This is a genomic window from Glycomyces halotolerans, from assembly GCF_054779575.1.
Genome location: NZ_BAAGXZ010000016.1, coordinates 1 through 109,212 on the forward strand (window position 1 = coordinate 1; position 109,212 = coordinate 109,212).

Annotated in this window: 85 protein-coding genes and 3 pseudogenes; 34 read left to right on the plus strand and 54 right to left on the minus strand. The window is 69.6% G+C overall.

Annotated features, from left to right (window positions below):
• Positions 1–100: 100 nt before the first annotated feature.
• The 5 genes from ACYVL2_RS13800 to ACYVL2_RS13820 all read right to left on the minus strand — a co-directional run bounded on the left by ACYVL2_RS13800 (position 101) and on the right by ACYVL2_RS13820 (position 5,837).
• The gene (locus tag ACYVL2_RS13800; protein ID WP_460544249.1) at positions 101–1,102 is read right to left on the minus strand and encodes a LacI family DNA-binding transcriptional regulator; all 1,002 of its coding nucleotides are present in this window, start codon (positions 1,100–1,102) and stop codon (positions 101–103) included.
• 98 nt (positions 1,103–1,200) lie between these two features.
• Complete coding sequence (locus tag ACYVL2_RS13805; RefSeq protein ID WP_460544251.1) at positions 1,201–2,304, minus strand: glycoside hydrolase family 53 protein; 1,104 nt, start codon at positions 2,302–2,304, stop codon at positions 1,201–1,203.
• Positions 2,301–3,146, minus strand: coding sequence for a sugar ABC transporter permease (locus tag ACYVL2_RS13810; RefSeq protein WP_460544253.1), 846 nt, complete (start codon positions 3,144–3,146; stop codon positions 2,301–2,303). Before ACYVL2_RS13810 ends, ACYVL2_RS13805 begins: the two co-directional genes overlap by 4 nt.
• Positions 3,147–3,149: 3 nt before the next feature.
• A complete protein-coding gene (locus ACYVL2_RS13815) occupies positions 3,150–4,520 on the minus strand; it encodes a carbohydrate ABC transporter permease (protein WP_460544255.1) in 1,371 nt (456 codons plus the stop codon).
• A 12-nt stretch (positions 4,521–4,532) separates the two neighbouring features.
• On the minus strand, positions 4,533–5,837 hold the full coding sequence (locus tag ACYVL2_RS13820) for a type 2 periplasmic-binding domain-containing protein (RefSeq protein WP_460544257.1): 1,305 nt from the start codon (positions 5,835–5,837) through the stop codon (positions 4,533–4,535).
• A 261-nt stretch (positions 5,838–6,098) separates the two neighbouring features.
• Between ACYVL2_RS13820 and ACYVL2_RS13825 the strand changes: the two genes are divergently transcribed.
• Both ACYVL2_RS13825 and ACYVL2_RS13830 read left to right on the plus strand, forming a co-directional pair.
• Complete coding sequence (locus tag ACYVL2_RS13825) at positions 6,099–8,063, plus strand: beta-galactosidase (RefSeq protein ID WP_460544259.1); 1,965 nt, start codon at positions 6,099–6,101, stop codon at positions 8,061–8,063.
• 8 nt (positions 8,064–8,071) lie between these two features.
• Positions 8,072–9,205 (plus strand): glycoside hydrolase family 53 protein, encoded by a 1,134-nt coding sequence (locus ACYVL2_RS13830; RefSeq protein WP_460544261.1) that lies wholly within the window; start codon positions 8,072–8,074, stop codon positions 9,203–9,205.
• Between the two features lie 82 nt (positions 9,206–9,287).
• Here ACYVL2_RS13830 and leuE read toward each other — a convergent pair whose 3' ends face one another.
• From leuE to ACYVL2_RS13895, 13 genes are all read right to left on the minus strand, one after another.
• Positions 9,288–9,953, minus strand: coding sequence for a LysE family translocator (gene leuE / locus ACYVL2_RS13835; protein WP_460544263.1), 666 nt, complete (start codon positions 9,951–9,953; stop codon positions 9,288–9,290).
• 392 nt (positions 9,954–10,345) lie between these two features.
• Positions 10,346–19,984 (minus strand): Tc toxin subunit A-related protein, encoded by a 9,639-nt coding sequence (locus ACYVL2_RS13840; protein WP_460544265.1) that lies wholly within the window; start codon positions 19,982–19,984, stop codon positions 10,346–10,348.
• Between the two features lie 26 nt (positions 19,985–20,010).
• A complete protein-coding gene (locus ACYVL2_RS13845; RefSeq protein WP_460544267.1) occupies positions 20,011–27,642 on the minus strand; it encodes a SpvB/TcaC N-terminal domain-containing protein in 7,632 nt (2,543 codons plus the stop codon).
• Positions 27,643–27,896: 254 nt separating this feature from the next.
• Entirely contained in the window at positions 27,897–28,958 is a 1,062-nt protein-coding gene (locus ACYVL2_RS13850; RefSeq protein WP_460544269.1) for an AI-2E family transporter, read from the minus strand.
• 80 nt (positions 28,959–29,038) lie between these two features.
• The gene (locus tag ACYVL2_RS13855) at positions 29,039–30,046 is read right to left on the minus strand and encodes a radical SAM protein (protein WP_460544271.1); all 1,008 of its coding nucleotides are present in this window, start codon (positions 30,044–30,046) and stop codon (positions 29,039–29,041) included.
• Entirely contained in the window at positions 30,040–30,855 is an 816-nt protein-coding gene (locus ACYVL2_RS13860) for a phosphate/phosphite/phosphonate ABC transporter substrate-binding protein (RefSeq protein WP_460544273.1), read from the minus strand. The genes ACYVL2_RS13855 and ACYVL2_RS13860 overlap by 7 nt, the downstream gene beginning before the upstream one ends.
• 7 nt (positions 30,856–30,862) lie before the next feature.
• Positions 30,863–31,996: an acyl-CoA dehydrogenase family protein gene (fadE16, locus tag ACYVL2_RS13865; RefSeq protein ID WP_460544275.1), complete on the minus strand. Its 1,134-nt coding sequence runs from the start codon at positions 31,994–31,996 to the stop codon at positions 30,863–30,865.
• Positions 31,997–32,377, minus strand: coding sequence for an Rv1678 family membrane protein (locus ACYVL2_RS13870; RefSeq protein WP_460544277.1), 381 nt, complete (start codon positions 32,375–32,377; stop codon positions 31,997–31,999).
• Positions 32,374–32,910, minus strand: coding sequence for a TQO small subunit DoxD (locus tag ACYVL2_RS13875; protein ID WP_460544279.1), 537 nt, complete (start codon positions 32,908–32,910; stop codon positions 32,374–32,376). The genes ACYVL2_RS13870 and ACYVL2_RS13875 overlap by 4 nt, the downstream gene beginning before the upstream one ends.
• 59 nt (positions 32,911–32,969) lie before the next feature.
• Positions 32,970–34,001, minus strand: a complete 1,032-nt coding sequence (locus ACYVL2_RS13880) for a Rossmann-fold NAD(P)-binding domain-containing protein (protein ID WP_460544281.1) — start codon at positions 33,999–34,001, stop codon at positions 32,970–32,972.
• Between the two features lie 21 nt (positions 34,002–34,022).
• Positions 34,023–35,309, minus strand: coding sequence for a hypothetical protein (locus ACYVL2_RS13885; RefSeq protein WP_460544282.1), 1,287 nt, complete (start codon positions 35,307–35,309; stop codon positions 34,023–34,025).
• Positions 35,306–36,529 (minus strand): sensor histidine kinase, encoded by a 1,224-nt coding sequence (locus tag ACYVL2_RS13890; RefSeq protein ID WP_460544284.1) that lies wholly within the window; start codon positions 36,527–36,529, stop codon positions 35,306–35,308. Before ACYVL2_RS13890 ends, ACYVL2_RS13885 begins: the two co-directional genes overlap by 4 nt.
• Positions 36,529–37,215 carry a response regulator gene (locus tag ACYVL2_RS13895; RefSeq protein WP_460544286.1) on the minus strand — a complete coding sequence of 229 codons (687 nt, stop codon included), beginning with the start codon at positions 37,213–37,215 and terminating at the stop codon, positions 36,529–36,531. Before ACYVL2_RS13895 ends, ACYVL2_RS13890 begins: the two co-directional genes overlap by 1 nt.
• Before the next feature lie 187 nt (positions 37,216–37,402).
• On the opposite strand from ACYVL2_RS13895, the pseudogene ACYVL2_RS13900 reads away from it, so the two are divergent.
• The 4 genes and pseudogenes from ACYVL2_RS13900 to ACYVL2_RS13915 form a co-directional block, all read left to right on the plus strand.
• Positions 37,403–37,777 (plus strand): annotated as a pseudogene (locus ACYVL2_RS13900) (DUF2064 domain-containing protein); the annotation flags it as partial.
• A gap of 189 nt (positions 37,778–37,966) precedes the next feature.
• Positions 37,967–38,632, plus strand: coding sequence for a glycosyltransferase family 2 protein (locus tag ACYVL2_RS13905; protein ID WP_460544407.1), 666 nt, complete (start codon positions 37,967–37,969; stop codon positions 38,630–38,632).
• A 25-nt stretch (positions 38,633–38,657) separates the two neighbouring features.
• Positions 38,658–39,434 (plus strand): MTAP family purine nucleoside phosphorylase, encoded by a 777-nt coding sequence (locus ACYVL2_RS13910; protein WP_460544409.1) that lies wholly within the window; start codon positions 38,658–38,660, stop codon positions 39,432–39,434.
• Between the two features lie 312 nt (positions 39,435–39,746).
• Entirely contained in the window at positions 39,747–40,253 is a 507-nt protein-coding gene (locus ACYVL2_RS13915) for a helix-turn-helix transcriptional regulator (RefSeq protein WP_460544288.1), read from the plus strand.
• 149 nt (positions 40,254–40,402) lie between these two features.
• On the opposite strand, the gene ACYVL2_RS13920 is transcribed toward ACYVL2_RS13915, so the two are convergent.
• A complete protein-coding gene (locus ACYVL2_RS13920; protein WP_460544290.1) occupies positions 40,403–41,377 on the minus strand; it encodes a DUF2867 domain-containing protein in 975 nt (324 codons plus the stop codon).
• Between the two features lie 56 nt (positions 41,378–41,433).
• Between ACYVL2_RS13920 and ACYVL2_RS13925 the strand changes: the two genes are divergently transcribed.
• Complete coding sequence (locus ACYVL2_RS13925) at positions 41,434–42,027, plus strand: TetR/AcrR family transcriptional regulator (RefSeq protein ID WP_460544292.1); 594 nt, start codon at positions 41,434–41,436, stop codon at positions 42,025–42,027.
• Between the two features lie 146 nt (positions 42,028–42,173).
• Here ACYVL2_RS13925 and ACYVL2_RS13930 read toward each other — a convergent pair whose 3' ends face one another.
• Positions 42,174–42,938 (minus strand): transposase, encoded by a 765-nt coding sequence (locus ACYVL2_RS13930; protein WP_460544294.1) that lies wholly within the window; start codon positions 42,936–42,938, stop codon positions 42,174–42,176.
• A gap of 445 nt (positions 42,939–43,383) precedes the next feature.
• On the opposite strand from ACYVL2_RS13930, the gene ACYVL2_RS13935 reads away from it, so the two are divergent.
• Both ACYVL2_RS13935 and ACYVL2_RS13940 read left to right on the plus strand, forming a co-directional pair.
• Positions 43,384–44,430: an IS701 family transposase gene (locus tag ACYVL2_RS13935; protein ID WP_460544411.1), complete on the plus strand. Its 1,047-nt coding sequence runs from the start codon at positions 43,384–43,386 to the stop codon at positions 44,428–44,430.
• A gap of 355 nt (positions 44,431–44,785) precedes the next feature.
• Positions 44,786–45,802 (plus strand): Rossmann-fold NAD(P)-binding domain-containing protein, encoded by a 1,017-nt coding sequence (locus ACYVL2_RS13940; RefSeq protein ID WP_460544296.1) that lies wholly within the window; start codon positions 44,786–44,788, stop codon positions 45,800–45,802.
• Here the strand turns inward: ACYVL2_RS13940 and ACYVL2_RS13945 are convergent.
• A complete protein-coding gene (locus ACYVL2_RS13945; RefSeq protein ID WP_460544297.1) occupies positions 45,799–47,193 on the minus strand; it encodes a helix-turn-helix domain-containing protein in 1,395 nt (464 codons plus the stop codon). The genes ACYVL2_RS13940 and ACYVL2_RS13945 overlap by 4 nt on opposite strands.
• 183 nt (positions 47,194–47,376) lie before the next feature.
• Between ACYVL2_RS13945 and ACYVL2_RS13950 the strand changes: the two genes are divergently transcribed.
• From ACYVL2_RS13950 to ACYVL2_RS13960, 3 genes are read left to right on the plus strand one after another with little or no spacing between them, the layout of a single operon-like run.
• Complete coding sequence (locus tag ACYVL2_RS13950; protein WP_460544299.1) at positions 47,377–48,492, plus strand: radical SAM protein; 1,116 nt, start codon at positions 47,377–47,379, stop codon at positions 48,490–48,492.
• A complete protein-coding gene (gene tmk / locus ACYVL2_RS13955; RefSeq protein WP_460544301.1) occupies positions 48,489–49,097 on the plus strand; it encodes a dTMP kinase in 609 nt (202 codons plus the stop codon). The genes ACYVL2_RS13950 and tmk overlap by 4 nt, the downstream gene beginning before the upstream one ends.
• Entirely contained in the window at positions 49,094–49,885 is a 792-nt protein-coding gene (locus ACYVL2_RS13960) for an endonuclease/exonuclease/phosphatase family protein (RefSeq protein ID WP_460544303.1), read from the plus strand. Before tmk ends, ACYVL2_RS13960 begins: the two co-directional genes overlap by 4 nt.
• Here ACYVL2_RS13960 and cyaB read toward each other — a convergent pair.
• Positions 49,882–50,430: a class IV adenylate cyclase gene (gene cyaB, locus ACYVL2_RS13965; RefSeq protein WP_460544305.1), complete on the minus strand. Its 549-nt coding sequence runs from the start codon at positions 50,428–50,430 to the stop codon at positions 49,882–49,884. The two genes, ACYVL2_RS13960 and cyaB, sit on opposite strands and share 4 nt — an antisense overlap.
• 371 nt (positions 50,431–50,801) lie before the next feature.
• Positions 50,802–51,017: a hypothetical protein gene (locus ACYVL2_RS13970; protein WP_460544307.1), complete on the minus strand. Its 216-nt coding sequence runs from the start codon at positions 51,015–51,017 to the stop codon at positions 50,802–50,804.
• A gap of 71 nt (positions 51,018–51,088) precedes the next feature.
• On the opposite strand from ACYVL2_RS13970, the gene ACYVL2_RS13975 reads away from it, so the two are divergent.
• From ACYVL2_RS13975 to ACYVL2_RS13995, 5 genes and pseudogenes are all read left to right on the plus strand, one after another.
• Positions 51,089–51,328 carry a hypothetical protein gene (locus ACYVL2_RS13975; protein ID WP_460544308.1) on the plus strand — a complete coding sequence of 80 codons (240 nt, stop codon included), beginning with the start codon at positions 51,089–51,091 and terminating at the stop codon, positions 51,326–51,328.
• A 388-nt stretch (positions 51,329–51,716) separates the two neighbouring features.
• Complete coding sequence (locus tag ACYVL2_RS13980; RefSeq protein WP_460544310.1) at positions 51,717–52,058, plus strand: hypothetical protein; 342 nt, start codon at positions 51,717–51,719, stop codon at positions 52,056–52,058.
• A 298-nt stretch (positions 52,059–52,356) separates the two neighbouring features.
• Positions 52,357–52,688 (plus strand): annotated as a pseudogene (locus tag ACYVL2_RS13985) (integrase core domain-containing protein); the annotation flags it as partial.
• Positions 52,689–53,504: 816 nt separating this feature from the next.
• Positions 53,505–54,272, plus strand: a complete 768-nt coding sequence (locus tag ACYVL2_RS13990) for a hypothetical protein (RefSeq protein ID WP_460544312.1) — start codon at positions 53,505–53,507, stop codon at positions 54,270–54,272.
• A gap of 10 nt (positions 54,273–54,282) precedes the next feature.
• Positions 54,283–54,750, plus strand: a complete 468-nt coding sequence (locus ACYVL2_RS13995; RefSeq protein WP_460544314.1) for a hypothetical protein — start codon at positions 54,283–54,285, stop codon at positions 54,748–54,750.
• 516 nt (positions 54,751–55,266) lie between these two features.
• Here ACYVL2_RS13995 and ACYVL2_RS14000 read toward each other — a convergent pair.
• From ACYVL2_RS14000 to ACYVL2_RS14030, 7 genes are read right to left on the minus strand one after another with little or no spacing between them, the layout of a single operon-like run.
• Complete coding sequence (locus tag ACYVL2_RS14000; protein WP_460544316.1) at positions 55,267–56,268, minus strand: sugar phosphate isomerase/epimerase family protein; 1,002 nt, start codon at positions 56,266–56,268, stop codon at positions 55,267–55,269.
• Positions 56,261–57,103 (minus strand): sugar phosphate isomerase/epimerase family protein, encoded by an 843-nt coding sequence (locus ACYVL2_RS14005; protein ID WP_460544318.1) that lies wholly within the window; start codon positions 57,101–57,103, stop codon positions 56,261–56,263. Before ACYVL2_RS14005 ends, ACYVL2_RS14000 begins: the two co-directional genes overlap by 8 nt.
• A complete protein-coding gene (locus ACYVL2_RS14010) occupies positions 57,103–58,302 on the minus strand; it encodes a type 1 periplasmic-binding domain-containing protein (RefSeq protein WP_460544320.1) in 1,200 nt (399 codons plus the stop codon). The genes ACYVL2_RS14005 and ACYVL2_RS14010 overlap by 1 nt, the downstream gene beginning before the upstream one ends.
• Before the next feature lie 17 nt (positions 58,303–58,319).
• Entirely contained in the window at positions 58,320–59,309 is a 990-nt protein-coding gene (locus ACYVL2_RS14015) for an ABC transporter permease (protein WP_460544322.1), read from the minus strand.
• Positions 59,309–60,301, minus strand: coding sequence for an ABC transporter permease (locus tag ACYVL2_RS14020; protein ID WP_460544324.1), 993 nt, complete (start codon positions 60,299–60,301; stop codon positions 59,309–59,311). Before ACYVL2_RS14020 ends, ACYVL2_RS14015 begins: the two co-directional genes overlap by 1 nt.
• Positions 60,298–61,785, minus strand: coding sequence for a sugar ABC transporter ATP-binding protein (locus ACYVL2_RS14025; protein ID WP_460544326.1), 1,488 nt, complete (start codon positions 61,783–61,785; stop codon positions 60,298–60,300). Before ACYVL2_RS14025 ends, ACYVL2_RS14020 begins: the two co-directional genes overlap by 4 nt.
• Entirely contained in the window at positions 61,782–62,879 is a 1,098-nt protein-coding gene (locus ACYVL2_RS14030) for a Gfo/Idh/MocA family protein (RefSeq protein ID WP_460544328.1), read from the minus strand. Before ACYVL2_RS14030 ends, ACYVL2_RS14025 begins: the two co-directional genes overlap by 4 nt.
• A gap of 107 nt (positions 62,880–62,986) precedes the next feature.
• Here ACYVL2_RS14030 and ACYVL2_RS14035 point away from each other — a divergent pair, with 107 nt between their 5' ends.
• Together ACYVL2_RS14035 and ACYVL2_RS14040 are read left to right on the plus strand one after the other, a co-directional pair.
• Positions 62,987–64,183, plus strand: coding sequence for an ROK family transcriptional regulator (locus tag ACYVL2_RS14035; RefSeq protein WP_460544330.1), 1,197 nt, complete (start codon positions 62,987–62,989; stop codon positions 64,181–64,183).
• 75 nt (positions 64,184–64,258) lie between these two features.
• Complete coding sequence (locus ACYVL2_RS14040; RefSeq protein WP_460544332.1) at positions 64,259–64,813, plus strand: DinB family protein; 555 nt, start codon at positions 64,259–64,261, stop codon at positions 64,811–64,813.
• A 29-nt stretch (positions 64,814–64,842) separates the two neighbouring features.
• Here the strand turns inward: ACYVL2_RS14040 and ACYVL2_RS14045 are convergent, their stop codons facing one another.
• Positions 64,843–65,271: a DoxX family protein gene (locus tag ACYVL2_RS14045; RefSeq protein ID WP_460544334.1), complete on the minus strand. Its 429-nt coding sequence runs from the start codon at positions 65,269–65,271 to the stop codon at positions 64,843–64,845.
• A 192-nt stretch (positions 65,272–65,463) separates the two neighbouring features.
• On the opposite strand from ACYVL2_RS14045, the gene ACYVL2_RS14050 reads away from it, so the two are divergent.
• Complete coding sequence (locus tag ACYVL2_RS14050) at positions 65,464–65,847, plus strand: hypothetical protein (RefSeq protein WP_460544336.1); 384 nt, start codon at positions 65,464–65,466, stop codon at positions 65,845–65,847.
• 84 nt (positions 65,848–65,931) lie between these two features.
• On the opposite strand, the gene ACYVL2_RS14055 is transcribed toward ACYVL2_RS14050, so the two are convergent.
• The 6 genes from ACYVL2_RS14055 to ACYVL2_RS14080 all read right to left on the minus strand — a co-directional run bounded on the left by ACYVL2_RS14055 (position 65,932) and on the right by ACYVL2_RS14080 (position 72,451).
• The gene (locus tag ACYVL2_RS14055; protein ID WP_460544338.1) at positions 65,932–66,555 is read right to left on the minus strand and encodes a GNAT family N-acetyltransferase; all 624 of its coding nucleotides are present in this window, start codon (positions 66,553–66,555) and stop codon (positions 65,932–65,934) included.
• Entirely contained in the window at positions 66,552–67,997 is a 1,446-nt protein-coding gene (locus ACYVL2_RS14060; protein WP_460544413.1) for an APC family permease, read from the minus strand. Before ACYVL2_RS14060 ends, ACYVL2_RS14055 begins: the two co-directional genes overlap by 4 nt.
• A 112-nt stretch (positions 67,998–68,109) precedes the next feature.
• Positions 68,110–68,790: a GOLPH3/VPS74 family protein gene (locus tag ACYVL2_RS14065; protein ID WP_460544340.1), complete on the minus strand. Its 681-nt coding sequence runs from the start codon at positions 68,788–68,790 to the stop codon at positions 68,110–68,112.
• A gap of 396 nt (positions 68,791–69,186) precedes the next feature.
• Entirely contained in the window at positions 69,187–69,891 is a 705-nt protein-coding gene (locus tag ACYVL2_RS14070) for an acetate uptake transporter family protein (protein WP_460544342.1), read from the minus strand.
• 44 nt (positions 69,892–69,935) lie between these two features.
• A complete protein-coding gene (locus ACYVL2_RS14075) occupies positions 69,936–70,622 on the minus strand; it encodes a hypothetical protein (RefSeq protein ID WP_460544344.1) in 687 nt (228 codons plus the stop codon).
• Positions 70,623–70,738: 116 nt separating this feature from the next.
• Positions 70,739–72,451: a CBM35 domain-containing protein gene (locus tag ACYVL2_RS14080; RefSeq protein WP_460544346.1), complete on the minus strand. Its 1,713-nt coding sequence runs from the start codon at positions 72,449–72,451 to the stop codon at positions 70,739–70,741.
• Between the two features lie 207 nt (positions 72,452–72,658).
• Between ACYVL2_RS14080 and ACYVL2_RS14085 the strand changes: the two genes are divergently transcribed.
• The 6 genes from ACYVL2_RS14085 to ACYVL2_RS14110 all read left to right on the plus strand — a co-directional run bounded on the left by ACYVL2_RS14085 (position 72,659) and on the right by ACYVL2_RS14110 (position 80,188).
• A complete protein-coding gene (locus ACYVL2_RS14085) occupies positions 72,659–73,684 on the plus strand; it encodes a LacI family DNA-binding transcriptional regulator (RefSeq protein WP_460544348.1) in 1,026 nt (341 codons plus the stop codon).
• A gap of 61 nt (positions 73,685–73,745) precedes the next feature.
• Entirely contained in the window at positions 73,746–74,996 is a 1,251-nt protein-coding gene (locus tag ACYVL2_RS14090) for a sugar ABC transporter substrate-binding protein (protein WP_460544350.1), read from the plus strand.
• Between the two features lie 7 nt (positions 74,997–75,003).
• Complete coding sequence (locus ACYVL2_RS14095; protein WP_460544352.1) at positions 75,004–75,993, plus strand: carbohydrate ABC transporter permease; 990 nt, start codon at positions 75,004–75,006, stop codon at positions 75,991–75,993.
• Entirely contained in the window at positions 75,990–76,805 is an 816-nt protein-coding gene (locus ACYVL2_RS14100; protein ID WP_460544353.1) for a carbohydrate ABC transporter permease, read from the plus strand. The genes ACYVL2_RS14095 and ACYVL2_RS14100 overlap by 4 nt, the downstream gene beginning before the upstream one ends.
• A 4-nt stretch (positions 76,806–76,809) precedes the next feature.
• The gene (locus ACYVL2_RS14105; protein ID WP_460544355.1) at positions 76,810–78,732 is read left to right on the plus strand and encodes a glycoside hydrolase family 127 protein; all 1,923 of its coding nucleotides are present in this window, start codon (positions 76,810–76,812) and stop codon (positions 78,730–78,732) included.
• Positions 78,733–78,925: 193 nt separating this feature from the next.
• Positions 78,926–80,188 (plus strand): MFS transporter, encoded by a 1,263-nt coding sequence (locus ACYVL2_RS14110; RefSeq protein ID WP_460544357.1) that lies wholly within the window; start codon positions 78,926–78,928, stop codon positions 80,186–80,188.
• An 84-nt stretch (positions 80,189–80,272) separates the two neighbouring features.
• Here ACYVL2_RS14110 and ACYVL2_RS14115 read toward each other — a convergent pair whose 3' ends face one another.
• Positions 80,273–80,947: an LPXTG cell wall anchor domain-containing protein gene (locus ACYVL2_RS14115; RefSeq protein ID WP_460544359.1), complete on the minus strand. Its 675-nt coding sequence runs from the start codon at positions 80,945–80,947 to the stop codon at positions 80,273–80,275.
• Between the two features lie 161 nt (positions 80,948–81,108).
• On the minus strand, positions 81,109–81,900 hold the full coding sequence (locus tag ACYVL2_RS14120) for an inositol monophosphatase family protein (protein ID WP_460544361.1): 792 nt from the start codon (positions 81,898–81,900) through the stop codon (positions 81,109–81,111).
• A gap of 179 nt (positions 81,901–82,079) precedes the next feature.
• Between ACYVL2_RS14120 and ACYVL2_RS14125 the strand changes: the two genes are divergently transcribed.
• A complete protein-coding gene (locus tag ACYVL2_RS14125; protein ID WP_460544363.1) occupies positions 82,080–83,027 on the plus strand; it encodes an NAD(P)-dependent oxidoreductase in 948 nt (315 codons plus the stop codon).
• On the opposite strand, the gene ACYVL2_RS14130 is transcribed toward ACYVL2_RS14125, so the two are convergent.
• Positions 82,987–83,808, minus strand: coding sequence for a helix-turn-helix transcriptional regulator (locus ACYVL2_RS14130; RefSeq protein ID WP_460544365.1), 822 nt, complete (start codon positions 83,806–83,808; stop codon positions 82,987–82,989). The two genes, ACYVL2_RS14125 and ACYVL2_RS14130, sit on opposite strands and share 41 nt — an antisense overlap.
• A gap of 177 nt (positions 83,809–83,985) precedes the next feature.
• Positions 83,986–84,648 (minus strand): DUF4360 domain-containing protein, encoded by a 663-nt coding sequence (locus tag ACYVL2_RS14135; protein WP_460544367.1) that lies wholly within the window; start codon positions 84,646–84,648, stop codon positions 83,986–83,988.
• A 425-nt stretch (positions 84,649–85,073) separates the two neighbouring features.
• On the opposite strand from ACYVL2_RS14135, the gene ACYVL2_RS14140 reads away from it, so the two are divergent.
• The gene (locus tag ACYVL2_RS14140) at positions 85,074–85,625 is read left to right on the plus strand and encodes a hemerythrin domain-containing protein (protein WP_460544368.1); all 552 of its coding nucleotides are present in this window, start codon (positions 85,074–85,076) and stop codon (positions 85,623–85,625) included.
• Between the two features lie 147 nt (positions 85,626–85,772).
• Here ACYVL2_RS14140 and ACYVL2_RS14145 read toward each other — a convergent pair whose 3' ends face one another.
• Positions 85,773–87,272 carry an RICIN domain-containing protein gene (locus ACYVL2_RS14145; protein WP_460544370.1) on the minus strand — a complete coding sequence of 500 codons (1,500 nt, stop codon included), beginning with the start codon at positions 87,270–87,272 and terminating at the stop codon, positions 85,773–85,775.
• Positions 87,273–87,467: 195 nt separating this feature from the next.
• Positions 87,468–88,832: a glycoside hydrolase family 43 protein gene (locus ACYVL2_RS14150; RefSeq protein WP_460544372.1), complete on the minus strand. Its 1,365-nt coding sequence runs from the start codon at positions 88,830–88,832 to the stop codon at positions 87,468–87,470.
• A gap of 229 nt (positions 88,833–89,061) precedes the next feature.
• Between ACYVL2_RS14150 and ACYVL2_RS14155 the strand changes: the two genes are divergently transcribed.
• The gene (locus ACYVL2_RS14155; protein WP_460544374.1) at positions 89,062–90,162 is read left to right on the plus strand and encodes a glycoside hydrolase family 19 protein; all 1,101 of its coding nucleotides are present in this window, start codon (positions 89,062–89,064) and stop codon (positions 90,160–90,162) included.
• Between the two features lie 648 nt (positions 90,163–90,810).
• Here the strand turns inward: ACYVL2_RS14155 and ACYVL2_RS14160 are convergent.
• Positions 90,811–91,605 (minus strand): SigB/SigF/SigG family RNA polymerase sigma factor, encoded by a 795-nt coding sequence (locus ACYVL2_RS14160; protein ID WP_460544376.1) that lies wholly within the window; start codon positions 91,603–91,605, stop codon positions 90,811–90,813.
• Between the two features lie 955 nt (positions 91,606–92,560).
• Between ACYVL2_RS14160 and ACYVL2_RS14165 the strand changes: the two genes are divergently transcribed.
• Both ACYVL2_RS14165 and ACYVL2_RS14170 read left to right on the plus strand, forming a co-directional pair.
• Positions 92,561–92,968, plus strand: coding sequence for an STAS domain-containing protein (locus ACYVL2_RS14165; RefSeq protein WP_460544378.1), 408 nt, complete (start codon positions 92,561–92,563; stop codon positions 92,966–92,968).
• Complete coding sequence (locus tag ACYVL2_RS14170) at positions 92,965–93,927, plus strand: anti-sigma factor RsbA family regulatory protein (RefSeq protein ID WP_460544380.1); 963 nt, start codon at positions 92,965–92,967, stop codon at positions 93,925–93,927. Before ACYVL2_RS14165 ends, ACYVL2_RS14170 begins: the two co-directional genes overlap by 4 nt.
• Before the next feature lie 145 nt (positions 93,928–94,072).
• Here ACYVL2_RS14170 and ACYVL2_RS14175 read toward each other — a convergent pair whose 3' ends face one another.
• The 3 genes from ACYVL2_RS14175 to ACYVL2_RS14185 form a co-directional block, all read right to left on the minus strand.
• Complete coding sequence (locus ACYVL2_RS14175) at positions 94,073–94,276, minus strand: cold-shock protein (protein WP_460544382.1); 204 nt, start codon at positions 94,274–94,276, stop codon at positions 94,073–94,075.
• 287 nt (positions 94,277–94,563) lie between these two features.
• Positions 94,564–95,763: a DUF418 domain-containing protein gene (locus ACYVL2_RS14180; protein ID WP_460544384.1), complete on the minus strand. Its 1,200-nt coding sequence runs from the start codon at positions 95,761–95,763 to the stop codon at positions 94,564–94,566.
• A gap of 46 nt (positions 95,764–95,809) precedes the next feature.
• The gene (locus tag ACYVL2_RS14185) at positions 95,810–96,520 is read right to left on the minus strand and encodes an NAD(P)-dependent oxidoreductase (RefSeq protein WP_460544386.1); all 711 of its coding nucleotides are present in this window, start codon (positions 96,518–96,520) and stop codon (positions 95,810–95,812) included.
• Positions 96,521–96,618: 98 nt separating this feature from the next.
• Between ACYVL2_RS14185 and ACYVL2_RS14190 the strand changes: the two genes are divergently transcribed.
• Positions 96,619–97,317, plus strand: coding sequence for a TetR/AcrR family transcriptional regulator (locus ACYVL2_RS14190; RefSeq protein ID WP_460544388.1), 699 nt, complete (start codon positions 96,619–96,621; stop codon positions 97,315–97,317).
• A gap of 50 nt (positions 97,318–97,367) precedes the next feature.
• Here the strand turns inward: ACYVL2_RS14190 and ACYVL2_RS14195 are convergent, their stop codons facing one another.
• Positions 97,368–98,315 (minus strand): AraC family transcriptional regulator, encoded by a 948-nt coding sequence (locus ACYVL2_RS14195; RefSeq protein WP_460544390.1) that lies wholly within the window; start codon positions 98,313–98,315, stop codon positions 97,368–97,370.
• Positions 98,316–98,423: 108 nt separating this feature from the next.
• Between ACYVL2_RS14195 and ACYVL2_RS14200 the strand changes: the two genes are divergently transcribed.
• Positions 98,424–99,476: an aldo-keto reductase family protein gene (locus ACYVL2_RS14200; protein ID WP_460544392.1), complete on the plus strand. Its 1,053-nt coding sequence runs from the start codon at positions 98,424–98,426 to the stop codon at positions 99,474–99,476.
• Between the two features lie 26 nt (positions 99,477–99,502).
• On the opposite strand, the gene ACYVL2_RS14205 is transcribed toward ACYVL2_RS14200, so the two are convergent.
• The 6 genes from ACYVL2_RS14205 to ACYVL2_RS14230 form a co-directional block, all read right to left on the minus strand.
• Positions 99,503–100,012, minus strand: a complete 510-nt coding sequence (locus tag ACYVL2_RS14205) for a DinB family protein (protein WP_460544394.1) — start codon at positions 100,010–100,012, stop codon at positions 99,503–99,505.
• A 118-nt stretch (positions 100,013–100,130) separates the two neighbouring features.
• Entirely contained in the window at positions 100,131–101,336 is a 1,206-nt protein-coding gene (locus ACYVL2_RS14210; RefSeq protein WP_460544396.1) for a glycosyltransferase, read from the minus strand.
• Between the two features lie 152 nt (positions 101,337–101,488).
• Positions 101,489–102,508 carry an SDR family oxidoreductase gene (locus ACYVL2_RS14215; protein WP_460544398.1) on the minus strand — a complete coding sequence of 340 codons (1,020 nt, stop codon included), beginning with the start codon at positions 102,506–102,508 and terminating at the stop codon, positions 101,489–101,491.
• Entirely contained in the window at positions 102,505–105,588 is a 3,084-nt protein-coding gene (locus tag ACYVL2_RS14220) for an FAD-binding and (Fe-S)-binding domain-containing protein (RefSeq protein WP_460544400.1), read from the minus strand. Before ACYVL2_RS14220 ends, ACYVL2_RS14215 begins: the two co-directional genes overlap by 4 nt.
• Before the next feature lie 37 nt (positions 105,589–105,625).
• Positions 105,626–106,735 carry an enolase-like domain-containing protein gene (locus tag ACYVL2_RS14225; RefSeq protein ID WP_460544402.1) on the minus strand — a complete coding sequence of 370 codons (1,110 nt, stop codon included), beginning with the start codon at positions 106,733–106,735 and terminating at the stop codon, positions 105,626–105,628.
• Between the two features lie 72 nt (positions 106,736–106,807).
• A complete protein-coding gene (locus ACYVL2_RS14230) occupies positions 106,808–108,598 on the minus strand; it encodes a pyruvate oxidase (protein ID WP_460544404.1) in 1,791 nt (596 codons plus the stop codon).
• Between the two features lie 426 nt (positions 108,599–109,024).
• Between ACYVL2_RS14230 and ACYVL2_RS14235 the strand changes: the two are divergent.
• Positions 109,025–109,212 (plus strand): annotated as a pseudogene (locus ACYVL2_RS14235) (pectate lyase); the annotation flags it as partial.

The window sequence follows — 109,212 nt, forward strand, 5'->3', positions numbered from 1 at the left end:
TTGCAGCACAACCGTTCTATCAAGAAGCCCCTTCTTCGTTCCCAGCGGCTAAGACCCTACTCGACACCCAAGCCCCAGCCCTAACCGAACGACATTGGGACTAGACGGAGTCGCGGACCACCAGTTCGGTCGGGAGGACGACGGGTTCTACCTCGCGTTCGTCGAGCAGTGCCGTCAGGAGGCGGACGGTCTCCTCGGCGACCTTGTCGAGCGGCTGCCTCACGGTGGTGAGCATGGGTCGGGTCGCCGTGGCGATCGCGGAGTCGTCGAACCCGGCCACGGCGACGTCCTCGGGAACGCGCCTGCCGGCCGCGTGGAGGGCCTGCAGCGCGCCGGCGGCCATGAGGTCGGAGGCGACGAAGACCGCGTCGAGGTCCGGGACGTCCTCCAGCAGCCGCCGCATGGCGGCCTCTCCTCCGGCCTGCGTGTAGTCGCCGTGGACGACGGTCTGCTTGGTGGCCTTGCGTCCGAGCACGCCGGTGAAGCCTTCGAGGCGCAGGGAGCCGCCGGGCGTGTCGAGCGGACCGGTGATCATGCCGATCTTGCGACGGCCCTGCGCGACGAGGTATTCGGTCATGTCGCGGGCCCCGCCGCGGTCGTCGGCGGCGGCGTAGGGGATGACGCTCTCGCTGCCGAGCACCGCGCCGCAGGCCACGGCCGGGACGCCGCTGCGTTCGACGGCCTCCAGCAGGCGGTCGCCGGCGTGGGTGGAGACCAGGAGCGTGCCGTCGGCGTGGCCGCCGCGCAGATAGCGGGCCACCCGGTCGCGGCCGCCGTCGTCGCCGGCGATCATGAGCACCAGCGACATGTCCCGTTCGGCGAGCTGGTTGGTCGCCACTCGCATGAGCACGCTGAAGTTCGGGTCCTCGAACAGCCGTTCCTGCGGCTCGGAGAGGACCATGACGACCGATCCGGTGCGGCTGGTCTTCAGGCTGCGGGCGGCCCGGTTGACCACGTACCCGGTCTCGGCGACGGCCCGCTTCACGGCCATCTCGGCGGCGAGCGATACGTTCCCCTGGCCGTTGAGGACGCGCGACACCGTGCCCCTGGAAACCCCCGAGGCCGCTGCGACGTCGTGGATCGTCGGTCGTTTCCGTGTCACTGTTCCTCAGCACTCCCTTGCGTCGTCAATGATTATCCCCCGGCACCCGCGGCACCCGCGGGAGTCCCAAGGGGAAGGACTCTCCTCCAGGGCCGGTCTCACGCGCCGCCGAGCGCCCGCAGCGACGGCAGGGCGTTGCCGTCGAAGTCGAACAGCGCCTGGTTGGCCCACGGGTTGCCGCCTTCGGCGAGGTCGTCGCCGTATTCCATGCCGGCGCGCGAGGCCCAGGTGGTGCCCTCGACCGGGAGCCATCCGGGTTCCCAGTAGACGGCTCCGAGCCCGCGCGCGGAGGCCACCGCTCGGTAGAGGTCACGCAGGAACGCCGATTGCCCCTCTACTGTGGCCGGATAGCCGCCGGTCTCGGCGAGCTCGGGACCGAAGACCGAGTGATGGCCGGCCGGCGCCTCGCCGGTCCAGGCGTACGAGGTCTCGACCACCAGCGTGTCCCTGCCGTAGCGGGCGCCGACGTCGCGCATGTTGGCGGCCAGGTCCTCGAGGGCGCCGTGCCAGAACGGGTAGTACGACAGGCCGATCACGTCGAAGTCGACGCCGCGGGCGGTGATCTCGTCGAACCAGCCGCGGTAGAGTTCGCCCGCACCGCCGAAGTCCAGGTGGAGGATGGTTCGCACCGACTCCGGGACGGCGGCGAGCCCGGCGCTCAGCAGTCCGGCGAGGCGGTCCCAGGCGGGCTCGTCATCGGGCCCGAAGGTCCGGGTCCGGTCGTCGAACCTCGGGGTCCGACCGATCGGCCACAGCATGCCGTTGGTGATCTCGTTGCCGACCTGGACCAGGTCGGGCGTGAGGTCCTCGCGGTCGAGCCGGTCGGCCACCGCGGCGGTGTAGTCGCCGACCTGGACGCGCAGCGCTTCGTAGTCCAGGCCTCGCCAGGCCTTGGGGACCGCCTGCTTCTTGGGGTCGGTCCAGAAGTCGGAGTAGTGCAGGTCCAGCAGGAGGCCGAGGCCGGCGGCCTTGGCGCGGCGGGCCAGCGCGACGGTCGTCTCCAGGTCGTTGGTGCCGCCCAGGTACGGCTCGCCGCGCTCGTCGCGGGGGTCGACCCACAGGCGCAGGCGGACGGTGTCGACGCCGGACTCGGCGAGCAGCTCGAACAGGTCGCGTTCGCGGCCGTCGGCGCGGTAGGTCCCGCCGAGGGCTTCGACTTCGGCGGTCATCGAGACGTCGGCTCCGCGGATCATCGCGCTCATCCTTTCTCCGCACCGGCGGAGGCGCCGGTGACGAGGTATTTCTGCAGGACGATGTAGAGGATGGTAATCGGGACGGCCAGCACGACCGCTCCGGCGGCGAAGGTGGTGAAGTCGTTCTGGTACTGGTCGGTGATCATCTGGAACAGGCCGAGGGCCACGGTCTGCTTGTCGGGGCTCTGCAGGAGCAGCCGCGGCAGGATGAAGTCCATCCAGGGCATCGTGAACTGGGTGATGGCCACGAACGTCAGCATCGGGACCATGAGCGGGAGCACGATCTTGCGGAAGATCGTGATCCGGCCGGCGCCGTCGATCGCGGCGGCCTCGTCGAGACTGGTCGGCAGGTTGTCGGTGTAGCCCTTCATGAGCCAGATGTTGTAGGGCAGTGCCGCCGAGATGCTCACCAGGGCGAGGCCGGTGAGGGAGTCCAGCAGGCCGAAGTTGAGGAAGAGCATGTAGACGGCGATGGCGGTCAGGAAGGTCGGGAACATCTGCAGGATCAGGATCGACAGCAGTCCGGCTTTGCGTCCGCGGAAGCGGACGCGTGAGAACACGTAGCCGCAGAGGGCCGACAGGATCACCGAGCCGGCCATGTTCAGCGTCGCGACGTACAGGGAGTTGAGGTACCAGCGCCCGTAGTCGGTGCGGGTGAACAGGTGGACGTAGTTGTCGAGGCCGGCGTTCTCGGGGATCGGGGTGGCGTTGGCCAGGCCGCCGCCGGGGCCGAGGGACGAGCCGACGACCCACAGCAGCGGGAAGATGACGATGGCGGCCACGACGGCCAGTTCGAGGTGGATGAACGCCGAGGCGATGCGGTCGCGCGGGCTGCGTTGTTTCGCTCTCATGGTCTACAGCTCCCGGATCGCCTTGGAACGGTTGAGGTTCCACACCGAGATGGTCCCCACGATGAAGAAGATGACCAGGCTCATCACGGCTCCGATGTTGTAGAGCCGGTTCTCGAGGGTGAGTTTGAACAGCCAGGTGATGAGCAGGTCGGTGCTGCCGGCGAACCGGTAGTCGGCGTTGTCCGGGCCGCCTTCGGTGAGGAAGTAGACCACTCCGAAGTTGTTGAAGTTGGTGACGAACGCCAGGATCAGGAGCGGCGCGACGGTCCGGTGGACCACCGGCAGGGTGATGTGTCGCAGCTGTGCGATGGGGCCGGCGCCGTCCATGCGGGCGGCCTCGTAGTAGCTGTCGGGGATGTTGGTGAGCACGCCGCCGACCAGGGCCATGAAGAACGGGAAGCCGAGCCACAGGTTGACCAGGAGCGCCACGGCGCGGGCCAGGTTGGGCTGGGAGGGGTCGGTGAACCAGTAGACCCGCTCGTCGGTCAGGCCGATGTCGACCAGGAATTGGCTGATGGGGCCGAACTGGCCGTTGAACATCGACCGGAAGACCAGTGCGGAGACGATGGCGGGGACGGCCCAGGGCAGCAGGAAGACCGAGCGCCACATGCGCGGGAACCTGACCTTCTTGTTGGCCAGCAGCACCGCCTGCAGGAAGCCGAGCATGTAGGTGGTGGCGGTCGCGACGATGGCCCATACGAAGGTCCAGCCGAGGACGCCGGCGAAGGTGCCGGCCCAGGAGGGCACGGCGAACAGCGAGGTGAAGTTCTCGAAGCCGACCCAGCTGACGAGGTTCTTCGGCGGCAGGTTGTCTCGGTTGTAGTTGGTGAAGGCGACCAGGATGCCGAACAGGACCGGCAGCACCGACATGAAGACGATGAGGACCAGTCCCGGTGAGAGGGCGATGTAGGCGAAGGCGCCGTCCCAGAGCTTGCGGAAGTACTCCCGGGAGCTCTCGGGGTCGGCCGCGGTGTTCAGGGCGGCGCGGTATCGGGCGGCGTCGCGGACGCTCCAGATCCAGACGATGGCCAGCAGCGCGAGGGTGAGCAGCGCGATGAGGCCGTTGGCCATGAGGACGATGGAGTTGTCGCCTTCGGTGAGGCCGGTGAGGGTCATCTCGCGCGGCTGCGTGCCGAGCGTGACCAGTCCCCAGAGGCCTTTGACGAAGAAGCCGCCGTTGGAGCGCGGGGTGTAGTCCATGCCGGCGTAGTAATTGCCGGTGGCCAGCTCCCAGCCGATGGCGGAGGCGAAGAAGGCGAAGAAGAAGGCCGCCTTCCCGAGCTGGCGGTTGAGCATTTGGCCGGCTCCCCACACCAGCGCCGAGGCGAGGCCCGGCACGGGCGCGGGGAGCGTCGAGTTCCGAGCGGTACTCACGGTCGGTGGTTCCTAGAGTCCGTGGAGCTCGTTGTAGCTGCCCGCGGCCTTGGTCTGGGCGTCGGCGGTGTCCGACAGGCCGTCCCAGACGTCGACGACCAGTGCGTTGCCGGTCTCCCAGAAGTACTGGGGCACCTGGGGGATCAGCTCGGCCTGGGCGGACTGCTCGACGATGCCGGCGACGTGCGGGTCGTCGGCGAGGCCTTCGATGCCCGAGAGCAGTTCCCGGTTCAGCGCCGGGATCTGGCCGGTCGAGGCGTAGACGGCGGCGGCGCCGGCGTCGGAGGCCAGGAAGTTCGCGAAGACCCGCGCGGCGGCCGGGTACTCGGTGTAACCGGAGACGGCGGCGACGTGCATGCCGGCGAAGGATCCGGCGGGCTCGCCGCCGTTCGCGGTCGGCAGGGTGGTGACACCGTACTCGAAGCCGTTCGCCTCGGCGCCGGCGTCGAAGGTGGAGAAGCTCCAGGGGCCGGTGATGACGTAGGGCGTCTCGCCTTCGGCGAAGGCCTCTTCGACGGTCTCCCAGGTGGTGTCGGCGCTGGGCACGTCGAAGATCTCGCGCAGGCCGGCGTAGTAGTCGAGGGCCTCGGTCAGGGCCGGGTCGTCGAAGCCGGGGTCGTCCACGTCGCCGTCGGGGTAGACCTGCCAGCCGGCGGCCGACAGGATCGGGTAGGCGCGGTAGATCTCGGCGGTGAACATGCGGATCGTCCACCGGTTGGCGGCCGGGTCGTTGTACTCGCCGGCGAGTTCGACGATCTCCTCCCAGCTGCGGGCCGGTTCGGGCGATCCGGTCAGCTCTTGGAGGAGCGTCCGGTTGTACATGAGGGCGACCGACTCGGTGGTGACCGGGACGGCGAACATCTGGCCTTCGGAGGAGACCACGCCGGTGAAGGTGTCGCTCATGCGCTCTTCGAGGACGCCCTGGTACTCGCCGAGCGGGGCGGCGGTGCCGTCGTCGATGGCGCGGGCGATCTGGTCGTAGAAGGTCATGTAGACGTCGGCGCCGTTTCCGGCCTCGCCGGCCAGCGCCATCTTGTCGACGGCGTCGTTCTTGGCCGCCAGTTCGTACTCGACCTCGACGTCGGGGTATTCCTCGTTGAAGGCGGCGATGACGGCCTCGGCCAGGTAGTCCTCTTCGAACCAGACTTTGAGGGGGACCTCGCCGGAGGCGATCTCCTCCTCCATGACGTACTGCCGGGCCTCGGCGTCCCATTCGAGGTCGCCGGAGGCCTCTTCCTCTTCGGCGGGGCCGCCGCAGGCGGCCAGGGTGAGCGCTGCCGCCGCGGCGGCTGCGATAGCGCCTTTGCTTCGCATCATCGTGTCCTCGTCTCGATAAGGGTGTGTCCAGCGCCGTGAAGGGCACCATCGGACTGTGAACGTTTACACGAATCTAGCGGCACCCGATCCGCAAGGCAACCACCGTTTGGCCGATATGTGCGATTATTCAGGAAGAAGTATTCATGAAACGATCACAATTCAGAAACGGAAGCCGCATGGAACGGGGGTTGCCAGCAGACTGGGAGTCGAGTACTGTGCACGTTCACAAGCTTTGATGCGAGGAACCCCACAGGAGACACGTTGAAGACGATTCGCTACGGAGGCGATTACAACCCCGAACAGTGGCCCGAGGAGGTCTGGCACGAGGACGTGCGCCTCATGCGCGAGGCCGGAGTCAACCTCGTCAGCCTCGGCATCTTCAACTGGGGCATCGTCGAACCCGCGCGCGGCGAATACGACTTCACCGGCCTCGACCGCATCATGGAGCTGCTCCACGACGCCGGCATCGGCGTCGACATGGGCACCCCCACCGCCTCCCCTCCGGCGTGGCTGCGCCGGGCCCACCCGGAGATCCGCCTGGTCGACCGCGACGGCCGCACGCTGGCCGGAGGCACTCGGCACGGCGTGTGCCCCTCCTCCCCCGCCTACCGGGAGGCCTGCGAACACATCGTCGAAGCGCTCGCCGCCCGATACGGCGAGCACCCCTCGGTGGAGCTGTGGCACCTGCACAACGAGTACGGCTGGGCCAACGTCGAGTGCTACTGCCCGGCCTCGACCGAGGCCTTCCAGCGCTGGCTCGCCGCGAAGTACTCCGACATCGACCACCTCAACGGCGCCTGGGGGACGGCCTTCTGGGGCATCGTCTACCGGTCGTTCGACCAGATCGAGGCGCCCGGCGCCGCTCCGCCCGGCGTCAACCCGGCCCTCCAGCTCGACTGGAAGCGGTTCTCGTGCGAGGAGCACCTCGCCGGCTACCGCGCCCAGCGCGACATCGTCGCCCGGTACTCCTCGGCCCCGGCGACCACGAACTTCATGATCCCCAACTGCGAGGACATGGACTACCGGCGGTGGGCCGAAGAGGTCGACGTGGTCTCCAACAACCACTACCTCGTCGCCGAACGTCCCGAGAACCACATCGAACTGTCCATGAGCGCCGACCTCACACGCGGCGTCGCCGGCGGCCCGTGGATGGTCATGGAGCACTCCACCTCGGCGGTCAACTGGCAGCCGCGGAACCTCGCCAAGACGCCCGGCCAGATGCGTCGCAACTCCCTGGCCCACCTGGCGCGCGGCGCCGACGCGCTCATGTTCTTCCAGTGGCGGGCCTCCAGGGCCGGCGCCGAGAAGTTCCACTCGGCGATGCTCCCCCACGGCGGCACCGACACCGAGGTCTGGCGCGACGTCGTCGCCCTCGGCCGGGACCTGAAGCGGCTGGACGGCCTCGTCGGCGCCGACATCGAGGCCGAAGTCGCGATCCTCTGGGACTGGGAGTCGTGGTGGGCGCTCGAACTCGAATGGCGGCCGTCGATCGACCTGCGCTACCGCGAACGCGTCGAGGCCTACTACGAGAGCCTGTGGAAGCGGCACGTCACCGTCGACTTCGCCCACCCCGAATCGGACCTGAGCCGATACCGCCTCGTCGTCGCGCCCTCCTCGTACCTGCTCACCGCCGACGCCGCGAAGCGGCTGCGCGGCTACGTCGAAGCCGGCGGCAGCCTCCTGGTCTCCTACTTCTCGGGGATCGTCGACGAGCACGACACCGTCCACCCCGGAGCCAACCCCGGGGCGCTGCGCGAGGTCCTGGGGCTGTGGACCGAGGAGTTCCACCCGCTCCCCGAAGGCGGCGCGCTCACGCTCGACTCCGGGGCGAGAGGCCGCATCTGGTCCGAGCGGGTGCGCACCGCCGGCGCCGAGACCGTCGCGGCCTTCGCCGACGGACCGGACTCGGGGCATCCGGCCATCACCCGCCACCGCCTCGGCACGGGCACCGCCTGGTACGCCGCGACCGCCCTCGACCACGAGAGCGGACTGGGCGACCTGCTGGGCGAGGTCCTCGACCACGCGGGCGTGCGCCACCCGAGCGACCTGCCCGAGCAACTCGAGATCGTCCAGCGCGGCGACCACCGCTTCCTGATCAACCACGCCGATCAGGACGTCGCCGTCCCGGGCCTCCGGGGCGTCGACGCGCTCGACGGCACCGTCTACGACGGCGGCGTCCCCGTCGCCGCGGGAGGTGTCGTCATCGTACGCATCACAAAGGAGTGAGAACCCCTATGAAACGAAGAACCGCCATCACCGCCGCCGGCGCGCTCGGCGTCGCCGCGCTCGGCGCGACCCCGGCGCTGGCCGAGGTCGACCGCAGGAGAAGACCGCGCAAGACCAAGACGTTCGTGCGCGGCGCCGACATCTCGAGCCTCGCCAAGGCCGAGGACCTCGGTGCCGTCTACCGCCGCGCCGACGGCTCCGAGGGCGACGCGATCGACATCCTCGCCGACAGCGGAGTCAACTGCATCCGCCTCAAGGTGTGGGTCGATCCCGGCGACGGCTACAACACCGAGCACCAGGTCGTCGAGATCGGCGAGCGCGCCAAGCGGGCCGGTATGGACCTGCTGGTGGACTTCCACTACTCCGACACCTGGGCGGACCCGGGCAAGCAGTACAAGCCCGCCGCGTGGGCCGACCTCGACTTCGCAGGCCTCAAGTCGGCCGTGTACGACCACACCGCCGAGGTGCTCGGCGCGCTCGAGGAGGTCGGCGCCGCGCCGACGCTCGTGCAGGTCGGCAACGAGATCAACGGCGGCATGATCTGGCCGGACGGCCGCTGGGACCGGTGGCCGCAGTTGGCCGAGCTGCTGACGGCCGGATCGGACGCGGTGCGGGACACCGTGCCGCGGGCCGAGGTCGTGCTGCACCTCGCCGAGGGCGGCGACAACGGCGCCTTCCGCTGGTGGTTCGACAACGCCGAGAGCCACGGCGTGCCGTACGACGCGATCGGCCTGTCGTTCTACCCGTACTGGCACGGGACGTTCGAGGAGCTCGAGTCGAACATGCACGACCTGGCCGGGCGCTACGGCAAGCCGATGTACGTGATGGAGACGGCCTACCCGTTCACGACCGAGGACAAGGACGGCTGGCCGAACATCATCGCCGACGCCGAGCCGGTGGCCGGATATCCGGCGGGCCCGGAGAGCCAGTCGGCGGTGCTGACCGCGGTCGCCGACGTGGTCAAGGGCGTCCCGGACGGCCTGGGCCGCGGCGTGTTCTGGTGGGAGGCGACCTGGACCGGCGTCGAGGGCCACGGCTGGGACCCGGACGACCCGTCGAGCGGCAACGGCTGGGAGAACCAGGCGCTGTTCGACTACGACGACCGGGCCCTGCCGGCGCTGGACACGCTCGGCAACCTCTGAAGATCCTATATAATATAGGATATATCCTATATGATTCAGGCGGCACGGAGCCGCGGGGCGCCGAGCGCTTCGCGGCTCGCTCTCATCCGGTGGTGGCGAGTTTGGCGGCGGAGCCGATCATGACCGAGCCGACCAGGCCGTTGCCGGCCGCCGACAGCGCACGGCGTTCGCGGAACATGCGCGCGAACCGGTCTCCGGTGACGATGAGGGTCGAGAGGTAGACCATCGAGCAGGTCTGCAGGATCACGAACAGCACACCGTAGCTGAGGACCGGCCACTGGTAGGTCGGGTCGACGAACTGCACGAAGAACGCCACGAAGAACAGGATCGCCTTGGGGTTGAGCAGGCTCGCCACCAGCGCCCGCACATAGGGGCGCTCGGTCCGCACCGCGGTCTTGACCACGGCGGCGGCCGAACCGGGCTCGGGGCCTTCGCCGCGCCGGACGGCGCGCCAGGTCTTCCAGCCGGAGAGCAGCAGGCCCGAGGCGAGGTAGGCGAGATAGGCGACCCCGGCCCAGCGGACCGTGTTGTACAGGAACGGCGAAGCGGCGAACACCGAGGCCAGTCCGGCCGCCGAGGCGACCATCAGCACCGAGTCGCCGCAGAACACGCCCGCGGCGGCCGCGAACCCCGCTCGCCGTCCGCGCCGCGAGGCCACCGACAGGACGTAGAGCGAATTCGGTCCGGGCAGCAGGATGATGAAGACGGTGGCGACGACGTACGTCCACAGGTCGACGGTGCCGAACATCGGGGTCCTTTGCGCGGGGCTCGCGAGAGCGGCGGGAAACGGGTGCCCGGCCAGCCTACGGCCGGCGGCCCCGATCGCCAAGCCCGTTTCCGGCGGCGAGCGCCGGACTCGTTCTCGCTTCCGGCCCTCCGGTGGGGTTCGGGCGCTCCATGCCGGTGCGGAGAGGGACTCCCAGGTTCACCGGAGGGGCGCCGGCGCCGTACCGCGGGCAATGAAAAAGGCCCCGATGAGACGAACCGAAACACCGAGTGCCTTAATGAAATGCCGATGACCTTCTTACGCTACTGCTTATTCCTTAACACGGACCATTGTCCACGCTATACACTAACCTTAAGTATCACCGAACGGCCTTGAGTTTAGTGTATAGCGTGGACAATGTCAAGCCCCCGCGTTCAGGCGATTTCGAAGCGCACCATCAGATAGGCGCGACGAACGTCGTCGGCGTTCAGCGACGTGTAGTCGGCCGCGCTGTCGCGGCGCATGCGCACCCGCCACTCCCCCAGCATCGGCGGCCGCGGCGCCGTCGGCGCGATGGCCGCGTGCGGCGCCTGATCGAGCCCGGGGTCGCGGGCGCCGGGAACCTCGGCGGACGGCGCGGTCTCGCCCGGCAACTGCCACCGGGTCGTGAAACCCTCCTCGTGCGGGGTGTCGACCACCAGGTCGGCCCCGGTCACACTGAGGGCACCCGAGCCCATGCGGGCGCGCGCCCAGAACGGCAGGTGCGCGGCGTCGAGATCGAACACGAGCTCCTGGTCCTCGCCGTCGGCCGGATGCAGCATCCGGTGCCAGGCCGTGCCGAACTGCTCCTCGAGCACGAACAGGACCGCGCCCGCGTTCGGCAGCACCGTGTCGAGGTTGGCGCGGGCGAGGTCGGCCAGCTCGGGTGAACCGACCTGAGCGGTGTAGTCCAGGTGCAGCACGACGTCGGTGACCGAGGCGAGGTCGAACTGGTTGTTCTCCGGCGGCAGCTCGATGCTCCAGCGGCTCGCGACCCCGGCTCCCTCGAACGGGAGGAAGCGGTCGCCTTCGAGGCGTAGCTCGAACATGCCGCGGTCGTTGACGCCGTGGCTGGTCACGATCGTGCTGGTCGGAACCGGGCTGGTCCAGAACCGCGTGTCGCCCCCGGAGGCGAGCGGGTCGCCGTAGCCGCCGGTGACCGAGTCGGTGAGACGGACGCCGTTCGCGGTCATCGACACCGTGCAGTTCACCGATGTGTACGGTCCGGCCACGCACGGGATCGAGATCGCCGCCGACTTGAGGCGGCGCCGGTAGTGCCCGGGGTGGTCGAGGTCGAACAGCCACTCGGGCAGTTCGATCTCCACACCGCCGGTGAGTTTGAGCTTGAGCAGCGCGAGCGGGTCGATCTGGGCGAGGGAGACGTGCTTGGTGATCTCCAGGCCGCGGCCGTGCCGGACCAGGTAGTCCGATTCCATGCGGCGCAGGTCGTTGGTGAGCCGTTCGGGCGCGAGCAGTCCCTTCCTCAGACTGTCCCAGTAGCCGAATTGGACGTACATCGCGTCGGGGTCGGCCAGCTCGAAACGGAAGATCGCCTCGGCCTGCCGGGCGGCGTCGAAGGCGATCTTGTACGCCTGGAAGTAGATGACCGATACCTGCTTGACCATCCAGTCGTACAGCTCGGCGTCGGTGTACTTGGACTTGAGGAACTCCTCCACGGCGGCGGCGTCCTCGACCTGGTTCCGCTGGCGGTCCCGTTCGGCCTCGGCGATGGCCTCGCGCGTCAGTGCCGTCGTGATCTCGGCTTCGAGGCGCTCGAGCTCCTTCTCGGCGAGGGTCTTCTGGAACTGGTTGGTGCGGAAGTCGCGGGTGTACCGGCCCTGCATCTCGGCCATCGTCGCGATCGAGTTGGCGATCCCCGAGAGGGTGGAGATCCCCGACGCGGAGTTCGACAGGAGCCCGGAGAGGTTGGAGCCGCCGAACGACAGGGAGAACGACGGGCTGCCGCCGAAACCGGCGAAGCCGACGCTCATGGTGGGGAGCATCGAGGCGACGCCCGCTTTGAACTGGAGCATGGACGCGATGAGGCTGCCGACCAGGCCGGCCCCGCGGGCGACCACGCCGATCTCTTCGGAGACCAGCATTCTGGGGAACGAATCGTAGTGGCTGATGCGTTCGCCGAGCGCGGACCGTCCGGACTCGAGCGCCGCCCGGGCTTCACCGGCTTCCTGGATCTGCTGCTCGCGGATGTCGAGGATGGTCTCGTTGAGCGAAGTCTCTTGAGCGGCGCGGAGCCTGGCCAGTGCTTCGGCGTCGCGGCGCTCCAGCACCGACAGCAGCTTCTCGCCCAGTGCGCGCAGCTCGGCGCAGAGGTCGGCGGCGCGTGCGACGAGGTAGCGGAAGCGGTACTGGGCGGACGGGGCGGCGACGACGGACATGATGCTGTTGAGGTCGGCGCCTTGAGCGGCGGCCTTCACCAGCAGCCCGGGGTCGATCGGCGGCTCGAACAGCGGCAGCCGCCGGGTCACGCCTTCGATGTTCATGCAGTTGCGGAGCTTGAACAGCCGGTCGGCGAGCGTGTCCCAGTAGCCGAGCAGCCGGTCGTTGACGGGGATGCCGAAATAGGGCACCGGGAACTGGGGCAGCGGCTCCTCGGGGACGTCCGGTGCGGCGAGGTCGGGCGCCGGTCCGAGGTTCTCGAGGACGGCGGGAACGCTGGCGTTGCCGAATGGGTCGAGGCCGGCCTCGTCCGCCAGCTCCGCGTAAGTGCGGCTCTCGCGTTCGGGGGCGGGGACCTTCTCGGGCCGCCGGCCGAGCAGCTCGGCGGCGAGCGTGTAGAGCAGCAGCGCCCGGTTGGTCGACTCCATCGAGTCGCGTCGGAACTCCATGTCGGCCCACGCGATGAGGTTGTCGAGGTAGCGCATCACCACCGCCTTCTGGTAGGCGATCGGACGGTGGCGGGCGATGACGTGGGGCGAGAACGGATGGTGCTTCCAGGCGCGCAGTTCGTCCAGGTGGTCGCCGATGTCGGCGAGGATCGACTCGATGCGCTGGGCGCGGTAGCCATCGCCGCTGTGCTCGAAGAACGGCCGGGTGACCCAGTACCGCTGTGGCGCGTCGGCGCCGTCGGTGCTGGTCGGGTCGAAAACCCGGTGGAACCAGCTCATGGCCTCCTCGTGGCGCTGCTCGGTCCCGAGCTTGGAGGCGATGAGCATCGGCAGGTGGAAGAAGACCTCCCAGTTGTAGATCGAGTAGGCGCCCGACCGGGTGAAGTCGACGCCGCCGCGCGCGGTGGGGTCGACGATGTTGAGCGGCGCCGGATCGTAGGAGAAATCGGTGTCGCCGTCGGGCGCGATGCTCTGAGTGGAACGGGCCAGGAGCCGGTCGAGGCCCGATGAGTCGAGCGTCTCCAGGAAACGGGCCGCGTAGGGGTGCGTGAACGGGTACCAGCGGTGCGTCTCGAAGGAGAACGGGACCGCGCCGATCCCCGAGAGGAACAGCATGCTCGCGCGACTGGCTCGCCGCACGAAGTACCTGCGGTCGGGATCCTGGTAGATGAGGGGGCTGAACGGCTCCTCGCGGTCGTTGTACTGATCGCCGTTCGGCGCGAGGACCAGCTCGAACGGGTCGGGCGCGTCATTGAGCAGCGGCCGGGTGTCCCCGGGGCCGACCGCCACCGCGGCTCGGTCGGGGTTGGCCGGGTCGACGTTGTTGGCGAGTCGACCGGAGGCGAAGTGCATGCCGACCGGTTGGCGCAGCGGCGAGGCGTCGAGCCGCCCGGTCAGCCGCTTGATCTTGCGCCCTTCCTCCGCGAAGTCACGGTGGACGAAGTCGTAGGAGTTGTCGTAGGACATCACTCCGGTGGACTTGTCGCGGTAGCGGGCGTGACTGCCTTTGAGCCGCAGTTCGACAACGTCGGCGCCGTTGAACACGAACGACGAGGAGTGCCAGGTCGCGTTGGTGTTCGAGAAGGTGTCTGCGGCGAACCTGCGGTAGTTCTCGGTGAACTCGTTGTAGAACTTGCCGTCGTTGAACTCCGGGGTGCTGGCGACGTAGAGGTCCATCCACAGCCGCCCGCGGAATTCGCGGGGCTTGAGCGTGTAGGCCGAGGCCGGGCGGTGCCAGGGGTGGATGAGCTTGTCGGGCCCGGTCCGTCCCGACGTCCAGCCGTCGGGGGTGCGTTCGGACCAGTGCAGCGCGATCTCCAGGGTCACCTGGGGTGCGGCCGGCTCGGTGGCCCCGTCGGTGGCCTTCGCGGCGGGCTGACGCCGCGGCTGCTCGGCCCGTTCGGTGATCTCGAGCCAGAACAGGTAGAGGCGGCCGCGGTAGACGACCGGCACCACTTGGGGCGAGGCGACGTCGAGTTCGACGGTCTCCCAGCCGGTCCATTCGGCGTAGTTGAGGTCGAAGGTCCGGTAGTAGAGGCCGGCTCCTGCCGAGGGATTGCGGGCGACGACGTGGAGGCGGTTGACCGCGGGCAGGCCGCCCGAGGCGCCTCCGGAGACCTCGTGGCAGACGCCGAGGGTCTCCAGGTTCGAGGCGTCGTTGAGCTTCTGGAGGTACGCGCGGTAGGCGGTCTCGCAGTTCGCGCCGGTGATGTCGGCGGAGGCGAGGTCGTCTTCGAACTCACGGAAGAACTGGGTCTTGTTCTCGCGCAGTTCGGGTTCTATCCAGTTCTCCGGGTACAGGAAGACCTTGCGGGCCGCCTCCCAGATCCGGTAGGAGTGCATCATCGTCTTCCACTGGCTCCACGAGTCCAGCGAGGCGGTGTCCTCCATTTCGGACTTGGAGATCCGCACCAGCGGCGACTCGAGGTTGAGCAGGCATCGCTGGGCGAACATCTGCACCGAGCCGGTCGCCTGCTTGATGCGGGAGGTCAGCCGGCAGGCGGCCATCTGGGTGTCGACCAGGAAGTACCGCTGGAGGTCGTTCTCGTCGGTCCAATGTGCCGGATTGGCGTGGTCCTCGCCGCCGTGCGCGATCGTCGGCGACGTGGTGCGCATCGAGTGCTCGACGAGGTAGGCGACCAGCGCGTCGCGCCTCGCTTCGCGCAGCCGGTCGGTCAGGTCGGGCATGAGGTCGAGCCACACGGCCGGGTCGTACTTGGATTTGACGGTCTGGCGGACGAGCTCGGCGGTCTTGCGCTGGGCGCCGTCGGTGTCGTCGTCGCGGTCGGCCCAACGGCGCGCCTCGTCGGCGCCCACGCCGAGTCGCCGCAGCGCGCCCATGACCGTCTCGGTGCGGCGCAGCCATGCGGCGGACCCGTAAGGGGCGGCGTCGTCGCCGTCGAGGACGGCGAGGTCGCCGACGTCCCAGCCGGTGAGCGCGGCGACCAGGTCGCGGATCTCGGGCACCGGCGCGGCGTCCGCGGCGGCGTCGAAGACCTCGGGCCACCCGGACTCGTCGGGGCGCGGGTAGCGCGAGTACAGCGCCGTCCACGAGGCCAGCGCGCGCCAGGCTCCGAGGCCGGCGTCGGCTTCGCCCGGGGCGGCGGGGAGGTCGCCGAGGTGCAGCAGGCCGTGCGTCGGCGCGCGGTCGAGCAGCCAGGTCAGTTCCGTCGCGTCGACGGGAGTGCGGCGGAGCACGGCGGCGGCTTTGTGGAGTCGCCGCCAGGCGGTGAAGAGCGGTCCGAAGTTCGCTTCGGTGAGGGCGCTGGCGTAGTCTCCGGCGGCGTCTTGGGCGGTGAGGTCGTCGTCGAGGAAGACGGTCCAGAGTGCTCCGTCGGGGCGGAGTCCGTCGAGCAGGGCGACGGTGTGGGCGTCCTCGAGTTCGAAGGCCGCGGCCAGGGCCGCGGCGAGTTGTCCGCGGCGTTCGCCCTCGGGCGCGGTGCGCAGGCTCTCGCGCAGTGCCTCCAGGTGTCCGGCGACGGTCTCGGTCCGCGGTTCGAGTGGCGAGTCGGGGCGGTGCCGGAGCAGCCAGTCGAGTTCGGCGATGTCGAGTCCGGACGCGCCGATGTCGTGGTGGAGGTCGGTCAGTGCGACTGTGGCGGCGGGGGACTCGAACGGGTCGGCGGTGTCGGCGAGATCGATGAGGGTCAGCAGGTCCCGGATCGAGGTGCCGAGGGAGCGCGCCAGGAGGACGTGGCGCAGGGGTGCGGTGAGGTTCTCGACGGTGATGGGGCCGTCGGCGTGTTCGAGCAGGAGCGCGAGTTCGTCTTCGGTGACCTGCCAGGCGGCGGCGAGTGTGGGCCGGTGGTCGGCCATCGGTTCGGTGCCGGGCAGCGGCGGTTCGAAGGCGGGGTCGGGCGGGTCGACGAGGTTGGGGTCGGTGAATCGGGCGGCGTATGCCGAGCGGGCCGCTCCGGGTGCGGTGGCGGTGCTGAGCGGGGCGTAGAGGGCGATGGCCTGGTCGAAGTCGAGTCGGAGTGTCGCGGTGAGGCGGTCGAAGTCGGCGAGGGCCTTGACGGTGCGTCCGTCGAGGGCGCCGGCGCCGAGGCTCGGTGCGAGGAGGAGCCGGTCGAGCTGCCATGGCTGCCAGGGCGTGTGAGGCCGAAGTCGCAGGAAGCGGTGGATGCGGTCCCAGGCGGCGGGGGTGAGTCCGGTGACCGACTGCTCGTCGAGTCTGCAGGTGCCTTCGGGGCGGTCGAGGGCGAGTTCGGGGGCGGCGTCGCGGATCCAGTCGAGTTCGAGCAGTTGGAGCAGCTCGGTGTATTCGATGCGGCTGTGTCGCAGGAAGGCGAGGACGCCGACGCCGGCCGCGGTGGTGTCCAGGCCCCAGATCGCGTCGAGGGCGGCCGGGTCAGTCTCGGCGGCGGCGATGAACTGCATGTCCTTGGTGGACAGGCCGAAGTGCTCTCCGGCGGCGGAGGCGGCCGCGGTCTCGTCGAGCGGGTCTTGGAACATGCGCATGAGTTCGCCGCGGGGGACGCCGAGGTGGTCGAGGAGGAGGCGGGCCTCGGCCTGCCAGGCGTTGTAGGCCCCGCTGACGGGGAACGCTGATTCCTTGACGACGTCGTAGGCCGGGGCGTGGAGGTGTTCGGGCACGGCGCGCAGTTCGGCGGCGCCGCGGGTGGTCTGCGGGGCGGCCGGGGCCGGGGAGGCGGTGGGCACGGCGCGTTCGAGGATCTCGCAGACGAGGTCGATGTAGGGCAGCGGGGTCTCGGTGTTGGCGCAGTCGAGTTTGATGTCGTCGAGGTCGCCGCGGCGGGCGAGCAGCACGTCGAGGACGGTGTCGTCGCCGTCGGGGCGGGCGCTGCGGCTGGAGAGGAAGCGCAGTAGGTCGGTGAAGTAGGCGGCGGGGCCGTAGACCGATTCGCAGTGGCGGCATTCGCAGTAGTCGAGGGCGCCGAACAGCAGTTCCAGGTCGGGCACGTCGCCGATGGCGGCCTTGACACGCTCGAGGGTGAGCGTCTGGGTCTCGAAGACGTCGAACTGGTCGGGGACGAGGTCGGCCCGGAGTTGGACGAGTTTGGACAGGACGCTCGCGTACGACAGTTGGGCGCGGTTGTAGACGGTGGCGATCTCGCCGTCGTCGAGTCCGTGCGGGGCGAGCCGCCGTGCCAGTTCGGTCCGGTCGAGCGACGCGATCGGAGCCGAGTAGTGCAGGCCTGCTTTGAGCAACGCGATCGCGGTCTTCGGGTTGGGACTCAGGCGGAGCACGCGCTGCTGGACGCGCAGTTCCACCAGCAGGTCGCGTTCGATCTCGAGTTCGCGGTCGGCGAGGTAGGCGTCGATGCCGGTGTGTTTGAGTTCGAGGTCGGGGTGGTCGTCGAGGAATCGGGCGGCTCGGTCGACGTGCGCCAGGCCGGCGCCGTCGGCGCGGGCGAGTTCGGCGGTGAGAGCGGCGGTCGGGAACCGCTGGGCGGCGGACTCGGCGAGGGTGGCGGCGTGGGCGGCGACGGATTCGTCGTCTCCCGAGGTGCCGTCGGGAACGGCGACGCCGGCGTCGCCGATGAGTTCGGCCCATTGGTCGGCCGAGAGCTTGGCGAGGTCTCTGGGGGCGCCGAGCTCCGATGCCGGGTCGTCGAGCCGCTGTTTGACGGCGGCGAGGGTGGGCCGGTGGCCGGAGGTGAGGCCGGCGAGGTCGGCGGTGACGACCAGGTCGCGCCAGTCGTCGAGCAGGCCGATCCCTTCGGCCTCTTCGCGGAGTCGTTCCCAGTACTCGGGGGTCGGCGCGCCGTGGTCGATGAGCGCGGAGGCGATCGCCTCGTAGTGCTCTGGAGCGATGTTCGAGGCGTCGAGGACCGTTTGGAGCGGTGCCGGGCCGATCAGTCCGGGAGTGGTGAGCGCGGCGGCGACGGCGTGCGTGCCGAGGGCGTCGAGCGCCGTGTCGCGGGCGCGGATCTCGCCGATGGGCAGGACGCCCGCGTCGGCGGCGGCGTCGAAGGCGCGGGCGCGCTGGTCGGCGTCGAGGAGGCCGATGCCTTTGCGGACCTGTTCGGTGAGCTCGTCGATGCGGGTCCATTCGGCGGTCGCGGCGAGCAGCCCGTCGGGCAGTCCAGGAGGCAGGGACTGGACCAGGTAGGCGTAGTAGAGCGCCGGGGTGAGCGCGGCCTGGTCGTCGGCGGCCGCGGCGCGTTCGGCGAGGATCAGGCGCATCACCTGCTCCTGGGTCGCTCCGGCGGCCAGCGCGGTCACCGTGACTTCTTGGCGGTCGCCGCTCTCGACCAGGTCGGTCAGGGCGGTGCCGGCGAGGGCGGTGTCGACGGCTTCGCGGAGGCGCTCGTAGGCGGACGGGCCGCGGTACGGGAGGTCGCCGAGGGTCAGGTTGGCCCATTGGATCGGTTTGGGGTCGAACAGGGTCTGGGTGCCGAGGGCGGTGCCGTCGGCTCCGGTGAAGGTGAGCATGAGGTGGAGTGGTCTCGCGGCGCCGGTCCGGGGGTCGCGCGGCGGGTCGTAGGGCAGGTCGTAGAAGCCTTTGCCGCCGGTGACGCGTTCGGCGATGAGGTCGCCTTCCTTGCCGGTGGCGGTGCGGTGGGAGAGGCGGACTTTCACTCCGGTGAGGGGTTTCCAGTGGTCGTCGCGGACTGCGCCGCGGACGCGTCGGCGCGGTCGGGGGCGTTCGCGTTCGGGCACGAGCGCCAGGAGGTCGGCGTTGAGGGCTTTGCGGGTGGGGCCGTCGACGTGTCCGGTGGGCGTCAGGCGCTTGGCGGCCTGGTAGGCGAGGACGGCTTTGCGGGTGCCTTTGCCGAAGGCGGCGGCGTCGTGCTCGGGTTTGGGGACGGTGTGGCCGAGGCGGGCGAGGGCCTCTTGGGCGGCGGTGACCGGCTTGCCGGTCATGTTGAGCTTGGCGTGCTTGCGCAGGGGGGCGATGGCGGTGGAGCGGACTTTGAGGGTTTTGACCGGGGCGGGTAGCGAGGCGGCGACCGCTTCGATCTTGTCCATGGTGGCCAGGTCGAACGTGCCGGTGGTGGGCAGGCGGTACTTCGTCTGGAAGGCGCGCAGGGCCGCGACGGTGGTGGGTCCGGGCCGGCGTGCGTCGAGTTCGGTTCGGGAGAGGCTGGCGTCGATCTTGCCGACGCGGAGGGCGCGGAGGAGTTTGCGCTGGGCCTTGCCGAATTGGTTGCGGGTGCCGAGGCGCTGGTTGAGTTCGGTGGCGCGGAGGCGTTCGACGAGCGCTTCGTCGACCCACCAGCTGAGGCCGGGAGCGCCGGTGGCGGCGCGGAACTGCTGGAGGGCGGTGGCGGTGGTGGGGCCGATGCGGCGTTTGGAGCGTTCGGAATGGTCGATGGGGTGGCCGAGGGAGGCGAGGAGCTGCTGGAGTTTGGCGGTGCGGTGGGGCGTCTCGGAGAAGTAGCGGTGCTCGAGTTCGCGTTTGATGTGGTTCGCGGTCTCGGGGGTGACGCGGCCGGTCTCGGTGAGGCCTCCGGCGGCTTGGAGTCGCCGGAGGGCGGCGCGGGTGGCGGTGCCGAGTTCTTTGCGGGCGACCTCGCCAGGGTCGAGGTCGAGCCCGAGCCGCGCGAGCGATTCGTGGAGCGCGGCGACTTTGGACGGGGAGGGTTCGGCTCCGGCGGTGCCGCCGACGCGGATCATCATGGTCTGGTTGGGGTCGACGCGCCCGGGCTGGGCGAGGTCGGCCTCCACCGGTAGGCCCAGCCGGCGGATCTCCTTCGGCGGCAGGTGCGGTTGCTTGCTCATCTTTCGTTCCTCTCTGAGGGGTGGACCTACCACCAGTCGAATGCTCGTCCCAGTCCGAAGACTCCGGCTGCGATGCCCGTTGCGATGCCGATGCCGATGAGGACGGGCGAACCGACGATCGCTCCGACGACGAGGGCCACGCCTCCTACGGCGGCCGCAGCGTTGAAGCCGAACGACGTCCAGTCGCCGCGTTGGTAGTCCTGGTACGCCAGGTAGCCCGACACCAGTGCCTGGCCGACGCCTCCGGCGACGCCGGCCGCGGTTCCGGCGCCGCCGGCGAACGCCGCGAGGCGGGCGGGGTTGGCGCGGGATCCGGCCAGCGCGAGGCGCGCGCCGCCTTGGGCGAGGGTCGCTCCGGCTTCGACGGTGGTGGCGCCGTAGGAGCCGTACCGCACCGCGTCGTTCTCGATGCCGGATGCGCCCCAGTAGCTCATGGCGAAGCCGCCGGTCATGAGTCCGCGTCCTCCCCAGCGCAGTCCGGTGCGGGTCCGGGCGCTGTTGCGCCAGTGGCCGGCTTCGCCGGATCGCGCCACGCCTCCGGCGGCGACGTCTTCGACCGCGCCGGCGGCGCGTGCGCGCCGGTCGGTGTGCATGGCTCGCGAGCCCTGGGAGGAGTTGAGGCTGCCGGGCTGGTACCGGTGGTCTTGCGGGCGCACGAATTCGCCGGGTTGCCGTCTGATGTGCTGGAGCTCTACGGTGTGGTCGACGTGGGTGGTCCGGGAGCGCCGGTTGCCGTGGGCGTCGTCGAAGGCGTCGGCGAGGCCGGCGTTGGCGCGGCGGATGTCGCTGGTGCGGCGGGAGCCGCGTCCGGTGTGGCCGGGGTTCTCGGATCGGAGCCCGACTCCGCGGTCGGTTTGGATGCGGTCCCGGTAGGCGGCGATCTTTCCGTCGTCGAAATTGTCGGGGACTTCGAGCGTCGGCCCGGTGGGGCCGCGGCGGCTCGCCTCCCGTCCGGCTTGGGTCAGGCCGGCGCCTGAACCTCCGGCATCGGGGGACTCGGCCGGTTCGTCGCCGCCTTCATCGGCCCCTTCGTCGGCGCCGGGGTCGTCCGATCCTCCGGCGGCTTCCTCGCCTTCCCCGCCGCCGTCGGCCGGAGTCACCGTGACCTCGCCGCTCTGGCTGATTCTCAGCTCTGGGAAGTACCAGGCGCCGTTGGGCATTCGTATCGGCGGAACGCTCAGTCCCGGGTAGTCCTTGCGCGCCTCGGCGAGGGCGGCCTCCGGCGTGGTGTCGGGGTCGAGCAGGACCGCCGAGTCGGCGCGCTGCTGCGGCACGGGGGCGGTCCGCTCGGGAATCTGTGTCGAACGGTCCTGTGTGCCACCTGGGTCGGCGCGGCCGATCGGGTCGTTCGAGCAGTAGGCGTACAGGTTCGGTCCGGCCTTCAGGCCGATCGGGTCGGCGCTGATCCATCTTCCGAGCCAGGAGGCGTAATAGCGGGCACCGTAGTAGTACAGCCCGGTCTCGTCGTCTCTTTCCTTGCCGTGGAACCGGTATCGCTTCAGGCTCAGGTCCGGTCCGGGCCGTTCGGCCCGGTAGGCGGTGGAGCCGTAGGGGTGGTATTCCTCGTAGGAGATCACCGCGCCGTCTTCGTCGGTCTCGAGCGAGGCCGATCCCAGGTGGTTGCCGTACTGGTAGCGGACCACCGGCTCATCGAGCGGGGCGTCGCTGATGCCGCCCGGATCGAAGGTCTTGGTGTCGACCTGCGCGAACCGGCCGCCCTCGTCGGCGAGGTGGACCGTGCGGCGCTCCAGGCGCAGCGTCCCGTTCATCCACTCCCGGTAGAGCTCGACCATCCCGAGGTAGCGGCGTTCGGTGCGCAGGCCGCCGTTGCGTTCGACGACCTTCCTGACGCGTCCGGCGCCCGAATAGCAGTAGTAGGCGGTCCCTCCCCCGCCGAGGTCGACTTCGCGGAGACGGTCGGCGAGGTCCCATCGCAGCTCGGCCAGGTGCGGCGTCGAGGTCATGTTGCCGTGCGCGTCGTAGGCGTACCGGTGGCCGTACGGCCCGCTCGGGTCGTCGGAGGGGACGCTCGTCTCGGTCAGGCGGTTGCGGAGGTCGGCCGGGTCGGTGTCGTGCGCGTAGCGGTAGCGACGGTTCCAGCCGCCGCCGGCGGCGATGTGCCGCAGGCTCGTCAGGTTCCCGAGGTCGTCGTATGCGAACTCCTGCGCGTAGGGCCGCACCGCCGCCGCGTCGTTCGGGTGCGGCAGCGGTGCCCCGACCGCGTCGGCCGAACCGGTCTGCTCCCCCGCCGGCACGCCGGCGTGCTCGCGGCCTTCGGCGCGCACCAGTTGGCCGAGGGCGTCATAGCGGAAGCGCTGGCGCGGCGCGGCCACGGTCCCGTTGAAGAAGTGGGTCTGCTGGGCGTCGTCGCCGATCTCCGCGATCTTCCCGGCCGCGTCGTATGCGTATCGCAGGTGCTGGAGCGGGCGGCCCGGATCACCGTCGGCCACCGTGAGCAGCTCGGTCAGCCGCAGGCTCAGCGGATCGAAGGCGCAGGTGCTCGTGGTGCCGTTGCCGTAGTGGGCCGTGGTGCGGCGGCCCATCGCGTCGTATTCCTGACCGGTCGTGAACGGCCGCAGCGGGCCCTGCCCGCCGATCCTCGCCCGCAGCTCGGCGAGCCGGTTCGCCTCGTCGTACACCGGCTCGATCTCGGTGCCGTCGGGCAGGGTGGCGGTCACCGTCCGTCCCAGAGCGTCGAAGACGGCGGACGTCTCGACGTGCTCGCCGACCGGTTCGAGCTGCGGCTGGGCCAGCGCGAGCACGGCGTCGGGGTCGTCGACGCCGAGCAGATGCGACCAGTCCGGGTCGGCGGTGTGGTCGGCGGCGAACCGGGCGCGGGCGCTGAGCGCGTTGCCCTTGGCGTCGTAACGCTCGACGATGCCGACGCCGGAGCCGTCGAAGACCAGGTGTGGCTTGCCGATGAGGTTCCGTTCGGCGGCCTCGGGGTGGTCGTCGCCGTAGACGATGCGGCTGAGGACCCGTTCGGGCGCGCCGCCGTCGGTGCCGAACGAGGCGATGGGGCGGTGGAGGTCGTCGTAGGCGGCGCGGAAGCTGCGGCCGTGTTCGTCCCAGGTGCGGACCGTTCGTCCGACCACGTCGACCAGGGTCCAGCGGCTGCCCCGTTCGGCCGAGTCGCCGAACAGCGCGTCTCCGGCCATGTTGGCGACCCCGGAGGCGATCTGGCGGTCGCGGGTGTCGAACGCTCGGGTGAAGCCGCCGGTGACGTCCGTTTCGGCGCGGCCGAACCGGAGGTCGCCTCCTCCGTTGTCGGCGACGGTGAGCGCGGTGCGGCCGAGGGAGTCCAGGTGCGTTACGCCCGGGGTGTCGGCGTGCCGGGCCGCGAGCCAGGCGGCGCGCTCGTCGGGGTCGCTCGGTTCGGGTCCGGCGGGGTCGGGGCTGCCTCGTTCTGCGTACCAGGCGCTGTCGAGCACGGTGTCGTCCGGGCCATACGAGACGACTTGCCACGGGCCGTGGTCGGTTCGCGCGAACGTGCCGTCCGGGTAGTCGATCCGGTCGGCCCGCCCCAGCGGGTCGTAGCGGGGGATCGCGGTGACGCCGATCTCGACGAGGTCGGCCTCCGACTCGTATACGTGCGTGGTCGAGAAGTACGGCTCGTACTGCTTGACCGGCAGGCCCTTGTTGTTGAAGACGATGCGGCCGTTGCCGGTCCAGCGGGGATCGGCGTGGACTTCGACGACGGTCCCGGTGGTCTCGTCGAACCGCCGGGCCGGGCCGGGGGCGGCGCGGCTCTTGGACATGACCGCCGCCCCGGAGCCGTCGAAGTAGGTGTGGGACTCCTGCCAGGCGGGGTTGTCCGGTCCGTGGCGCTCGCGGTGGCTGACGTGTGTCCAGACGGGACTGGCGTGGTCGGTCCAGGCGAACAGGTCGTAGTCGACGGTGGCGGTCGGGTCGGCGAGGGTGTCCATGCCCGGTTGGCCTGGTTTGCCGACCAGGGCGCTGGCCACGGGGGCGCCGAGGGCGTCGTAGGCGGTCTCGGTGCGGTTCCCGGCGGCGTCGACGGCGGCCCAGGGCGCCAGGACCCGGTAGTCGTGTTCGAAGTGGACTTGCTGGCCGATGTGGTTGGTGACGGCCACGACGGCGAGGTCGTGGGCGTCGCGTTCGACGGTGGTGGTGGCTCCGACCGGGTCGGCCGCGCCGATCGGCAGGTAGAAGTGGTCGGCGGCGTCGGCGGCGTACAGTTCGGTGCCCGACGGGGCCCACCAGCCGCCGTCGAAGTGCTCGTAGCCGGCGTCGATCAGCTCGGCAGCGGTGACCGATCCGTCGTAGTGGGCGGCGATGAGGCCGTCGGTGAAGACCATCCGCTTGGAGCGGAACGCCAGACCCAGCAGTCCGTGCTCGCCGAGCGGCAGCGGTCCGACCAGGTCGTCGGAGCGGAAGAGGGCCTGGGACCGGCCGATGAGGCGCAGCACCGGTCCGGCGGGCGCTGGGAGGGTCCCGTCGGGCGCCACCGCTTCGTACGGCACCCGGTCGGCGGCGGCGGTGGCCGCCTCGATCTGGGCGGACGAGAGGTAGCCGGTCGGGAGTCCGGCGAGTTCGAACGAGCGGGTCTCGAACGGCTGCCGCAGGCGCCGCGCGTCGTCGTGTTCGATGTCGGCGGTGTAGTCGGTCTCGGTGTAGGAGGCGTGTGCGCGGGCCTGGGCGGCGCGCACGGTCGGAGGCAGGGCGGAGTCGTCGGTCGCCCGCGGGTACGTCACCGATGCCGACCGGAGCGGCAGTCCCATGTCGTCCACTTCGAGCACGAACGAGTGGGAGACCCGCGGATCGGCGGGCCGGCGGTCGTAGCCGTAGCTGATCGCCTCGGTGGGCAGCAGCTGGAAGACCGCGTGCCGCCGGTCGCCTCGGGGCTGGATCAGCTTCACGCCGTATGCGCTCTCGGCGACGGTGTAGGGCACTGTGGATTCTTCGGCGTCGTCGAGCCCGTAGATCTCGCTGCGCAGCATCACGCCTTTGAGGGCCCGGCAGGCTTCCCGGTGCTCGTCGTCGGTCAGTCCGGCCGGGAGCTCGGGCTCCGGCAGGGCGTGCTCGGGCAGGGCGCTGTTGGCGAAGTACTGCGACCGCCTGGCGTGGAGCATTCGCTCCTCGGTTCCGGCGGCGGCCCCGGTGTGGAACCAGGTGCGGGTGAGCACCGGCGGTTGGTGCAGGTCGGCGTCGGCGGTGTTGGCGGCTTCGGGAAGCAGCTCATAGGCTTCGGTGTCGACCGTCTCGACGAGTCCGAAGCCGCGGAACTCGCGCTCGACCGGGTCGAAGTAGCCGTCGTGGTAGCCGGTGCGGCTGGTGAACGCCGTCTCGCGGACGTGGTCGATCCGCACCACGCGGTGGGCGCAGGAGACCGGGAACGGCAGTGCGGTCGGCCAGGGCCGCCCGGCCTGCTCGTCGGCCAGCATGAAATGGGTCGAGGGCCGGTATTCGATGCGGACCTCGCCGCCGGTGCCGTTCTCGTAGCCCGAGAGCAGGTGCGGGCGGCCGGCGCTCATGAGGTCGATGTAGCGCATGGCCGCGCCGCTGCCGCCGGGCAGGCTCGTGGACCACACCAGGCAGGCCGTGCCGGTCCCCCGCAGGTCCAGCGCCGACACGTAGCGGCGGTTGTCGGAGCCGGGCACTCCGGGAAGCACCCGGGCCTCGCCCCAGGCGTCGCCGCCTCGGTTGGCGTAGAGGCGGACGCCGTCGGCGGCGAGGTAGATCAGGTCGTTGCGGCCGTTGCCGTCGATGTCGGCGAGCAGGACGCGGCGCGGGTCGAAGGTCTCGGCCTGGTCGAACCGGGGCGCGCCGTCCATGGTGACCGTCGCTCCGAAGCGCCCGTAGCCGAGGGCCGGCCGGTAGGCGACGGTGCCGTTGCCGATGCGGACCAGGTCGGGCAGGCCGTCGCCGGTCATGTCGGCCAGTCGGACGGATTCGCCGGCCGATGCGCCGACGAACGCGGGTGCGCGAAGTTCGTCCGGCTCGTCGATCAGCAGCGCCGGTGCGAAGCCCTCGGTGCCCAGGCCTTCGCACCAGCGGGTCCCCGCCGGATCGGTCACGACCAGGTCGGCCCGCCCGTCGCCGGTGAGGTCGGCCGGGATCGTGTCGGCGTAGTCGAGGTTAGGCAGCCGTTCGAACGGCTCGAGGCCGTGCCACCGGCCCGCTTCGTCCCGGGCGGCGTATCCGGGCGCCGGACCGGCGAGGCGGACCAGGTCCGGTCGGCCCGAGCCGTCCAGATCGAGCAGGAAGGAGTCGGCGCCCGAGACCGGTCGGAGCGCGACCGGGCGCGCGGCGTCGAACCCGACGGCCTCCTCGTGGAGGGGGCTGCGGTTCCGGGTGTAGTACCAGGCGCCGTGATGGCGGCTGAGGACTCCGGAGACGCCCTCGCCGTTGAGGTCGACCCAGACGGAGCCGGACGGGTCCAGGCCCGCGGGCAGGTGCTCGGCGGTCACCTCGCGGACGGTCGGGTCGATCCGGGCGGGCTGGTAGTGCGGGGTCAGCGACGGCGTGGTCCGGCGCTCGTAGCCGGCGCCGTCGCGCCGGTAGCCGGTGGAAGCCGCCGAGAAGAGCCGGGAGGCGCCCGACACCGGCTCGGTGTCGTAGGAGAAGTCGACCGAGCGGACCAGCGTCGGTTCGTCGCCGAGTTCGGGGAAGCGGTGGAACATCAGGGCGCGTTCGCACCGCCGGTAGGTGCGCACTTCGAAGCCGGCCCGCCGGTCGGAATAGGGGTCGGGCCTGACCGGCCAGGGGCGGGACGGCTCGGGGGTCGGCGTCCGGGGGTCGTGGTCGCCGTAGTCGAGGACGAGGCTGAACAGCCACTGCTGCGGCGGCGTGGCGGGTATCGCGGGATCGAGCACCGGGCGGTGCGGGACCGTGTTGCCGTAGTGGACGCGTTTGAGGTGGCGGGCGGCGGTCCTGTCGGCTTCGGTGCGCCCGGCTTCGCAGGCGAGGGAGGTGTCGACGCCGTCGCCGTTCTCGGCGGCGTACTCGTAGGCGACCGCGTTGCCCTTGTCGTCGTGTCCGCTGCTGACGAGCCAGGCGAAGATCCGCGCCGGATCGGCCGGGTCGGCGATGCGGGAGGCGGCGTCCTCGCCGAACCAGGTGGTGGTGTTGTCGGCGCTGATGGTGCGCCACTTGCAGTCGGAGGCGTCGGCGGTGTTGGTCCACCGTTCGATGCGGGTGAAGGCGCCTTCGACGCGGGGCCGGTAGCGGCGTATCTCGAAGTCGGCTCCGGCGACCGTCCTCGTCTCCGGTGCGGCGTCGACCGGGACGAGGTCCTCGGCCTCGGAGAGGGTGTAGACGTCCGATTCGTCGCGGTCGCGGTATCGGGGCAGGCCGCGGTCGGTGCGGCGGCCGATCTTCGGTATCGGCAGGTCCCAGCCGTAGCCGAAGAGGCCGTCGTGGCCGGAGGAGTCGTAGGCGACGGCCAGTTGGGGCGCGCCCGCCCGTCCGCCGCTGGAGGGCAGCGGGATCGTGAGTCCGGCGCTGCCGGTCGCGGGGTTGGTGCGGAAGCTCTCGCCGAGGCGCGCGGGCGGGCTCCCGGGCTCGGGCAGTTCGGGTGCGTCGACGGTGCCGGGGGTGGGCAGACGGGGGCCGGATCCGGCGTCGCCGAGGCGGTCGAAGGATTCGGCTCGCGCCGACTGCCGGTCGGCGGGCCCCCGGTTCCGGTTCGCGTCCACGGCCCCTGCCCCTTTGCACGGTCGATGATCCTCACGCCGCCATGCCGATCGGAAGTGCGGCCAATCACAGATCGTAGTGGAGTCGGGGGCCGTCCACAGTCCCCGAATGTGCCAGTTTCGTTGCGGCCGAATGAAATCGATTGCAGCAGCTCACGAATGCCAGCGGATGCGCACAAGCGAGACCATTGGACCGAATGACGCATAGCCATCGACTGATGTTCAGGAGCGCTCCCCGGTCACTTCGCGGCGGTGGATCAGCTCCGGTCCAGTCGCGGCAGCACGAGTTCGCGGAGGATCAGGCGGACCGTGGCATAGGTGGGCACGGCCAGGATCACGCCGACGACCCCGAACAGGGTGGCGCCGATCAGCACGCTCACCAGCGCGGCCAGGTTGGACACCTTGACGGCGCTGCCCATGACCGTCGGGTAGATGACCCAGTTCTCCAGTTGCTGGTAGACGACGAAGAAGATGACCGCCGCCACCGCGGTCATCGGGGAGACCGTCAGCGCCGCCAAGGTCACGATGGCCGCGCCGATCGTGGCGCCGACCTGCGGGATCACGTCCAGCACGGCCACCACGACCGCGAGGATGACCGCGTAGGGCACGCCCGCGATGATCATGAAGATCCAGGCCGAGAATCCGGCGGCGGCACCGATGGTCACCGCGCCGATGAGATAGCCGCCGACCTGGTAGAGGATCTGGTCGAGCATGTTGCGGGCGCGGTCGCGCTTCGAGGCGGCGACGAAGCGCAGGGAGCCGTCGACGATCCGGTCGTGGGCGGCCAGGAAGAAGACGGCCAGGATCAGGGCGGTCACCGTCCAGCCGACGGCCATCGCGGCCGAGAAGGCTCCACCGAGCAGGCCGGTGGCGGCGGACGAGACGTTCTCGCCGGTGAGCAGCTCCCGGCCGCGTTCGAGCAGTCCGGACTCACCGCCGAACCGCTGGACCAGGCGACTGTCCATGAGCTGCTGGTAATAGCCCGGAGCGGCCTCGACGAATTCGGCGGTCTGCCGGATCAGGGCCGGGATCACCAGCGCCAGTCCGCCGCAGAACAGCAAGACGGTGCCGAGCACGAGGATGAGCATCGCCAGCCAGCGCGGGAGCCCGCGCCGGACCATGGCCGAGACCGGGCGGTTGAGTCCGATCGCGAGGAAGCCGGCCATCACGAGGACGATGAGGAGGGTCTGCAGTTCGAGGACGACCCAGATCAGGGCGGCGGTGAGGGCGAATCCGATGCCGACCAGGACGCCGGCCTGCAGCGGCGGCGTGTCGGCGAGTCGTCGTCCTGTCGGCAGGCGCTTCTCGTTTCCCCTCATACCTGTCGTGTCTAGCAGAGATCCGTTCTCAGGTGCGAGGTTTCGCCGTCAGCGTCCGCGAACCATATTTCGGTCGGGCTTCAGGCGCAGGTGAACCGCTGTGCGGCCGAGTCGGATTCGCGGCGGTAGGCGGCGAAGCGGCGCCGGACCTCCTCGATGGCGTCGCCGAGCGGGAACAGGTCGCGGGTGACCAGTTGGTCGTCGTGGTCGGCGGCGACCGGGTGCCAGTAGACGCCGTCGGCGGTCACGGTCACTTCGGGGATGAGCGATTCGACGGTGAGCGCGACGCCGTCGTCGGCGTATCCTCGCTGCGCTATCGGCCGGATCACCTGGTCGGGTCGGGCGATGCCGACCTGGTCGAGGAGCGTGTGGAAGGCCGCGGCCTCGTCGGCGCCGCTCTCCCCTGCCGCGACGGTGGCGGCCACGCGGACTCGGAAGCCTTCGGCGAGGGCGGTTCGGACGCCGTCGAGGGCGCGCTGCCAGGTTCCCTTGCCGCGGTGACGGTCGTGCAGTTCGGGGGTGGCCGAGTCGAGGCTGATCTGGAGGGCGAGGCCGTCGCGCGGCATGGCCCGCAGGGTCTCCAGGCGCCGGCCGCGGAACAGCATCCCGTTGGTGAGCAATGTGGTCGGTGCTCGGGCGATGCAGGCGGCGACGATGTCGTCGAGGTCGGGCAGCAGGAACGGTTCGCCGCCGGTGAGGAATACTTCGGTGACGCCGTGGTCGGTTCCCTGCTGGACGAGGCGTTCGATCTGGTCGGCGCCGATGGCGCGTCGTGGGGTCTGCGGTGATGATTTCGCGCAGCAGTAGTCGCAGGCGAGGTTGCAGTCGAAGTTGGTGTAGATCCACAGTCGCGCTCCGGGGCGGCGCTCGGCGGGGACGGAGGCGAGGACCGTCTCGTCGTCGGGGACGGGGCCTCGCATGATGCGGGCGATGCCGTCGTCGACGGCGATCAGCCGGTGGCCGGACCGTTCGCACCATCGCCGGACGAGGTCGGTGTCGGCCCGGTCGACCGGCACCTCGACGGTCGCTCCGGCGACCGCGCCGCCGACGCGTTCGACGAGGTCGAGGAGGATCGCGCCGCTTACCATCGGGCCGGGATCCGCTGGTCTTCGACGGCCTTGAACAGGGAGGCGTAGCCCTCGAGGTCGGGCCTGACCCATCGGCGCCTGAGTCCTTCGAGTTCGAGGATGCGGCGTTGCTCGGGGTCGTCCCAGGACATCGCCAGGAGGCGTTCGACCCACGGCTCGGTGGTCGCCTCGGGGAGGGAGTCGAGCGCGGTGAAGTTGCAGTGGCAGTATTCGGGCGAGGTCCACAGTGCGGTGAGCGCGTCGCTCATCAGTTCGTCGGCGCCGAGGGCGTTCCAGGTGTTGACGCCGAGGGCGACCGCGTCCGCGCCGTCGTCGAGGAGGACGCGGATGGCGTCGAGTTCGCTGCGGCCGGTGTCGCCGTGTTTGCCGAGGTCGGTGTCGATGCGGATGAGTTCGACGTCGTCGTCGCCGAGGCCGGCCTCGCGGAGGTATTGGACGGGCAGGATGGCGGCCTGCGCCGAGTCGCGGGAGCCGAGGGCGACCCGGCGGCCGCGCAGGTCGGTCAGGTCGCTCATGCCGGTGCCGGCGCGGGTGACGAAGACGGTCTGGAATTCGAGGTCGGTGTCGCGCATGGCCAGGGCCCGGCATTTGCCGTCGGTCTGAAGGACGGTGCGGACCCAGGCGAGGTTGGTGTTCCAGGCGATGTCGATGGTGCCGTCGACGAGTGCGTCGACTTGGCGGCCGTAGTTGGAGAACAGCACGAAGTCCATCTCGGAGTCGGTGCCGGCGAAGTGGTCGCGGATGCCCTCCCAGATGGTGACGGCGTTGGGGGTGTAGGCGACGGCGCCGATGAGCAGCGGTTCGGTCATGGTGTCCTCAGCTTTCGAATAGGGGCAGGCCGCTGACGGCCTTGCCGTAGAGGTCGTACAGGACGTCGGCGGTGGGGGCCATGACGTGTCCGGCGCGGGCGTCGCGGAAGTGGCGTTCGATGCCGAGGCTCTTGGCGAACGCGGCGCCGCCGCAGACGCGCATGGCGGTGTCGGTGACGTGCAGTGCGGTGTCGTTGGCGAGGGCTTTGACGGCGAGGACGCGGAGCATGGTCTCGTCGTCGGGGTCCGTGAGGCTGGCGGCGGTGGCGGTGAGGTGGTCGCGGGCGGCCCGCAGCTCGATCGACATCTTGGCGACTTGGGCGCGGATGGTGGGCAGTTGGGCGAGCGACTCGCCGAGGTGTTCGAGCCTGGCGCCGGAGGTGTGGGCGACGGCGGCGTCGACGGCGGCCTGGGCGAGGCCGAGTGAGACGGCGGCGTTGCCGAGGTTGAACCACGGCAGGACGGTCTCGAGCATGGTCGCGAATCCGGTGCCGGGTGCGCCGACGCGGTCGTCGGCTCCCGTGCGCACCCGGAAGTGCATGGGTGCGGAGGCGTTGCCGCGCAGGCCGAGTCCTTTCCAGGCGCCGGAGACGGCGATGCCGTCGCGGCCGCCGGGGAGGGCGTAGAGGTCGACGCCGGGCTCGTCGGTGATGCCGGGCGGGGTCTGGGTGGAGACGATGTAGACGTCGGCGTGGTCGGCGGAGGTCACGAAGCTCTTCGCGGCGTCGAGGACCGTGGTGTCGCCTTCGGCTGCGGCTTTGGAGGTGGGCGCCCAGAAGTGCGAGCGGGACCCGGGTTCGGAGAAGGCGAGGGTGCCGAGGGCTTCGCCGGAGGCCATCTGGTCGAGCAGTTTCGGCCGGCCGGGCGGTGGGGCGGCGGCGACGGTCATGGCGGCGCTGACGTGCATGAGGTAGACCATCGCGGTCGAGCCGCAGGCGGCGGCGATCCGGCCGAGGACGTCGGCGAATTCGGCCGGTCCGGCGCCGAGGCCGCCGACGTCGGTCGGGAGGGTCAGGCCGAGCAGTCCGCTCTCGCGGAGCGCGGTGACGGCCTCGGTCGGGAAGCGGCCGTCGGTGTCGACCTCGGCGGCGTGTTCGCGTGCGGCGTCGAGGACCGGGCCGAGTGCGGTGGCGGTGTCCATTCATTCCCCTTCGGTGTCGGGCGCGGGTCGGGTGCCGTCCCGGGGCGCGGCGCCGGCGACGGCCAGGCCGATGGCGAGGCCGAGCCAGAACGACATGGCGCTGAGGTCGGCGCCGAGCCAGTCCCCGCCGGTGGCGGTGGCGATGAGCTGGAGCGCCGCTGCGGCGGCGAAGGCGGCTCCGGTCAGGACGGCGAGGGCGCGCACGGCGAGGAGCGCTGCGGCGACCGCGGCGGCTCCGAGGCCGATCGCGATGGCGGCCGAGGCGCCGCCGATGGTCATGAAGCGGAATTCGTTCAGGCCTTCGATGGCGAAGACGACGCTGGCGATCGAGGCGACGCCGATGGCGAGCGCGGCTCGGTCGAACGAATGCATCCTGTTCATGAGGCCGCCTTCATCAGTCGGGGCAGCGGGCCGGTCCGGCGCTGCCAGTGCGGTCGCAGCAGGCCGTCCATGCCGCCGTAGCGTCCGGCGGCGGTGGCGAGCAGCAGCAGGTGGACCAGGCCCATGAGCAGGTAGGCCCAGTACCACTCGTGGGGCGCGGCGAGCGCGGAGAGGGCGATCGCGACGGTCTGGACGAGGCCGAGCAGCGCAGCCGCTCTGGTGAACAGGCCGATGAGGAGGAACGCGCCGAGGGAGGTCTCGATGGCGAGGACGAGCCATCCGAAGACCGTGAAGTTGGGCACCACGACGTTCTCGAGGAACCATGCCCATGGGGCGAGCACTTCGTATTCGATGCCGTTGAGCACCCAGCGGTAGAGGGTGCTGGGCGGTTCGCCTTCGCCGAAGTCGGGCGGGCGCTTCCAGGAGACGTTGTCGATCCACAGGAACGCGACGCCGATGCGGGTCGCCGCGATGAGCCACGCACTCAAGCGCGAGGGCGTCGTTGCGGACGGTGTGGGCGTCGGTGCCTTCATGGTCTGAGTACACCATGAACATTGCCCCGGTGAACCTTACAAAACGCGAAAGCCGCGATCTAGCGGAGCGGGTCGTGGGCGAAGGCGGCCATGCCTTCGGCGAAGCCGGTCTCGGCGCGGAAGCCGAGGGCCTCGGCGGCGAGTTCGGGGGAGGCGACGACGTGGCGGACGTCGCCGAGCCGGTATTCGCCGGTGACGACCGGCGCGGGCGCGTCGGTGAAGCCCGCGGCGAGCGCTCGTGCCATGTCGCCGACGGAGTGCGGGCGTCCGCTGGCGATGTTGGCCGCGCCCGTCCAGTCGGAGTCGAGCGCGAGGACGTTGGCGCGGGCGACGTCGCGGACGTGGACGAAGTCGCGAGTCTGGGCGCCGTCTTCGAATACGCGCGGGGCCTTGCCGGCTTCGAGGGCGCTGCGGAAGATGCTGGCGACGCCCGCGTAGGGCGTGTCGCGGGGCATGCGCGGGCCGTAGACGTTGTGGTAGCGCAGGGCGCAGACGGTCGCGCCGGATTCGCGTCCGTAGAGGAACGAGAGGTGTTCGGTGTGGACTTTGGTGGCGGCGTACACGTTGCGCGGATCGAGGGGCGCGTCTTCGCGCACGGTGGCCCAGGCGAGGTCGGCGCCGCATCGGCCGCATCGGGGTTCGAAGCGTCCCGCGGCCAGGTCGGTCTCGCGGCGGGGTTCGGCGCGGACGTCGCCGTGTTCGGTACAGCGGTAGCGGCCTTCGCCGTAGACGACCATTGAGGAGGCGACGACGAGGCGGCCGGTGAAGGAGCGCCGCCACAGGGCGCGGAGCAGGTTCGCGGTGCCGGCGTCGTTGTCGGCCACGTAGTCGGCGACGTCGTCGAAGTCGACGCCGAGTCCGACACGGGCGGCCTGGTGGCAGACGGCGTCGACGCCGTCGACGGCGCGGCGGACGGTCGCCTCGTCGGCCAGGTCGCCGACGATGAGCTCGACGGCGTCCGGGAGGTGCTCGGGCGGTTCCTTGTGCGCGGCGAGGGAGTCGAGGACGACGACGTCGTCGCCTCGTGCGACGAGCTGTTCGACGATCGGTCCGCCGATGAAGCCGGCTCCGCCGGTGACGAGTACTCGCATGTGCTGCTGCCTTTCTTCGGGTCACCACACCACGCGCAGCGAGGCGGCGATGAGGACTGCGACGGTCAGTTGGAGCGCCAGCCAGGCGCGCGGCCGCGTCAGCGCGCAGCCGGCGAGGAGGACCAGCGGCATGAACGGCTGCCAGATCCGCTCGGTCTCGGCCGAGGACATGCCGGAGACGGCGGCGACGCCGACGGCGGCCAGGCACGAGCCGACGACGATCCACATGCGCCGGTCCCGCAGGCGGGCCAGGGCGACCGCGGTCGCCGGGCCCAGCGCGAGGGCGAAGACCGCCGGGTTGGCGATCAGGAAGTACCAGTAGCCGCGGACGGCGGCCACGCCTTCGTAGTAGCGCACCCGAGTGGTGGTCAGGCCCTCGAGCCACCAGTAGCCGGACTGGAGCGGGGCGAGCACGACCAGCAGCGCGACGGCGCCGCCTCCGGCCAGGACCTGCCAGCGGCGACGCAGGATCGCGATCACGAGCACCGGGATCGCCAGCAGCACGCTGGAGAACGACAGCATCATCGCGGCCCCCGCCAGCAGGCCGCCCGCGACGGTGAGCAGGGCCGCGCAGGCCCCGGTCCGGTTCGTGGCGAGGACCAGGCAGGCGACGGCCGCGAGCGTGACGCCGCCGAAGATGATGTCGGCGTTGGTGTGCCAGAACGCGGCCGGGGCGACCACCAGGAACGGGGCGGCGCGGCGGGCCTGCCGCTCCCCGGCCACGTCGCGTCCGATCGCGAGCGCCGCGACGATCGAGGAGGCCGCGGCGACCATGATGACGCCGTTCTCGAACCAGGTTCCGTACAGGCCCAGCTGCGCTGCGGCCCAGAAGAACAGGACCAGGCCCGGCGGATGCGACTGCATGTGGACCGGGAAGGCCCCTTGGAGCTGCAGCCCGGTGTAGGTCTCCAGGAACGGGCCGACCCCTCCGGCGTCGCCGATGAACCCGATGTGGCGCGCATAGGAGTGGTTGAGGCTCTCCCAGGTTCCCGGATGCGAGTGCGCGACGGCCAGCGCGAGGCTGAAGGCGACGCCCGACAGCGCCGTCGCCGCTACGACCCAGCGCCACCGCCGGTGCGCGGCGATCGCCGGCAGGACGGCGACGATCAACGCGCCCACCGCGATCGGTGCGAGCAGGCGGGGGCCGAGGCTCCAGTCCCAGTGCCCGAACAGCGGCACCGCCGGCAGTTTCAGGCTCCGCTCGGTGATCGCGTCCTTGTACTGGCCGAGCAGCCAGGCGACGGCGAGGAAGGCCGCCCACGCGGCCAGGACCGTGGCGGTGCGGACCGCCGGACGCCGTGCGGTCACCGGCTCCCTCCGGCGGGGATCCGGACGGTGAAGCGGCAACCGTCGCCGTTGTTGGCGGCCCAGACGGTCCCGTCGTGGGCTTCGATGAGGCCGCGGGTGATGGCCAGGCCGAGTCCGCCGCCGCGCTCGTCGCGCCGCCTGGCCTCGTCGCCGCGGAAGGCGATGTCGAACACGCGCGGCAGGTCGGCGTCGGGGATGCCGCCGCACTGGTCGGCGACGTGCACGACCGCCGCTTCGGCTTCCGCGGCGGTCGCGACGGCGACGGTCCCTCCGGCGGGGGTGTGGCGGATGGCGTTGTCGAGCAGATTGTCCAGGGCGCGGCAGAATTCGCGCGCCGACACCTCGGCCGGCGGGGTCGCGTCGATGCGTTCGACGAGGGCGACGCCCTTGACTTCGGCGGCCACGCCGGCGCCGGCGAGGCAGTCGGCGAGCGCGTCGCACAAGTGGACCTTCTCGCTGCCCAGGCGCAGGGATCCGGAGTGGATGCGGGAGAGTTCGAACAGGTCGTCGACCAGGGCGGTGAGCCGTTCGGCGTCGGTGCGGATCTGGGAGTGGTAGCGCTTGACGGTCGCGTCGTCGTCGACCACGTCGTCGTCGAGGGCCTCGGCCATGGCGCGGATCGTCGCCAGCGGGGCGCGCAGGTCGTGGGAGACCCAGCTGATCAGTTCGCGCCGCGAGGCTTCGAGGGCGCGTTCGCGCCGCTGGGATTCCTCGAGGCGCCGCGAGACGTCTTCGAGTTCGGCGGCGAGGGCCGCGAACTCGCCGGGCCCGGTCACATGCGGGGCGGCTTCGACGCTGATGCGGCCGTCGCGGCCGACGATGGTGCGGGCGAAGTCGCCGACCTGCCGGGCGCCGGCGCCGATGTCGTCGCCGAGCTGCCAGGCCGCGCCGAGGGCGACGCCGGTGGCGACGGTCAGGACGATGAACAGGACGACCAGGTCGTGGGCGGAGATGAACATGGCCAGCGCGGCGGTCACCACGCCGGTGGCGGCGACCAGGACCGAGGAGAGGGCGGCGATGAGCGTCTGGACGCGGGCGGGGCGGCTGCGCAGGAGCCGCAGGACGACACCGCCGATGAGACTGGCGACGGCCGAGGCGACCGAGGCGATGGTGATGAGGGCGACGACGTCGGCGGCCGGGAAGTCGAAGGCGACCGCGATCGCTCCGGCCCCGAGGATCGCGACGATCAGGAACAGCGCCGAGCCGATGTAGCGCCGCATCAGGCCTCCCACCGGTAGCCGATGCCGCGCACCGTCTTGAGGTGCCGCGGCGCGGAGGCGTCGTCTTCGATCTTCTCGCGCAGGCGGCGGACGTGGACGGTGACCGTGGAGGTGTCGCCGATGCGCCAGCCCCAGACCTTCTCGAGCAGCTCCTCGCGGCGGAACGCGCGGCCTTGGTGGGCGAGGAAGCAGGCGAGGAGGTCGAATTCCTTGCCGGTGAGGGCGAGCAGTTCGCCGTCGCGGCGGGCCTCGTGGGCGCGGGTGTCGACTTCGATGCCGCCGCCGGTCAGCGACGCCGGTGACGAGCCGTTGGCCGAGCGGCGCAGGACGGCGCGGACCCGGGCGGCCAGTTCGCGCGGTGAGAACGGTTTGGTGACGTAGTCGTCGGCGCCGAGGTCGAGTCCGGAGATCCGGTCGTTCTCCTCGCCGAGGGCGGTCAGCATGACCACGGGTACGGCGGTGGCCTGCCGCAGCCGCCGGCAGACCTCGAAGCCGTCCATGCCGGGCATCATCAAGTCGAGGACGACGAGGTCGGGGCGGGTGGACAGGGCGCGGCGGAGGCCGCTGGCGCCGTCGGAGGCGTAGTCGACCTCGTAGCCTTCGCGGCGCAGGTAGCGGGCGACGACGTCGGCCAGCGCCGGGTCGTCGTCGACGACCAGCACGCGCGGTTCGACGTCGATGCTCATGGGAATACCTTGACCGATCACGGGCCGCTCCGTCTGCTGATGGGCCGGAACTTTCGCATACCGTAAGGTTTTCCCGGCCCGGGACGCTCGGGCGAACCGTAGCATCGGACCCATGCAGCCGACCTGTCTCCTCGTCGTGGCCAAGTCGCCGGTTCCCGGGCGGTCGAAGACGCGCCTGACTTCGGCGATGTCCGCTGTGGATGCCGCGCGGGTCGCCGAGGCGGCGCTGGCCGACACGCTCGAGGCGGTCGCCGCGTGCGGGGCTGACCGGAAACTGCTGGTATTGGACGGTGAGCCGGGGCCGTGGCTGCCGGAGGGCTTCGAAGTCGTCGGCCAGGTCGAGGGTTCGTTCAATGAGCGGCTCGCGGCCGCCTGGGCGCACGTGGACGGGCCGGGGCTGCAGATCGGCATGGACACACCACAGGTGACGCCCGAGCTGCTCGACGACTGCCTGGAGACGGTGGCGGGCGGCGGGTACGAGGCCGCGCTCGGGCTGGCCGAGGACGGCGGCTGGTGGGCGATCGGGTTCGCCGGGGCCCGTCCCGAGGCGTTCGCCGGCGTGCCGATGAGCCGGAGCGACACGGGGTTGCTGCAGCAGAAGCGGCTGCACGCCATGGGTTTGACGGTCGCAGAGCTGCCGGTGCTTCGCGATCTCGACGAGCCGGAGGACGCGCTGGCGATCGCGGCGCTCGCTTCGGGATCGAGGACGGCGCGGATCACCGAGGAGGTGCTCGGCTCGAGGGCGTCGCGGGTGGACGTGGTGCTGCCGGTGCTCGATGAGCGGGAGGCGATCCCGTGGGTGCTGGAGCGGATGCCGGAGGGATATCGGCCGATCGTGGTCGACAACGGCTCGACCGACGGCTCGGCCGAAGTGGCCGCGGCGCTCGGCGCCGAGGTGGTGTCGGAGTCCCGGCGCGGTTTCGGTGCGGCCTGCTACGCCGGGCTGGCGGCCTCGAGCGCGCCGGTGGTGTGCTTCATGGACTGCGACGCGTCGCTCGATCCGGCGGACCTGCCGTCGGTGTGCGGGCCGGTGATGCGCGGCGAGGCCGATCTGGTGCTGGGTGCGCGGCGGGCCGAGGCCGGCGCGCTGCCACTGCACGGCCGGGCCGCCAACCGTTACCTGGCGCGGCAGGTGCGCCGCCTGTGCGGGGCCCGCGTCAGCGACATCGGTCCGATGCGGGCGGTCCGCCGCGAGGCGCTGCTGGAGCTCGGCGTGACCGACCGCCGTTCGGGCTGGCCGCTGGAGATGGTGCTGCGCGCCGGGCAGGACGGCTGGCGGATAGCCGAGCTGCCGGTCCCCTATCGGCCCAGGGTCGGGAAGAGCAAGGTGACCGGGACGGTCGCCGGGACGTTGCGGGCGGTCAAGGACATGCGGGCCCAGCTGGCCAGGGCCCGGGACGCCGCGAGGCATCGATGATGAGGAGCAGGACGTGAACGACCAGATGGAGCCGTGGGCCGATGTGGGCGTGTTCGGCGGCACGGGTTTCTACGAGCTGGCCGAGGCCACCGAGACGTTCGATATCGAGACGCATTGGGGCGCGCCGAGTGCGCCGGTGACGATAGCGACGTTCGAGGAAGAGGAAGAGGAGCGGTCGGTGCGCGTGGCGTTCCTGCCGCGCCACGGGGTCGACCACCGGTACCCGCCGCACCGGGTGAACTACCGGGCCAATGTGGAGGCGATGCGGCTGCTGGGAGTGAGGTGGTTGATCTCCCCGTTCGCGGCCGGTTCGCTGCGGCCGGAGATCGAGCCGGGGCAGTTCGTAGTGTGCGACCAGATCGTCGACCGCACCTGGGGCCGGGCGTCGACGTTCCACGACCGGTTCGAGGACGGGCCGGTCCATGTGCCGTTCGCCGAGCCGTACGATCCGCGGCTGCGTCAGATCGTGCTGGAGGCGGCCGAGGAGGTCGACGTGGTGGCACGCGACGGCGGGACGGTCGTGGTGATCAACGGGCCGAGGTTCTCCAGCCGGGCTGAGTCGGAGTGGCACCGCGCGGCCGGCTGGCACGTGGTGAACATGACGCAGGCGCCGGAGGCGGCGCTGGCGATGGAGGCCGGGATTCCGTTCGCGGGGATCGCGCTGGTCACCGACTATGATGCGGGGCTCAAGGAGGACCCTGGGGTTGAGCCGGTGACGCAGGAGGCGGTGTTCGCGGTGTTCGAGGAGAACCTCGGCAACGTGCGAAAGCTCATCGAGACCGCGATCCCGAAGCTGGATTGAGCCGGTTCGAAAGCCATCGCCGTGGGCAGGGGCCGGGTGTGTGGATGGCCCGGGTGGTTCGGCGGCGATGGCGGGGTAGGAGGGTGTCCGGGGTCGGTCTTCGGGCCTCGGGTGGTGCAAGGCGCGCTGCGAACCAGGTGACGACCTCCGGTCGACCGGCAGGACGCAGCGATATGTGGCACTGGTGGACAAGCGAAGCCCTTCTGGCGCAACAACGTTGTGTGGTACTCCATTGCTCACCAGAGCGCTTTGTCGCACCTCGAGGTATCTCATCACCGACAGTCACAGAAGCCATGCCGGGAAAGGCTCACTGTGACTCCCGACAGGTTCTTCTCGCTCCTCCTTGCGCTGCAGTCTCGGCCGGAGACCACCGTCGCCGCGATCGCCAAGGAGACCGGAACCTCGGTCCGGGCAGTCCTGCGGGACCTGCGCTGGCTGCAGGATGCGGGCTTTACGCTGCTGACCCGCCGCGGCCGCTCCGGCGGTGTCTTCCTGCTACCCGGCTACTCGCTCGACGTAACACGCCCGACACCGGGCGATCGCGACCATTTGGCGATGACCGGGCTCGATGCCAAGCAGCGGCAGCGCCTCGGGATCGAGGAGACCAGTAGCCGCGCACTGCACAAGGTCGCCAGCGCGCGCCCGGCGGAGGATCTGCTGCCCCTCGGCGACCTGGTCGTCAGCGACAATCGGCCCTGGTTCGGCCGCGAGTGCGGAGGTACGCCGCCCGCCGAGTTCATCGGCAACCTGCGGCGCGGGGTGCGCCTCCGGATCGTCTACGGGAGCCGATTCTTGCTAAGTGAGCCCACTAAGGATTGACATGTACCGGCGACGCTGCGTGCTCGCAATCTTGAAGACGTACGGCAACTGCTGATGCCCGCGGACACGGTGACCGGCCTCGACCCGCCCGAGGCCCGCGCGCGGATCAAGGAACTGGCATCGCAGATCATCGAGCACTACTAACGAGGTCAAAGGGCTCGCTCTCGGACGACAGCTTCGGAGACGAAAACCCGGTGGGCGCGCGCGAGCATGGACCGGACGACTATCGGATGCAGCAGGCCGACCGGCACCAGGTAGAGGCGGCCTCGGCGCCGCTTCGCGCGCGCGATCGATGTGACGGTGACCGCGTCCTCGGTGACGTGCACCGACACGCGGAAATCAAGGTGGTCGGCGTCGGTGCCGAGCAGTACTTCGTCATCCGTGCGCTCCAACGTCGTGAAGGCGGATCCGTCGTCGCGCTCGATGCCGATGAGGCCGACGAGCGCCTGCCGCAGAGCCAGGAGCGCGCCGACCCAGCGGGGAGGCCGATTGAAGACCGCTTCGGCCCAGGCCTGCGGGTCGTCGGGGAGGCGCCGGTGGTGGGGAACGGCGTAGGCGTCGACCAGGTCGGTTCGATCCCTGCCGCCGTACCGGGAGATCGTCCGGTGGGCCAGGTTCGCGCCCGCCGGGATCGGGGCCTCGCGGGGACGTGCCGCCTCCGCGCGCTGCATCAGCCGGGTCAGGGGTGACCATCGGGCTGGATCGCGGACGGTGCCGGTGGCCTCGCGTTCCGCGTTGTCGAGCAGGTCCTCGAGGACGGCGTCGTGCCCGCGGATCAAGAGTGGTTGCACGAGCCGCATGAGGCCGCGCGTGCGGCAGGCCAACACGTGCTCGACCCTCGTGCCCTCGCCCGAGGGGGTGACGGTGAGCTCATGGTTCCCGTCGAGACCACAGGCCGGGTCGAACGTGAAGCGCACGCGGCGGCCGGGTTCGTACTCGGTGACGCGGTAGCGGATCGAGCCGTGCCCGCCGGAGGCGCCGACCCCGAGCGGGCGGTCGAGCCTCATCGGGGTCCACGCGGGCGCGGGCCACAGGCGGTCGTCGTGCCCGCCGAGCCCGGACAAGAGCACGGCCACGGAGTCGACGGGAGCGTCGATCTCGCGGACATGGACGTTGTGGATCATCCCGCACCTCAGCAGTTTCCATACGCGACCGCACGGCCACGTCCATACGATACCGTATGGCGGTGGTTCGGCAACATGGAAAGGCCCGTCTGCGGGCGGAAGACTGGGCGGCGGCCGCGCTGCGCGCCGTCGAATCCGGCGGTCTCGAAGCCGTCGCCGTCGAGCGGCTCGCGAGGGAACTCGGGGCGACGAAGGGCAGCTTCTACTGGCACTTCGCAAACCGGCAGGCGCTCGTCGAGGCCGCGATGGGCCGATGGGAGCAGGAGCAGACCGACGCGGTGATCGACGCGATGCAACGCATCGAGAGTCCGGCCCAGCGCCTCAACGAGTTGCTCGCCGCCGTCCTCGATCACCGGGTCGATCCGCTCGAGGTGGCGCTGTTCGCCGCCGTGCAGGATCCTGTCGTGGGCGACACCGTCGCGCGCGTGACCCGGCGCCGGATCGACTACGTCGCGTCGCTGTATCGCGCGACCGGCATGAGCGAGGACACGGCCTACAGTTCCGCCGTGACGGCCGTCGCGGCGTATCTCGGACATATGCAGCTCGCGCATGCGACACCCGGGGCACTTCCGACCGGAGACCGCTGGGCGGCACACCGCGACAGGGTCCGTGAGATGCTCGTCGACCGCCCGGTCGCGGACGCGACCTGACCCCCGGCCTCAACCGAACTGATTCAAATCGGGATCTCTGCGGCTGGATGGCAATCCGAAGATATTTCCTCGCCCAAGCCTAAGGGCTGTCCCGTTATTGGTTGTGAGGGTCGCTGATCGCGGTGGTGTTCGCGGTTCAGTTCGAGTCAGGCGGTGCGAGCGAGATTGTGGAGGCGGGCGATGCCGCTCATCGCGATCGCGACGCCTTCGCCTTGGAGGCGGCAGTCTCGGAGAATCTTCCAGGTCTTCATCCGCGCGAAGGCGTGTTCGACGCGGGCCCTGACCTGCCGGTGTGAGGCGTTGTGCGCCTCCTTCCAATCCGGCAGGTCCTCGCCGGGCCGGCGGCGGTGCGGGATGATCGCACTGGTGGCGATATAGCCACCATCGCCGATGACGTCGTGGTTGCGGCAGGCGTGCTCGGCCCCGGACTCGCCGAAGGCTTTGCAGTCGTTCCGGTTCCCCGGCAGCGGTGTACCCAGGGCCACCACGAGCTGGGTGTCGGCGTCGATGACGACCTGGTGGTTGGTCGAGTATCGATAGTTTTTGGACGGCGCGCTGACCGACCGGTCCCGGGTGGGCACCAGAGTGCCGTCGACGATCAGCACGGTGCCGGGCGCGAACCGCTTGCGCGGGCGCAGGGCCAGCTTCGGTCCCAGGTCGTCGATGATGCGGTCGGCCGCCGACTTCGAAACGCCGAACAGGGGCGCGAGCTGGCGCAACGTGAGGTTGGTCCGCCAGTACGCGGCCACCAGCAGGACTCGATCGGCCAGCGGCAGGCTCCAGGGCCGGCCCCGACGCGGCGCGTCCGCGCCTTCGCGCGCGACCTGGCGCACCAGCTTGGCGAACACCCGGGGACGCAGCCCCGAGAACGGCTCGATCCAGCGCTCCTCAGACGCCGACACCACACCCACCCGGACATCCTAAACCGTTGGACCACAACAAATTACGGGACATCCTTTAGTACGGCGGCGGAAGTTTGCTGTGTGATCGTCGGTGAGGGACGCTGGGTGATCTGATCTGTTGGGACGCAGGGGCTCCGACCGATGATGAACGCGACTGCCGGTCCATGCTTCTCGTTGTGACGCAAGAAAAACGAACGACGGCAGCCGCCGCTGTGAGCATAGTCCGCGAAGCGACCGCCGAGCTGCCGGGTGCGTGCGCTGACCGATTCGCTCCCATCGAGTCCCGGCGCTTGGCTGCCGACGCCGTGGCCGGACTCCAGGCCGACCTTCCTGAGAAGAACTGCTGGACCATCGCCAAGAACGCCGGACACGGCGACCCGAGGCGGCTCCAACACTTCTTCGCCGACGGCGCCTGGGACGAGGGCGGGATCGGCGAACACGTCGCCGAGGCCGCCTGGGAGCAGATCGCCGACGCCCCCAGCGTGTCCTCGTCTTCGACGAGACCGGAGACCTCAAGAAAGGCCAGGACACGGTGGGGGTCCAGCGCCAGTACACCAGCACCGCCGGCAGAACCGAGAACACGCAGGTGACAGTCTTCGCCGCCTGGGCCACGCCGGGTCGGCGACTGCTGGTCGACTTCGAGCTCTACTTGCCGGCCTCGTGGACGGACGATCCCGATCGACTCGAGCGGGCCGGGGTCCCCGACTCGGTCACCGTCGCCACCAAGATTGAGCAGGCCGGGAAGATCCTGGACCGCCGCATCGAGACCGGTCAGGTCCCGACCGCCCCGGCCGGCGACGCCGTCTACGGCCGCAGCGGTCCGCTGCGCTTTCGATCCGAAGCGCTCGGTATCGCCTATGTACTCGAGGTCGGCAAGGACAAGCAGGTCAGACCCGACCAAGCGTTGCCGGCCGAACGTGTCGACACCCTGGCCGAGGCCATCCCCACCCGGAACTGGTCAGACCGGAGCGCAGGAGCCGGATCGCGGGGCCAACGCGTCTACGCCTGGGGCTACCTCGCGCTCGACTCGACCGACTGCGAGGGCACACGCGGCCTGCTGATGCGATGGAACCGCCGCACGAACGCATACGCCTACTACCTGACTTATCTGCCCGATGGCGGCACGAACCTGGCCCGGCTGATCCGCATCGCCGGGCTCCGCTGGCCGATCGAGACCACATTCCAGGACACAAAGGGCCGCTTCGGACTCGACCAGCACCAGATGCACACCTGGACCTCCGTGCGCCGCTGGATCACCCTGGCCCTGCTGGCCGCGACCGCCAACGCCATCGGCCACCAGCGAGCCCGCACCGCCGGATCCCGCATGACCCTGACCGGCCTGGCCCGCCTCTACGGCGAGATCACCCGAGCCCGCCACGACCAGGACTTCCACGACCACTGGACAGAATGGATATCCGACCACAACGAACAAGCCCGCCGATCCCACTACACCCGCCGCCACGACTACTGTCCGTCATCAAACAAACTTCTGCCGCCGTAATAGTGCATCGAGCCTCACTCACTGAGTGTCTGGGGTGATCATGCCTCGGCATCGAGGACAGCCGATTTCCTTCGCGGCTTGCCTGGATCACGTTGTGTCGTTGGGGGTCTCCATTTAGGTTCACTGCGCAGAGTGAGGCGAGCGGCGGACGCTCCCGAGGACCAACTACCAGTACGCCCAGATCGTCACCACCACAGACTCGCAGGAAGCGGGTTGCCGGCAACCCGGCTTACCTCGGCTGGACCGCCGAGGTAGCTCGGCGCGCGAGCTAGAAAACCGAGACGATATCGGTGGTCAGCCGTCGGAGAAACAGTGCCGATATAAATATCGCCGAGGCGAGGAGCACAATAAGCCTGTGCGTGTTCTTGTCCTCGGCGGTACCCGGTTTCTTGGTAAGGCGCTCGTTGACCTGGCTGTCGGCCGGGGCTGGGAGGTCGCTGCGTTCAACCGAGGCGTCTCGGGTGAGGATGTGCCGGGTGTGCGCCCTGTACGGGGCGACCGGACGCGCCGGGAAGATCTCGACCGCTTGGCCCGCCTGGGACCATGGGATGTGGTAGTCGATGTAGCCGGTGTGATTCCCGCACAGGTCCGCGACGCCGCCCGCGTGTTGGGGCCCGTGAGCGATCGGTACGTATTCGTATCGACGGTCAGCGCCTACCGAGACTGGCCGGCGTACTCGGTGGATGAGCGCTCACCACTGCACGACGGGGATCCCGACGCCGCTCCTGACGGGTGGAGCTGGGGCGCGGGGGTTTATGGTCCGCTGAAGGCCGGAGCGGAGAGCGCGGCCCGCCGGGAGGTGGGTGAACGCAATCTGATTATCGTGCGGCCGAGCGTGATCCTCGGCCCGCATGAATACAGTTCCCGCCTGACCTGGTGGCTGAAGCGCATCGCATCAGGCGGAAGATTCGTGGCCCCGGGGGCCCCAGAGCGGCGAATTCAGCCTATCGACGTCCGTGACGTCGCGGCGTTCGTATGGGACCAGGTGGCCGACGAAGGCGCGGGGACGTTCAATATCGCGGCGCCGATCGGGCGCGACACCTTCGGCGGCCTGATCAGAGCCTGCATCGCCGCCACCGGCTCCAATGCCACGCCGGAATGGATCCCCGACGACGACCTCGACAAGGCTGGTATCCGGCAGTGGACCCAACTCCCCCTATGGCGCACAGCGCCCGGGACATGGAACGTGGACACCAGCCTTGCGTTGCGGCATGGCCTCCGGTGCCGCCCCCTGGAGGAGACGGTTACCGACACCTGGCGATGGCTGCACAACGGCGGCCGGCCGTATGAGGACCCGCGCGCGGCGAAGCACGGCCTGAGCGCCGAGGTCGAACAGCAGCTCCTTGACGGTTTGAACGCTGGTCCTGATTAAGGACTCGTATTGAGATCGCCCACTCGAGCGGGCAGCGACCGAAGTCGGAAGTCTTCGATCTGGGCGCGCACTTCCCTGACTTCGCGCGCATTCTGCAATTCTGGGGTGTCGAGTCGGCAACGGATGGTGCTCAACCGTCGTGTGAGCCTTGATGTCCTCAGCTCGGGCGGCACCGACAGCGCTGGGGCGAGGACGTCGGGGACGGCTTCGGCATCGCCGTCGATGATATGCGCTGCGGCCAGCTCCATGCGGGCGCCGTAGGCGACGGCGAAACGGCGTTCAGATCGTGGCGTCTCCTCGTAGAAGCGGAGCGCGAAGGTCGCGTGCTCGGCGGCGCTTCGACCGTCGCCGATCGCGACATAGACAGCGGCACTGCACAGGGCCAGACGGGAGCGGCTGAAGTCGAGCTCGCCGGGGAGCGATGTTCCGTCTTCCTCGATGGTCTCATGTGCGCGGTCGAGGGACCGGATCGCGTTGTCCTTCTCTCCCATGAGTGATCGAGCCCGCGCGGCGATCGCGTGAAGGCGCGCGGCGGTGTGGCCGGTGGCGGTACGGAGGCCGTCCAGGGCGTATTCGAGCCCGGACTGCGGATCGTTGTCCCAGAAGGACAGGGTTGCCTGGACGCTGCGGACCCATTCTCGATGCTCCGGTTGGCCGGAGAAGTCGGCATACACGTACGCTGCCTGCGAGTACTCCACTGCTGCTTCTGTAAGCCCGAGGTCGAATGCCGTGGTAGCCGCGAGACCGCAGCTTTGCGCGGCGACACGGAGTAGGCGGCTGGTGGTCGCTGGGCGGCTTGAATTCTCAAGGGCTCTGCAGGCTAGCTGCCGGCTGTTCTCCAGCGATCGCAGCAAGACCAGGGGAGCTGTGGTGGCGTAGTTGTAGGCGTGGCGTTGGGCTTCGGCTTCGAGTTGCTCGACCAGGACTGGCGGGATGTCCCTCATTGCCAGTGCTGCGGCGTGGTCACGAGCGCCCATTGGAAGATTGAGCTTGATAGTCTGCGCGGCACTCGGCTGCACAATGCCCGTCGTGGGGGTGGATTCGGCTTTGCGCTCGTAATTCGGGTCCCATGCGGCGAGGTCAGCGGGGGTCTTTCGCCGGTTGACGGCTTGTTGGCGCTGGTAGGCACGATGTTGCGCTTGGAGTTCGTCATAGGTGTCGAGCAGTTCACCACCGGCTTCGAGCAACTGGTCTACGGTCTCCCAGAAGCTTCTGGGAGGAACCTGCTTGCCTCGCTCGGTGTTGGCGATGCTGGAGCGGGTGTAACCGATTACGTCGTCGGCGAACTTTTCTTGGGTGTAGTGCGGCCCCTTGGCGCGACGAAAGTGCGCGAGCTGGGAGCCGAGTGCTTGCTTCATCTCCGCGAGCTTCTGCGGAGTCAACACCGTCATGTATAGCCCCCAACGAGTTGACAGTGAATTGTCAGTCCTTGTCCGCATTCCTTGCCGACATGCAAGTCAGCAGGTTGTGCTGGGTTTGTCACCGCTCCCTGACCGCTGGGTGTCGGTGTCGTCACAGTCACCATACCGCTGACACCCTCGCCGTGCCAGACGGCAAACTCGTTGGGAGGACCAGTGAAACGCTCACTGATCGTCGATACTCAGGCTTCGTCATGCTACTTCCGCACTTCGATCGAGGGCGACGGCCGCAAGGCGCTCGTGCAGATCACAGAACGGTGCAATCTCCACTGCGCTCACTGCTTCGTCAGTAGCGGCGACTGGGGCGACCATATGGCGCTCGATGACATCGTCGGCAAGGTCATCCCCCGGCTCAAGACCGCTCGGGTGCAGCGGCTGACGCTGACCGGCGGCGAGCCCTGGTCGCACCCGGACTTCCTGGCCATCTGCCGAGCCGTCACCGGCGCCGGTCTCCCGCTCGGCATCTGCACCAATGCCACCCAGGCCATTGCCGAGGACATTCAGGAGCTGGCCGGACTCGGTGATGTCCACATCAATGTCTCATTCGACGGGTTCCGGCGCGAGTCCCACGGCCGGTTCCGGGGGAACAAGGACTCGTTCGCCACCACGGTCGCCACTACCCGCGCCTTCGCCGAAGCCGGACTTTTGCAGGGGCTGCTGTCGACGCCCAACATGTTCACCGAACCGGGCGAGTTCGCAGATCTGTGTGCCTTCGCCGCGGAGCTGGGTGCGAAGTACGTGCTGATGAATCCGCTGTCGAGTTTCGGCCGCGGCGTGAAGTCCAAGGGCAAGCTCGCCGCCGACGCCGAACGGATGCGCGCCATCCGCGAAGTGACCGAACGGTTCGATACTCCCGACCTCGAGATCGTTCGCATCCGCTTTCCCAACGACGATCTCCCACTCGGCGGGTGCGACGCCGGCAAGCTCATCTACGTCTTCGCCGACGGTCTGACCGCAGTCTGCCCCTACCTGGTCTTCGCCGCACGCACTCCTGCCTCCCAGCACGACGACGGTGAATTCCTGGTCGGTAACATCCTGCAGGAGCACGTCGCCGCCCCGCTCGACGACTACGACTTCCACGCCCGCTACACCGTCGGCGCCAACAGCACGTGCCGATCATGCTCGATGAACGGCGCCTGCGGCAAGGGCTGCCCGGCGGCGGTGGTCACCAATGGCGGCCGCATCGGTGAGGTCGACCTCGAGCAGTGCCCGGTGACGCCAGGCCCCGGCGCCGAGGGCAAGACGGTGCTGCCGCTGCAGGTGATCCGATGAGTGGTCGGTTCATAGTCATCGAAGGCCCCAACGGCGTCGGCAAGACCACCACCGCCGCCCTGGTGGCCCAGCAGCTTCAAGGCCGAGCCCGTCCAGTCCACATCACGACCGAGCCGACCAACAGTTCCCTCGGGCGGCTCCTGCGCGGGGCCGAGGACGCTTTTGGTGGGCGTGCGATGGCACTGGCCCTGGCCGCCGACCGGGCCCATCACATCGAACACGAGATCGTTCCCCACCTCGATGCCGGCCTCGACGTCATCTGCGACCGCTACTTGCCCTCATCGCTGGTGCTGCAGCGCATCGACGGCGTCGAGGTCGATGAGATCCTGACCTATAACCAGTTCGTGCTCCAGCCTGACCTGTGCGTGTATCTGGAGCACGATCCCGCGATCATCGCCGAGCGACTTGCCACGCGGCTGCGGCTCTCACGTCTCGAGGAGACCGGGGGCCCGGCCGCGGAGCTTGGCCTCTATCGAGAGGCGTTCACCGCGCTCGACCGCCAGCAATGGCACCAAGTACGGATAGACTGCCGCGGCGCGAACCCGGCGGCGGTGGCCGCGCAAGTCGTCGTCGCCATCGAAGACCGTCAGGAGGCCATGCAGTGATCACCGTGCTCACAGTCAACATCGGCGCGGCCGCTGCTGACCGGGCCGAACGCCTCGCCGCCTGGCTCGCCGACCGCGACGACGACGCGATCTTGCTGACCGAGACCAGCAACGGTCCAGGAACCGCCCTGATCCTCAACCGATACCGGCGCGCCGGCTGGCGCGTCATCGCGCAACCTGATCCGGCCGGGGACCGCGGTGCCGCACTCCTGACGCGCCTCGCGCCGAGCGAAACGCCAGTGCCGCGACTCGAGGCCAACCTGCCGCACCGACTGGCCCTCTGTGGCGTGGCCACCGACCCACCGGCGATCCTTGCCAGCGTGTACGTGCCCAGTCGCGACGCCTCGGCCGTCAAGGTCGACAAGAAGCGCCAGTTCCTGGCCTCCCTGCTCAGTTCGATCAACGCGCTCGCCACCGAGGACCGGGCACGCCTACTCCTTGGCGGCGACTACAACGTCCTCGCCCGCGACCACCAGCCCCGATACCAAGGGTTCCTGGACTTCGAATACGCCGTCCTCGAATCGCTCGGCGACATGCGCCTGGCCGACACCGCCGCCCTGGACGAACGCGATCATTCCTGGATCGGACGCACCGGCTCGGGATACCGCTACGACTACGTCCATGCCGGTGCCGCGCTCATTAAGGCTAAGGAGCGATGCCGGTACCTGCATGAGACGCGAGAGCTGCAACTGACCGACCACGCCGCACTCGAAGTCACGTTCAACGTCGACGCCAAGCGTTTGGACGTCACCTCTCTGGAGGAGCCGGAGGCACCGACGCTGTTCTAGTGGCGCTCGGCCTCCGCGCGCAGCAGCGAATCATAGGTGTCAGTCACGCGCTCCAGGGGAACACCGAGGCGGCTGATCTGCTTATCGAGCGATGCCTGAGCTTCGACGCCGTCCCGTTGGTCGTCCACCAAAAGCTCGGCCTCGAGGAACACACCGAGCCGGTCCACCTTGTCCAGACACAGCTCGAGTTCGCCCCACCGGCCACGGCGGCGTCGCTTGCGAATCCGCACGGTCGGCCGGTAGCCCATCGACCGCAAGGCCGCATCCATCTGTTCACGGTCTTCAATGCCTGTCTCGTACTCGAGGCAGGCCATCTCGTTGTCCTTGACGACCTTCAGCGTGAACACGTGACGGCCCTCCTGGGTGCGGAGTCTGGCGAACCGGGCTCCGACCTTCGACTGGCCATAGTCCCACCCCGGCTCGGCATACGCCTGATCGTCCTGCTCCACTTCGCCGCTCCACGCAACCCCCATGGCAGCCAGAGTGTCCGCTGTGAACGCTGCATCGCCGTCCTTGACCTGGTACTTCACTTCAACTTCCTGCACTGCAAGAGCATAACGACCGGTATCAAGACGCCTGGGACCGGCGAACGGTCGGAATGTCAGCGGATTGTCAGTACGTGTCGCTATCGCTTGCCGACACTTGAGCGTTGCGGGTTAGCTGTCAGTCACCGCCGGCCCACGAACCGGCACACGGCCTGATCGAGGGCCATGACCATCGCGCGGGCGCCTCGCCGCAAACCGAGACGCCCGCCCACCGAACAGAAGAGACGGAGTCTTCTGCAATGGCATGTCCAAGCCTACGAGCCGCCAACGGCACACAGCCAGGCCCACGCGAAAGCAGGGCCGGCAACATGCCGTCCACCGAGTCTGCGAACAGCACACCGCGAAAGCGGGGCCGCATCGCCAACGGCATCCTACGAGCGGCCATAGCCCGGCGATTCCGTCGCGGGCGCACCGTCTTCCGACTGAAATGCGATCAAGGCAACCAGCGGGTGCACGTCACCGCGACCATCGCTGGCCAGACCGGCCTGGTGGCCTCCATCAGCTATCGAGACGGTGCCTTGCGCACCGACTTCGGAAGGCCGAAGGAACCGGTCTGGACGACCGTCGGCGTCGACGTCATCTTGCACGCTCGCGCATTGTGGCGGACACATTTCAGCGCGCCTTCAGAGGAATCGTCAAGCTGTTCCGGAGTTGCGCCATGCATCTAGGCAACCTCAACTGGCGCGGCAGAAGCATCACTGTCACCGTCCACACCCATCCGGAGAAAGGGACCGAACTCGTGCACCTGCGCGACCACAGCGTCCCCGAACCCACCCTCGCAGTGCTCGAAACCGGCGTATTCACCTGCAATGGGGCGCTGGTCGGCGACGAGGACAAGGCGGAGCTTCGCCACACCCTCGACGCGTTCTTGTCCGACCTGCCGGCGGAATCGACATGAGCCCGGCACAAGTCCTGCAAGTCCTTGAATCACGGCAGCGCCCCGAGTGGGACGCGGACCCTCCAGCGGACTACCCCCGACGACCACTCTCCTGGTACCGACAGCGGGCGCTAGAGCGACAGAGCGAGCGTTGGGGAGACGTCGTGGGCCCGTTGCCCTACCCGCCCCGGAAAGCTGACCCTCCCCCACGGGCCGCCACCAGCCGAGTTCACTGAACGGCGGCCCTCGTTCCGCCCGCCGGATCTCCCCAGGAGTCCGGCGGCCGGATACCCGGCCTCGGGTGGGCGAGGCCGGGGCAAAACTCCCGGTCTCGCTCTGATCCACGGCGAGACCGGGGCACAACTCCTCCCTTCCCATTCAGGGGCACCGTCCGGGAGGAGGGAGCGCTGTGACCGTGAGTCCACGGCGGGCCCGGCCGAAGTTTCCCACCAGCGGCCGGGCCACCCCGCACCCCTACGACACCACCCAGGACATGACCCCTACGCAGATACTCGTCCTCTCCCTCGGCCTCATCGCCCTGTGGCTCGCCGCCGTCGCCTACTCACGTCACCGATGGCCATATCTCGGCTGCCGCGCCTGCGGAGGCACCGGCAAGAAGTTCGAATGGATCGTCTTCACATGGGCGTGCTTCCGCCTCCGGCGAGCCTGGCGCGCCTGCGACACCTGCCACGGCAGCGCAAGACGAGAGCGACCGCGGGGACTAGCTCTGCCTCGCCTGTTCAGCAAATAGGCCGACAAACGTCGGACAGGCGACGCTAAACGACCGAAGTGCGCTCCATTGGGGAACACGAGTTCGACGATATCGCGCCAAAGAGGCTCTTGAGCAAGCTTGCCCGACACGCTGCGTCGCAAGTCCGAAGCGACACGAAAGTCGTGCCCGCATCTTCGCTTACAGTTCCATTCCAGTACAAAAATCCTTAAACTATTGTACAGTTCTAACATAATGCGTTGAATTTCCTGCGCAGATTCGGTGAATCGTGTGGTGCCTAACGCTCCCATTTAGGAACGCCGTTCAGGCGTGGATTGACCTGTCCGACGAAACCAAGGAGACGGCCACCGGCTTCATGGCCCGAGCCCTCGACCACTTCGAGCGGATCGGAGTCACCGTCGAGCGCATCCTGACCGACAACGGCATCAAGCACAAGCGGACCCGGCCTTACCGGCCCCAGACCAACGGGAAAGTCGAACGCTTCCACCGCACCCCGACCGAAGAATGGGCCTACGCCGGCCCGTACCGGTGCGAACGCGAGCGACGCGACGCCCTCCCGGCCCGGCTCCACTGGTATAACCACCACCGCGGCCACACCGCACTCGTGGGGAACCACCCGCCACCCGCGTACACAACCTCACGGGGCAATACATACGACCTGATCGGCGCCAAGTGGAGCGACCACGACGCCGGTGCGCTCCACCGTGTCCTGGCCCGTCCAGCGCGGGCTCGACAGCACGAATACGAACTGCCCCGATACGGCCTCGACCCGACCACCGTCGAAGCAGCCTTCGGCAACTACGGCCGATGGTCCACCCTGCCGCGCCCCAAGACGAGCCATCGCCGAGCCGACGACCAACCACTCCGGCACGACCGCGCCGAGTACGGAGAACCGAAATGACGACCGATCACCTTCGCTCCATCGACGAGGCAGATCCTCCGACGCTTCAGCCCGCGCGGCGGTCTGCCGCTCGTGCTTGAACGCACGTCGCACGACGAACGCGGACTGCTCTCGGAGCTCCCGTCGCGCTGGGGCGGCCTACGGAACACTTCCACGTCTGTGGAGAGCACAGCCGTCCGCACGGCGCTGCACCGCACTGGCGCGGAACACCTCCACGTCCGTGGAGAGCACGCGCATGCTGTCGAAGTTGGGTCGCTCAATCCCGGAACACCTCCACGGACGTGGAGGTGTAACCCGGGATATGCCAGATCCGGGCCGCAGCGGTGTCGTGGATTGAGCCGCGGTTCGCTCCGGAGTGCCACAGCAGGCACCTCGGGCATCGGCGAACGGCCTGGAGGGAATGCCTTGCCCCTATGTTTGCCGGAGAAGAAGGGACAGTCGAGCTGGTAGCAGTTGATGAAGTCGAGCGTGTCGGCGTCGACGGCGTCGTGGCAAGCTCTTAGTCGACTTCGCTAGCCTCAACCTCATCGCTCCCGTCCCCGGCCAGAGGAGCCCCTTTGTCGCTGTTGAGCGAGCTGATCGCGCAGCTCCGGGCACTGATCGACCAGAATCACCAGATTCAAGGCGCCGTTCGGGCTGCAGGCGAAGAACTACAGCAGGCGCTAGAGCAAGTCCAAGCCACGACCATCGGGTCAGACAACGACCTTGTCGCCGAGCTCATCGGTCACTGGCAATCGGGCCTCGAAAAGCTCCACGAAGCCCAGTCGCTCCTGGCGGCCGGAGACGAACAAATGGAGAACTATATCGGGCTGCTCCTCGGCGAAGGGCAAGCCGCGGCCACGAGTAGCGACCGAAGTGGCCGTAAGCCACCTGGGCGAACTCCAGCGGGAATCGCTTCGTCAGGCGGGCCCGATCCGATCAAGGGCCCGGCCGGCTCGACGCCTCCGACCAAGGTTGGCAAGCGTCACCTGGTCGGTAGCATCAAGCTCAACAGCCCGGCCAAGGAGAAGAACACCATCGTCCTGCCCACCGTCGACACCGATGCCGACATCGCCGCTATCAAGAACGGTAGTTCACGCTGGCTGGGGAATAATCTGTACGAGGTGAACGGGCGTGTCTATGGGATCGAGACCCCGTCGGGAACGGTCTACCCGGTCGGGGGCGAAGGGCTGGTCGAGATGAACAAGCTGGAGTTCACTGCGTTCAAGGGCCTATTGGCCTATGGCGGCGACCGCAATGCGGCCGAGCGCGACCCGAAGATCGCCAGGTTTCACCGCCACATGACCGACCAGGACTGGGATCGCGCCCGGCGGGTGTACGAGCAGGCGCGTTGAGGAGGACGACATGCATGACTACACGGTGACTTTCATCGAACCGGTCGACCTCCGCAGGCTCGCCCAAGCCGTCAGCGCGGCGTTCGTCATCCCCATCGAGCAGATCGAGATTTGGGACGGTAGCGACTTCGCCACCCCGGTAACCGAGCCGGTCATCGCGCAAGTCGCCCCAGGCTCCGGCCCCGGGGCGTACGCCGAATTCGTAGGTTTCGACGCCTTCGCCGAGCACACTGGCAATCCTGACCGTCTCGCGGTCGCTATCGAACTGGTCGAGCAGATCAAGAAGCGAGCCGTCCTAGCCCCCGAGGCCGCCGAGGATTTCCTCTGGACGCTGGTCACGGCCGACGGCAGCCACGGCAGCATCGTCGTCGACAGCGACAAACTCGACGACGGCGTCATCGAAATTGTTGGAGCGGCGGAGCACATCCAAGGCGCACCAGAACTCCCAGTCATAGGCCTGGGATCATACGAAACTTGAGGAGTTAGAGGACTGGTCGTCAAGTCCATCAAACTGGACGCTCAGGTTACGCCCTGACGCCAGGTGCTTCGAATGCCGCGATGGAAGGCTGGGGAGCTCGTCGTCTTTGTCGCGGGAGTCGGACTGTTGACCGCGGACGACCTCGGTGAGCGGCCCTCAACGATCGCTTTCGTGCTATTCGTCTCCGCGTCCCCATTACTAGCGGCGATAGATGCGGTTTGCCACCGTTTACCGTTCGTCTTCACTCACTGTGTTTCTCGTGGGCCAGGACCTCGAGCGTGTCAGCAACCCCAGCGGCAGCACCGCCGCCGGGGCTCACAGGTGAATGCGACTCGGCACACGAACCAATCCCCTTTTTAGACCGCTCCCGTCGCCAATGGACCGCAGCCAGGCACCATCCGAGACGCGACAACCGACCCCATCCGACCCACTATCTCGTCGTCGCCATGCCGCCCGCGCCAACGACAGGGCCGCAGCCCACTTCATCGCCGCTCAGGTACAGGCAAAGCGACAGCCCTAGTCGGAGGCGAAGGCGGCGTCGAAGGATGCCTCGGGCGGGTCGAAGTTCAGTTCGCGGACGTGGCGGACCGCTTCGGCCGCTCCGCGCAGGCGGTCCATCCCGGCGTCCTCCCATTCGATCGAGATCGGGCCGTCGTAGCCGATCGCGCCGAGGACTCGGAAGCAGTCCTCCCACGGGACGTCTCCGTGGCCGGTGGACACGAAGTCCCAGCCGCGCCTCGGGTCGCCCCACGGTAGATGCGAGGACAGGCGACCGTTCCTGCCGTCGAAGCGCTGGCGGGTGTCCTTGCAGTCGACGTGGTAGATCCGGTCGCGGAAGTCCCACAGGAACGCGGCCGGGTCGATGCCCTGCCAGACCATGTGGCTCGGGTCCCAGTTCAGTCCGAAGGCGCTTCGGTGCCCTACCGCCTCCAGGGCCAGTGTGGTCGACCAGTAGTCGTAGGCGATCTCGGAGGGGTGGACCTCGTGCGCGAAGCGGGCGCCGACCTCGTCGAACACGTCGAGGATCGGGTTCCAGCGGTCGGCGAAGTCGGCGTAGCCGGCTTCGATGGTCGAGGCGGGCACGGGCGGGAACATGGCGACGTACTTCCAGATCGCCGAGCCGGTGAACCCGACGACGGTGTCGACGCCGAGCTTCGCGGCGGCCCGGGCGGTCGTCTTCATCTCCTCGGCGGCCCGCCGCCTGACCCCTTCGGGATCGCCGTCGCCCCACACGTGGTCCGGGACGATCGCCTGGTGCCGTTCGTCGATCGGGTCGTCGCAGACGGCCTGGCCCACCAGGTGGTTGGAGATCGCCCACAATCCCAGGCCGTGGTCGGCGAGGATCGCTCGGCGTTCGGCTGCGTAGTCGTCGTCCTCGGCGGCGCGGCGGACGTCGAGGTGGTCGCCCCAGCAGGCGACCTCGAGTCCGTCGTATCCCCACTCGGAGGCGCGGCGGCACAGCTCCTCGAACGGCATGTCGGCCCACTGCCCGGTGAACAGGGTGATCGGTCTAGGCATCGTGCAGGCTCCTCAGGAATCTCAGGCCGTCGACGGCGATGGCGTCCTGCGTGGGCGCCAGCGGTCGCCAGATCGAGGCGGCGGTCGCGATGGTGTCGTTGTGCGCGGTGAACGACTCGATCACCAGGGGGCCGGAGTACCCGCTGTCATCGAGCGCATCCATGATCCCCGGCCAGTCGAGGTGGTCGCGCCCGGGCGCGCCGCGGTCGTTGGCGCAGACCTGGACGTGGCCGATGCGTCCGGCGGCGCGTCTGATCGCGGCGGGGATGTCGGTCTCCTCGATGTTCTGGTGGTACACGTCCAGGGCCAGCGCGCACCCCGGCAGGCCGTCGAGCGCCTCGAGCGCCTGGTCGACCGTGTTGATCACGCTGGTCTCGTAGCGGTTGAGCGGTTCGACCGCGACGGTGACGCCGCGATCGGCGGCGTACTCCCCCACCGGGGCCAGGTGCCGGCGCAGCTGCCGGTAGGCGGCGGCGCGGTCGTCGATCCTCCAGGTCCGGCCGACCGAGGCGTAGGCCGGTCCGGCGATGACGTTCGAGCCCACCGCCTGCGCGGCGTCGACGACGCCGCGCAGGTAGGCCTGGGTCTCGGCCACGGTCTGGTCCGGTGCGTTGACCAGTTCGCGGCCGGGACCCATGACCAATACCACTGTGGTGTCCAGGCCGAGCTCGCCGAGGAGGTCGGCGGCCCGGCCCGGGTCCCAATCGCCGAGGTGCTCGACGGGGAGCTCGATCGTGTCGAACCCCCAGTCGCGCACGCCCGGAGCTATGCGGGCCAGGGCCTCGTCGTCGAGCGGCGAGGCCCAGACCCAGGTGTTGACGCCGATCGGCCGCATCAGCGGTCTCGCCAGGCGTCGGGGTAGCCGGGCAGGTCCTCGCCTCCGAACTTGGCGTAGTGCAGCGAGGGCATGTCGGCGTTGCGTTCGAGGTAGTCGTCCAGTTCGGCCTCGGTGATCGGTTCCTGCGGCAGGACCCATTCGGCGGGGACCTGCTCGCCGGCGAGGATCATCGTGGCGGCCAGGACCGGGGTGCGCCACTGGAAGTTCGAGTAGACCGGGGCGATGGCGGTCATGCCGGTCTCCTTCCATTTGCGCATGAACGACAGCTCATCCTCGCCGGCCATGACCGGGTAGGGCTGGCCGGCGTCCTCGAACGCCTCGATCGCGGCTACGGCGCCGTCGCCGGCGTCCATCCAGATGCCGTCGACGTCGCCTCGCTGGAGGTACTGGGTGACGATGTTCTTGATCTCGGCGGCGTCGCCGCCGGTGAACTCGTCGCCGAGGATCTCCAGTTCGGAGTCGCCGAAGATCTGCTGCGCTGCGGCCCAGCGGTGCTCGAGGACGTCGACGCCGGGCAGGATGCGCAGCGCCAGGACCGTCGAGCCCGGTTCGAGCTCGTCGACGAGGAACTCGGCGGCGTCGGCGCCGTAGGCGTAGCCGCCGATCGGGTGGATGAAGGTGACCGCGCAGTCGGTGTTGACGCCGCGGTCGAACACGATCACCGGGATGCCGGAGTCGCAGGCGGTCTGCACGGCGGGCGTGAGCGTGGCCGTGGTCGACGGCGAGATGATGAGCGCGTCGCAGTCTCCGGAGTCGACGAAGGCCTGGATGTCGGAGATCTGCTGGTCGTCGTCATCGGCGGCGTCCGAGTGGCGGAACTCCCCGATCTGGCCGGAGTCCTGGAGGACCTGCACCTGCTGCTGCATGGTGATCCAGCCGGTGACGCGCCACGGGTTGGAGACCGAGGCGTTGGAGAAGCAGACGGTGTGGTCGCCGCCTTCCTGGGCGAACTCGGCGGTGTCGACCCATTCCGGTTCGATCGCCTGCAGCCACGGCTCCGACGGGTCGCCTTCGGGTTCGATCTCGCGCTGTTCGAGCTGGCGTTCGTAGTCGGCCTGGACGAACCATTCGTCGCCTCCGGATTCGCCGGTGGTCTGTTCGTCCTCGGGTTCTGGGATCTCGTCGGTGGTGCAGGCCGTCGCCAGCAGTAGCCCGAAGACGGCCGCTGAAGCGAGTGCGAGTCGCGTGGTTTGCATGGTTCGGAACCTTCTTTTCATGAGGGAGTGACTGCGGTGGCCGGCCGGGCCCGGCGCCAGGCGGCGTAGGCGACGGCGGCGATGATGATGGCGCCCTGCACGCTGGGCCGCAGCGATGCCGGGAGCGCGAGCTGGTTGAACAACGTGAACAGGGCCTCGACGGTGAGGGCCCCGCCCATGGCGGCGATGACGGCGCCCTGGCCGCCGCCGAGGACGACGCCGCCGAGGACGACCGCGGTGATGACGGTGAACTCCATGCCCTCCCCGACTTGAGCGCTGACGCCGGCGAAGCCGCCGATGAGGATGCCCGCGACCGTCGCCGAGAGTCCCGAGAGGACGAAGGCGGCGGTGCGGACGGTGTTGACCCGGGCCCCGGAGAGCTCGGCGGCGAGGTCGTTGTCGCCGGAGGCCATCAGGACCCGGCCGAAGCGGGTGCGCATCAGGACGATCACGGCCGCGCCGCAGGCGAGCATGATCAGCAGCGCCCACGGGACCTGCCCGAGGACCGGTACGTTCTCGATGCCCATGCGGCCGGGCACGCGGAAGGCCTCCGAGAGGCTCCCGGTGGGCGCGCCGCCGGTCCACAGGCGGATCGCGCCGTAGAGGACCAGCATCATCCCCAGCGTGGTGATGAACGACTGGACCTTCAGGACGGTGGTGATGAATCCGTTGACGAGGCCGACGCCGATCCCGAACAGCACCATGATGCCGATGACCGGCCAGGTCTTGGCCTCGTCGCCGTCGATGAGTCGCGCGGCGATCACGACTTGCGCGCCGACCAGGGCGCCGACCGACAGGTCGAAGTTGCCCGAGACGATGACGAAGTACTGCCCGGCGGCGAGGATCACCAGCGGCGCGGCCTGTTTGAGGAAGGCCATCAGCGAGGGCGCTTCGAAGAAGCCGGGGTTGACGGCGAAGACGATCGCGAAGATGACCGCCAGCAGGGCGAAGACGGTGCCGGTGCCGCCGCCCATGAGCGCCGTTGCGGCGCGTCGGATTCGCTGCATCACGCCCTCCCTTCGACCGCGGCGACGAAGCGGGGCCGGCGCGCGGTGCGGTCGATCTGGCGGCGGGCGTAGATGGCGACGGCGGCGATGATGATCGCGCCGCGGAGCACGTCTTTGGCGAACGGGTCGATCTGCATGACGTTGAAGACGGTGTCGAGGACGGCGAGGATCGCCACCCCGGCGACGGTGCCGGCGACGCCGCCGCGGCCGCCGAGCAGCAGGGTGCCGCCGAGGACGACCGCCGCGATGGCGTCGAGTTCGTAGAGGTTGGTGTAGGCCTCGGCCGAGCCGGTGCCGAAGCGCGCGGCCAGGAGGAGGCCGGCGATGCCGGCGCACATGCTGCACAGGATGTGGGCGGTGATGAGCACCCGTTTGGTGCGGATGCCGGACATGCGGGCGACGTCGATGTTGCCGCCGACGGCGTACATGTGGTGTCCGGTCCTGGTCGAGTGCAGGAACCAGATGCCGGCGGCGGCCACGCAGAGCATCACGATCGTGGAGACCGGTATGAAGCCGATGCGGGTGTACCCGAACTGCTGGAAGACCGCCGGCACGTCGCCGGCCGGGCCGCGGTACTCGGTGTCGAGGTATCCCTTGATGATCAGCCCGACGCCGAGGGTGGCGATGAACGGGTTGACGCCGAGGTAGGCGACGATCGCGCCGTTGGCCGCGCCGATGAGGCCGGCGACGAGCAGGACCGCGCCGATCGCCTGGGGCACTCGGGCGGGGTCGCCGGCCATGGTGGTGGCGGCGACGAGGCTGGTGAGGGCGGCGACGTAGCCCACCGACAGGTCCAGCGACCGGCACAGGATGACCAGGGTCATCCCGATGGCGAGGAATCCGGTGAGGCTGGTCCGGGTGAACATGTCGACGAGGTTGGCCGTCGAGAACAGGTTGCCGCCGTCGATCGCGACGGCGATGCCGCCGAGGGCGATCACTCCGGCGAGCGCCAGGTAGATGAGGGCGGTGGTGTCGAGCCTGCGGGCGTTCATCGGTCGCCCCGTCCGGTCGCGTAGGCCATGACCTGCTGTTCGGTGGCGCCGCCGGGCAGTTCGCCGGCGATGCGGCCGTCGTGGAGGACGACGATGCGGTCGGCGAGTCCGATGACTTCGATGAGCTCGGAGGCGATGAGGAGGACGGCCATGCCGTCGGCGGCGAGTTGCCGGATCACCGAGTAGAGCTTGTGCTTGGCGCCGACGTCGATGCCGCGGGTGGGCTCGTCGAGGACGATGACGCCCGGTTCGGTGGCGAGCCACTTGGCGACGACGACTTTCTGCTGGTTGCCGCCGGAGAGGTACTGGACTTCCTGATCGTGGCCGCGGGCGACGAGGTCGAGGCTGGAGAGGATGCCGGGGATCCGGGCGAGGCGGCGGCGGGAGTGCACGCTCGCGTTGGCGTCCAGGACCATGCGGGCGTTGGCCTTGACCGACTGCCGCATCGCCAGGCCTTGGGCTTTGCGGTCCTCGGTGACCAGGGCGATGCCGGCCGCAATGGCTTTGCGGGGCTTGTTGACGCGTCGTCGCCGGCCGTCGACGGTGAGGGCGCCGCGGGTGAGCGGTTCGATGCCGAACACGGCATTGGCGATCTCGGTGCGGCCCGAGCCCTGCAGGCCCGCCAGTCCGACGATCTCGCCGGCCCGGACTTCGAGGTCGATGCCGTCGATCTGGGCGTTGCCGCCGCCGGTGATCCGCAGGCGGACGTCGCCGATGTCGGTGCCGGGCAGCGGCTGCGGGAACACGGTGTCGATGCGGCGGCCGACCATGGCGGTGACCAGGTCGTCGGGGGTGATGTCGGCGGTGTCGACGCGGTCGACGAGCCGGCCGTCCTTGAGGATGGTGATCCGGTCGCACAGGTCGAAGACCTCGCGGAGCCGGTGGGAGACGTACAGGACCGCGACGCCTTTGTCGCGCAGGCGGTCGATGAGCCGGTAGAGCAGCTCGACCTCGGCGTCGGCCAGCGCGGCGGTGGGCTCGTCCATGCAGATGAGGTCGGCGCCTTGGGACAGGGCCTTGGCGATCTCGACGATCTGCTGGTGGGCCACGGAGAGGGCGCCGACTTTGGTGCTGGGGGCGAGGTCGTCGACGCCGAGGTCGCCGAGGATGGCGGTGGTGCGGTCGGCCATGGTGCGGCGGTCGATGAGTCCGCGGCGACGGGGTTCGCGGCCCAGGAAGACGTTCTCGGCCACCGACAGTTCGGGCAGGAGGTTGAATTCCTGGAAGACGGTGGAGACGCCGGCGTGCTGTGCTTGGAGCGGGTGGGTGAAGGAGACGGGCCGGCCGTTCAGCTCGATGGTGCCGGCGTCGGCGGTGTGGACGCCGGCGAGGATCTTCATCAAGGTGGACTTGCCGGCGCCGTTCTCCCCCACCAGGGCGTGGACTTCGCCCCGCTGCACGGCGAGGTCCACTGAGCGGAGCACGGGGACGCCGAGGAAGGCTTTGTCGATGCCGCGCATGGCCAGCACCGGTGCGTCGGTCATGCGATCACCTCCGTCCAGCTGCGGCTGCGGGCCGATGCGGCGACGGCTTCGGCGATGCGGGCGGCGCGCAGGCCGTCGGTGAAGACGGGGAGGCCGTCGGGGGCCGGTCCGTTGATGGCGGCGGCGACGTCGGCGACGAAGTCGTTGAAGCAGTCCTGGTAGCCCTGGGCGTGGCCGCCGGGGACGTGGGCGAGGCGGGCGGCTTCGGGGCTGAGGTTCTCGGGGTCGCGGGCGAGGACGGCGTTGTGGTCGCGGCGGCCGAGCCAGAGGGTCTCGGGCTGTTCCTGGTCGAAGGCGACGGTGGCCTCGGTTCCGGAGATCTCGAGGTAGAGGCGGTTTTTGCGGCCGGCCGAGACTTGGCTGATGACGGTGGTGCCGATCATGCCGCCGGCGGTGGCGAACTGGAGGGTGACGATGTCTTCGGTGGCGACGTCGCGGCCGCTTCGCCGCGGGTTGGCGGTGGCGAGGCTGGCGGATACGGCGGTGATGCGGTCGCCGGTGACGAATTCGAGCAGGTCGCACCAGTGGGATCCGATGTCGCCGAAGGCGCGGAGCCGGCCGCCTTTGTCGGCGTCGACGCGCCAGTTGTCGTCGTCGGGGCGCAGTAGCCAGTCCTGGAGGTAGGAGCCGTGGGCGAGGGTGAGGCGGCCGATGCCGCCGGCGGCGACGCGGGCGCGGGCTTCGCGGACCATCGGGTGGAAGCGGTAGACGAAGGGCACGGCGGCGACCACGCCGGCGTCGTCGGCGGCGTCGGTCATGGCCTGGGCGGTGGCGGCGTCGGTGGCGAGGGGCTTTTCGCAGACGACGTGCTTGCCGGCTTCGATGGCGGCCAGTGCGAGGGGGGCGTGCAGGTGGTTGGGCGTGCAGACGTGGACGACGTCGGCGGCGGCGATGAGTTCGTCGGCGTCCTCGAAGACCGCGTCGGCGCGGAGGGCGTCGGCGGCCTGGTGGGCGCGTTCGGGGCTGGAGCCGGCGATGCCGGTGACCTGTCCGCCGGCGACGGCGATGGCGTGGGAGTGGACCCGTCCCATGAAGCCGGTGCCGATGATCGCGGCGCGGTAGGTCGACGGCCTGCTGATTGTGACTGGAGCCATATGGCGACTCTAGGACGGACTTCTGACATCTCGCAAGCAAAAGTTGCGCGATGTTATGAAATAGTGATGTCATATGAGCGCCTCGCACGATGTGATTCACTGGTCCTGTGACAGATGATTCGCCCGCGCCGCGCCGACCGGCGCCCTCGGCCCCGGCGGGAGCCGGCACGCTGCTCCGGTTCCTGCGCGACGGCGTGCCCCGGACCCGCTCGGAGCTGTCGGCGCTCACCGGCCTGGCGCGCTCGACCGTCACCGGACGCATCGACGCGCTCCTGTCGGCCGGATTCATCGCCCCCTCAGGGGAGACCGCCTCCACCGGCGGCAGGCCCCCGGCCACGTTCGCGTTCAACCCGCACGCCCGCATCGCGCTCGGCGCCGACCTCGGCGCGACCCACGCCAGGCTCGCGATCACCGACCTCGCCGGGACGGTGCTGGCTCAGGTCAACGCCGACCTCGACATCGCGCTCGGCCCCGAGGCGGTGCTCGACTGGGTCGTCGACCACGGGCACAAGCTCCTCGACGAGGTCGCCCGGCCCGCCTCGGACCTGCTGGGCGTCGGCATCGGCCTGCCCGGCCCGGTCGAGCACTCCACCGGGCGCGCGGTCAACCCGCCGATCATGCCCGGCTGGGACGGATTCGACGTCCCCGAGTACGTCGGCCGGCGCCTCCCGGTGCCGGTCCTGGTCGACAACGACGTCAACATCATGGCCCTCGGCGAGCACTTCTCGGCCTGGTCCGACTCCGAGCACATGCTGTTCATCAAGGCGGCCACCGGCATCGGCTGCGGCATCATCGCCGGCGGCCGCGTCTACCGAGGCGCGCAGGGCGCGGCCGGCGACATGGGGCACATCAAGGTCTCCGGCGCCGACGAGGCCCTGTGCCGCTGCGGCAACACCGGCTGCCTCGAGGCGGTCGCCAGCGGCGCGGCCATCGCCTCCGGGCTCACCGCGCAGGGCATCGAGGCGCGCGGCTCGCTCGACGTGGTCGAGCTGGCGCGTTCGGGCTCGGTCCCGGCGCTGCAGCTCATCCGCCAGGCGGGCCGCGACATCGGCGAGGTCCTGGCCGGGGCGGTCAACTTCTTCAATCCGTCGATCATCGTCATCGGCGGATCGCTGGCGCTGGCCGGCGACCACCTGCTGGCGGGCGTCCGCGAGGTCATCTACCAGCGCTCGCTTCCCTTGGCGACCAGGCATCTGCGCATCGCCGCCGCACGCACCGGCGAGAGCAGCGGAGCGATCGGGGCCGGCGTGATGGTCATCGAGCACGCGCTCGACCCGGACCGGCTCGACGCGCTGCTGCGGTGAAACCCCAGAGGCTCTCCCGTTCCCGAGTGAAATGGCGTCTTCCCCGCTCCTGGGCCGAGCGGTTACCATGCGCCCGTGGACAACGATAGAGCCGAGACCATGAACGCGATCGCCGAGGCGACCAAGCGACTCATCGGGACCGTCGGTCGCCTCTCCGACGAGGAGGCGCGGCGGCCCTCGCGGCTGGAGGGCTGGACCCGCGCCCACGTCGTCACCCACATCGCCCGCTCGGGGGACGCCATGTGCGCGATGCTCAACTGGGCCGCCACCGGCGAGGGCGTGCCCGGATACGCCAGTCCCGAAGCGCGCGAGGCCGGCATCCGAGCCGGGGGCGAGGCTTCGGTCGACGAGCTCGTCACCGACCTGACCCAGTCCGCCGCGGCGTTCGCCGCCACAGTGGAGGCGACGCCGGACCGGGCGTGGGAGGTGACGCTCCGGTCGCCGGCCGGCGCGACGTTCCCGGCGACCGAGATCCCGGCCCGCCGCCTGGTGGAGGTCGAACTGCACCACACCGACCTCGGCACCGGATACGAGCCCTCGGACTGGACGCGGTGGTTCGCCGACTTGGAGCTCGGCGACCCGATGCGTACCTGGCGCTCCGACCGTCTGCGGTGGGGCCGCTCACGCTGAGCGCGAGCGCCCCCGGTCGCCGTCGGAGACTATGAGCCCCGGCTGAACAGGCGTCGCGTCCGGTCCTGCCGCCCCCAGGCGATGAAGACGGTGAAGACCAGCAGGATCAGCGGGGTGGAGACCGGCCAGTGCCCGTCCACGACGAAGGCGTTGGTGTAGGCCGCGCCGATCATCACCAGGCTCAGGCCGATGGCCGCCAGGCCGGACAGGCGCGGGATCACCAGGCCGATGGCGCCGGCCAGTTCGACCGCGCCGACGAAGTAGATGAACCAGTCGCCGGCGCCGATGAGCTCGAAGCCCTCGACGGCGCTGGCTTCGCCGAAGAGCTTCGGGGCGGCCGAGGCTACGGCGAAGAACGCGGCCAGCAGGCCCTGCAGGACCCACAGGACGATGTTCAGGGCCCGGCCGGGGCCGACGCGGATCGCCTCAGCGTCGGTGGTGTGCTCGGTGGTGCTCATGGGGATGGTTTCCTTTCGGGTGTACGAGTTCAGGGGTGTGTCTGGCAGTACAGACGACGCGGCGGCGGGAAACTCATCGCGGCCACCGAGCCGGCCGGCACCGATTTCCCCGCCGACGTCACAGGGGGTTATCTCGCATCTGCGGCGGGTACAGCTCTGCGCAGGCACCACTTCGAAGCGAGGAGGCTTGACATGGAGTCCGAAGGCGGCGTCCGCGGCGGTTCGCAGAAGTCGGAATCGCTCAAGTACGCGCAGGAGATCACGTCACCAGATCAGGAGCCCGACCACGACGGGCAGACCCTGGTGACCACGAACCACGACGTCATCCGCCGCTGGGCGGAGCGCCGCGAGGCCGAGCCGGCCACCGTACCGGGCACCGAGCACGACGGCAGGCCCGGCGTGCTGCGCTTCGACTTCCCGGGCTACGGCGGTGAAGACCTGCGGCAGCTCGACTGGGACTCCTGGTTCCAGACCTTCGACGAGCGGGGACTGAACTTCATCTACCAGGAGCGGCAGAAGGACGGTTCCCAGAGCAACTTCTTCCAGCTCGAGAACCCCGACCGCGAGGACGCCTGAACGGCGCCGATCGGACCCGGGGCCGCCGCTGAAGCGGAGCCGGCCCGGTTCCCTCCCCAGAGGGGAACCGGGCCGCTTGCGGTGTCAAGCGACGGGGACGGGCCTTCGCCACATCGGGAACATCGAAGGCCCCTCCGGGAGCCCGAGCGGCTCCAGCGGCTCGAAGCCGTGGCGGGCGTACCAGTCGACCAGGCGGCGGTTCGCCGCCTCCAGATAGCCGGCCGTGCCCTCTTTGTCGAGCCGCTCCAAGCCCTGCTTGAGCAGCAGCGACCCGATGCCGCGGTCCTGCCGGGCGGGATCGACCGCGCAGAAGGCCAGGTGCCGGTGCGGCCGCTCGGCCGGATCGGGATGGTGGCGCTCGAACGCGTCGTCGAGCGCCTGGAACCGCGCCAGGTGCGGGCCGCACAGCTCGGCCAGGCGCGAGTCGTAGTCCGGCGGCGGCTCCAGCGGACCGGCGGTGAAGTCCAGCCACACCGCCACGCCCGCCAGACCGCCGTTGTCGTCGAGCGCGGCGTCGACGTGTCCGTGTCCGGCCAGCGCCGGGGCGACGAGCATCTCGAACTGGCCGGCCAGGATTCGGCGACGCCGGTCGACGTCGTCGGGCACCAGCCACTCCGCCACGGCGAGCGAGCTGAAGGCCCCGGCGACGCGCTCGGCGACGGCGCGCCCGTCGCCGCTGTAGCCGAGGTGGACGACTATGTCGCTCATGAGCGCTCCCCCGCCGTCGCGGGAGTCTCGTCCTCGGGCTCGGGTTCGGCGATCGGGGCCTGCGGGCCCGCGCCGATGCGCCGGTACAGGTCCGGTCGGGTCCGGCGCAGCACCAGTCCCCAGCCGACGCCGAGCAGCCCGACGGCCGCGAAGACGAGCAGGACCGCCGTCGGCAGCGGGGAATCCGGGCCCGCGCCGAGCAGGTCGCGGAACGAGATGATCGCCATGACGGTGATCGACAGCAGCAGCACCGTCGCCAGCAGCGGCGCCCACCGGGTGCTCCAGGCGCTCTCGCCGCGCGAATCGCGGGCGAAGTAGGCCGCCACCGCGGCGGAGGCCAGCGTGACCAGCACGAGGACGCCGAAGCCCCCGGAGGTGCCGAACAGGTAGAACAGGTCGACCAGCGGATCGAATCCGGCCGCGGCGAAGACGACGAGGACCGTCAGCGCGATCGCCGACTGGACCAGCGAGGACCGCATGGGGGCGCCGGTGCGCGGCGAGGTGCGGCCGAGCGAGGCGGGCAGGACGTGCTCGCGGCCGAGCGCGAAGGCGTAGCGGGCGACGGTGTTGTGGAACGAGATCGCGGCGGCCACGACGCTGGTGACCAGGAGAACCTCGGCCGTGGTGGCCATGGTGGCGCCCATCTGCGTCTCGATGAGGCCGAAGAAGACGCCGAGGTCGGCCTCGCGGGCCGCTTGGACGATGTCGTCGGGTCCCACCGCGACGGTCATCGACCAGGAGGCGACGGTGTAGAGCACCGCGAGGATGAGGATGGCGAGCACGGTCGCGGTCCGGACGGTGCGCCGGGGGTTCTTGGTCTCCTCGGCGTAGACGGTGGGCATCTCCACGCCGACCATGCCGAGGAAGCCGAGCACCAGCAGCGCGCCGGAGACGGAGGTGACCAGCAGCGTGGGATCGAGCGCGTCGAACCGGAACTCACCGGCGGCGGGGTTGCCGAGGTTGGAGAAGCTGAAGACGAGGATGATCGCCATCTCCAGGCTCAGCAGGACGGCGAGGAACTTGCTGTTGATGTCCACGGCGCGGGTGCCGAGGACGGCGACCAGGAGCCACAGGACTCCGGCCGGGACCCACCAGGCGACGTCCCATCCGAACCAGGATTCGAGCAGCGGGGTCGTGGCGACGCCGAGCAGGCCGTAGAGGCCGATCGACAGTCCGGTGTAGGCCACCAGTGCCACCAGGGCCGCGCCGACGCCGACGCTGGGCGAGACGCCCCGGGCGGCGAAGGCGTAGAAGGCGCCCGCGTTGGCGATGTGCCGGGCCATGGTGGTGTAGCCGATGGAGAAGAGCACGAGGACCGCGCCGATGGCGGCGAAGGCCACCGGGATGCCGATCTGGCCGGTGAGGGCCCAGCCGGTGACGGTGACGCCGGCGATGACGGTCAGCGGTGTGGCGGCGGTCAGCGAGAAGTGCAGCAGTCCCATGACGCCGAGTTTGTCGGCGGCCAATCGGTCGGCTATGGAGCCGACCTGTGGTTCGGGGGTGGCGGACACAGGGGTATCCCTTCTTCTTTCTTCAGTGGACAGTGAGGGACGGTCAGTGGCGTTGGGTCATGGCCGCTTCTCCGACGGCCGCGTCGAGGTGGTCGAGGAGGCTCTGGACGGCCGGCTCGAGTTCGGCGACGGCGGCCCGGAGGCGGTCCTTGCCCGCGTCCGTGTCGACCAGTCGGCTCCCCAGGCCCATGCGGGTCAGCAGTCCCGCGAGGAAGGCGTCGCGGCCGGAGAGTCTCGCGGAGTCGTCCCGGTTGATGCCCTGCCGGACTCGGGCGAGAGGCCAGGCGGCGGCGGTGCGGTTGGCGGGCACGTAGGCGAGGCGGCGCCCCAGGATGCCGTGGCGTTCGACGGTGATATGGCCGCGGGAGACCATGCGGTCGACCACGCGCGTGAAGATGCCGCCGCTGCCCATGCCTCGTTCGGCGAGGTAGCGCAGCCAGGTCTTCACCGGCTGCGGGCTCGACTCGGCCTTGACCGCCTCCCATATTTCGAGCGCCAGCACGGTCTTCGGCGGTTGGGAGGTGTAGGACATGACCAGTGCGCGGTCGACCACCTGGACCTGCCGGAAGGCGATGAGCTGGCCGAGGAGGCATGCGGCGAGGCCCAGGCCGATGATGCGGGGCCGCACGATCGGACGCCAGGTGACCTGGTCGAGGCAGCTGACGACCAGCTCCTCGACGAGCTCGAGTTCCGGCGTCTTGGGAGGCGGAGGCTGCCATCGCATTTGGGCTGGGTCTGCGTACTGGTCGCCGGTCGGGTCGCCGGACGAGGCTTCGTGGGGATGGTTCATGGCCCTTTCGCAGGTGGCACAGTTCGGACGTTCATGAGGCGATCGCGGATCGCGATTGGATGTGTGATGTGAGGGCGGTGTGCCGGTCGGCCCGGTGGTTTGGCTCGTTGTGTCACAGCGTGGCCCGTTGCGTACAGCTAACCGTGAAGGTGTCGATGTTGGCAACCCCCGGGCAACAAGAATCTGGAATGTGCGTGACATTTCACTCTCATTCCGCGCGAGGAGACAATCCCACCAGTCCATCCCACCACAAGTGTCGCCATTGGACTCAGATGGCCCGCCGGTAACAGGCGCTCGCGCGTCGGTCTCGGTGGCCGGAGCGGCGGCGGTTCAAAGCTGCTTGCGGGCGCCCGGTTCCCGGACGATGTCCTCCAGTTGGGCGCTCGAGTCCCCGCTCACCGCCGAGGCGGCGCCGCCGGTGCGCCACACGGGAAGCACGTCGCGCCGTTCGCTGTCTTCGAGTTCGAAGGCGAGCGCGGCGTAGAGGGCGACGGCCGCCAGCACCAGACCGGTCCATCCGGCCGCGGTCATCCAGCCGGCGGATCCGGAGAATTCGGCGACGCCGGTGACCATGAACCGGACGGCGCTGGCGGCCATGACCGCCGCGGCCACGGCCTTGTGCCGTCCTCCGGCGGCGGGCACGAGCATCGCGGTTCCGGCCGCCAGCAGGGCGATGCCGAGTCCCGGGCTCGTGGCTCCGGGCGGTGAGGTCAGTGTGGCGAGCCCGGCGGCGGCCCAGGTGCCGGCGAGGATGCCCATGCCGGTGCCGGCGACGGGGTCGCGGCACAGGAATCCGAACACCGACGCGAGCAGTTGGACCGGGACGGTGAGGCCGAGCGCCACGAGCGCCACGTTGGCGCTCTGCGAGGCGGGTATCCAACCGAGTTGGAGCGCCGAGAAGGACACCGTGGCGACGAGCAGCCCGAGGAACCCCAGGGGCAGGGGTGTCCCGACCGGGCGCAGCACGATGCGGGCCGCGCTCGTCTCGCTCTCGCGCAGCGCATCGCGGCGCTCGGGGCGGTCTCGGTCGGACATGCCCTCCCGCATACCCGGCGGCAGAGGGGCCAAACGGTCGCCGCTCAAGGTCGCCGGGTCGCCTCGGTGCCGCCTTCTCGGAGCCGTGCGCCCTCGTCGAGGAAGTAGGCGCCCAGTGAGGCGGCCAGGGCGGCGAAGACGACGACCGAGTAGGCCGCCAGTACCACCTCCAGCACCCGGGCGAAGTCGCCGCCGGCGGTGAGCGGCTCGCCGGTGATGGTGCCCATGGCCGCGTCGTGGAGCGCGTCGCCGTAGCGTTCGTAGTCGGAGAAGGCGTCGAGCAGTTGGCTGGCGCCCAGCACCACGATGAGGCTGACCGAGCTGAGCCAGCCGATCCTGCTGGACAGCAGCCGCCCGGCCGACCGGCTGCCGCGCACGGCCGAGCTGAGGACGCGTCCGAAGCGGGCGGCTCTGGCGACCTGCGCGGCGCGCAGGATCCGGAGGAAGGGGACGGCGAGGAAGACCAGCTGCCACCAGGTCCGGCGTAGGAACCGGAGGCGGTGCGGGGCGATGTAGAGCCGGAGCGCGTACTCGCCGGCGAAGACGAGCCACAGCAGCCAGGCGGCGGCGGACAGGACGGCCGTCAGCGCCGTGCTCTGCGCGAGGGCCTGGCCGAGCACCACGAGCACGAAGATGATCCCCAGCGCGCTCATCGGCCGGTCCAGGCGCAATGACAGCTCCTCGGCCCATTGTTGTCGCTGCGGGTCCTCTGCCCGTTTCGGCGGCCTCATCGGCACTGGAATACCCGCACGTCGGAGGGGTGACACGGGGGCACGGCGCCGCGGTCCGGGCCCGTGCGCGACACGAACGGGCCCGGACCGCGCCATAGGCGGGCACGCCGAGGAGGCTACTCCAGCGTGATGCTGTCGAGCTCGGCGTATCCGGTGCCGCCGTCGAAGCCCGGCGAGCCCTTGGCGAGGCGGATCACGTTGTATCCGGCGTCCAATGTGACGGTGACACTGGTGGTGCCGAACTGCGCCCAGCCGGATGTGGGCGGGTACGAGACCGTGGACCAGGCTCCGCCGTTGTAGGCGAGGCCGTGCGTGGAGGTCGAACCGGTTCCGTTGGCATAGCGGATCGTCATCGTGTAGCTGCGGGACTGGGGGACGTTGACGGTGAAGTCGACGAACGAGTCCGAGCGCATGTCGGTGTCGTTGTCGATCCCGCCGACGTAGTAGCCGTTCGACGCTGCGCCCGAGGCGCGGGTCTGGGCGTGGACGACCGTGGCGTTCTCGGCCTCGTAGACCTGCTGCCATGACGTCGTCGGCCCACCGGCCGGAGTGATCAGCAGCTGGTAGGCGGCTTCGGCGTTCATGCCGTTGACCGGGACGGTGATCGAGCCGCCGTTGACCGACATGGTCTGCTGGGAGACCACGGTCGGCGAGGGCACGTGTGTGTGCCGGCCCGAGCCCGGAGTGGACAGGACCTCGACGTCGACTTGGGAGCCGAGAGGGCCGAGTCCGTCGACCCGCACCGCGTTGTCGCCCCAGTCGCCGCCGAAGACGACGTTGACGATCTGCCGGCTGGAGTCGTAGGAGGCCACGCCGTCGAGCCAGCTGTTCGGGGTGGTCTCCACGATGTTCCCGGTCATGGCCCCGTACCAGCGGTAGAGCCAGTAGGAGGCGGTCGGCTGGTTGTCGAGCGTGAACAGGCCGTCGAAGGTGCCGGCCTCGAACCAGTAGGCGCGGTGAGCCTCACGGGCCCCGTGGCGCTCGAACACGCTCATCCAGTGCAGCGCGACGCTGGGGATGTCCATCTGGTTGTAGCTGTTGTACTCGTTGATCGCGATCGGGCGCGGGGAGATGCCGAGCCGGTTCTCGATGGCGCGGTAGTCGGCGACGTGGTCGTCGAAGGAGTCCCAGTCCATGTCGTCGAGCTCGTGCCACACGACGACGTCGGGAAGCGTGCCGGTGTCGCGCGCATGGGTCATGAACGCGAGCATCCGGTCGTGGTCGTAGGTGGCGTCGCTGGGGCCGACGATCGGAGTGACCGAGTCCAGTGAGCGTACGAGGTTGTAGGTGCGGGTCCAGCCGTCGTGCCAGGAGCCCGCCGACGAGTCCCAGGTCCAGTCGGGTTCGTTCCACAGCTCCCAGCCGTGGATGTTGGTGATGTCGGTGCGGGCCAGGCGGTCGTTCACCATAGTGGTGACCTTCTGCTCCCAGTCGGCCCAGCCCTGCCACTGGTAGGGGAAGGACGGGTAGATGTCCGGCATCCGGATGAACTGCTGGGCGCCGGCGCGGGTGAGGTTGTGCGCGACCTCGAGGGAGTCGCAGCACGGCTCGGTCGCACCGTTGCCCAGGTGGGTGGTGCCGGGCGCGGGCTGAGTGAAGCTGGTCGGGTTCAACGGCAACAGCATGTCGGTGGTCGGCTGGCTGTCGGAGCCGACGCCGTAGAGGCCGCCCGCGGCGACTTGCGTGGCCGGACGGACCACCTGGCCGATGTCGACGCCGAGGGTCAGCCCGGCGGCCCCTGACGGGGCGGCGGGACCGGCCACGGCGGCGCCGATGGCCAGGGCAAGGATGCTCAGGCGCGTGAGCGCCCGTCTGAGTGTGGGTTGCATTACAACTCCTCGTTGAGATCGCGAACCGGTTCGACGTTCCAGTTCGCGTTCGACGCTAGTTTCGAACGCCGTTCGATGCAAGTACTTCAATATATAGAGGTCACAGCCTGGCAATATGCCTCCGGACGGGGACTTGCTTTCGGGAGCATGATCAATTAGGCTTCGAACCGGTTCGCATGATCGCGACCGGAGTCGAAGGAGGAAGCCGTGACCACCATCGGAGACGTCGCCCGTGTCGCGGGCGTGGCGCGATCGACCGCGTCGTACGCCCTCAGCGGCAAGCGCGCGGTCTCCGACGAGGTCCGCCTTCGGGTGGAGCAGGCGGCCCGCGACCTGGGCTACACGCCGAACGCGGGAGCACGCGCGCTGGCCACCTCCAAGGCGATGGTGATCGGCCTGCTCGCGCAGTTCCTGCCCGACGAGTTCGCCCCGGCCATGCTGCAGTACATGCAGGGCGTGGCCAACACCGCCCGCGACCTGGGATACGACATCCTCCTCAGCTCCGACCCCCACGGACCGGAGGCGCTCAAGCGCATCACCGACTCGCGCATGGTCGACGGCGTGGTGCTGCTCAACGTCGCCGAGAACGACGACCGCCTGCCGATCCTCCGCGCCGCGCCGCAACCGGGCGCCCTGGTGGGTCTGCCGGGCGACTGCACGGGCGTGGACGTCTTCGACCTGGACTTCGAAGAGGCCGGCCGCACCATGGTCGAGCACTTGGTCGCCCTCGGACATCGCGAACTGGTCCTCGTCTCGCAACCCGAGCACGTGATCGAACGGGGCGGCGCCTACGTGTGGCGCCTCCAGAACGCCGCGCTGGAGACGGCCGCCGCCCGCGGGGTCCACCTCCACGCGGTCTACGGATCCTCTTCGCAGCCCGAGATCGGTCGCGAGCTGCACGCGCTGCTCGACGGCCATCCCGCGGCCACGGGCCTGCTGTTCAACAACGAGGCCGCCGCCGCGGCACTGCCCACCGTGCTCCACGAGCGCGGCCTGTCCGCCCCGGCCGACCTCTCAGTGGTCGGCCGCTACTCCGACGAGTTCGCCAGAACCTTCTCGCTGCCGTTCACCTCCATTGAGAGCGCGCCCGACCGGCTCGGGCGCATGGCGGTGCGGCAGCTCGTTCGCCGCATCGAGAAGGAGGTCCCCGCCGAGGCTCCGCACGTCGTCCGATTCGTCGCGCCCGAGCTCATCGACCGGGGCAGCACCGCTCCGCCGCCCGCGCGGCGATGACCGTCCCCTCACCTCGGTCGGCAGAGCCGCCGTCCGAGCCCCGTTCTAGGAGGAACGACCAATGAAGTACGCCAAGAGCAAACCCCTCGTCCGTTTTGCCGCGGCGGGCGTGGCAGCCGCCTCGCTCGCGCTGGCCGCCTGCTCGTCGGGCGACGACGGCGGCGGAGACGCCGACACCTACACGTGGTGGGACCCGTACCCGCAGCACGACGAGAGCTCGGACTGGGCCGAGCGCGTCGACGCCTGCGGGGAGGAGGCCGGTGTGACCATCGAGCGCACCGCCTCGGACACCACGGACCTGACCAACCGGGCCCTGCTGGCCGCGCAGGAGGGCACCAGCCCCGACATCATCCTGCTCGACAATCCGGCGGTGTCCACTCTGGCCGAGACCGGCATGTTGACGACCGTCGGCGACCTGGGCCTCGACGTGACCGGGGTGGACGAGAACCTGCTGGCCGCGGGCGTGGTGGACGACGCGGCGTACGGCATCCCGATCGGCGCGAACACGCTGGCGATCTACTACAACGCCGAGGTGCTCGACGCAGCAGGGGTCGACCCCGCCTCGATCACCGACTGGGATTCGATGACGGCCGCGCTCGAGCAGGTTACCGGTAACGGCGACAAGGGCATCACCTTCGCCGCGATCGGCACCGAGGAAGGGTCGTTCCAGTTCCTGCCCTGGTTCTGGGGCGCCGGCGCCGATCTGCGCGACCTCGACTCGCCCGAGGCGGTCGCGGCCCTCGAACTGTGGACCGGCTGGCTCGAGTCCGGGTACGCCCCCAACTCCGTGCTGACCAACTCCCAGAACACCACTTGGGAGGAGTTCCTCACCGGCGAGTTCGCCTTCGCCGTCAACGGCACCTGGCAGGTCAACAGCGCCGCCGAGGCCGGCTTCGAGACCGGTGTCGTCCAGATCCCGGGTCGTGACGGCGGGGTCGCTCCGGCGCCGACCGGCGGCGAATTCATCATCGCGCCCGTGCAGTCCGACACCGAGCGCTACGACGTCACCCGCCAGATCGTGGAGTGCATGACGACGCCGGAGGGTTTCGTGGAGACCGCGACGACCTTCGCGTACTACATTCCGCCGACCGCCGAGGGTCAGGAGGCGCTGTTGGAGGCCGAGCCGCAGCTGGAGCCGTGGGTCCAGGCCGTCCGCGACGCCAAGGGCCGCACGAGCGACAACCTCGGCACGGACTACCCGAAGATCTCGGAGGCACTGTGGACTGCCGTGCAGAACGCGCTGTCGGGGTCGGCCACGCCGACCGAGGCGCTGCAGCAGGCGCAGGCCGATGCCGAAGCGGCCGTGGAGTAATCGACGAATGACCACGACCTCGGTCGACACGGCCGGACGTGTGTCCGACGACGGTGCGGCGGGCCGAGCGCCCGCCGCACCGGGTCGGAGCCGGCCCCGGCGACGCGACTCCAAGGGCCCGGCGCGGCGATGGACCGCATTCGGGTTCGCCGCTCCCCTGCTGGCGTACCTGGTGGTGTTCTACGCCTACCCGCTGTGGCGCAACATCGAGCTGAGCCTGCACGACTACACGGTCCGGGCCTTCGTCCAGGGCGATCCGGCGTTCGCGGGCTTCGAGAAGTACGCCGAGGTGTTCGCTTCGGACTCCTTCCCCACCGCGCTGCTCAACACCGCGCTGTTCACGCTCGTCTCGATCGGGTTCCAGTACGCGATCGGGCTGGCGCTGGCGGTGTTCTTCCACTCGAACTTCCGGCTCTCCGGCGTCCTGCGCGCCCTGTTCCTCGTGCCGTGGCTGCTGCCGCTGATCGTCTCGGCCTCGACGTGGTCGTGGATGCTCAACAGCGAGAACGGAATCGTCAACTCGGTCATCGAGGCGTTCGGCGGCGAGCAGATCAACTGGCTGACCTCGCCGGACACCGCGCTGATCGCCGTGATCATCGCGAACATCTGGCTGGGCATCCCGTTCAACCTCGTGATCCTCTACGCCGGCCTGCAGCAGATCCCCTCGGAGCTGTACGAGGCCGCCTCGCTTGACGGGGCCTCGGCCCGGCAGCGGTTCTGGCGCATCACCTTCCCGCTCCTGCGACCGGTCTCGGCGATCACGCTGCTGCTCGGGTTCATCTACACGCTCAAGGTGGTCGACGTCGTGTGGATCATGACCACCGGCGGGCCCGGCGACGCGTCGCTGACGCTCGCGGTGTGGTCCTACCGGGAGGCCTTCGGCACCGGGCAGCCGGACTTCTCTCCGGCGGCCGCGATCGGCAACCTGCTCATCGTCATCGCGCTCGTGTTCGGTTTCGTCCACTTGCGGATGCAGCGCTCCTGGGAGAAGTCATGACCGTCCGAACCTGGTGGAAGACCGCCCTCGGCGTGGTGTTCACGGCCCTGATGCTGTTCCCCGTCTACTGGATGGTGAACGTCTCGCTGACGCCGACCGGCGACCTGCGTCGCAGCGACCCGCGCTGGTTCCCGACCGAGCCGACCTTCGACGGCTACTCCGCGGCGCTGTCGCAGCAGCTCCCCGCGCTCGGCACGAGCCTGGTGGTGGGGTTCGGCTGCGTGGCGCTGACGGTCATGATCGCTGCGCCGGCAGGCTACGCGCTCGCGATCCTCAACCTGCGCGGCGGCCGGGCGCTGAATTTCCTGCTGCTGGTCGCCCAGATGATCCCCGCGGTCGTGATGGCGATGGGCTTCTATGCGATCTATGTGCGTCTGGGGCTGCTCAACACCGTGCCGGGTCTCATCGTCGCCGACTCCACTATCGCCGTCCCCTTCGGCGTGCTGCTCTACACGACCTTCATGGCCGGCATACCGCGCGAACTGATCCAGGCATCCCGGATCGACGGCGCCGGCCCCTGGCGGACCTTCACCAAGGTCGTGCTGCCGGCGAGCCGCAACTCGACGCTCACGGTGGCCCTGTTCGCGTTCCTGTGGGCGTGGTCGGACTTCATCTTCGCCTCGACGCTCAGCCGCTCGGCCGAGCACATCCCGATCACGCTCGGCATCTACCAGTACATCGGCAACAACACCACGCAGTGGAACGCGATCATGGCCACCGCCGTGGTGGCGTCGCTTCCCGCGGCGGTCCTGCTGGTCGTCGCCCAACGATATGTGGCCGCCGGCGTGACCGCCGGGGCCGTGAAGGACTGAATCAGTGCACGACGACACCGCCGCCCGGCCCGTACCGGTGGCTCCGTACCAGAGCGCGATCCGGGGGGCCGCACTGGACGAGCTGCGTCTGACCGACGGCTTCTGGGAACGGCTCCAGCGAACGAACGCCGAAGCCACGCTCCGGCACTGCCTGGAGTGGATGGAGCGGCTCGGCTGGATCGCGAACTTCGACCGGGTTCCCGAGGGCGCCACCGACGCCCCGCGTCCCGGCTGGCCGTTCTCCGACTCGGAGGTCTACAAGCTCGTCGAGGCGCTCGCCTGGGAGTACGGGCGCACCGGCGGGCAGTGGGCGAACGAGATCCTGGAGGCGCTGGTCGACCGGATCGCCGCGGCCCAGGACCACGACGGCTACCTCAACACCTGCTACGGGCACGTCGGCCAGGAGCCGCGCTACGCGGACCTGTCGTCGGGGCACGAGCTGTACTGCACCGGGCACCTGCTGCAGGCCGCGGTCGCCCGCGTGAGGACCTTCGGGGCGGACAAGCTCGTCGAAGTGGCCCGCCGGGCCGCCGACCACGTGTGCCGCGAGTTCGGGCCGAACGGCCGGGAGGGCGTCTGCGGCCACCCCGAGATCGAGCTCGGGCTGGCCGAGTTGGGCCGCGCCCTCGGCGAGAGGCGCTACACCGAGCAGGCGCGGACGTTCATCGACCGGCGAGGGCACGGCACGCTGAAGCCCGTCGCGCTGCTCGACGCCTCCTACTTTCAAGACGACGTCCCCGTGCGCGAGGCCGAGGCTTGGCGCGGCCACGCGGTGCGGGCGCTGTACCTGGCGGCCGGCGCGGTCGACATCGCCGTCGACACCGGGGACGCCGAGCTGCTCGACGCCGTCGCGCGGCAGTGGGACCGCACCGTGGAACGCCGCACCTACCTGACCGGCGGCATGGGATCGCGACACCAGGACGAGGGGTTCGGGGAGGACTGGGAGCTGCCGCCGGACCGGGCCTACTGCGAGACGTGCGCCGGGATCGCCTCGGTCATGGTCTCGTGGCGCCTCTACCTCGCCACCGGCGAGGTGCGGTACGCCGACCTGATGGAGCGGACGTTCTACAACGTGGTCGCCGCCTCGCCGGGGCCCGACGGCCGCACCTTCTTCTACGCCAATCCCCTCCACCAACGAGGCGCCGCGGCAGACGTGCGGCCGGACGAGGTCAACCCGCGCGCCGAGGGCGGCGTGCGCGCCCCGTGGTTCGACGTCTCATGCTGCCCGACGAACCTGGCCCGCACCCTCGCCGCGTGGCAGGCCTACGCCGCCTCCGTCGAGGGCGACACCGTCTCGCTGCTGCAGTACACGCCTTGCGAGATGCGCGTCCGGCTCGAGGCCGGCGGCGAACTGGCGCTGCGCGTGGACACCGGCTACCCGTACAAGGGCGCGGTCCGCATCGAAGTCCTCGGCGCGCCGGATCGACCGGTCCACCTGCGTTTGCGGGTGCCCGACTGGGCCGAGGGAGCCACTTTGGTCCACGGCACCGGCGAACGCTCCGCCGCACCGGGGTGGGCTACGGTGCGGGACGTCCTCGAAGCGGGCACCGTGATCACTCTCGATCTGCCGGTGGAGCCGCGCCTGACCTGGCCGGACGGGCGCATCGACGCCGTACGGGGTTGCGTCGCCGTCGAACGCGGTCCGCTGGTGCTGTGCGCCGAATCGGCGGACCTGCCCCAGGACTGGTCGCTGGAGGACGCCCGACTCGACGCCTCGTATCCTCCGCGCGCCGACGGCGGCGGCGCGGTGGTCCGGATGCGTGCGACTCGACCGCCGGTGCCCGAGCGCGGCCGTCCGCCGTACCGCTCGGCGCCGTCCGGTCAGCCGGGCGAGGGGACGGCCCTGCGGGAAGTGCGACTGGTCCCCTACCACCGGTGGGCGCGGAGGGGCGGCTCCGCGATGCGGGTGTTCCTGCCGACCGCGTGAACAGTCCAGATAGGAACCACCGCATCCGGGGCGGGCGGCGCTCGTGGCCGAGCCGGTGAGTTCGAACACTTCATCCAGTCAGCGGGAAACAATCCGCCGATTCGGGGCCTGCCGCGCTCTAGTGTAGTAGGCGGCCGCTTGCCGCCCGGCCAGTCACCCGCCGCCACCACGCGCCCTTCTGGAGTTCGACCACGTGATCGCCACCGAGCCCCGCGCCGCCCAGCGCCGCTTCTCCGGTCCCCGGATGGTCGTCGTAGCGACCATCGCGTTGGGGCTCACCGCCCCCGGGCAGACCGCGTCGATCTCGGTCTTCCTCGACCCGATGATCGCCGAGATCGGCGTCAGCCGGACCCTCATCTCCACCGCCTACCTCGTCGGCACCCTGACCGGCGCGATGGCGCTGCCGTGGATCGGACGGGCGGTCGACAAGTACGGCGCCAGGCGCGCCATGGCCGTCATCGCCGCCCTGTTCAGCCTCGCCCTGCTGGGCCTCTCCTTCGCCACCGACATCATCGGACTCGGCGCCGGCTTCGTCGGCATCCGCATGCTCGGCCAGGGCGCGCTCGGCCTGTGCGCGGCCACACTCGTCTCGCGCTGGTACGAGAAGCGCCGCGGCACCGTGCTGGGCCTGCAGGGCGCCGTCGGCGGCGGCATCATCTCCGTGTCCCCGGTCCTCCTCGAACGCCTCATCGCGGCCACCGACTGGCGCACCGCCATGCTCGTCGAAGCGGCCGCCGTCGCCCTGATCGTCATCCCGCTCGCGGTCCTGCTGGTGCGCAACCGGCCCGCCGACATCGGCCAGTTCGTCGACGGGGACCCGGCCAACGGCGAGCGGACCGAGGCCGAATGGGGCATGACGCGCGGAGAGGCCGTCCGCCACCCGTACTTCTGGGTCCTGGTCGCCAGTGTGGGCACCGCGGGATTCTTCGGCACCGCGATCGGCTTCCACCAGATCGCGCTGCTCGGCGAGCAGGGCCTGTCGAGCACCGAGGCCGCCGCGAACTTCCTGCCGCAGACCGTCGCCGGCACGGCCGCGACGCTCCTCCTCGGCTACCTGGTCGACCGCGGGCGGCCCAGGCTGCTCCTGGCCGCTTCGATGCTGGCGTTCGCGCTCGCGATCGCCTGGGGGACGCTGGTGGAGCCGGGCTGGTCGGCGCTCGGTTTCGGCGTGGCCATCGGCGCCTCGGGGAACGCCTTGCGGGCCATCGAAGGCGGTATGACGCCGCGACTGTTCGGCACCGCGCACATCGGCGCGATCCGCGGCGTGGTCGCCTCGGTGACCATCGCCGGCACCGCGTTCGCCCCGGTCCTGTACTCGCTGTTCTATTCGTGGACCGGCTCGTTCCAGCTGGTGCTGTGGCTGTCCACCTTGGTGCCGCTGGCCGTGGTGGTCGCGGCCGTGGTCACGCCGCTGCCGCGCACGGCACACGAGGCCGGTGCCGGTTCGATCACGTGACGCACGGAGAACGGCGGGGGCCGACGGCGATCCGGTGGATCGCGGTCGGCCCTCGCCGTTCGCGGTCGGTCTCACGACACCGGGTCAGTGCCCCGTTTCGGCGAGCCGACGGCGGCGCATGAGGTAGAGCACGGATCCGCCCGCGCCGAGTAGAACGGCTCCCGCCGACAACACGATGGCGAGGCTGCCGCCGGTGGTCGGCAGTGCCGGAGCCTCACTGTCGGTCGTGGTCTCCGTGGACGGCGGCGTCGAGCTCGGCTCCGACGGGGCCTCGGACGGCGTGGAAGTCGGCGTCTCGCCGTTCGGCGGGACCTCGCCGGGGCAGGTGTGGGTCAGGTTGAACATCGCCTTGGCGGAGTCGACGTCGGTGACGTCCGCGGTGGCGGTGACGAGGGTCCAGCCGGCGGGCGTGATGATGTAGGCCTTGGAGGTTCCCGGGCCGTCGACGATCCCGCCGTTGGCGTCGGTGCTGTAGTGCCGGGTGTCGCCGTTCAGGTCCTCGAAGGTCGCGTTCACCACGACGAATTCGCCCATCGCCCCGTGGTCGGAGGGCAGCACGAACACCCAGCCGTCCTCGTTCTCTCCGACGTCGCCCGGGACCTGGTCGCAGGAGTGGTCTCCGAAGCCGGCGGCGGTGGTGGGCACGTTGCCCGGGTTGATGTCGATGGTGGCGTCGACGGCGTGGGCGCCCGCGGGCGCGACGATGACGGCGACTGCGGCAAAGAACGGAATCGAACGCTTCAGTAGGGTTGCGAACAACTTGGACTCCCTGTATGACGGCACTGTTTACGCGGGGGCACGGACAGAGCGAAGTTAGCACCGAACGCTCTGTCACCTTCGGATTTCCGTGCCGCCGCCCGCGTTTCGTCCGGGTCGCAATTGGCCACGTGCGCGCCGTCACCGCCGGAAGCCGGGAGCGATCAGTCGCGCAGCAGGTCCACCAGGTCCGGCAGCAGTCCCGCGGAGCAGGCGGCGATCGAGTTCGGGCCGGAGCCGAATGCGCCGCCCTCCCAGTCGGCGACCACCGCACCCGCCTCCCGGGCGACCACGATGCCCGCGGCCACGTCCCAGAGGTGGATCCGGTCGTGGAGCGTGGCGTCCAGACGGCCCGAGGCGACCCAGCACAGGTCGAGCGCGGCCGAACCGATCATGCGGATCCGCTGGACCCTCGGCACGAGCCTGGACAGCAGCGCGAACCGCTCCTCGTTGCGGGTCGAGGCTTCGGTCCCGGTGGCGAAGTCCCCCAACGAGACGACCGCCTCGGCGAGATCGACGGGACCGTCGAACACGAGCCGGCGGCCGTTGAGTCGGGCGCCGTGTCCGGCGGCCGCGGTGAACCACTCGTCGGCCCGCGGGGCGGCCACGACGCCGACCACCGGATCGCCGCGGTCGGTCAGCGCCAACGAGACACAGTGGAGGGGCGATCCGTGTGCGAAATTGACGGTTCCGTCGATGGGGTCGAGGACCCATTCGAACCGCGAGTCAGATCCGCCGCTGCGGCCACGCTCCTCCCCCAGCAGTGGAATCTCCGGAGTCCGCTCGGCCAGCCGGCGCCGCACCTCGTCCTCGACCGCGAAGTCGACGTCGGTGGCGAAGTCCCTGTCGCCTTTGCCTTTGACCGACCACTCTCGATCGGCCTCGACGCGGATCACCGCGAACGCCGCCTCCACCGCCCGCTCGGCGATCGACAGAAAGTCCAGTAGCTCGCTCAAGTTCGACGCCTCGCCTCCCGATCGGCCTGCCCGCGGACGGCCCCAATCCTAAAGCGGCGTAGGGCAGCACCCCTTGGAATCCCGGAATGCGAGAGCGTCGCGGGCGCGGCCCCAGGCCGGCGCGACGGGCGCACAAACGTTCAAGACCCCCTGTCTCGGCCCTGGCTAGGGTGACCGTCATGAGCGAGACAGTCGATCAGAACGGACCGGTCGGGTTCCTCGGACTGGGGATCATGGGGCAGCCGATGGCGCTGAACCTCGTGAGGACGGGGTTCGAGACGGTGGTGTGGAACCGCACGCGGTCGCGCTGCGAGCCGCTGGCGGTGGAGGGCGCGACCGTCGCGGCGAGTCCGAGCGACGTGTTCGCCCAGTGCCGGACGGTCGTACTGATGATGGCGCACGAGGCGGCGGTCGACGCGGTCCTGGACCGAGGCGGCCCCGGCTTCGCCGCGCTCGTGCGCGAGCGCACCATCGTGCAGATGGGGACCTTCGCGCCGGACTACTCCGCCGCTCTCGCCGCCGATGTCGCCGACGCGGGCGGGCGGTACGTCGAAGCGCCGGTGTCGGGCTCGCGAGGGCCGGCGGAGGCCGGCACGCTGGTGGCGATGCTCGCGGGCGACCCGGGCGCGGTCGCGGCGGCCGTCCCGGTCGTCCGGGCGATGTGCTCGGAGCATTTCGACTGCGGCGCGGTCCCCGGAGCGCTGACGACGAAGCTCGCGGTCAACGTCTTCCTCATCACGATGGTGACGGGGCTGGCGGAGACGTTCCATTTCGCCGAGGCCAACGGCGTCGATCTGGGTGTGCTCCGGGACGTGCTCGACGCGGGTCCGATGTCGTCGCAGGTCTCACGCGTCAAGGCGGCGAAGCTCGTCGACGGGGACCTCACGCCGCAGGCGGCGGCCGGCGACGTGCTCAAGAACAGCGTCCTCATCGACGACGCGGCGACCGGCGGCGGCACCGCGGTTCCGCTGGTGAGCCTCTGCCGTGCGCTGTACAAGGAGACGGTGCTGCTCGGCCACGGCGCCGAGGACATGATCGCGGTCGGGCGCGCGATCGCCGCGCGCGATCGGGCGGCCCCGGAGTCGCTCAGCGATCGGCGAGCGCGGTCCGCCACCGCCCCGGAGTGACGCCGAACGCAGAGCGGAACGCCCGTGTCAGGTGCGCCTGATCGCTGAATCCACAGGCTTGGGCGGCGTCGGCGATGCCGACGCCCGCGCGCAGGAGTGTTCGGGCGCGTTCGAGGCGGCGCAGGGTCCGGAAGCGGGTGGGGCTCGTTCCGAGGACGGCCCGGAACTGTCTCGCGAGGGTCCACCGGTTCATGCCCGCGACCTGTTCGAGTTCCGACGCGCGGTGCGGGTGCTCGGGCCGGTCCCGGAGCAGTTCCGCCACCCGCCGGACACCGGCGAGGTCGATGCCCGACGGCGCCGGTGGTCGCATGCGCGCATTGGCCAGGAGCAGATCGGTGAGGTCGGCGACCAGCTCGGCTTCGCTCATCTCGCCGATCGGGGCGTCGAGCAGTCGAAGCAGCTCCACGGCGGAGGCCGGGATCGAGGCCCCGTCGAGCACCGGGCCGTCGACGAACGGCAGCGTCGTCCTTCCGCTCGCCGCCAGGACCGCGGACGGGTCGAGATAGAAGATCCGGTAGCGGAAGCCGCCCCCGTCGCCGGGCATGCCGTCGTGGATCTCGTCCGGATGCAGCACCTGCCATTGCGTGGGAAGGCATTCGTGGTGGGTCCCGCGGTAGAAGAACCGCTGCACCCCGGTGAGCGTCACGCCGATCGCGTACCGGTCGTGCCGGTGCCGGGAGAATCCGACGCGGTCGAGGCCGACCTCCCAGCGTTCGACGCCGCCCGAGGCCGCACCGGCCTTGAAGGTGAACCCCTGCTCACCGGTGAAGTCCTCGGTCATGCGGCCCGCCCGCGGTCGATGGTCCTGCGATGCCTCTATTCTGCCGAAACGGAATGCGACCGCGCGAGCGGTGGGGCGCTCGCGCGGTCGCTTCTCAGGGCGTCCGCGACCCGGCACGCCGTGCGGCCGGGTCGCGGACGCGGGACCGGGTCCTCAGTCCGCGGCCCCGTCTCTCGATTAGTTGTGGGGGCAGCGCTTCCAGGAGAAGTGGTAGATGGTCTCGATGTCGCCGTCCGTCGAGTCCATCGCCATGAAGCTCTTCCTGGTGGGGTCGTCGCCGGCGCTCACGCGCAACTCGGTGTTGATGTTGAAGTTGCGCTCCTCGCCGCACGGCTTGTAGACCAGCTGGCCGGTCTCCACCTCGTCGGAGAACTGCCAGTTGTCGCTGTACGGGGCTTCCAGCTGGTGGGTGGCGCTGGAGGTCTCGGACTGGCCGGAGAAGTAGTAGCTGGCCTTCTGGGTTCCGGTGGCGCCGGGCTCGAGGTGTCCGAAGCCGCGGTAGTCGGCGCTCGCGATCGCGTAAGTGAAGCCCTGTGGGACGTGCACGATCAGGTTGAGCTGGCAGTTCTTGCGGAAATCCGTGGGGTCGGAGTTGCCGCCGGCCTGGGCCAGGTATTCGCTGTAGGTCACGGTGAACGAGGTGTTGCCTTCGTTGACCGCGACCGCGGCGGTGCCCTGCGGGCAGCCGGAGCCGTTGACGGTCGCGACGTCGATGATGATGCGGTCGTCCGGCGCGTCCTGGAAGTGAGGGGCGGCGTTCGCGGGTCCTGTGCCCGTGAACAGCACCGCCACCAGGGCGAACGCCCCGGCGAGCAGTGGCGCCTTTCGGAGCATTTTCATTTGGATCCCTTTCTGGTTGTCGGGCAGTCGGCCACGACTGCCCTGGGCGATATGGGGATCGGCGTTACTGCACCGCCAGGGCTCGGAGAGGGGGAGCACTGGGGTACTCCGAGCGGTTCCCGGCGGACGGATCGGCCACCGGGTTCGGTTCCGGTATGCCGCGTCCATAGAGCTACATATATCTATAAAAACGGCAGGGGTCAAGAAGTGTTCATAGACTCCGCCAAGAACGTCAAATGACAAGAAACGTACATATTACTGTCGAAAAGTGTGATCAGTACATCATCCGACCATAGGGTCGCTACCCTCCGCCGACCGTCGTACCGAGCCGGGCGGCGACCTTGGCGCCCCGATCCGGCACATGAACCGGCGACGGACGGGTACTCCCGCGCGGTCGGTGCAACCGAGACGAGGAGGAGAACGTCGTGGCTGGCGATGTAGTGGACTTGATCATGCAGGACCATCGCGAGGTCGAGCGTCTGTTCGACGAGCTCAAAGAACACCCGGACCATCGTCCGCTGCTGGTGCCCGTGCTCTCGGCGCTGTTGATCGCGCACAGCCGGGCCGAAGAGGCCGAGGTGTACCCCGTCGCCAGGTCAGAGGCGGACGAAGCCGAGGAGATCGGCCACAGCCAGCGGGAACACGCCCAGGCCGAGGAGATCCTCGAGCGGCTGACGAAGGCGGACCCGCAGTCGACTCAGTTCGATGAGGTGCTGTCCGAACTGGTGGAGGCGGTCACACACCACGTCGAGGAAGAAGAGTCCACTGTGCTGCCCGGAATGAGGGAGCAGCTGGACGAGCGGCGCCGCACCGAGCTGGGGCGCGCGTTCGCCACCAGCCGCGCGAAGCACCTCGGCGAGCGCCCGGGCGAGGCCAGCAAGGAGGAGCTCCAGATGCAGGCCCGCAACGCCGGCCTGACGGGGGCCTCGGCAATGGACAAGGAAGAACTCGTCGAGCGGCTGCGGGCCTCGGCCTGAAGCCCCTCGGCGTGCACGCGTTCCGGTCCGCCGTCGGCGTCGGACCGGAACGCCGCTGTCGACGCCGGGTCCTGTCGCGGTCGTAGAACGCGGGCCCGGTCGACGAGTTCGTCGACCGGGCCCGCATGACGCTCGGGCGTACCCGAGTCAGAGGGTCCACTGCTGGTTGACGCCGCCCCAGCAGTCGTACTGGTGAAGCCGGGCGCCGTTCTCGGTCGAGGAGTCGATCACGTCGAGGCACTTCCCTGAATGGCGCGCGACGATCTCGACATAGCCGCTGCCGGCGTCCCGCAGCTCCCACTGCTGGTTGGCCCCGCCGTTGCACGACCACTGGATCACCCGCGCGCCGTTGGCGGTCGACGCGCCGTCGATGTCCAGGCACCTGCCTGACGATTCGGAGACGATCTCGTAGTAGCCGCCTCCCGCGTCCTGGAGCCGCCACTGCTGGTTGAGACCGCCGTGGCAGTCCCACTGGATGATCTCGGCGCCGTTCTCGGTCGAACCGCTCACCACGTCGACGCACTTGCCGGAGTTGCGGCTCACGATGTCGGCGACCTGACCGCCACCGCCGCCGCTCCCGTCGTCCTCGCCGTCGCCCCAGCCGTACCGGAGACGCTCGAGACCCGAATGGTTGCGCACCGACAGCGACAGGTCCGTGCCGCTGCCGCCCAGCGCGAACATCGAGTACCAGTCGTAGCCGATGTCACCGGGCTTGCCGCCGAGGGCCGGCCAGTAGGTGCCGCCCATATCGTGGTCGCGCATGACGGCCGTGACCGCGCGGATGTGCCGGACGAAGTTGTTCGTGCTGCTCGAGTCGCTGTAGTCGAGGCCGTTGTCCATCGGCGCGCCGAACTCGGTCACGACCGCGCGCGAGGCGCATGCGCCCAAGCGGGTCTCGACATGGTTGCGCCAGCCGGCCTCGGTGTTGTCCCCGTAGAAGAACGCGTAGTGGTGGAAGGAGAGCAGGGTGCCGTCGAGCCGGCTGTCGTCGCACACCGGGCGCAGGTCCTGGCTGTAACCGGAGCCCCCGATGAGGACACGGCCGCGCGGGACCGACGAGCGCGCGTTGAGCCAGTCGACGGCGATGTTCACCCATTCGCTCGCGCTGTAGCCGTGGGGCTCGTTCATCGGCTCGAAGTACACCTGGCCGTTGGAGCCGTATTGGGACACGACGGTGTTCCACATGGAGTCGAAGGCCCCCATGTCGGTGATCCGGCCGCCGGAGGCGGCCCCGTCCTCCCAGTAGGCCAGGATGACCTTGAAGCCCCGGTCGGCCGCGGCGTCGATCGCGCCGCGGTAGGAGTTCCACCATGAGGTGCCGACCGTGTGCGTATTGATGGGCAGCCGTACGGTGTTGGCGTCGAGGTGGCCCTCGAGTCCGTCGTAGACGGCGTCGGCCTTGGCTCTGACCGTGTTGTAGCTGTCGGATTGGTCGAGCCCGTCGATGACGAGCTGGCCGTGGCTGAAGTTGTCCCCGAGCACGGCCCAGTTCACGCCCCTGAACTGGCTGGTGTCCGCGCTGGCCGGAGCGGCTCCGGTGAGGACTGCGACGGGGATCAGCGCGAGCGACGCCAGCAGGCTGATGACGGTACGGCGGAGGGAACGGCGGCCGGGTGGCGACGACCGATCATGGCGATTGGTATTCATTGCTTTTCACCGATCTCGTGCGGCTTCGCACGTATGTGTGTATGGACGAGCGGGGTGGCGGCAGTGACGAAGCGGGTGCTCTTCACCCGGAGGCCCGCGAAGAGCCCGCAGCATATCGATAGTTGCACATGTTTAAACCCTTATCAATACCCTTCGATTAACCGGGGTCCTCATCGGCGCACTCCCCCGTTCCGCTCAAGCGGTGATGCGGAAGGTGGCGTCGGCGCGGCCGGTGGCGTCGCTGATCGGATCGATCCGGAGCACGTAGCCCGAGTGCCGTATGTACCGGTCTGGAAAATTCTCGGACCGGTACGAGACCCAGGATCCATCGGCCAGCCCGGCCTCCTGGTGGAAGGTCGCGTCGGCGGCGAACACGCCGGAGCCGTCGTTCTGCTCGAGTCGGAGCTCGTAGTCGAAGTGCCGCAGATACCGGCCCGGGTGGTTGTACGACTCGAAGGAGACCCCGGACCCGGCCAGACCGGACACGATCCGCCACTGCTGATCGGCCGGCAGCTCCATCGGATACGGGTCGACCCGGGCAGCGTTGTCGATGTGCCGGACGTACCGGTCGGGGAAGTTGTAGGACTTCAACCGGTTCCACTGCGCGTTGCCCCACCGGTTGAACAGTCCGTCGCGTTCGGAGGCGGTGATCGGGACGATGGTGGCGTGCTTGGAGCTGATCGGCTGGTCGAAGTCCCGCTGCCCCAGAGCCGACCAGGAGTTGCCGGCGATGTCCCCGGTCTGCCAGACGTAGAACTCGCCGTTGACCGGCGAGAACGAATCGCCCCACATCCAGAAGGTGCCGCCGCTGTTGGAGGCGACCAGGATCGGCCCTTCGATCGCGCCGCCCTGCCGCATCCCGCCGGTGAGGGTCGTGAACGAGTTCGGCGCTCCGGTAGTCGAGCGGGACACATAGAGGTCGCCGTTGTCCATGTTCTTGTAGGCGAGGTAGTAGGCGCCGCCGTGGACCAGCACGTCGCCGTCGAGGACGTTGTGGCCGGGATCGAAGAAGACCTGCGGGGAGCCCATGTTCACGAAGTCGGTGGTGTAGTTGACCATGAGCACGTCGCGGACGCCGTTGTAGGCGGAGTAGACGACGCCGTACTGGCCGCGGCCGGCGTCCCAGAACGCCGTGGGGGCCCACGAGTGCGTGTTCATGTCGTGCAGACGCACCCGGCGGTAGCCGCTGAAACCGGTCAGGTCGGCCGAGTCCCAGACGTGGATGTACTGGTTGTCCAGGTTGAACACGCGGCCGCTGAGGTCGGTGGCGAGGACGACGAACGTGCCGTCCCGCTTTCGCAGTATGAACGGGTCCCGCAGGCCGCCGGTGCCGGCGGTCGGCACGGCGACCGGGTCGTTCTGGTTCAGCGGCACCCAGTACCGCCCGTCGTCGCTGACGGCCAAGTGGAGCGCGTAGCTGTCGTCGGTCTGGTCCGGCGACTCCTTGAAGTAGCCCATCACATAGGCCGAGTAGGCCTGCGCGGACGCCGGCTGCGCGAAGGCGAACGGGGCGATCGCGGAGGTCGCCGCGGCGGCGAAGAGGGTACGACGTGTCGGCATGGTACTGCCCTTCTGAGAGAAACGGTGAGGAGTGGGGGCGGACGAGCTCGTGGACCTCGAGGTTGTGTTCACGTTAACATCACGCCGGAAGGGCGGTCAATACATCGATATCGATAAATCCCAAAGAGACTTCGAGACCGAATCGGCGCCCGCATCGGCCCTTGAGTTTATAGAAGGATATTGATAGCTTGATCTATAAGCAAAGTTTACTAAACATTGAGGTGATCGAATGATCCGAACACCACGGAAGCGGCTCGTCGGGTTGCTGGCCGCGTTCCTCCTGACCGGCGCACTGGCGGTCGTGCTGCCGAACGCGATCGCGTCGGCGCAGACCTCCTGCGAAACGGCGTGGAGCTCCTCGGCCGTCTACCACGCCGACGACGTCGCCTCCCACAACGGACACAACTGGCGCGCCAAGTGGTGGACGCAAGGCGAAGAGCCCGGCACCACCGGCCAGTGGGGCGTGTGGGAAGACCAGGGAGCCTGCGGCGGCTCGGGAACCGACCCCGACCCGGACCCGGGCACCGGCGACTGCGCGTTCACGGTCTGGAGCGCCGGCGCGAATTACAGCGCCGGCGACGTCGTCCTGTACTCCGACGGCAACTACTACGTCGCCGTCCACGCGAATCCGGGCTACGACCCGACCGTCAGCACCTGGTACTGGGATCCGACCACTTGCGACGGCGGAAGCGACCCGGGTCCCGACCCGTCGGGCTTCATCGTCTCGGAGACCCAGTTCAACCAGATGTTCCCGGGCAGGAACTCGTTCTACACCTACCAAGGGCTCGTGAACGCCGCGGCCTCCTACCCGGCCTTCGCAGGCACCGGCGACACCACCGTCCGGAAGCGGGAAGCGGCCGCGTTCCTGGCCAACATCAGCCACGAGACCGGAGGACTGGTCCACATCGTGGAGCAGAACACCGGCAACTACTCGCATTACTGCGACGCCGGTCAGCCTTACGGCTGCCCGGCCGGCCAAGCGGCCTACTACGGTCGCGGACCGATCCAGCTCAGCTGGAACTTCAACTACAACGCGGCCGGCCAAGCGCTCGGCCTCGACCTGCTCAACAACCCGTGGCTCGTCGAGCAGGACGCGACCGTGGCCTGGCAGACGGCACTGTGGTACTGGAATACCCAGTCCGGTCCGGGCACCATGACCGGACACACCGCGATGACCACCGGCGCCGGATTCGGCGAATCGATCCGATCGATCAACGGCGCACTCGAATGCGACGGCGGCAACCCCGCGCAGGTCCAGAGCCGCATCGACAAGTACACCTCGTTCACCCAGGTCCTCGGCACCACGACCGGCGGCAACCTGAGCTGCTGATCGGCCGGAAGCCATCTCCCCCGGAGACGGCGCCGTGCACGCCATGGGCAATGGTGTGCACGGCGCCTGCCGAATCCGGCGGAATCGCCTGCCGTCAGCCCGGCTGCCGCCGGCGGACCATCAGTACGCCGGCTCCGACCGCCAACGGGCTCCCAAGGTCAACAGCCCCGAATTCAGCGCGACTCCAGCGCTCGGCAACACGCCTCCCCGATCCCAGACGAGCCTGAACGCGACCATGCCGGAAGGCTCCGACGACGTTGTAGCTGTCGGTGGGAGTGTCGTTGTACGAGTTCACCTCGGCCGAGACGACACTGACCGGGAAACCGAGGGCGCCCGCGTCGAGCTCGGCCGACTCGGCATGTGCTCGGTGGCGGTGGCGGAGTGTCCCATCGCGCCATCGATCGTCTGACCGGCGCGAAGCTGAGCGACATGGCGTCGCCGTGAGTGGAGCCCCTGTAGTCGGCCGGGAGCGAGTCTGCTTGCGCGGGGGTCGGATCCAGTGCCGGCAACCCGACACCGCCATTCATGCGAGCATGCGGCCCGCTCAACTGTTGCATGTGCGCGTATCGATCGAATTCGGACGGGCAGCCTCTCGCTGGGGTGCGGCCCAACTGCCCGTTCTCGACCACTGGAGTGCCTACGAGCACCTCAGGGCGTGGCGCTGCTCAAGCCCTCGCGCAAGTCGTTGAGCGTTCGATGGAGCAGTCGCGAAACGTGCATCTGGGAGATGCCGATCTCGTCGGCGATCTGCGCCTGGGTCATGTCGCCGAAGAACCGCAGCGCGAGGATCCGCCGCTCGCGTGCCGGGAGTCCCTGAATCAACGGCACCAGCGACTCGCGGTTCTCGACGAACTCGATCTCGGGGTCGTCATCGCCGACCGTCTCGGCCAGGGGCGCCCGCTCGTCGTGGGAGGCCGACTCGTCGATCGAGACGGCCCGAGTGGCGTGGCGGAGCTTCTCGCCCTCGGCGATCTCCGATTCGGTGACCCCGAGATGTTCGGCGAGCTCGCCAACCGTGGGCGGTTTGCCCAGACGCTGGGCCAGCTCGACGCCGGCTTCGTTGATGGACATCCGCAGTTCCTGGAGCCTTCTCGGCACGCGCATCGGCCAGCCGGCGTCTCGGAAGTGCCGGCGCACCTCCCCCATGATCGTCGGAACGGCGTAGGCGAGGAAGTCGGCGCCGCGATCGGGGTCGAACCGGTCCACGGCATGGATCAGGCCCACCGAGGCAACCTGGAGCAGGTCCTCTTTCGCGATGCCTTTGCCCGAGAAGCGCCTTGCGATGTGCTGGGCCAGGGGAAGGTAGCCGGTGACCAGTCGTTCCCTGACGGCGGCGCGTCGCGAATCGTCCTCTTCGAGCCGGTGCAGCTCGTGGAACAGCGGCGCCAGGTGGCCGTACTCGTCGGGCCTCGTTCTTCGTTCCTGCGTTCGTTCGTCTGACATGCGGTTACCGTCCTGCCGTGTTCGCTGCTGACCGCCGGCGTCACCGCCGGCTTGCTGTGGGCGGGCCGCGCTCGCGGCCGGTTCGTCATGTCCGGGGGCGGACGTTCGGCCAGAGCGTCGAACGGATCGACACTCGGTCCGGGGCGGTGTCGGTGCATTGCTGCGGTCATTGCCGTGAGTTCGTCATGCCAATGCGGCGCTGGTCCCTCAATGCCATTCTCAGAGACCGACTCTCGCCGTATCGGCATCCGCGCTCACGGCGTCGCCAGCCTACTATGTCGCTATTGCGATGTCATCCGGGCGGACCCCGAAATTGTTTTAAACCTGAATGTGACACGAATCTCCATGGCGGCTTCGGCTCGCTCGCGCCCGGCGACATTCCGACGGCCGTGACCGCATACGAGATGAGAGCGCAGGTCACAGGCCCTCCAGTCTGCGACGGATCCGAGTGCGCTGCCGATCTGACACGAACGGAACCGGTTACCGATTCCATACAGAAAGTACTGTGGAGAATCTCCAAGGGAAGTGAACGCCGCAGTCGATCGTCTCGAGCAACGCATACATGGCGCATACGACCGCTTTGCCACATCGGCGATCCGAGTCACCGAATAAAGTGGTGTGGCCGTTGCACGAGTCGGCTAAAACCAATTCGCGCCGCCCACGCGAAGCCCATTCTTCGCCGCCGGACGGCACTTTATCGCCGGCTGTCGGCCATCGCGGTCCGCTCGGACTCTTCTGCCGGTGGCCTCGGCGCGGACACGTCGAAGCGGCCGCCGCCCGGACGGCGCGGGCCGCTTCCATCGCGACCGGGCGAGGCCGTCGAACGGGCTCCTATGATAGGAAGTCTCTAGAAAGGCGTTGGTCTACCCCAGTCACAGCATCCGCCGCGAAAGAGCCGAGGATGGCCAGCTCCCGGCCGTGTCGCCAGGGCTTCGGGGCGAACGGAGGTGGAGTGATGGCAGAACGCACACACGACTGGACCGGCATCGGCGCACCGTCCAGGTCCAGTGCGGCGGAACCGCGATCCGTTCATGACCGGCTGGAAGGGCCGCTCCTGATCGCCGAATACGATCACCCTCAACCGGGTATCCGGGCCGGCGGAGCGGTCGACTTGAACAGCCACGGCCAGTGGGCGCGAGCGCTCCGACAGGCGGCGAGTCGGCGCACGGAGGTGCATCTGGATCTCAGCGAGCTCGGGTTCATCGACGTCCAAGGCGTCGCGGTCCTCGTGGACGTCGCTCGCCGGCTCGGCGACGGAGAGCGGATCGTCGTCCATCAAGCGCCCCCCTGCATGACGCGGATCATGCAGGTGCTCTGGCCGGAAGGAATCGCCGCCATCACGATCGAAGGAATCGCGCAATGACCCCAGCGCACCCCCCGGGGACGGTGGACCCGTTCGAGCATCCGGCGCTCCTCTACTCCGGCACCGACGAGTACCTGGCCGGCACGGTGCCGTTCATCGAGAAGGGGCTCACCGCCGACGAACCGGTCGCCGTCGCCGTGCCGGAGTACAACCTGGAGCCCCTGCGAGCGGCTTTGGGAGCCGACGCCGAACGCGTCCTCATGGTCGACATGACCGATGCCGGCGCCAACCCGGGACGGATCATCCCCGGTGTGCTGCGCGCATTCGCCGACGCCCACACCGACCGGCACGTGCGCATCATCGGCGAACCGATCTGGCCGGGACGCACCGCGATCGAGTACCCCGCATGCGCCCAGCACGAGGCGCTCATCAACCTCGCGTTCACCGGTCGGACCGTCACCATCCTGTGCCCCTACGACACCGACGGTCTCGACGGCCAGATGATCGAAGACGCCCACGCCACGCACCCGGACCTGATCGACCACACCGGATACCACCGGAGCGACCGGTTCGACCCCGACCGCATCGTCACCGATTACAACCGGCCCCTCCCCGACCCGCCTCGGACGGCCATCGAACGCGCCGTCGACCTCGCCACGCTCGACAACGCCCGCTGGTTCGTCACCGCGTTCGGCCGGAAGGCCGGTCTGACCGCCACTCAGCTCGTCGACCTCGAGATAGCCGCCACCGAACTGCTCACCAACAGCATCGACCACGGTGGCGGCGGCGGAACGCTCCGCATCTGGGCGGATGAACACGAGCTGGTATGCGAGGTCAGCGACGACGGGCACATCGCCGACCCGCTCGCCGGACGCCTTCCGGCCGACGACGGGCGGGCACACGGCCGCGGGCTGCTGCTCGTGCACCACATCGTCGACCTCGTCCGGATACACACCAGCGCCCTGGGGACCACCGTCCGCATCCACCTGCGCCTGCCCGGAGCAGTCCAGGCCGCCTGACTGGCGACTCCGGCGGTCGCTCGGCGGATCCGGTTCGCGCGGGACGACGAAAATCCGGGCCCCCTCGATGAGGAGGGCCGGACACGAAAGAAGCCGCTGTCCTTCGATACGAAGGGCAGCGGCCTCGTGTTCCCAGAGCCAGGGACTAGATGGCACGCAGGTTTGCGGCCTGCGGGCCCTTGTTGCCCTGCTCGACGTCGAATTCCACCCGCTGGTTCTCCTCGAGCGAACGGTAGCCGTCACCGCTGATCGCTGAGAAGTGCACGAAAACGTCCGGGCCGTTGTCCTCCGGAGCGATGAAGCCGAAGCCCTTCTCCGAGTTGAACCATTTAACGGTGCCTTGCGCCATTACTTAATATCCTTGCGATGTTGATTCTCAGACCGGCAGCCGCGCCTTACAGGGGTTTGCAACCTCATCGAGCCGTACCGCCATGCGGTCTGATGTTTCCGCCATTACTGGCGCTTCGCCTCGCCGGTCCATACAGAATCGGAGTGACCCCTGAACTCTACAGCACGATCACCCCTCCGCCACCGGCCCACGTGAAAGACCTGTTCACAATTTTCCGTTTGCGCTGGCACGAGCGGTGACGGTTACCCGAACCTAGGGGCCAAGTCACTCGAAACGGGTGGCCGGAGCTACCGCCGGGCTCCGTAGGTGAGACGGCGCAGGAGCGCTTCGAACGGGCCGCGACGACCCATGCGGTCCATGATCACCGCGAGCGCCACGGTGACCGCCCAGGCGCCGACGGCCACACCGTAGGCGCCGAGGTAGCCCAGGTGCTCGCCGAAGCCGAGGCCCCACGGCATGAGCAGCGGGGCCATGATGACCGACTGGCACAGGTAGCTGGTCAGGGACCGCTCCCCGACGGCGGCCAGCGCGCCCGGGATGCCGCGTCGGCCGAATGAGCGCAGTCGGTGTGCCAGCAGGGCGAAGCCGCAGATGTAGCCGAGGCCGGCGTACATGCCGCCGAGCACGGTCAGCCCCGCGAAGGCGGCCTCCGGGCCCGGACCGACATGCCAGGCGCCGAGGCCGACCAGGGCGGTCGGCAGCGAGCTGGCGATGTTGACGGCCATGCCGGAGAGGAACACTTTCCGCAGCTCGGGAAGGTGCGCTTCGGGCCGGTCGAACCAGCCGGCCCGCTGGGTCATGATCCCGAGGATCACCAGCGGGACGAAGACCATGAGCACCGCCATGAAGGTCATGGCGGCGGTCGAGATGAGCGCGCCCATGAGGAGTTGGTCCGGGTAGTTCAGCGAGCCGTCGAACGGCGCTCCCGCGATCGAGTCGGCGGTGAGCATGTAGGCGAACACCGGGACGGTCACGAGGGTGACGTAGATGCCGGTGCCCACGAGCCATCGGCGCAGGGCCGGAGTGGAGAGGTGGACGAAGGCGAGGGCGATGAGGCCGGTCGCTCCGTAGGGGGCGAGGATGTCGCCGAAGAACAGCAGCGAGGCGTGGAGCAGGCCTAGGAGGATGAGCCACCAGGAGCGTCGCCGCAGGACCTTGCGGACGCCTTTGGGGTCGGCGCCGCGGGCACGGAGTCTGGAGGCCATGACGGCCATGCCGAAGCCGTAGAGGATCGCGAACATCGGGCGTGAGCGTTCGGCCATGAAGACCTGCTCGAGGAACAGTGCGATGTGGTCGGCGGTCGATGCGTCGGCGAGGTGGCCGTGGTCGTCGACGGGGCGGCCCCACAGGTAGACGGCGACGTTGGCGACGGCGATGAACAGGAGCATGCCGCCGCGGGCGATGTCGGGTGCGAGCGAGCGTTCGGTGCGCGGGATGGGCGTGATGCGGCCGGTGTCGGGTGGGGCCTGCGGTGGTGCGGTGGTCACGGGTCTCCAAATCGGTGTGAATATGCGGGAGTCGGGTGCGGGGCGCTCAGGAGCGCTCGTCGGCGTGGGCGAGGGCCGATGGGGTCAGTCGGCCGACGATGGCCGGGGCCTCTTGGATGAGGGCGTCGTTCTCGATGGCCTCGATCATGAAGAGGGCGTAGTCGATGCGGCGGGTCCGGTTGCTGGCCAGGACGGGGTCGCCGACGTGGTGGCTCCACACCGGCAGTCCCTGGCTCTCGCCCTCCTCCAGGTCGCTGCCGCGCACGACCGTCCAGGCGGTGTCGCTGGCGAAGATCCTTCGGCAGGCCTCCACTTGGTCGCCTACGTCCGCGACGCGGGCGAGCTTCACCAGCCGTTCCAGGACGGCCGCGTAGGCCTTGAATCTGCGGGTGTAGACGTCTTTGCCGTCGCGGGTGATGTGCCAGCCGCAGGAGAAGACGAGGCGGGCGCCGGGTGGCGCGTGGTCGAGGACGGCTTGGGCGGTGCCGGAGGCGTATCGGTGCATGCCCCAGGGCACGAGGACGGTGAGGACGGCGTCGCAGCCGCGGACGGCTTCGGCGATGATCGCTCGGGAGTCGGTCGGTCCGGGGACGACCGTGATGCGCCCCTCGAACGGGGCGAGCTTGTGGAGGCTCTTCTCTCGGCAGACGCCGACGACCTCGTATCCCTTGTCCAGGGCGTGCCGCACCATGTAGCGCCCGAGTTTTCCGGAGGCGCCGACGATGCACACCTTCTTTCGCGTGGTCGGTTCGTCCATGGCCCTCTCCTCGGTCTGCCGTGTCCTTTACACCGTAAGGCTAACCATTACAGTGTAAAGTTGTCAAGTCGACGAACCGACCAGCGCAGGAGGACCTCGTGACCACGGCATCGGCGGACCGGCCACCGTCCCGCCGCAACCCGCTCAGCAAGGACCTGGTGATCCGCACGGCGGTCGCGATGGCGGACGAGGCCGGGACCGGCGTGCCGAGCATGCGCAAGCTCGCCGACCGGCTCGGCGTCGAGGCCATGGCGCTCTACCACCACTTCCGCAACAAGGACGTGATCCTCGACCACATGGTCGACCTCGTATTCAGCGAGATCGAGCTGCCGGCGGACGCCGAGGACTGGAGGGAGGCGATGCGGCGGCGGGCGGCATCGATGCGGGCCGCATTGAACCGACACCCGTGGGCGCTCAGCCTGATGGACTCGCGCAAGCACCCCGGATATGCGACGCTGCGGCATCACGACGCGGTCATCGGGTGCCTGCGGTCGGGCGGCTTCTCGATCGCCGGCGCGGCGCACGCGTTCTCAGCGCTCGACAGCTACATCTACGGGTTCACGCTCCAAGAGCTCAATCTGCCCTTCGAGTCGTCCGGCGACATCGAGGAAGTGGCGGGCACGATCCTGGAGGAGATGCCCTGCGGCGAGTTCCCGCATCTCACCGAGATGATCGTCGACCGCGCGCTGAAGCCCGGATACGCGTACGGCGATGAGTTCGACGTCGGACTCGACCTGATCCTCGACGGCCTGGAGCGACGGCGAGAGCGCTGGCTGCCCGGGAACGACACAGAGTGACACTCAGGCGGCCAGAGGAGCCGGGCTAATAGGACTGTCCTGATCGGTCGCTAGAGCGGCGCGGTCTCGGCTACGGCCGGGGACTCGCCTCGCACTCGGCGGCGGTAGCGCAGCGGCGACTCCCCCACTTCGCGTTTGAACGCCGTGCTGAACGCACTCTCCGACCCGTAACCGAGCTCGAACGCCAACGACCCGACACGGACGTCGCCGTCGCGCAGCGCCCGCTGGGCCAGCAGCATCCGCCAGCGATTGAGGTAGCTCAGCGGCGGCACGCCCGCCACGGTCCGGAAGCGCTCGGCGAACGACGTCCGCGACATCGCCGCGGCGCGCGCCAGCTCCTCCAGGCCCCACGGCCTTCCGGGCTCGGCGTGCATGAGGCTCACCGCCGGCCGCAACCGCTCGTCGGTCAGCACCCGCAGCCACCCCGGGGGCAGTTGGGTCTGGTCGATGTAGGCGCGCAGCACCTCCAGCAGCAGGAGCTGACTGTACTGCCGCACGGCGAACGCCGAGCCCATCCGGTTCCCGGTCACCTCGTCGAAGAGCCGGTCGAGGCTGCCGCGCAGATTGGTAGCCGCCGCGGCCGACGCGCGCACGTGCCCCACCGGCGGGAACGCCCGCAGCAGCAGCGCCTCGCCGGCCGAGTTGAGGTCGACCCGGCCGCCGACGAGGACGTCGTCGGCGCCGCTTTCGGCACCGGCGAGGCTCGCCGCCGGGTCGTTCCCGGGGTGGATCTCGCGGCGCGGGCCGTCGCCGGCCCCGCCCTCCAGGCGCAGCCACGACCGGTTGTTGAGCAAAGCGACGTCTCCGGTCTCGAGCTCGATCGGCCCGTCGACGCCGTCGGTGGTCAGCGCGGCCCGGCCGCGGACCATCGCGAAGAACTTCAGCGGATGGTCGAGCGCACCGCCCGACATCCAGTCGCCCCGCACCGCGAAACCGCCCGTTATCACTCCGCGCACCTCGACGAGGTCGAACACTTCGGAGAGCTGATCAACCGCCATACCCGTACTATCGCGCAAAAAATGCGGACTGACAACTATTCAGAGTGCGACCGGTCGGGCGCAGACTGGTGACACGGCACAGCACCCGCCTATCTGAGGAGCAACCGCATGCAGTACCGCACACTCGGCCGGACCGGCATCCAGGTCAGCGCCTACGCGCTCGGCGCGATGATGTTCGGTCCGGTCGGCAACCCCGACCACGACGACTCCGTCAAGATCATCCACAAGGCACTCGACGCGGGAATCAACTTCGTCGACACCGCCGACATGTACTCGCGCGGCGAGTCCGAGGAGATCGTGGGCAAGGCCCTCAAGGGGCGCCGCGACGACGTCGTGCTCGCCACCAAGGCCCGCTTCCCGGTCGACTTCGACCCCAGCGGCGCGACACCGCCCGTCCCCAACCGGTCGGGTGCCTCACGACGCTGGCTGGTCCGCGCCCTCGACGACTCGCTGCGACGGCTGGGCACCGACCACGTCGACCTGTTCCAGATCCACCGGCCCGACCCGGACACCGACATCGAGGAGACGCTCTCGACGCTCACCGACCTGGTGCGCGCGGGCAAGGTCCGAGCGGTCGGCACCTCGTCCCTTCCCGCTTCGGACATCGTCCGCTCCCACTGGGTCGCCGAGCGCCGCGGCCTGGTCCGGTTCCGCAGCGAGCAGCCGCCGTACTCCATCCTCACTCGCGGCATCGAGCGCGAGGTCCTGCCGACGGTCCAGGAGTTCGGCATGGGCGCGCTCGTCTGGAGCCCGCTCGCGGGCGGCCTGCTCACCGGCCGGTACCGCAAGGGCCGGGAAGCCGACACGCACCGGTCGCAGTTCGGCTTCCAGCACTTGAAGGACGAGCGGCGGCTCGACGCCGTCGAGCGGCTCGTCCCGCTCGCCGAGAAAGCCGGCATCCCGCTCACCCACCTGGCCATGGCCTTCGCCATCGCCCACCCGGGAGTCACCTCCGCGATCATCGGCCCGCGGACCATGGACCACCTCGACGACCTGCTCGCCGGCCTGGACGTGACGCTCTCCGACGAGATCCTCGACCGGATCGACGAGATCGTGCCGCCCGGCACCGACGTCGGCCGGCTCGACATGGCCTACGACCCGCCGGCCGTCAAACGAGCCGTCCTGCGCCGACGCCCGCTCGACGAGCGCGTGGCCGCCTGAGATCTTCCCAGAGGCGGGGGCGGCCGTCAGCGTGACTCGAGCAGGCCCCGCACGAACGCGGCCTGACCGACGTGCTGCTGGTTGTCATTGACGACGCTCACGAGACGGACGCCGAGGCTCACCGGCGGATCCCACTGAGTGTCGACGATCCGGTCGAGGTCGGGTGCGGTGAGGCCGTTGACGAAATCGAGCGTGCGCGCGTGGACCGCGTCGTAGTACCCGACGAGCGCTTCGCCCGAGAGGCCCCGCACCCGACCGACCTGGCCGGGAGTGTGGCCGAAACCGGTGTCGGCGGCGTCCAACGGCAGCTCGAACCGGTCCTTCCAGCCGTCCGCGAGCCACGTCTGCTCGCGCCCGGCAACGTCGGACACGTGGTCGTCCTGGACGCGGGCGATGTGCCACACCAGCCAGGCGATCGAGTTCGCGTCCGGTCCGAGCCGGGTCTCCAGCTCCTCCTGCGAGAGACCGTCCACGACGGCGTGGACATCCTCCTCGATCCGGCCGAAGGCGTCGGCCAGGACCTCGTCGACCTCCATGTGGAACCCACCTACTCCGCCGCGCCGGCACTGACTCGGGTGAACCCCCGTCATGTTGCCATACCGGACAGGTCCGTGCGCGAGGATCGGTCGGTCGGCAGGCGACACCCGGTTCGCCTCAACCGATCGTCTCGAGGAGCCTGCGCGCGGCGACCGCGGCCCCGTCGGTCCGGACCTCGCCGGCCACCGACTCCGCTCGCCGCCGGGTCCGGGGATCCAGGGCCGTTTCGAGGGCGGCCGACAGGGACTCGGCAGTCGGCGTCGGATCGTCGTGCGCGGCACCGACACCGAGGTCGGCCACGCGGCCGGCCCAGTACGGCTGGTCCGCCATCTGCGGTACCACCACTTGGGGCGCACCGGCTCTGGCGGCCGTGGCCGTGGTCCCCGCACCTCCGTGGTGCACGACCGCGGCCACTCGGCCGAACAGGGCGCGGTGGTTCACCTCGCCGGTGAGGAAACGGTCGTCGGCGTCGCCGACCAGACCCAGCTCGGCCCAGCCGCGGGAGACGATCGCGCGGCGGCCGTGAGCGCGGACCGCCTCGATGGCCGACTCGGCGGTCCCTCGCAGGACATGCACGGGCATGCTGCCGAAGCCGACGTAGACGGGCGGTTCACCGGCGTCCAGGAACGCCTCCAGATCCTGTGGGAGCGAGCGCTCGTCGGGCACGAACCACGCACCGGTCTGCATGACGTGGAGCTCGGGTGTCTCCCTCCACGGCCCCAGGGTCGGGTCCGAGGCCAGCCACGGCCGGTCGGTGAAGACGTGGTCGCGGACGTCGTCCACCGGCGGCAGGCCCATCGACTCCCGCTCGGCATTGAGCGGCTCACCGTACAGCGCGTTCAGGTTCTCGGCGTTGACCTCCCACATCGTCCGATTGTCGGCGTCCGGCGGGAACGGCTTTCCCGGCACTCGGTGCGGCGGGTGGTGCGGCGAGGGCAGGACGCCCGGAATGAAGGTCACGAACACGTAGGGGATGCCGAGCCGCTCGGCCACCTCCCGCGCGCCGGCCGGGAAGAGACCCGTCGCCACCAGCGCGTCGCATTCCGACGCCGCCTCCAGCATCCCGAGCCGCATCTCCACCAGCTCGGCGGCCACCCGGCTCGCGTCATGCCGCGACCCAGGGCTCACCCCTTTGACCAGGTCCTGCGCCGATCGGCCGGTCGGCACGAACGACGCGCCGACGCCTTCGGCCAGTCTCACGAACTCCTCGTCCGGCGGCGCGCACACGAGCGCCTCGGCGCCGAGCGCCCGCAACTCCGCCGCGAGCCCGACCAGTGGTTCGACGTCTCCGCGAGACCCGTACGTCGACAACAACACGCGCATTCAGTGACTCCCTTGGCCGCGGGTCCATGACTAGGACGGCAATTCTGCAGCACGACCGAGTCGACGAGGGCGACCCGGTAGGCGGCGCGGCCGCTCGGGCGTGCTACATACTGGAGGCAAAGGGACGAGGTTCTGCCTCTTCGCGGGCGGCTTCAGCGTTTCGTCGTCCGAGCGACCCGCTGCACCGCCGCGATCAGCGCCGCGCCCGCGAGCGCGCCGACGGCGCCGCGGTGGCGCGCCAGCCACGCCGACGGGGCACGGGATCTGGCGCGGCAGTCGAAGCGCCCGTGCGCGCCGAAATCGACGCCGTCCCGGTCGTCCAGCGGCTCCCAGAGGTTGTGGGGGCGGTCCCGGCGGGGTTCCTCTTTGACCTGCTGGGCGCCGTAGCCCCTCCGCGCCAGGTACCGGTCCAGCAGTCCGGGGGCCAGCCGGTTGGCCAACAGGGTCGCCACCGTGTTGGAGGCCACCCAGTACTCGCGGCGGCGTGGATGGTCGGCGGCGTAGGCGACGGCGTCGGCGGCGACCTCGGGCTGGTAGATCGGCGGCATCGGCTGGGCGCGGTTCGGCATCCGGCTCAGCGCCCAGTCGAACTGGGGGGTGTTCACCGCCGGCAGTTGGACCATGGTCAGGCGCACTCGGCTCCGTTCGTGGAGGAGCTCGCACCGAAGCGACTCGGTGAAGCCCTGGATGGCGTGCTTGGCGCCGCAGTAGGCCGACTGCAGCGGGATGCCTCGATAGGCGAGCGCCGATCCGACCTGGACTATGGTGCCGCGGTCACGTGGGCGCATTCGGCGGAGGGCCGCTCGGGTGCCGTGGACGTAGCCCATATAGGTCACTTCGGTGACCTGCCGGAACTCGTCGAGTCCGATCTCGCTGAACGGGCCGAACGCGGTGGCGAAGGCGTTGTTGACCCACACGTCGATGGGGCCGAGCTCCGCTTCGATCCGTGAGGCGGCCGCGTCGACGGCCTCGGCGTCGGCCATGTCGACGGTGAGCGGGAGCGCCTCGCCGCCGCGGTCGCGTATCTCGTGGGCGGCGCGTTCCAGGCCTCGGTCTCCTCTGGCCAGCAGTGCGACCTTGTCGCCGCGCGTTCCGAAGGCGCGGGCGGCGGCCCGTCCGACTCCGGCGCTGGCGCCGGTCACCACCACGACTCTCGGCCGCTTGCCTCTCATCTGGAGACTCCTCTCGCTCGTGCGCGTGTGATCATGCGGAGCGCCGTCCAGCCGGTCGCGGCCGCGCCGAGGCCGACGGCGGCGCCGGTGAGCAGGCGTCCGGCGGTCTTGTTCTCGGCGGGGCGGGGTGCGGCGGCCCGCTCGTCGAGGTCCGCATCGGGGTCGCTGAGCGCCAGGTCGAGCGCTTCGGACAGGTGCATGGCGCGGCGTCCGGTCCCGGCCTGCTCGATCTGGGTGCGGCAGCTGAAGCCGTCGGCCAGTACGAGCGTGTCGGGGTCGGTCCGGCGGACGGCCGGCAGCAGCGCCTGCTCGGCGCAGTCCATGGAGATCTCGTAGTGGCCGCGTTCGAAGCCGAAGTTGCCGGCGAGTCCGCAGCAGCCGGACTCGAGCACCTCGGCGTCGAGTCCGGCTTTGCGCATCACCTGCGCGTCGGTCTGGAAGCCCATGACCGCGTGGTGGTGGCAGTGCTTCTGGACGATGGCGGCCCGGTCGAGGCGGGGCGGGTCCCAGTCGCCGGGCGCGTGGTGCAGGAGCGCTTCGGAGAGGGTGATGAACTGCTCCCGCAGGCGCCTGACGTCTCGGTCTTCGGGCATGAGCTCGGGGGCGTCGGCCCGGAAGACCGCGGTGCAGGACGGCTCGAGGCCCACGATCGGGGTTCCGGCTTCGAGCCACGGTCGCAGGCGGTCCATCGAACGGCGCAGCACGCGTTTGGCGGTCGGCAGTTGTCCGGTGGAGATCCAGGTGAGTGCGCAGCACACCGGTTCGGTGGGCACGGCGACGCGGAAACCGGCCGACTCCAGCACGCGCACGGCGGCTTGGCCGACGTGGGGCTGGAAGCGGTTGGCGAAGGTGTCGGGCCACAGCGCGACCGTGCGCGGGTCGGCGGGGTCGGGTTGGACGCCTCGCTCGCGGCGCCACCAGTCTTGGAGCGATTCGGGTGCGAACGGCGGCGCGTCGCGTCGGCTCGTGACGCCGGCCAGGCGTTTGCCGGCGGCGGCGATGCCCGGTGCGCGCAGGAGCGCGTTGGCGGTGCGCGGCAGGCGCTGCGCGACTCTGGCCAGGGCCGGCAGCCAGCCGAGGCTGTAGTGCGCCATCGGCCGTACGCGGCCGGCGTAGTGGTGGGCCAGGAACTCGGCCTTGTAGGTGGCCATGTCGACGTTGACGGGGCAGTCGGATTTGCAGCCCTTGCAGGCGAGACAGAGGTCGAGTGCGTCGCGGACCTCGGTGGACCGCCACCCGTCGCGGACCGGGGAGTCGTCATGGCCCTGCAGCATCTCGAACAGCAGCCGGGCTCTGCCTCGGGTGGAGTGCTCCTCTTCGCCGGTGACCTGGTACGAGGGGCACATGACTCCTTCGCCGGCACCCTGTCGGCGGCATTTTCCGACGCCGACGCATCGCATCACCGCGCGGTTGAAGCTGTGCTCGTCCTCGGGGTAGCCGAAGTGGGTCGCGTCCTCTCGAGGACGCCATCGCGCGCCGACTCTGAGGTCCTCGTCGACACCGCCGGCGTCGACGACCTTGCCGGGGTTCATGCGGCCGGCGGGGTCGAACAGGGACTTGAGCTCTCTGAATGCCTGGACGAGCTCTGAACCGAACATGCGGTCGAGGAGCTCGCCGCGGGCTTGACCGTCGCCGTGCTCTCCGGAGAGCGAGCCGCCGTAGGAGACGACGAGGTCGGCGGCCCGTTCCACGAAGGAGCGGAAGTCGCGCACCCCTCGGGCCGTGTCGAGCCGGAACGGGATCCGCACATGGAGGCAGCCGTGTCCGAAGTGGCCGTACAGCGACGGGTCGTCGAGGTCGTATTCGCGGAAGAGCCCGCGGAGGTCTCGCAGGTAGTCGCCGAGGTGGTCGACGGGTACCGCCGAGTCCTCCCATCCGGGCCAAGTGTCGGCCATGTCCGGCGCCCGCGTCGTCGCGCCGAGCCCTGATTCGCGTGCGGCGTGCAGCTGCCGCTGTTCGTCGCGGTCCTCGGTCAACAGCACCGTGCGGTCGTCGGCGGTGCGGCCGAGCCCGTCGAGCAGCCGCCGGCCGTTCTCCCGTGCCTCGTCGGCGGTGGAGCCTCCGAGCTGGGCCATCAGCCAGCCGCCGCCGTCGGGGAGCAGCTCGATCGAGTCGGGGTGCAGATGCTTCGCGCGCATGAATTCGATCAGGCGGTCGTCGATCGCCTCGAGCTGTACCGGCTCGGACCGCTCCAGGACGGAGGGCACGGCGTCGGCGGCGGCGATGATGTCGGGGTAGCCGAGGACGACCATGGCGCTGTGCTCGACGACGGGGAGCAGCTCCAGCTCGGCTCGCAGGACGGTCGCCAGCGTTCCCTCGCTGCCGACCAGTAGGCGGGCGATGTCGAATCCGTTCTCGGGGAGCAGCTCGTCGAGGTTGTAGCCGGAGATGCGGCGGGGGATGTCGGGGAACCGCTCGCGGACGGTGTCGCCGTAGCGGTCGCGCAGTCTCCGCAGTCCTTCGTAGAGTCGGCCGCGTTCGCCGCCCTCGGCGACGATGCGGTCCAGTTCGCCGGGCTCGGTCGGACCGACCCAGCAGCGCAGGCCGTCGTAGGTGAGGATCTCCAGGCGGCGGACGTTCTGAGCGGTGGTGCCGGTGCGCTGCGCGGTCGCGCCGCACGAGTTGTTGCCGACCATGCCGCCGATGGCGCAGTGGCTGTGCGTCGACGGCCGGGGTCCGAACTCGAGTCCGTGCTCGGCCAGGCGCCCGTTCAGGTCGTCGAGCACGATGCCGGGTTCGACCACGCAGGTGCGGGCGTCGGGGTCGACGGAGACGAGGCGGTGGCAGTACTTGGTCCAGTCGACGACCACGGCGGTGTTGGTGCATTCGCCGGCCAGGCTCGTGCCGCCGCCGCGCGACAGCACGGGCGCGTCGTGCGCGCGGCACACCTCGATCGCGGCGGCGGCCGCCTCGACGGTGCGGGGCACGACGACGCCTATGGGCACCTGCCGGTAGTTGGAGGCGTCGGTGGCGTAGGCGCCTCTGCTTCCGGCGTCGAATCGGATCTCGCCGTCGACCCGGTCCCGCAGGGCGGTCTCCAGGGCTTCGACGGCGGTGTCGGTTTGCGCGGCGGCGGTCACGGTGATCGGTTCTCCTCCATCGCTGGGCTCGGTGCGGTCAGCCGCATCGGTAGGGCTCGGCGTCGGGGCCCTTGAAGGCCATGCCGTGGCCGGGCTCCGACAGCGGCGGCGACACCCGGCCGCCTTCGGGGTCGAATGCGCCGTCGAACAGGAGCGATTCGATCCGGTCGTGGTCGAAGAACCATTCGATGTGGCGGAAACCGGGCGTCGCGGCGCCGAGGTGGACGGACAGGTTCGGGGCGCAGTGCGCCGAGACCTCGAGGTTGCGGGACGCCGCCAGGGCGGCGATCCTCGTCCACTCGGTGCACCCGCCGCAGCGGGTGAGGTCCACTTGCACGCAGTCGACCGCGCGGACGTCGAGCATGCGGGTGAAGTAGGCGAGGTCGTAGCCGTACTCCCCGGCGGCGACGTCGCATTCGACGGCGTCGCGCACGACCCGCAGACCGTCCAGGTCGTCGCTGGAGACCGGCTCCTCGAACCAGGAGACCTCCCACTCCCGCATCCGGGCTCCGACGCGGCGGGCCTGGCCCTGCGTGTAGCCGCCGTTGGCGTCGACCATGACTTCGGCGTCGGCGCCGGCGGTTTCGCGGGTGAGCGCCACCCTGGCGAGGTCGCGCTCGATCTCGCGGCCCCACGACTCGCCGATCTTGATCTTGACGCGCGGGATCGCGCGCCGGCCGGTGCTGTCGGCGACCCAGTCGGCGAGCCGGGCGTCGTCCCAGGTCGTGAAGCCGCCGCTGGCGTACACGTCGACGCTGTCGTGGACGCGGCCGAACATTCGGCTGAGCGGCCGGTCCAGCAGCCGAGCGCAGGCGTCCCACAGGGCGATGTCGAGCGCCGACATCGCGCACGACACCAGTCCCGGCCGACCGAGGTTGCGGACCCGCCGCTGCAGGGCGTGCCAGCAGGCGGCGGGGTCCAGGACGTCCCGCCCGCGGACGACCGGAGCGAGGGTGGCGCGGATGAGTTCGGCGCATGAGGCGTCGGCGTAGGTCCAGCCGGTGCCCTGTACCCCGCCGGCCCGGACCTGCGCCACCACGATGGTGGTGGCGTCCCATTCGAGGGTTCCGTCGGCCTCGGGGCTCGCGGTGGGGATCCGGTAAGCGGCGGCGCCGATCTCGGTGACGGCGCTGTCGCTGTGGTTCACTATCGCCTCCTCGGTGTTCGCGACGGAGCGTCGTCCTCTGAGTCGCCGGGCCCGGCCGGCGTACGCGTCGGTCTATCCGCGGCCGGGCGTCATCTCCTGCGCCTTGGTCTTCACTCCCTGGACGAACAGGTGCCAGGCGTTCGGGTCGCCCTTGAGCAGGGCCTGTGTGGTGGACTTGATCTGGTCGAGCGAGGCGTGCGGCGGAATCGGCGGGACCTCGGGGTCGCAGTGGACGTCGAGCACCACGGGCCGCTGGGCGGCGAGCGCGCGGTCCCAGGCGCCGCCCAGGTCGCCCGGCTCGTCGACGGCGATGCCCTCGATCCCGATGGTGCGGGCCACTTCGGCGTAGGAGACGTCGGGAAGGTTCTGCGACTCCTCGAACTTGGGCGCGCCGCCCATCGCCCGCAGCTCCCAGGTGACCTGGTTGAGGTCGCCGTTGTTGAACACGCAGACGATGAGCCGCGGGTCCTCCCATTGCGGGTAATAGCGCTTGATGGTGAGGAGTTCGGCGAGGCCGTTCATCTGCATGGCGCCGTCGCCGACGAGGGTGACGACCGGTCGGTCCGGGTGCGCGAACTTCGCGCCGATCGCGTACGGGACGCCGGGGCCCATCGTGGCGAGGGTGCCCGAGAGGGAGCCGCGCATGGTGCCGCGCATCCTGAGGTTGCGGGCGTACCAGTTGGTCGAGGAACCCGAGTCGGCGGTGACGATCGCGTTGTCGGGGATGCGCTCGGAGAGTTCCTGGACGACCCGCATCGGGTTGATGGGCTTCGCGTCGACCATGGCCTGCTTCGCGACGGTGTCCCACCATCCGGCCACATTGCCTTCGATGGTCTCGCGCCAGGAGCGGTCGGTCTTGCGGTGGAGCCGCGGTATCAGTGCGGCCAGGGTGGCGCCCGCGTCGCCGACGAGGTTGACCTCGGTCGGGTAGCGCATGCCGACCATGGACCCGTCGATGTCGATCTGTACGGCCCGTGCCTGGTCGAGTTCGGGCAGGAACTGCGTGTAGGGCATGTTGGAGCCCACGATGAGGAGCGTGTCGCAGTCGCGCATGAGCTCGTAGCTGGGCCTGGTGCCGAGGAGCCCGATCGAGCCGGTGACCCACGGCAGATCGTCGGACAGGACGTCCTTGCCGAGCAGCGCCTTGGCCACGCCCGCGCCGGTGGCCTCGGCGACGGCCTCGACCTCGTGGGCGGCGCCGCGCGCTCCCTGACCGACGAGGATGGCGACCTTCTCGCCGGCGTTGAGCACGTCGGCGGCCTGATCGAGGTCCTCGTCGGACGGAACGACGAGCGGGTGCGGCAGACTCGGCGGACTCGAGGGCACGTGCTTGAACTCGTGGCCGGGCGCGTCGTATTCCTGCTCTTGGAGATCGGCGGGGATGATGATCGCGGTCGGGGCGCGGGTGGATTCGGCGGTGCGGAAGGCCCGGTCCAACGCGTTCGGCAGTTGCTCCGAGACATTGACTTCGGTGACGTATTCGGAGGCGACGTCCTTGAACAGGGACTGGAGGTCGACTTCTTGCTGGGAGTCGCCGCCCATGGCGCTTCTGGCGGTCTGGCCGACGATCGCGACGACGGGCACGTGATCGAGTTTGGCGTCGTAGAGCCCGTTGAGCAGGTGGATCGCGCCGGGGCCGGAGGTGGCCAGGCATACACCGGGACGCCCGGCGAACTTGGCGTAGCCGACGGCCTGGAACGCGGACATCTCCTCGTGCCTGGACTGGATGAACTGCGGTCGGTTGTCGGACTCCCCGAAGGCGGCGATGATGCCGTTGATGCCGTCGCCGGGATAGCCGAATACCTGTTCGACGCCCCAGTCTCGGAGCCGCTCGAGGACGTAGTCGCCGACAGTGTTCGCCATTGCTGGCCTCCCTGGATAGCTGCGTGGACACATGGAAGAGGGGGGTTACCCTCCGCAGCCGCGCTCAATCGCCCGACGCGGTCGAGGCCGATCGGCGGCCTTGGGGGCGGACTTCGACGGAGCACCACGCAAAGTGGGCAAGCGATTGCGATTCGACGTCCTCGGGTTTCATCTCGCGTTGGGCTCGGACCGCCCGGCTCGTGACTCCAAGGCGCCGCCTCGGAACGCTCCAGAATGCCCGCATGAGGCGCCGATGCATCATCTGAATTGCCGCAAACGCCACCGGCGATCGCCCCCGGGAGCCGGAGCGGGCGGGTCGGCGGAAATTTCTGCAACCGGTTGCGTCGAAAGTATTGACCGGAAGAAAGCCTTTTCCTTAGACTCATTGAAATACGTCAATACATCTGCCTTTAGGAGGCTGAACCGATGCGACGATCGATCGCACTCAAACTAGGGACGGCGGTGGCCACCGCGGCCGTCGTCGCCGCCGGTGTCGCCCTGTCGATATCTCAAGCGACGGCGCAGTCGCATGGGGCGACGGGGTTCGCTTCGCAGAACGGTGGGACGACCGGTGGTGCGGGCGGGCAGACGGTACGGGCCAGTACCGGTACCGA

Excerpts from the sequence above, each read along its gene's own strand:
- ACYVL2_RS14150 (WP_460544372.1), bottom strand. The coding sequence starts at position 88,832 with ATGCCGACACGTCGTACCCTCTTCGCCGCCGCGGCGACCTCCGCGATC.
- ACYVL2_RS13945 (WP_460544297.1), bottom strand. The coding sequence starts at position 47,193 with ATGACGGTGTTGACTCCGCAGAAGCTCGCGGAGATGAAGCAAGCACTC.
- ACYVL2_RS14195 (WP_460544390.1), bottom strand. The coding sequence starts at position 98,315 with ATGGCGGTTGATCAGCTCTCCGAAGTGTTCGACCTCGTCGAGGTGCGC.
- ACYVL2_RS14025 (WP_460544326.1), bottom strand. The coding sequence starts at position 61,785 with ATGACCGACGCACCGGTGCTGGCCATGCGCGGCATCGACAAAGCCTTC.
- ACYVL2_RS14200 (WP_460544392.1), top strand. The coding sequence starts at position 98,424 with ATGCAGTACCGCACACTCGGCCGGACCGGCATCCAGGTCAGCGCCTAC.
- ACYVL2_RS13920 (WP_460544290.1), bottom strand. The coding sequence starts at position 41,377 with ATGATCCACAACGTCCATGTCCGCGAGATCGACGCTCCCGTCGACTCC.
- ACYVL2_RS14075 (WP_460544344.1), bottom strand. The coding sequence starts at position 70,622 with ATGAGGCCGCCGAAACGGGCAGAGGACCCGCAGCGACAACAATGGGCC.
- ACYVL2_RS14010 (WP_460544320.1), bottom strand. The coding sequence starts at position 58,302 with ATGCAAACCACGCGACTCGCACTCGCTTCAGCGGCCGTCTTCGGGCTA.
- ACYVL2_RS14065 (WP_460544340.1), bottom strand. The coding sequence starts at position 68,790 with ATGCGATGGCAGCCTCCGCCTCCCAAGACGCCGGAACTCGAGCTCGTC.
- ACYVL2_RS14145 (WP_460544370.1), bottom strand. The coding sequence starts at position 87,272 with ATGAATACCAATCGCCATGATCGGTCGTCGCCACCCGGCCGCCGTTCC.
- ACYVL2_RS14015 (WP_460544322.1), bottom strand. The coding sequence starts at position 59,309 with ATGCAGCGAATCCGACGCGCCGCAACGGCGCTCATGGGCGGCGGCACC.
- ACYVL2_RS14230 (WP_460544404.1), bottom strand. The coding sequence starts at position 108,598 with ATGGCGAACACTGTCGGCGACTACGTCCTCGAGCGGCTCCGAGACTGG.
- ACYVL2_RS14000 (WP_460544316.1), bottom strand. The coding sequence starts at position 56,268 with ATGCCTAGACCGATCACCCTGTTCACCGGGCAGTGGGCCGACATGCCG.
- ACYVL2_RS14130 (WP_460544365.1), bottom strand. The coding sequence starts at position 83,808 with ATGACCGAGGACTTCACCGGTGAGCAGGGGTTCACCTTCAAGGCCGGT.
- ACYVL2_RS13840 (WP_460544265.1), bottom strand. The coding sequence starts at position 19,984 with ATGAGCAAGCAACCGCACCTGCCGCCGAAGGAGATCCGCCGGCTGGGC.
- ACYVL2_RS14205 (WP_460544394.1), bottom strand. The coding sequence starts at position 100,012 with ATGGAGGTCGACGAGGTCCTGGCCGACGCCTTCGGCCGGATCGAGGAG.
- leuE (WP_460544263.1), bottom strand. The coding sequence starts at position 9,953 with ATGTTCGGCACCGTCGACCTGTGGACGTACGTCGTCGCCACCGTCTTC.
- ACYVL2_RS14060 (WP_460544413.1), bottom strand. The coding sequence starts at position 67,997 with ATGGGACTGCTGCACTTCTCGCTGACCGCCGCCACACCGCTGACCGTC.
- ACYVL2_RS14135 (WP_460544367.1), bottom strand. The coding sequence starts at position 84,648 with ATGAAAATGCTCCGAAAGGCGCCACTGCTCGCCGGGGCGTTCGCCCTG.
- ACYVL2_RS14215 (WP_460544398.1), bottom strand. The coding sequence starts at position 102,508 with ATGAGAGGCAAGCGGCCGAGAGTCGTGGTGGTGACCGGCGCCAGCGCC.
- ACYVL2_RS14125 (WP_460544363.1), top strand. The coding sequence starts at position 82,080 with ATGAGCGAGACAGTCGATCAGAACGGACCGGTCGGGTTCCTCGGACTG.
- ACYVL2_RS13805 (WP_460544251.1), bottom strand. The coding sequence starts at position 2,304 with ATGAGCGCGATGATCCGCGGAGCCGACGTCTCGATGACCGCCGAAGTC.
- ACYVL2_RS14185 (WP_460544386.1), bottom strand. The coding sequence starts at position 96,520 with ATGGACGAACCGACCACGCGAAAGAAGGTGTGCATCGTCGGCGCCTCC.
- tmk (WP_460544301.1), top strand. The coding sequence starts at position 48,489 with ATGAGTGGTCGGTTCATAGTCATCGAAGGCCCCAACGGCGTCGGCAAG.
- ACYVL2_RS14080 (WP_460544346.1), bottom strand. The coding sequence starts at position 72,451 with ATGCAACCCACACTCAGACGGGCGCTCACGCGCCTGAGCATCCTTGCC.
- ACYVL2_RS14095 (WP_460544352.1), top strand. The coding sequence starts at position 75,004 with ATGACCACGACCTCGGTCGACACGGCCGGACGTGTGTCCGACGACGGT.
- ACYVL2_RS13880 (WP_460544281.1), bottom strand. The coding sequence starts at position 34,001 with ATGCGAGTACTCGTCACCGGCGGAGCCGGCTTCATCGGCGGACCGATC.
- ACYVL2_RS13995 (WP_460544314.1), top strand. The coding sequence starts at position 54,283 with ATGCATGACTACACGGTGACTTTCATCGAACCGGTCGACCTCCGCAGG.
- ACYVL2_RS14030 (WP_460544328.1), bottom strand. The coding sequence starts at position 62,879 with ATGGCTCCAGTCACAATCAGCAGGCCGTCGACCTACCGCGCCGCGATC.
- ACYVL2_RS13860 (WP_460544273.1), bottom strand. The coding sequence starts at position 30,855 with ATGACCGAACCGCTGCTCATCGGCGCCGTCGCCTACACCCCCAACGCC.
- ACYVL2_RS14090 (WP_460544350.1), top strand. The coding sequence starts at position 73,746 with ATGAAGTACGCCAAGAGCAAACCCCTCGTCCGTTTTGCCGCGGCGGGC.
- ACYVL2_RS14170 (WP_460544380.1), top strand. The coding sequence starts at position 92,965 with ATGACCCCAGCGCACCCCCCGGGGACGGTGGACCCGTTCGAGCATCCG.
- ACYVL2_RS13830 (WP_460544261.1), top strand. The coding sequence starts at position 8,072 with ATGAAACGAAGAACCGCCATCACCGCCGCCGGCGCGCTCGGCGTCGCC.
- ACYVL2_RS13870 (WP_460544277.1), bottom strand. The coding sequence starts at position 32,377 with ATGAACAGGATGCATTCGTTCGACCGAGCCGCGCTCGCCATCGGCGTC.
- ACYVL2_RS13850 (WP_460544269.1), bottom strand. The coding sequence starts at position 28,958 with ATGAGGGGAAACGAGAAGCGCCTGCCGACAGGACGACGACTCGCCGAC.
- ACYVL2_RS14020 (WP_460544324.1), bottom strand. The coding sequence starts at position 60,301 with ATGAACGCCCGCAGGCTCGACACCACCGCCCTCATCTACCTGGCGCTC.
- ACYVL2_RS14005 (WP_460544318.1), bottom strand. The coding sequence starts at position 57,103 with ATGCGGCCGATCGGCGTCAACACCTGGGTCTGGGCCTCGCCGCTCGAC.
- ACYVL2_RS14050 (WP_460544336.1), top strand. The coding sequence starts at position 65,464 with ATGGAGTCCGAAGGCGGCGTCCGCGGCGGTTCGCAGAAGTCGGAATCG.
- ACYVL2_RS14175 (WP_460544382.1), bottom strand. The coding sequence starts at position 94,276 with ATGGCGCAAGGCACCGTTAAATGGTTCAACTCGGAGAAGGGCTTCGGC.
- ACYVL2_RS13895 (WP_460544286.1), bottom strand. The coding sequence starts at position 37,215 with ATGAGCATCGACGTCGAACCGCGCGTGCTGGTCGTCGACGACGACCCG.
- fadE16 (WP_460544275.1), bottom strand. The coding sequence starts at position 31,996 with ATGGACACCGCCACCGCACTCGGCCCGGTCCTCGACGCCGCACGCGAA.
- ACYVL2_RS13875 (WP_460544279.1), bottom strand. The coding sequence starts at position 32,910 with ATGAAGGCACCGACGCCCACACCGTCCGCAACGACGCCCTCGCGCTTG.
- ACYVL2_RS14045 (WP_460544334.1), bottom strand. The coding sequence starts at position 65,271 with ATGAGCACCACCGAGCACACCACCGACGCTGAGGCGATCCGCGTCGGC.
- ACYVL2_RS14100 (WP_460544353.1), top strand. The coding sequence starts at position 75,990 with ATGACCGTCCGAACCTGGTGGAAGACCGCCCTCGGCGTGGTGTTCACG.
- ACYVL2_RS13910 (WP_460544409.1), top strand. The coding sequence starts at position 38,658 with ATGGAGCCGTGGGCCGATGTGGGCGTGTTCGGCGGCACGGGTTTCTAC.
- ACYVL2_RS13925 (WP_460544292.1), top strand. The coding sequence starts at position 41,434 with ATGGCGGTGGTTCGGCAACATGGAAAGGCCCGTCTGCGGGCGGAAGAC.
- ACYVL2_RS13820 (WP_460544257.1), bottom strand. The coding sequence starts at position 5,837 with ATGATGCGAAGCAAAGGCGCTATCGCAGCCGCCGCGGCGGCAGCGCTC.
- ACYVL2_RS14055 (WP_460544338.1), bottom strand. The coding sequence starts at position 66,555 with ATGAGCGACATAGTCGTCCACCTCGGCTACAGCGGCGACGGGCGCGCC.
- ACYVL2_RS14070 (WP_460544342.1), bottom strand. The coding sequence starts at position 69,891 with ATGTCCGACCGAGACCGCCCCGAGCGCCGCGATGCGCTGCGCGAGAGC.
- ACYVL2_RS14155 (WP_460544374.1), top strand. The coding sequence starts at position 89,062 with ATGATCCGAACACCACGGAAGCGGCTCGTCGGGTTGCTGGCCGCGTTC.
- ACYVL2_RS13810 (WP_460544253.1), bottom strand. The coding sequence starts at position 3,146 with ATGAGAGCGAAACAACGCAGCCCGCGCGACCGCATCGCCTCGGCGTTC.
- ACYVL2_RS13855 (WP_460544271.1), bottom strand. The coding sequence starts at position 30,046 with ATGGTAAGCGGCGCGATCCTCCTCGACCTCGTCGAACGCGTCGGCGGC.
- ACYVL2_RS13975 (WP_460544308.1), top strand. The coding sequence starts at position 51,089 with ATGCATCTAGGCAACCTCAACTGGCGCGGCAGAAGCATCACTGTCACC.
- ACYVL2_RS14165 (WP_460544378.1), top strand. The coding sequence starts at position 92,561 with ATGGCAGAACGCACACACGACTGGACCGGCATCGGCGCACCGTCCAGG.
- ACYVL2_RS13890 (WP_460544284.1), bottom strand. The coding sequence starts at position 36,529 with ATGCGGCGCTACATCGGCTCGGCGCTGTTCCTGATCGTCGCGATCCTC.
- ACYVL2_RS14160 (WP_460544376.1), bottom strand. The coding sequence starts at position 91,605 with ATGTCAGACGAACGAACGCAGGAACGAAGAACGAGGCCCGACGAGTAC.
- ACYVL2_RS14210 (WP_460544396.1), bottom strand. The coding sequence starts at position 101,336 with ATGCGCGTGTTGTTGTCGACGTACGGGTCTCGCGGAGACGTCGAACCA.